We start from the raw sequence: 114,167 nt of genomic DNA, 5'->3' as shown, positions 1-114,167 counted from the left end.
CCTGGATATGATCCTCGTATTGGAAACGGGGAATGGCATCATCCGGCTGCGGCTCGAGGCGAATGGCCGAAACGCGGCCGGAACGCACGGGCTCGAAAAGCGGCAGCCGCCCGCCATTCAGGAGATTATGGACGAGCGACGAGATGAACACGGTCTTGCCGGCGCGGGAAAGGCCGGTCACACCCAGCCGGATCGTCGGATTGACGAGACCGTTCGCCCGGTCGGCAAGATTGTCGAGCGCGATCAGTGCGTCGTCGGTAAAGCTGGTAAGCGAAGGCGGCAAAGCGTCGTTCCGGATCCAGTGTTTCCCATTAGATAGGGAATATAGGGAGCGTCCGCGCCGTCGCAAAGGCGTCGGCCATTTCTCTGCGACGATCAGGCGGTGATGAAATCGGTCAGCACCCAGGCGGCACTGGAGCCGGCGATAAGACCGCGATAATCGAGCACCGCAAGGCCCGCTGCCGGATAACCGCCGGGAATGGCAGCAACCATGGCGTCTGCGCCGATCAAGGCCTCCAGCAATTCTTCCATCGTCGGATTGTGACCGATCAGCATGACGGAACGATTGGCCTTCTGCGCATCGAGCAGCGCCAGATAGATGCCGAGCGAGCCGTTATAAAGTTCGTCGACGAATGTGAGTTCGAGCTCTTCATCCATTGCCCGGCGCACCGCCTCGGCAGTCTGCCGGCAGCGCAGGGCGGTCGAACTGATCACGACGTCCGGGATATAATTGCGATCCGCAGCCTTGTCGGCGACCAGCTCCGCCTCGGCAAACCCCTGGTTATCCAGCTCGCGGTCGAAGTCGTGCTGCCCCGGTTGCGCCCAGCCGGATTTGGCGTGGCGCAGCAGGTAGATGCGGGATGGAGGAGGAGTAATCGTCGTCATGCCCGGCACCGTAATCTTGGAGAACCACAGGATGGGTAGCCTTTGAAGCCGATGCTCGTCAACTGCCTTGGCTGTTTCGAAGTATTCCAACCATGCACAGAAGTTGCGGGCCACCGAAAAGGCTGCAATGAAATAAAAGCTTAAAAAATAGCCGTTTAGCCGATTTTTATGACAGTTTTAAAAATGCCTTAATGCTAGGCCCAGAGACTTGAAGCGGCTTGTCGGAAAGGATATAGAGGCGCCGCATGAGATGTTCTTCAGGAGAATCGCGTTGAGTGAGAAGATCGATCTTGGCAATTATGTGCTCTCGGAAAACGACGAGTTCATGAATGCAAATCAAAAGGCGTATTTCCGGGCCAAACTGATTGCCTGGAAAAATGACATCCTGAGAGAAGCGCGCGAAACGCTGGATCACCTGGCAGAAGAAAGCGCAAACCATCCCGATCTCGCTGACCGGGCCTCCTCCGAAACCGACCGAGCCATCGAACTCCGCGCCCGCGACCGTCAGCGCAAGCTGATCTCCAAGATCGACGCCGCGCTTCAGCGGATAGACGATGGCACCTACGGTTATTGCGAGGAAACCGGCGAGCCGATCGGTCTGAAGCGGCTTGATGCCCGCCCGATTGCAACCCTGTCCATCGAGGCGCAGGAGCGTCACGAGCGTCGGGAAAAGGTCTATCGGGACGAATAATTTCCGGTTTCAACGGAAAAACGAATTCAAGGCACGGTTTCCCGTGCCTTTTTTATTGCCGGCCGCAGGTGGAACAAGGTGCCGGACTGAGATCCGGCGGCGCCTTATTTGTCGCGCGTCACGGACATTTCCCCGAAGATACGTGCAACTTCGTTCTGCAATGTCGGCTCCGTCGTGACGCCGGTGACCTTGGGAGCAGCTGGATCGCGCGCGGGCGCCTGACGGTTCTGTTGTGCGGCGGCGGCTTCCCGCGCAGCGAGATTGCTCGCCATTTCCTGCTCGAGGATACGTTCGAAATCATTGCCGAGCTGTTGCGGGTTTTCAGCGGCGGCCTTTACCGCTGGCGGCATGGGGGCGTTTGCAGGCACGATCAGGCGGGGTTCGGGCGCTGGCTGGAAGACCCGGTCGCGGGCCGCTTCGAACACGGCATCCGCGGCATTGGTTGGCGATTGGGCGGCGTTGGCGGCCGCGAGAGCCGCGATCGGCCTCAGCGGTTCGATACGCACTTCCGGAGCCGGTCGCGGCTGCGGCTCGGCCTTAGGAGCCGCTACGGGCGTTTCGACGGCGGTATTGGCGGCCACAGCGGGTGCGGGAGCCGGTTTCGGCGCTACGGGATTGGTTGCCGGCCGTACAGTCCTGGCCGGCTCGGGAGCAAGCGCGGTCTCGCGAGGCGGTTCCACGCGCGGCTCGACAACCGGAGCAGCCAGCGAGGCACGCTGCGGAGGCGCGGGACGGGTTTCGATCGCCGGCTGCTGACGCGGCTCGATGTCGAACGCGGATACGGCCGGCTGCGGCTCGACCGGTTGGGGACGTGGTGCGAAATTCTGCGGAACGGCTTCCCTTGAGGGAGCCGATGTCGAGATGCCGCTTTCGACGACGATATCCGTCGGGCCGCCGATCATGATCAGATGTTCGACATTGTCGCGGCGGACGAGAACCAGGCGCCGGCGGGTATCGATGGCGGCGGCATCGAGAACCTGCAGGCGAGGCTGACGGTTCTTGCCACCGCGGATGAACGGCGAGGGGCCGGCCCGGCCGCGCATCAGCTTGAAAGCGATGATGAGAAGCACGAACGCAATCCCGACGCCGACGACGGCAATCAGGAGACGGCTGCCATAGGCGTTCATCATTTCTTCCAACATATCTCACCACTCCTTGAGATGAACGCGCCGTAACAGACGATTTTTTGGCCATGGAGGCAAGCGGCGAGCTTGCCTCCATCGTTTAAAGACGGCGGACCATCCTTAAACGATGCTGAAATGTCAAAGATAGGTCAGTCTTTGAAACTGTCCCGGGTTTTGTGGCCTTGCGGAGCTTTTTGCTTCACCAGCAACTTGCTAAGAAAGAATCGCGGGATTCTTGCCGCACATGTCCATGGCCGCGGCATCGGCCGAAATGCGAGGAATTGATGACGAAGTTGCAGCAGAGCGGCAACTACGAGGCGCCCCTGGTGGAGCGCGGCGCGCGCGGCGGCACCATCATCCGGCTCGTCCTTCTGGCGCTCGTGTTGTGCGGCGTGGCCGCGGGTTTCGTATTTTTCCAGCAAGCTCTCGATAATGAAGTCGTGCTCGGCCTGCTGGGCATCCTCGCCATGGTCGGCATCTTTTTCCTGGTGTCGTCGATCATCGGCATTGTCGAGGTAATGCCGCAATCGCGTTCCGACGACCTGGCGCGCGGTTTCCTCGCCAACCATCCGGACGGCATCCTGATCACCGATCCCAAAGGTCGCATTCTTTATGCCAATGCCGCCTATGGCCGCATGACCGGAGCGACCAGCGCCAGCAATGTGCAATCGCTGGAGGCTTTGCTCGCCAAGACGCGCGAATCGACCGAAGCGCTCTATCGCCTGACGACAGCGCTCAGGGAAGGGCGCGAAGGCCACGAGGAATTCCGGCTGATGCAGCCGCTCGGCCGTTCGACCGGCAACGGTTCCGGCGCCCACTGGTACCGACTGAAAGCGCGGCTTCTCGGCGCCGCCGGCCGCAACCAGCTCGATATCTGGCAGATTACCGACATCACCTCCGAGCGCGATGATCAGGAACGCTTCTTCCGCGAACTGCAGAATGCCATCGATTATCTCGACCACGCGCCGGCCGGCTTCTTCTCCGCCGGCCGCAAGGGCGAAATCTTCTATCTGAACGCGACGCTCGCTGAATGGCTCGGCATTGATCTCACCAAATTCCAGCCGCGCTCCATGAACATTTCCGACCTCGTGGCCGGCGAGGGCATGGCGCTGATCCAGTCCGTGCAGGCAGCCCCCGGCCTGAAGCGTACCGAAACGCTCGATCTCGACCTACGCCGCGCCAACGGCCAGAGCTTGCCGGTGCGTCTGGTGCATAATGTCAGCACCGCACGCGACGGCGCGCCGGGGGAAAGCCGCACCATCGTTCTGACGCGGCCGAAGGGCGGCGAGGGCGATCAGTCCGCTTCCGCCATGCGCTTTACCCGGTTCTTCAACAATACGCCGATGGCGATCGCCTCGGTCGATGGCGCCGGCAAGATTCTGCGCATCAACGCGCCATTCCTGAAGCTGTTCGCCGGCGTCGTATCGCGCGACGATGTGGATGCCGGGGTCGAACTCGACCGTATCGTCCATGAAAATACCCGCCAGCAGCTGATCCAGGCGCTCTCCGCCGCCAAGGACCGCCAGGGCGATATCGCGCCGATCGATTCGCGCCATCCGGGCGACGAAAACCGCTATGTGCGTTTCTACGTGAACGCCGTCATCGACGAGAGCGACGAGGCGCCGGAAGAGGCGGCGATCCTTTATGCCGTAGAAACGACCGAGCAGAAGGCGCTCGAAACCCAGATGGCGCAGACCCAGAAGCTGAATGCCGTCGGCACGCTGGCGGGTGGCATCGCGCACGACTTCAACAATGTGCTCACCGCCATTCTGCTTTCCTCCGATCATCTGCTGCTGCAGGCCCGGCCTTCGGATGCAAGCTTCGCGGACCTGATGGAGATCAAGCGAAACGCCAACCGCGCCGCCGTGCTGGTGCGCCAGCTGCTGGCATTCTCGCGCAAGCAGACGATGCGTCCGACGGTGCTGAATCTCACCGACGTGGTGGGCGACCTGCGCATGCTGGTCGACCGGCTGATTTCCGGCAGCAACGTCAAGCTGGAAGTCGATTACGGCCGCGATCTCTGGGCTGTGCGCACCGACCTGTCGCAGTTCGAGCAGGTGCTGATCAATCTCTGCGTCAACGCCCGCGATGCCATGCCCCAGGGCGGCACGATCCTGATCAAGACCCGCAACGTCTCTTCCGAAGAGGCCTCGAGCTTCCATCAGGCCGATCTGCCGGCTGAAGATTTCGTTATGGTCGAAGTGTCCGATACCGGTACGGGCATTCCGCCGGAAATCATGGACAAGATCTTCGAGCCCTTCTTCACCACCAAGGAAGTCGGCAAGGGCACCGGTCTCGGACTGTCGATGGTCTATGGCATCGTCAAGCAGTCAGGCGGTTATATCTATCCCGAATCGGAAGTCGGCCGAGGCACGAGCTTCCGCATGTTCTTGCCGCGTCATGTGCCGGAAGTCCCGGTCGTGACGCAGGAAGCCGCCCAGTCGCCGGAGACAAGCGGTGCGGCACAACAGCCGGCCACGCCCGTTGCCGCACCGGCCCCGGCATCCGAGGATCTCGATCTCACCGGCAAGTCGGCCGTCGTGCTTCTCGTCGAAGACGAGGAAGCCGTGCGGCGCGGCGGCAAGCGCATGCTGGAAACGCGTGGTTATACCGTGCACGAGGCAGGCTCCGGTGCCGAAGCGCTGGACATCCTGGAAGAACTCGAAGGCAAGGTGGATATCGTCGTCTCCGACGTCGTCATGCCCGAAATGGACGGCCCGACACTTCTGACCGAGCTGCGGAAAACCTATCCGGACATGAAGTTCATCTTCGTCTCGGGTTACGCAGAGGATGCGTTTGCCCGCAACCTTCCGGCCGACGCCAAGTTCGGCTTCCTGCCGAAACCCTTCTCGCTGAAACAGCTGGCTGTGGTCGTGCGCGAAACGCTCGATTCGGAGTGAGGATCGCGCATTGGCAGCGATTTTTTCTGCCGCTGCGATTCGGATGAGACGGAATGCTACTGCTTGTTTTTACTCGCGAATTTTCCATATCCTGACATGTGAGAACAGGATGAGAACAGAATCGAAATTCCTATTTTGAATCAATCTGGTGATTGGCTCTGGACAAATGAGAACAAAATAGGTACATCACCTTTATCAGCTGCTTCATTGCTTGCGCGGCGGCAATAACCTAAAGGTGGAAAACATGGCACAGAATAGCTTGCGGCTGGTAGAGGATAAGGGCGTGGATAAGAGCAAGGCGTTGGAAGCGGCACTGTCGCAGATCGAGCGGTCGTTCGGTAAGGGATCGATCATGAAGCTCGGCGCGAACGAAAGCGTCGTCGAGATCGAAACGGTTTCCACGGGCTCGCTGAGCCTCGATATCGCGCTCGGCATTGGCGGCCTGCCGAAGGGCCGCATCATCGAGATCTACGGTCCGGAAAGCTCGGGCAAGACGACGCTGGCGCTGCAGACGATTGCCGAAGCCCAGAAGAAGGGCGGCATCTGCGCCTTCGTCGACGCTGAACACGCGCTTGACCCGGTCTATGCCCGCAAGCTCGGTGTCGATCTCCAGAACCTTTTGATCTCTCAGCCGGACACCGGCGAGCAGGCGCTTGAAATCACCGATACGCTGGTCCGCTCCGGCGCAGTCGACGTTCTCGTCGTCGACTCCGTTGCAGCATTGACCCCGCGCGCCGAAATCGAAGGCGAGATGGGCGACAGCCTGCCGGGTCTTCAGGCACGCCTGATGAGCCAGGCGCTGCGCAAGCTGACAGCTTCGATCTCCAAGTCGAAGACCATGGTCATCTTCATCAACCAGATCCGCATGAAGATCGGCGTCATGTTCGGTTCGCCGGAAACCACGACTGGCGGTAACGCGCTGAAGTTCTACGCCTCCGTCCGCCTCGACATCCGTCGTATCGGCCAGGTCAAGGAGCGCGAAGAGGTCATCGGCAACCAGACCCGCGTCAAGGTGGTCAAGAACAAGATGGCGCCTCCCTTCAAACAGGTCGAATTCGACATCATGTATGGCGAAGGCGTTTCCAAAACCGGCGAACTGGTCGATCTCGGCGTCAAGGCCGGCATCGTCGAGAAGTCCGGCGCATGGTTCTCCTATAACAGCCAACGTCTCGGCCAGGGCCGCGAGAACGCCAAGATCTTCCTGCGCGACAACCCGGAAACTGCCCGCGAGATCGAGACGTCGCTCCGCCAGAATGCCGGCCTCATCGCCGACCGCTTCCTGCAGAATGGCGGTCCGGATGCCAATGACGGCGACGACGCCGATATGTGAATTCAGTATGTAAGCGGTACCGCCGCACTCGGCCGCTTACTTCGAACCGGCCGCGCATGTTTTCCATGCGCGGCCGGTTTCTTTTTGTCTGGGAAGAGCTCTTGCAACTTCTCTCAGGCATTGCGCAAAACCGTCTATGAGGGTGTGGCGTCTGGACAGTTTAGGGTGTGGACGATACAAGCCTTTGGTTTTCGAATAACAGCACCGCATCCGGCGGTAACGGGTCACAAAAGGGCGTAGCATGAGCGGCGTGAATGAAATCCGGTCGACCTTCCTCGACTATTTCCGAAAGAACGGACACGAGGTCATCTCCTCCAGTCCGCTGGTTCCGCGCAACGATCCGACGCTGATGTTCACCAATGCGGGTATGGTGCAGTTCAAGAACGTCTTCACCGGCCTGGAGAAGCGTCCCTATTCGACCGCCACGACGTCGCAGAAATGCGTGCGCGCCGGCGGCAAGCATAACGACCTCGACAATGTCGGTTACACCGCACGCCATCTCACCTTCTTCGAAATGCTCGGCAACTTCTCGTTTGGCGATTATTTCAAGGAGAACGCGATCGAGCTGGCCTGGAAGCTGGTGACGGAAGGTTTCGACCTGCCGAAGAGCCGGCTTCTGGTCACCGTCTATTCCGAAGACGAAGAGGCTGCGACGCTCTGGAAGAAGATCGCCGGTTTCTCCGACGACAAGATCATCCGCATCCCGACCTCCGACAATTTCTGGCAGATGGGCGATACTGGTCCCTGCGGTCCGTGCTCGGAAATCTTTATCGACCAGGGTGAGAATGTCTGGGGCGGTCCTCCGGGTTCGCCGGAAGAGGATGGCGATCGTTTCCTCGAGTTCTGGAACCTCGTTTTCATGCAGTTCGAGCAGACGGCGCCGGGCGAACGTTCGCTGCTGCCGCGCCCGTCGATCGATACCGGCATGGGCCTAGAGCGCATGGCCTGCGTCCTGCAGGGCAAGCAGAGCGTCTTCGACACCGACCTGTTCCAGACCCTGATCGGCGAGATCGAGGACGTCATGAAGGTCAAGTCGGAAGGTAGCGCCAGCCATCGTGTCATCGCCGACCACCTGCGCTCGTCCGCCTTCCTGATTGCTGACGGCGTGTTGCCGTCGAACGAAGGCCGTGGTTACGTGCTTCGCCGCATCATGCGCCGCGCCATGCGCCATGCGCAGCTGCTCGGCGCCAAGGAGCCGTTGATCTACAAGCTGCTGCCGACGCTGGTGCAGGAAATGGGCCGCGCCTATCCGGAACTCGTCCGTGCCGAAGCGCTGACGTCGGAGACGCTGAAGCTTGAGGAAACCCGTTTCCGCAAGACGCTGGAACGCGGCCTTTCGCTTCTCTCGGACGCGACCAATACGCTCGATAAGGGCGACATGCTGGATGGCGAAACTGCTTTCAAGCTTTACGACACCTATGGCTTCCCGCTCGACCTGACGCAGGACGCCTTGCGCGCCCGTGAAATTGGCGTGGATATCGCCGGCTTCACCGACGCCATGCAGCGCCAGAAGGCCGAAGCCCGTTCGCATTGGGCCGGCTCCGGCGACAAGGCGACCGAAACCGTTTGGTTCGAACTCAAGGAAAAGTTTGGCGCGACCGAATTCCTCGGTTACGACACCGAAATCGCCGAGGGCGTCGTCCAGGCGATCGTCCGTGACGGTAAGTCTGTCGATAGCGCGTCGGCCGGCGAGCAGGTCCAGATCGTCGTCAGCCAGACCCCGTTCTACGGCGAGTCCGGCGGCCAGATGGGCGATACCGGCGTCATTTCGACCGACAATGCCAAGCTCGATGTTTCCGATACGCAGAAGAAGGGCGAAGGCTTGTTCGTGCATATCGCCACGGTCGGCGAGGGCATGTTGAAGGTCGGCGATGCGGTTGCCTTGACGGTCGATCACACCCGCCGTTCTCGCCTCCGCTCCAATCACTCGGCAACCCATCTCCTTCATGAAGCGCTGCGCGAGGTGCTCGGCACCCATGTGGCCCAGAAGGGCTCGCTGGTGGCGCCCGAGCGCCTGCGTTTCGACGTTTCGCATCCAAAGCCGATGTCGGCGGAGGAGCTGAGACAAGTCGAGGACATGGCCAATGCCATCATCCTCCAGAACGCCCCGGTCACCACCCGCCTGATGAGCGTCGACGACGCGATTGCCGAGGGCGCCATGGCGCTGTTCGGCGAAAAATACGGCGATGAAGTGCGCGTCGTGGCCATGGGCACCGGCGTCGAAGGCCGAAAGGCCGGCAAGCCTTATTCGATCGAACTCTGCGGCGGCACGCATGTGAATGCGACCGGCGATATCGGCCTGGTGCGCGTACTGGGAGAAAGCGCCGTCGGCGCCGGCGTTCGCCGCGTCGAAGCAGTCACCGGCGAGGCCGCACGTGCCTATCTCGCCGAACAGGACGAGCGCGTGAAGACGCTCGCGGGTGCGTTGAAAGTGCAGCCGGGCGATGTCGTCGCCCGCGTCGAAGCGCTGCTCGACGAACGCCGCAAGCTTGAGAAGGAACTGGCGGATGCCAAGCGCAAGCTCGCCATGGGCGGCGGGCAGGGCGGTTCTGCGGACGATGTCCGCGAGATCGCCGGCATCAAGTTTATGGGCAAGGCACTGGCCGGCATCGACGCCAAGGACCTGAAAGGCCTGGCGGACGAAGCAAAGGTGAGCCTCGGCTCCGGCGTCGTGACGCTGATCGGCGTCTCCGAAGACGGCAAGGCGAGCGCCGTGGTCGCCGTCACGCCGGATCTGGTGGAGCGTTTCAGCGCCGTCGATCTGGTGCGCATCGCCTCGGTCGTTCTCGGCGGCAAGGGCGGCGGCGGCCGGCCGGACATGGCCCAGGCCGGCGGTCCGGATGGTGCCAAGGCCGGTGAGGCGCTCGAAGCGGTCGCGGCCGCACTCGGTGCCTGAGGATTATAAAGGAGCGGGCTTTGGCCCGCTTCTCTGCTTTTGAGACCTGCTACTGCTTGAGGATGAACGAATGGGCGTGAATGCCGTGATCGAGGATGAGCTTGATGAGGCCGTGGAAGGCCTCGTGCCGGCGCTGTTTCGCGATGCGCCGAGTTCGGTCTCGTTCAACAAGCTGCGCAAGCGGCTGCTTAGGCAAGTGCGCCAGGCGTTCGACGATTTCGGCATGCTGAAGGACCAGAAACGCTGGCTGGTCGGCCTGTCCGGCGGCAAGGATTCCTACTCGCTGCTCGCGGTCCTGCTCGACCTGCAGTGGCGCGGGCTGCTGCCGGTCGAGCTCATCGCCTGCAACCTCGACCAGGGCCAGCCGAATTTTCCGAAACACATCCTGCCGGATTATCTCGCTTCGATCGGCGTCAAGCACCGCATCGAGTACCGCGATACCTATTCGATCGTGAAGGAAAAGGTGCCGCAGGGCGCCACCTATTGTTCGCTCTGTTCGCGCCTGCGCCGCGGCAATCTCTACCGGCTTGCCCGCGAGGAAGGCTGTGATGCGCTGGTGCTCGGCCATCACCGCGAAGACATTCTCGAAACCTTTTTCATGAACTTCTTCCATGGTGGCCGGCTGGCCGGCATGCCGGCCAAGTTGTTGAACGACGAGGGCAACATGATGGTGCTGCGTCCGCTCGCCTATTGCGCCGAGGACGATCTGGCGAAATTCGCCTCAGCTATGCAGTTCCCGATCATTCCCTGCGATCTCTGCGGTTCGCAGGACGGCCTGCAGCGCAATGTGATGAAGCAGATGCTGGCCGATATCGAGACGCGCATGCCGGGTCGCAAGGATACGATGCTGCGCGCGCTTGCACATGTGAACCCGTCGCACCTGCTCGATCCGAAGCTCTTCGATTTCGCTGGCCTTTCGGCCGGTCCCGCCGCCGACTGAAACGACACGAGACATAGTCATGACCCTGCCGCTCGATATCACGAAGCTTGCCGATCTTTTGCGCCTTGCGGCGAAACAGGAAATCCTGCCGCGCTTCCGCCGGCTCGGCGGCAATGATGTCCGCTCCAAAAGCGAACCTGCTGATCTTGTGACGGAAGCCGACGAGCAGGCGGAACGGCTGATCCGCCGTGAGATCGAGACACTGGCGCCGAGCGCTCTTTTTATCGGCGAGGAATCCGTCGCCGCAGACCCAGCGCTGCTCGGCAAGCTGGCGGATGCCGATTTTGCGATCATCGTTGATCCTGTTGATGGCACGTTTAATTTCGCGTCCGGCATCCCGGCCTTCGGCGTCATGGCCTCGGTCGTCTGGAAGGGCGAAACGGTGGCCGGCATCATCTACGATCCGATGGGCGACGACTGGGTGATGGCGGAAAAGGGCTCTGGTGCTTTCCTGAAGCGGCCGGATGGCGAAACAGTCCGTCTGAGCGTTGCCGGCCCGCGTCCGATCGAGACGATGATCGGCATGGCGTCACCCGGTTATTTCTTCGGCGAAACCCGCGAACGCATTCTTGCCAATCTCGCCAAGGTGCGGCTTTTTGCGAATTATCGCTGCGCCGCCCACGAATACCGGACGTTTGCGAGCGGCCATGTGCAGTTCATGCTCTACAACAAGCTGATGCCCTGGGATCATCTGGCCGGCGTTCTCGTCGGGACGGAAGCCGGCGGATATGCTGCACGTTTCGACGGTTCGGCCTATCTGCCGCATCACCTCGAAGGTGGCCTTCTGGTCGCGACCGACAAGGACAGCTGGCAGATCCTGCACGACGAAATCATCGCCGCGTAAGTGAACCCAGCAGATGAACCCGATAGCAAAAAGGCCGGAGCGATCCGGCCTTTTTCATGTTTGGGGATGGGCGGATCGTCAGATCCGCGGATTGTGCGGCTGGAACAGTTTTCCCTTTTCACCGATCAGCACGAAGATCAGGCCGATGACCGAAACGGTGAAGAAGCCCGCGACCAACGGCAGGGCCGTACCATTGAAGGCTTGGCCGATCGAGAGGCCGATCAGCGCACCGCCGACCGTGCTCATGAAGCCGAGAACGGCGGATGCCGTACCGGCGACATGACCGAGCGGCTCCATGGCGAGCGAGTTGAAGTTCGCGCCGATCCAGCCGAACTGGAACATGGCGAGCCCGAAGAACGCCAGGAACAGCAGGAACGGCATCGGCTGCGGGCCGAAGATCTGCACCATCATCCAGAGGAAATTGATGGTCAGGAAGCCCAGGAGCGAGCCGTGCGACAGGCGCCGCATGCCGAATCGTCCGACGAACCGAGAGTTCAGGAACGATGCGGTCGACATGAAGACCGCGACGGCCGCGAAGGCCACCGGGAACCAGTAGCCGAGATGGTAGATGCCGACATAGACCTGTTGCGCCGAGTTGATGAAGCCGAACATGGCGCCGAAAATGACGGTGCTGGCCAGCGTATAGCAGAGCGCGATGCGGTTGGTCAGAACGATTCGGAACCCGTCCATGACGACGGAGAGCGTGAACGGCCGCACATCGGCGGGATCGAGCGTCTCCGGCAGGCGCGAATACATCCAGAAGCCGATGCAGGATGCGACGATGGCCATGAACAGGAAGATCAGGTGCCAGTTGCCGACAACCATGATCATCTGACCGGTCCCAGGCGCGATGACCGGCACGACCATGAAGGTCATCATGATCAGCGACATAACTTCCGCCATGGCGCGGCCGCCGAAAACGTCGCGCACGATCGATACGGTAATGACCCGCGTTGCCGCCGCGCCGGCGCCTTGAACGAAGCGAAGCAGCAACATGGCGCCGAATGACGGCACAACAACGATGCCGATGGCGCAGATCACATAGACGATAACGCCGAAGATCATCGGCTTGCGCCGGCCGAAACGATCGGAAAGTGGTCCCCAGAGAAGCTGCATGGAGCCCAGCCCGAACACATAGGCCGAAACCACATATTGGCGGTGGTTCTCTTCCATCACGCCGAGCGAAGCGCCGATTTCCTGAAGGCCGGGAAGCATGATATCGATGGCGAGAGCATTGAGGGCCATCAGCATTGCCATCATGGCGATGAATTCGGCGCGTCCCATGCCGCGCAGGCGGTCCGGGGCCGTTTGTGAAGAATTTGTCACGGGCAGTTTCCTAAACAACGTCAAAGGCGCCGTGGGAGCGGCGCCTTGAAAATATCTTTGATTTCAGCAGGCCCTGGATGAAATTGAGGGCCGCCCGGAAAATGTCAGGCGGCGCCGCGAACGGCGATACCCTGTTCCTGCATGTGAGTCTGCAGTTCACCTGATTGGAACATCTCGCGGATGATATCGCAACCGCCAACGAACTCACCCTTGACGTAAAGCTGCGGGATGGTCGGCCAGTTGGAATAGTCCTTAATGCCCTGGCGGATCTCGGCGTCGGCGAGAACGTTCACGCCCTTGTAGTCGAGGCCGAGGTAGTCGAGAATCTGAACGACCTGACCGGAGAAGCCACACTGCGGAAACTGCGGCGTACCCTTCATGAAGAGAACCACGTCATTGGTCTTCACTTCATTGGCGATAAAATCTTGAACGCTCATATCCTATCCTTTCACATGCGGTTTCAAGGACCGCTGCGGCTGCGTCATTCCGCTTAAATAGCAACGCGGCCAACGGAATTCCAGCGGAATAAGCCGGCTTATGACGCTTATTGTGTCGCGTCGCAACGGTTCTTGCCGAGTTCCTGCACGCTACCGGTCTTGATGTCGAAGGCCTTTTGAACGGAAATCACCGAACCCATGCCGTTCTTCTCGTTTTCCGCAAAGCTCGGGCAGTTCTTTTTGGTCGCCGTTGTGGTGCTGCGCTGCCAGAAAACGAGCTTGCCGGCCTCGACCGCAAAATCGTCCGAAGGCACGTCGAGCACGGATTTGCGGGCCTTGAGATCATAGACGACCAGGTCGCCTTGCGGACCTGTGGAGCGCGAAAGGATCAGCAGGTTGCGCGCCTGGGCGGAGAACCACAAAGGATCGCCCGGCTTGCCGATCACGAAGTCGGCCTTTTTTGCATCGAAAGCGCATTTGCCGGGCTTGGGTTTCCCGTTAAGTGCCGTGATCGCAAATTGGGCACCGGCATCGCCGCTATGGGTTTTGGAAGCGACGAAATATTCGTTGTTGTCGTGGCATTCGACTTCCTGGGTAAATCCCGGGCCGGCGATAACGAACGCGCCCAATGCCACGGCCATAAATTGGACCGCTCTCACCACAGGAGTCATTCGGCGGGTGCGGATGTCTGCAGCGCGAGCGCATGCAGGACGCCGCCCATATTCCCCTTTAGGGCTTCGTACACCATCTGGTGCTGCTGAACGCGGCTTTTGCCGCGGAACTGTTCGGCGACGACCTCTGCGGCGTAATGGTCGCCATCGCCCGCCAGATCCCGGATGGTGACCTTGGCGCCGGGAAGGCCGGCTTTGATCATGTCTTCGATTTCGCCGGGTCGCATGGGCATGATGTCTTCCCTTTATTCCTCTCCGCGGATTCGCGGAATTCTTCTAAAGGGCACAGTGCCTCAAAGCGTGGCCCGGGTCAAAGCTGGATGACAGGCAGTCTTCTCAAGGATGCGACAAAGGATGCATCAGCTTGTGGAAACCGGCGCGCGCCCGCACTTTGAGCGGTTCGACCGGCTGCTTTCGTGAAAACCGGAACAGCCAGACGGCGCTCATCGTGAGGATCATGAAACCATAGGATTCGAGGCTTTCCTCGGCCGTCACGATGTCGAAATGTTCGGAGGCCTGACTGGCCGCCAGCACGAATGCGATCAGTCCGAGCGGCCAGGAAAGGCGTGGATGGATGGCCCGCAGGATGCCGCCGCGATGGCGAAGTTCGAAGAAAATCGTTGCGATCAGCAGGACTAGTACCGCAAGCCCGATAAAAATCGGCAGACCGGTCTTCGACACACAAAAAACTGTCGTAGTTCCCCGGCATATTGGCATCTCGCGCATGAAGAAGACAAACGCGATGCAGGCCGTCGTCACGGCGACGTATCGTGCCAGCACCCGCGTTCTGAAGAACGCCAGGCCGGCAAGCAGGGCGGTGATCGCAAGAGACAGGGACTGAAGGTCTTCGATAGGCCCGTCCTCCTCGAATATTTCGAAGGTGGTGTAACCCATCCTCGAAAAGATCACGTAGGCGATGACGTTGAAGCACAGGGTTGCGATCAGCGCATCCAGCCAGATGCGGTTATATTGCCAGGTCGGGCCCGATGACCGCAACCAGGCCATTATCGGCTTGATCATGTGTGCGCCTAATTTTTCATTTCAGTAAATCCAGATGCATACGCCCGGGGGAAAGCTGCTTCAACCCCTTGGCGCTGAAAGCGTGTGCAAAAGCAAACGGCGGCACTGGGCCGCCGTTCGTCGGATATCGCGCCGTTTGGACGCTATTTTCCGGATCAGTTCATGAAGGCCGGGAACCAGGCCTCGTGGGCCTTGGAAAGATCGGCAACACCGACGTCGATCAACGTATCGACGATGACGCGGTCACCGGAAACCGTGCCGAGCGCGCGGAACGGCACGCCGGCATTTTCGGCATTGGCCTGAACGAAATTGGCGAGATCGGCCGGCACGGCGATGACGTAACGCGCCTGGTCTTCGCCGAAGAGCAGCGCATGTGCCGGGCCGCGCTTGTCCGTCAGAGTGATCTTCATGCCCTTGCCAGACGCCATTGCCATTTCGACCAGTGCCAGCGCGAGGCCGCCCGAGGAAATGTCGTGGCAGGCGGTCACCTGGCCGTTACGGATTGTCGAGCGCACGAAATCGCCGTTGCGGCGTTCGGCCTTCAGGTCGACTTCCGGCGCCGGGCCGTCGATCCGGCCGAGAATGTCGCGCAGGTAGATGGACGAGCCGAGATGGCTGCCATCGGTGCCGATCATGATCAGCTTGTCGCCGTCCTTGGCAGAACCGATCTTCGCCATCTTCTGCCAGTCCGGCAGTAGGCCGACGCCGGCAATGGTCGGGGTCGGCAGGATCGCGACGCCGTTCGTCTCGTTGTAGAGCGAGACGTTGCCGGAAACGATCGGGAAGTCGAGCGCCTTGCACGCCTCGCCGATACCCTTGATGGCGCCGACGAGCTGGCCCATGATTTCCGGCTTTTCCGGATTGCCGAAGTTGAGGTTGTCGGTCGCGGCAAGCGGCTCGGCGCCGGTCGCGACGATATTGCGCCAGCATTCGGCAACGGCCTGCTTGCCGCCTTCGAACGGATCGGCCTCGACATAACGCGGGGTGACGTCGGAGGAGAAGGCGAGCGCCTTGGTCGGATGATGTTCGATGCGCACCACGCCGGCATCGCCACCCGGGCGCTGCAGCGAATTGCCCTGGATCAGCGTATCATACTGTTCCCAGACCCAGCGGCGGCTGGACTGGTTGGCGGAGCCGACGAGCTTCAGGAGAGCGTCGTTGTAGTCGGAAGGTGCTTCGACCTGCGAAGCGGGCAGGGCGGCGCGCGCCGTCGACTGAACCCAGGGGCGGTCGTATTCCGGCGCCTGGTCGCCCAGTTCCTTGATCGGCAGGTTCGCGACTTCTTCACCCTGATGCAGAATGCGGAAGCGCAAGTCGTCGGTCGTCTTGCCGACGATCGCGAAATCGAGACCCCATTTGACGAAGATCGCCTTGGCGACCTCTTCCTTTTCCGGCTGCAGAACCATGAGCATGCGCTCCTGGCTTTCCGACAGCATCATCTCATAGGCCGTCATGCGGTCTTCGCGCACCGGAACCTGATCGAGGTTAAGCTCGATGCCGAGGTCGCCCTTGGCGCCCATTTCGACCGCCGAGCAGGTGAGGCCGGCAGCACCCATGTCCTGGATGGCGATGACTGCGCCGGTCGCCATCAGCTCGAGGCAGGCTTCCAGCAGGCACTTTTCCGTGAAAGGATCGCCGACCTGAACGGTCGGGCGCTTCTCTTCGATCGACTCGTCGAATTCTGCGGATGCCATCGTGGCGCCGCCGACGCCGTCGCGACCGGTCTTGGCACCGAGGTAGACAACCGGAAGTCCGACGCCCTTGGCCTGCGACAGGAAAATGCCGTCAGACTTGGCAAGGCCGGCTGCGAATGCGTTGACGAGGATATTGCCGTTGTAACGCGGATCGAATTCGACTTCGCCGCCGACCGTCGGCACGCCGAAGGAATTGCCGTAACCGCCGACGCCGGCAACGACGCCGGAGACGAGGTGCTTGGTCTTCGGATGATCCGGAGCGCCGAAGCGCAGCGCATTCATCGCAGCGATCGGGCGGGCGCCCATGGTGAAGACGTCGCGCAGGATGCCGCCGACACCGGTCGCCGCACCCTGATAGGGTTCGATATAGGACGGGTGATTGTGGCTCTCCATCTTGAAGACAACAACGTCGCCATCATCGATATCAACGACGCCGGCATTTTCACCCGGTCCCTGCACAACGCGCGGACCCTTGGTCGGTAGCGTGCGCAGCCAGCGCTTGGAGGATTTGTAAGAGCAATGCTCGTTCCACATGGCGGAGAAAATGCCGAGCTCTGTGAAGGTCGGCTCACGGCCGATCAGATCGAGGATCCGCTGATATTCGTCGGGCCTCAGGCCGTGGGAGGCGACGAGTTCAGGGGTAATCGCGATACTGTTCGGAATGGTCATGATCTTCTCTGGATTGAAGGGCCAAGCTTTGGCCGCTCTTTAGCCTATGTCGCCGAAAGGTGCGACAGGAAAATGCTGCCGTGCAACGTTCAGATGACGGAGCCGGCAAAAACAAAAAGCGCCGGAAATCTCCGGCGCTTCCTTTTGGCATTTTTCGTTCGTTCAGAACTTGTAGCCGACCGAGAGGCCCGCGTAGCTCAGTCCATCGTTTTCGTCGCACAGATCCGCATTCGAAGAATGCTCGACGGTCGCAAGCACGCGCCAGTTCTGATTGATGTTGTAACCGAGCCCGGCCGACTCGTGGAAATTGAAACGGCAGCCGACGACCGGGCGCTTGCTCGGGTCGTCCAGGCTTGCATCGGTCACCGACCCGCCGAAGCCGAGATCGATGAAGAACTTTTCGCCAAGCGGAACCGTCCAGGTAAAACCGGCATAGGCCTGGTTTGCGCCGCCGGTCGTGGAGAGGATCGCACCGACATGAACGCGCGGCCGCAGCATATGGTCGAAGAAGCTCTGGGCATGACGCTGGTCGAATGGGTCGAAGAAAACGGTAGCGGACGGAAATACGCCGGGCTCGAACGTCTTGCCCTTCTGGATCGATCCGGAGAGGCCGACGCGCACTTCATCAAGCAGGTGTTCTTGCGCAAAGACAGAAGCAGGCGAAACCAGGCTGGCAAGGGTCGCCCCGGTTGCCAATGCGAATACTGTGCTTTTCATTCACAACGTCCCAATGCGGCCCGCGTTTTGCGGTCGGTGCGAATCACGACAAAGCGACCCGCCCTTCTCCGATGTGACAACTGCTATTCCTATGAAAAGAGTCCGTCCAGCAAAGTTTAAGAAGGACTTAAAGGGGCTCTCCGGAAACAGGAGATTTCGATGACCACGGTGCAGGTTTGCAACAGATTTATGTCAGAAGACGTGGCCGCCGATGCGGGTTTAGCAACCGCTGGCTCCGCCGACCCAACGCAGCACGTCGCGCTTGATTCTCTCGCTGTTTGCACCATCCATGAGGGGCCCGAATGCATCCAGCTTTGCCGGATTGCCCTCGGCCTGGACGACGAGCATCGGGCGCGATTCCGGGCTGTGCCGCGGAACTGCCAGAATGCGCGGGCGGCCGGAGAACGAGTTGAGCTCCGGTGCCAGGCGATAGTCCTTGAAGGCCGGATCCTGCGACTTGAACCAGCAGGCATTGGCAGCCAGCGCCACGCGTTCCATCGTCGGCAATGCCGCCCGATTCGGGGATGACAACGGACGCTCCGACTGGCAGGCGGCAAGCATCATTCCCGCCGCAGAAAGGCAAAGAACGGCGGAAAGGCGATAAGAACGGGACATCAGCGACCTGTATGGTGTTGTCGAGTGGAGGACAGAAATCACTGTCAGGCGGTTGCGGCGATCACATCCAGCGCCGAAGCGAAAATGCCGCGGCCGTCGCTGCCGCCATGGGCCATTTCGATCAGGTTTTCCGGATGCGGCATCATGCCGAGCACGTTGCCGCGGCTGTTCATGACGCCGGCGATATCGTTCATCGAGCCGTTCGGATTGGTGCCGTCGGCATAACGGAACACGACCTCTCCACGGTCTTCCATGCCGGCCAGCGTTTCCGAATCGACGAAATAGTTGCCGTCGTGATGGGCGACCGGGCAACGAATGACCTGGCCCTTTTCATAGGCGCGGGTGAAGTCGGTCTCGGCATTGACCACTTCGAGCTTCACTTCCTTGCACACGAACTTCAGCGAGGAATTGCGCATCAGAGCGCCCGGCAGCATGCCAGCCTCGACGAGGATCTGGAAGCCGTTGCAGACGCCGAGAACCTTGACGCCCTTTTCGGCCTTGTCCTTGATCGCCTGCATGATCGGCATGCGGGCCGCGATCGCGCCGCAGCGCAGATAGTCGCCATAGGAGAAGCCGCCCGGAATGACGATCAGATCGACGTCGTCGGCGATATCCGTTTCGGTCTGCCAGACGGTGATCGGCGCCTTGCCGGAAATCTTCGTGAGTGCGGCGATCATGTCGCGATCGCGATTGAGACCGGGAAGCTGGACGACGGCGGATTTCATGGGGCGGCTTAAACCTCAAAGGCCTCGGATTGCGTCCGAGGCGGTTCCAGAAAGTGCTTCGGAGCCCGAAGGCTCCGTAACGGGCTCTCAATCGAGAGCGATGGAGTAGTTCTCAATGACCGTGTTGGCGAGCAGCTTCTCGCACATCGCCTTCAGGTCGGCTTCGGCCTTCGCCTTGTCGGCGCCGTCGAGTTCGAGGTCGAAGACCTTGCCCTGACGCACCTGGCCGACGCCCGCAAAACCGAGGCTGCCGAGGGCGCCTTCGATGGCCTTGCCCTGCGGATCGAGAACGCCGTTCTTGAGCGTGACCGTCACGCGTGCCTTGATCACTGATATACCCCCAATATTACTTGACGAGAACCGGGCCGGTGCCGCGGACAGGTTCGTTTTCATTGATGATTCCGAGACGACGGGCAACTTCGGAATAAGCTTCCACAAGACCGCCCAGGTCCTGCCGGAAACGATCCTTGTCCATCTTTTCCTTCGTCTCCATGTCCCAAAGGCGGCAGCTGTCGGGAGAGATCTCATCGGCGAGGATGATGCGCATCATGTCGCCTTCGAACAGGCGGCCGCATTCGATCTTGAAATCCACAAGCTGGATTCCGACGCCGAGGAAGAGGCCGGACAGGAAGTCGTTGACGCGGATGGCGAGCGCCATGATGTCATCGAGTTCGGCCGGATTTGCCCAGCCGAAAGCGGTGATGTGCTCTTCCGACACCATCGGATCGGCCAGCTGGTCCGACTTGTAGTAGAATTCGATGATCGAGCGCGGCAGGACCACGCCTTCCTCGATGCCGAGGCGGGTGGAGAGCGAGCCGGCGGCGACATTGCGCACGACGATCTCGAGCGGAATCATCTCCACTTCCTTGATCAGCTGTTCGCGCATGTTCAGCCGGCGGATGAAATGCGTCGGAATGCCGATCTTGTTCAGATGGGTGAAGAGGTATTCGGAAATGCGGTTGTTGAGAACGCCCTTGCCGTCGATGACATCATGCTTCTTTTTGTTGAAGGCGGTGGCGTCGTCCTTGAAGAACTGGATCAGCGTTCCCGGCTCGGGGCCTTCATACAGGATCTTGGCCTTGCCCTCGTAGATACGGCGGCGACGGTTCATGATTTTTATCTCGTTGTTGGCGCCCCTCGCGGGCGCAATGGATGACGATTGAGCGGTCCCTTATCGGAAAAGATCGGATTTCACAATGCGGGCCTCCGAATGGCTTGGGGGCGAGGTGGTTTTGACGAAGCGCAATCAGGAATCATTCAGCCTGAGGCTACACCCATTATGAAAGCTTTTTCTGTATCAATCACGACGTCCCAAATGAAACGGACAGTAATAAACAACAAAAGCAGGGAACAATAATGGTGTACGCTCTTCGTGACCGGGGCAGAGCCCTGGAAGATAAATTCGCCTATGAACAGACCTTTCAGTTCCGTGCGGAATCACGCCGCAACAAGCTTCTGGGCCGCATCCTTGATCGGTGTTGCAGATGCCGGCGCTTACGCGAAGGATCTGGTGTTTTCGACGCTCGATGACAAGGCTGCGCACGACATAGCCAGCAAATTGCGTCACGATTTCGACGTGGCGGGTGTCACGGTTCTCGATGACGAACTGCAGACCAAGATGCACGATCTGCTTCTCGACGTGGTCGGGGAAATGGAGCGCGCCTGATCCTGCGGACCGCCTGACGACTACCTCCGGTAATTGTCATCCAGATTTCATGCCGGCGGCGCGGGTTTTCCGCTGCCGCCGATTGCACTCGGCCCCCATTTTGATTATGGGGTCGAACGAGAGTTTACTTTTGGGAGACCCTATATGGCTGGCATCAGCGATCGCGAAAAAGCCTTCGAAAACAAGTTCGCCCACGATCAGGACCTGAAGTTCAAGGCGGTTGCCCGCCGCAACAAGCTCGTTGGCCTGTGGGCCGCTGGCCTGCTCGGCAAGGCCGACGCCGAAGCCTATGCCAAGGAAGTCGTGGTTGCCGATTTTGAAGAAGCCGGCGACGAGGACGTCTTCCGCAAGCTGCGCGGCGATTTCGATGCCGGCGGCGTATCGGTGTCCGATCAGGACATTCGCACCAAGATGATCGACCTGCTCACCGAGGCGGTCGCCCAGATCGAACAGCAGTAATCGGTCCATTGCCGATCTAAAGAAAGCCGCGTCCGGCCGGGCGCGGCTTTCGTCGTTTTGCGCTTTGGCGGTTTAACAGCTTAGCGCCAGCTTTCGGCGCGAATGAAATCCGCAAGGGCGGAAGGCGGCATCGGGCGGGCCAGGGCATAACCCTGGAGGCGGTCGCAGCCGAGATCGCGCAGGATGCGTACATGGTCGGCCGTTTCGACGCCTTCGGCGACCACCTTGATATTGAGCGACTTGCCGATATCGATGATCGAGCCGATCAGCTTGCGCTGCTTGGACGACTGCACCACATGCCGCACCAACTCGCGGTCGATCTTCAGCGCATCCGGAGTGAGCCGCATCAGGCTGATGATCGACGCATGGCCTGTGCCGAAATCGTCGATCTCGATGCCGATGCCGAGTTTCCGCAGGCGGGCCAGATTTTTAGCTGCATCGTCGCCGCTGTCGTCCAGGAAGATCGACTCCAGCAGCTCGAAGGATACGGTGCCGGGTTCGATATCCAGCTTCTTGAGCTTGCGGGGCAGGGCGGCATCATGAAGTCTCCGGTAGGAGACATTCACGGAAAGCCTGGGAATCTTCAGCCCGCCCTCTCTCCAGCCGCGAAAGTCTTCAAGCGCCTTTTCCAGGATCATCGCATCGATGGCGGAAACGGCATCCAGTTCTTCGGCGGTGTAGAGAAACTTGTCCGGCGTCAGCAGGCCCTGCTCCGGATGCATCCATCTCGCCAGCGTTTCCACGCCGGCAATGTTGAGTGTCTTCGCATCGAACTGAGGCTGGTAGAACGGAATGAACTCGTTGCGCTCCAGCGCAATCAGGATTTCGTCGGAAAGCCGCTTGGTGCTGATGATCTCGTTCTGCGTATCGGCCGAGAAGAATTCATGGCGGTTGCGGCCGCTATGCTTGGCGCGATAGAGCGCGATATCGGCGTTAAGCAGCAATTGCCGCGCGTCGATGTCACGACCGGTTTCGCAGGCGATCCCAATGCTGGCACCGAACCGGCAATCATGCCCTTCGTAGGAAACCGGTTTGCGCAATTCCCGGATGATGCGGTCCGCAAAATGCGACAGCTTGCGCGGTGAGCCCTGGAATTTCGACAGGATGACGAACTCGTCGCCGCCGATGCGGGCAACGAAATCGCCTTCGCGCAGGCTCGTTTTCAGGGTTCTGGCAGCATGTTTCAGCATCATGTCGCCGGCGCTGTGGCCGAGCGTATCGTTGATCTGCTTGAAACGGTCGAGATCGATATGGAGGATGGCGATGCCTTCTCCCGATCGGTTGCACTCCGCCGCCACCCGGTCGAGCATCTCGTCGAGATAACGCCGGTTTGGCAGATCGGTGAGATAGTCGTGCATCGCATTGTGCTCGATGCGGATACGGGCCGTTTCGAGTTCGCGGTTACGGGCTTCGGCAAGCGTCTTGGCGCGCTCGAGCTCACGATGCAGCATGACATCGGCCGTCACATCCCAATTGGCGCCGACCATTTTCTTGTGGCCGTTGCTGTCGATGAAGGACATGGTCCGGGTGCGGACCACCCGTTCGGTGCCGTCCCGCAGGATGACCCGGTATTGGTCTGAAAAGCGTTTACCCGCCTCGATATTGTCGAGAACATTGGCCTGCACGCGTGCGGCATCATCGGGATGGAGAAAGCTTTCCCAGAGGCCGCCAATCACGACCTCCTCGGTCTTTTCCATGCCGTAGATGCGGAACATCCGCTCGTCCCAATCCACCTGACCGGTTTCAAAATCGGATTCGTAGACGCCGATACCGGAAATTTCGAGTGCCATATCGAGGCGGCGAGACATCCTCGCCATGGCTTCTTCAGCAGCCTTGCGACCGCTGATATCCGTGTCTGTGCCGACGACCCGTGTCGCCTTGCCGGTCTCGTCCCATTCCACGCAGGCGCCGCGGCACAAGATCCAGATCCAGTGCCCTTTTTTGTGGCGCTCTCGATATTCGAAAACCGTATAGTCCGGGTCCCCGGCATTCTGGCGCGCCATGGCGTGGATGACGTAGTCCCGGTCATCCGGATGCACGAGTTGCAGCCATTCTTCCGTGCTTGCCGCCAGCGGGTCCTCGGGTGCGAGCCCGCGAATCTTGCGCCAGGTCGGCGAATAATATTTCTGGCCGGTCGCGTAATTGTGGTCCCAGACGCCGGAGACGGAGCTGACCAGCGCGTTGTTCCAGCGGCTCTCGCGATCGGCGAGATCCTCGATCTGCTGTTTCCGCTCGGAAATATCGGAGAGATGCACGGCCGTCAGCAGCCGGCCTCTCAGGCTTCGGCCAAGCGGCGAAAGCGATGCCAGCGCCCAGCGGATCGTGCCGTCGGCCGCTGAAAGCCGCAACTCGACGATTTTGCCCACATTGTCTTCGCCGCAGTCGCGAAGGGCGTTGCGCAGCTGCTCGCAGCCGTCCGTGTCGAAGATCTCTGCGAATGTTTCGGGCTTGCGGTTGCCCTCCAGCCAATCCCGGTCGAAGGTCTCGTTGTGGAAGAGGAATGCACCGTTCTCATCGACCACGGCGACGGGAAAAGGCACTGTTTCGAACAAAGTCTTCACGATGCCGATCTCGCCTCCGGCGGCGGGATCTTGGGGGCGTGGAGCTGCATTCGAGGGCATTGGCACCGGCCTGGCTCACAAAAGTTGAGGCCTCAATTTAGCAATCGCCAATTAAATCCGACTTAAGATTGCCGTTCGAATTAATACACCCGGGCAATTTGGAGGCAAGCGGTCGGAATAGCCTATGCTTTGAGGCGGCTGAGGAATTGGGCAAAGACCATCGTACCCTCCGGCCACGGCCCATGTCCAGATTCTGCATTGATATGACCGGATTCGCCGGCATCGACCAGCAGCGATCCCCACGCGGCAGCGATGTCGTCCGCATGCTCATATGAACCGAAGGGATCGTTGCGGCTTGCAACGGTCAAGGTCGGAAACGGCAGCGGATCGCGCGGGTAGGGGCCGAACGTCGTCAGGTGTCTTGGGCGGATTGCCGGGTTGTCGACCTCCGGCGGGGCAACGAAGAACGCACCGGCCACCGGTTTCTTGAACAGTGGAACGGCATGCACGACGGAAGGAATACCCAGCGAATGGGCAACCAGGACGACCGGACGCTCGCAGGCATTCACCTCTTCGGCGATCTTTGCGACCCAGTCTTCCTTGACGGGCTTCGACCATTCGGCCTGCTCCACGCGTCGCGCGGTCGCGAGCTTCTGTTCCCAGCGGGTCTGCCAGTGGGTCGGTCCGGAATTAGTATAACCGGGAATGATCAGAATATCGGCTTCGGATGCTTTCATGCGGCGCGATGTGAGGGGCGAAGGCTCGGAAGTCAAGGCGGGAGGCGACAGCGGTTATAAAATTTGCTATGGTTTCTCTGCCGATTGCTGAAGCTTCTCGGCTTCTGCCAGCCGAAATGCACCGGCACGCGGCCCTATGATATGTTGCCGATCCCGCCTGTCGGCGGACCGGGTTTTCAACGATTGCCACGTCTATCATGTATCGGGGGGCATGCGCTGGGGAGGCGCTGCCGTGGCAGAAGCGATGAGGAGAAGCTCTATGACCGCATTTCATGTCATGGCCGGCGCCCATGAAGGGTTATTGCGCCCCGCAGTGAGGAAGATCGGCGTCGAGGATGTTCGCGAGGCGCTGAGGCTCGGCTGGAACGACTTCATGGAGAGGCCGTCGCATTACGTCTTTCTGTGTCTGATCTATCCGATTGCCGGCATATTCCTGGCCGTCTGGAGCACCGGCGCCAATCTCATGCCGCTCCTGTTTCCGCTGATGTCCGGTTTCGCGCTGCTCGGCCCGATCGCGGCGATCGGCCTTTACGAGATCAGCCGCCGTCGTGAAATGGGCGAAGACACGTCCTGGCGTCATGCGCTTGACGTCCGTCATTCGCCGGCCATGCCGTCGATATTGGCGGTCGGTTTCTTCCTGGTCGTGCTGTTCGTCGCATGGCTGCTGATCGCGCAGGCGCTCTACACCGCGTATTTCGGCGACACCGCACCGGCCTCGATCGGCGCTTTCGTCTCCGATGTACTGACTACCTCGCAGGGTATATCGATGATAATCTGGGGCAACCTGATCGGCTTCGTCTTCGCGGTCGTGGTGCTGGCAACGACCGTTGTCGCGTTCCCGCTGATGCTGGATCGTGACGTCGGTGCCGGGGTGGCGATAGAAACCAGTGTCCGCGCAGCACTTGCCAATCCGGTGCCGGTCGCGCTCTGGGGCCTGATCGTCGCCGCACTTCTGGTCGTCGGCACGATCCCGATCTTCGCCGGGCTCGCGGTCATCATGCCGATCCTCGGCCATTCGACCTGGCATCTTTATCGCCGGCTGGTGATACCTGCGGCTTGAGAGGGGCGAAGCGTCTCGCCAAACAGGGACGTAGAGTCTGAGAAAAGGTGGTTGGATCCTTGCCACAAGGGCGAGGATGACGTTGAGTTTTTGGCGAGTATAGCCCCAACAAAAATCCCCGGCTGCGCGAGCGGCCGGGGATTCAAAACTTACCTGCAACGAAACCTATCAGGCTTCGCCGAACACCCGGTTGAAGATCGTATCGACATGCTTGGTGTGATAACCTAGGTCGAATTTCTCGCGAATGTCGGCTTCCGAAAGTGCGGCGCGCACTTCCTGGTCGCCCAGCAATTCCTCGAGAAAATCCTTGCCTTCTTCCCACACCTTCATCGCGTTGCGCTGCACGAGACGATAGCTGTCTTCACGCGAAACACCCGCCTGCGTCAGCGCCAGAAGAACGCGCTGGCTCATGACCAGGCCCTTGAACTTGTTCATGTTCTTTAGCATGTTTTCCGGATAGATCACCAGCTTCTCGATGACACCGGCAAGCCGGTTCAGTGCGAAGTCCAGGGTGACGGTCGTGTCCGGGCCGATGGCGCGCTCGACGCTCGAATGGCTGATGTCGCGCTCATGCCAGAGCGCTACGTTTTCCATGGCCGGCACCACCGACATGCGCACGAGGCGGGCGAGGCCGGTCAGGTTTTCCGTCAGGACCGGGTTGCGCTTGTGCGGCATGGCCGACGAACCCTTCTGGCCCGGCGAGAAGAACTCTTCCGCTTCCAGAACCTCGGTACGCTGCATATGGCGAATCTCGATCGCGACGTTTTCGATCGACGAGGCGATGACGCCGAGCGTCGCGAAATACATCGCGTGACGGTCGCGCGGGATGACCTGCGTCGAGACCGGTTCCGGCTTCAGGCCGAGAGCGGCGGCGACATGTTCTTCGACACGCGGATCGATATTGGCGAACGTGCCGACAGCGCCGGAGATCGCGCAGGTCGCGACCTCTTCGCGAGCTTCTAGCAGACGCGTCTTGTTACGGTCCATCTCCGCATAGAAGCGGGCGAAGGTCAGGCCCATTGTCGTCGGCTCGGCATGGATGCCATGGCTGCGGCCAATGCGGACCGTATCCTTGTGCTCGAAAGCTCGGGTCTTGAGCGCCGCAAGCACCCGATCGATGCCGGCGATCAGGATATCGGTGGCGCGGACGAGCTGGACGTTGGATGTCGTGTCGAGCACATCGGAAGAGGTCATGCCCTGGTGGATGAAACGCGAATCCGGGCCGACGAATTCGGCCAGATGCGTCAGGAAGGCGATGACGTCATGCTTGGTGACGGCTTCGATTTCGTCGATGCGGGCGACGTTGAACTCCGCCTTGCCGCCTTTTTCCCAGATGGTCTCGGCAGCCGATTTCGGAATGACGCCGATCGCGGCCAGCGCGTCGCAGGCATGTGCCTCGATCTCGAACCAGATGCGGAACTTGGTTTCGGGCGACCAGATGGCGACCATTTCAGGCCGCGAATAACGGGGGATCATGGGCTTGTCGTATCCTACAGGAAAGTCGGCCAAGGAAGGCGGTATGGAATATCGCCGCCGCTGTAACAGGAACAGGCGGTAAGCTCAAGTTTGCGGACCAAATCCGCAATTTTCAGGGTTAGCTTTTTCAAGCAGGCCTATTGCAGGTCTGGCGAAATGGTCTTGATCGGCACAGCGATCCAACGGCCATCCGGCCCTTCGAAACCGGCGCTCAACACCAGCACCATGGCGACTTCGACTTTCGCGCCGCGCGGCGTCGTGCCGCTCATGATGCCGCCAAGTCTGTAGCTGGTGACACAACGGCGCGAGGCCGGCACGTGCTCGTCGTCATGAACGACCTGACTGACCGGCTTGCCGTCACGCTCGGTAAAACGCAGTCGGAAAGACGCGGTCCGTTCGACGATGCCTTCGCAGGCGGTATCCGGCGGCTCGGGCGATTCCTCCAGGACCAGCGTATTGGGCTCGCCGATGGCCGGCAGGGCCGAGACGCTGCGATAGCGTATGCGGTGCGCGTCGCCATCGACATCGGTGATCGGGTTGTAGGCGAGGATTTCAGCTGGATGATTGACGAATTCGTGCGTCTCGATCATTACATCCGCATCGTTGCGGACCTGCCAGCGCGCCTTGGCGACGCTTGCGCCTTCGTTCTCCAGCCGGACGCGAAACGGCGTGCCGGGCAGGAACGTGTCCTTGGAAAGATCGAGAACGTAGATATTGGCATAGGGAAAGCCGGAGCCGTCTTGAACGCCATATTCCTCATAAGCGAAAGTCTGGCCGTCGGAGGAAAATCCGATCGAGCGCATGCTTGCGATATCGCCCGCCGATGCGGAGCCGGCGAAAAAGATCGCCGCACATGCCGGGATGGAAGATCGCAAGCTCCACTTCATCTGCGCCCGTCCTCTGCTGCGGTCTTGAGCCGCGCGATATTGTCCCGATAGGCAGCGATTCCATCGCCCTTGTAAACCGCAGAACCGGCCACGAACACGTTAGCCCCAGCCTTTGTTGCAGCGCCGATCGTGTCCGCGGTGATGCCGCCATCGACTTCGAGCTCGATCGGGCGGTTGCCGATCATCGCCTTTGCGGCGCGGATCTTGTCGTTCATCGCCGGAATGAATTTCTGGCCGCCGAAGCCCGGATTGACGCTCATGATCAGGATCAGGTCGACGTCGTCGAGTACGTTCTCAATGACCGAAAGCGGCGTCGCCGGGTTCAGCGTCACGCCAACCTTTTTGCCGAGCGCGCGGATGGTCTGCAGCGAGCGGTGCAGATGCGCACCGGCTTCCGCATGCACGGTAATGCCGTCGCAGCCGGCCTTGGCAAAGGCTTCGAGATAGGGGTCGGCCGGCGAGATCATCAGATGGCAATCGAAAAAGGCGGTCGTATAAGGCCGCAGCGACTTGATGACGTCAGGCCCGAAGGAAATGTTCGGCACGAAATGGCCGTCCATGACATCGAGATGCACCCATTCCGCGCCGGCATCCACGACATCCTTCACTTCCTGTCCGAGCTTTGAGAAGTCGGCGGCGAGAATGGATGGGGCAATTCGGATCGGCAGGGTTGTCATGGGGCAAAAGATCTCCTGTTGTCGGCTCTCCCAAGAGCCCGGAAACGCCTCTAGCATCCCGCTTGCCGGGGGACAATTGCCCGCGACGAATCTTACTCCGTGGCGGGATGCGAAAGCACCAGCGTCGAGCCGCGCCATTCCAGCAACCGGAAGGGATTGTTCTTCAGTTCATGGCTCTTGTCGAAGGCGATCGTGCCGATGGCGGTATTGAAACTGCCGCTTGCGATCGCAGCCATTGCAGGCTTTCCCGCCGAGGCGATGATCGCCTGATGCGCCAGTTCCGTCGCCGCATAGGCCGGCAGCATATAGCCGTCCGGGTCGATGTTTTTCGCCCGCAGCGCCGCGACTGCCGCGCCGGCGGAAGGAAGTACGGAATAGTCGGGCAAGGCAACTGCCATCACGCCGTCACGCAGCGTCACCGGACGGTTCGCGGCCCGCATCGTGTCGCCGGCAATGATCGACAAAGGAATGTTCTCCGATGCCGCATCGCGGGCGATGATCGACACGTCGTTGCGATCGCCGCCGACGAAGACATGCGTGGCGCCTGCCTTGGCAAGCCGGCGCACCAGTGCCACCTGCTGTTCCTGTCCGGGACGGAACGTATCGGTAAAGATCGGCTGCATGCCCATCGGTTCGAGGCGCTGGCGGATGGCGCTTGCCAGTTCACGCCCATAGATCGTGCCGTCTTCGACAATGGCTATCGGCTCCGCCTTCCAGATGGCAAGGATCGTTTCGGACAGTTTTGCAGCTTCCATGCCTTCGGCCGGTGCCATGCGGAAGAAAGGCCAGCCGTTACGCAGCGTGTCTTCCATCAGGATCTTGGAGCGTACCGAAAGAGTGATGGCCGGAATCTGGGATGCCTTGAGCTGGGGCAGGGCGGTGGACAATGTCTCGACGCAGAGGAAGCCGATGGCGACGGCGGCCTTCGCCTCCGTAAGTCCCTTTGACACGGCAACGCCGCCTGCCTCGTCGCAGCTTTCATCGATCTCGATAACGGTGTCGCCGGCGGCTTCCGCCGCTGCCCGCGCCCCTTGGAAAACCTGCGCGCCGAGTGGGGCGTAAGGACCGGATTTTGGCGCCACCACGCCGATCACCGCAGCCGATGCCGGCGCATACCCGAGGAATGGGCCGCATCCGAGCAACGAAGCCAGCAATCCGGCGATGAGAAAACGTCGTGCTGTCATGCTTTTCCTGGTATTCCGACCCCGGCATTCAGCCTGGGAATTCTTTGATCCGAAATGACATTTAGCCTTCCCTGCGCATCCGTCAAAGGGAATCGCCCATCGCGTCGAACCGTTTCCGGTAAAAAGCTCCAGCTGGCGTGGACATCAGGCATAATTGCCACCATATCTTGGCGAAGGTTGTGACATGTGAATGAACGGTCGCCATCAAGCGGCATCCGGACATTGCAGTCACCGACAGATATCCAATGCCATTGGGAATGCCCTTGCCGGACAAACCTCTCCTCGATCCAATCCTCTATCGCAACGGAATGGCGCGATATGCGGGCCATGTACAGGTGGTGACGACGGAATTCGAGGGTGTGAGGCGCGGCGTGACCGTGACGGCCGCCTGTTCGGTTTCGGACAATCCGCCGACCGTGCTCGTCTGCCTGAACGGCAGCAATGTGAACAACGCGATCTTCGAGAAAAGCGGCGTCTTTGCGCTGAACTCGCTTGCCGCGCACCATCAGTCGCTGGCAACCGCCTTTGCGGGCCTGAGCGGCGTGCCGGCCGAAGAACGGTTCGGCATTGCGGACTGGAAAGTGCTGGAAACCGGTGCGCCCGTACTCGCCGATGCCGTCGTCAGCTTCGATTGCCGGCTGACCGACATCAAACGCGTCTCGACGCATTTCGTGATGTTCGGTGAGGTGAAGGCAATGTATTTCGGCGAGGCCAATCCCTCGCTCATCTATCTGGACCGCGGCTTTCATACATTATAGAACGCCGTTCGAGAGGAATGAATGATGTCCGAAGGAAAAACGCGCGCCTTGCCCGCTTCCATCGACGAGACTGTCGCCATGCTGGGGGGAGAGGATTACCTTGCCGGCCGGTCGCTCGCGACGGTGATTTTCCTGGCGCTGAAGATGAAGCGACCGCTTTTCCTCGAAGGTGAGGCCGGCGTCGGCAAGACCGAGATCGCCAAGACTTTGGCCAAGGCGCTCGACCGCCCGCTGATCCGCCTGCAATGTTATGAAGGCCTCGATATTTCGTCTGCCGTCTACGAATGGAACTATCCTGCGCAGATGCTCGACATCCGGTTGTCGGAAGCCGCTGGTGTCAAGGACCGTAAGGCGATCGAAACCAACCTGTTTTCCGAACGCCACCTGATCCGCCGCCCCGTCCTGCAGGCGCTTGGCGAAAAGGGCGGTCCGGCTCCGGTTTTCCTCATCGACGAACTTGACCGCACAGACGAGGCCTTCGAAGCCTTCCTTCTGGAAGTGCTCTCCGATTTCCAGGTGACCATTCCGGAACTCGGCACGATCAAGGCCGAGGAGCCGCCGATCGTCATCATCACCACCAACCGCACCCGCGAAATTCATGACGCGCTGAAGCGGCGCTGCCTTTATCACTGGGTCGATTATCCGGATGCGGCTCAGGAACTGGAAATCATCCGCCGCAAGGTGCCGCAATGCGCCGAGACCCTGTCGCGGCAGGTGGTGGCCTATGTGCAGAAACTGCGCCGCCTCGACCTCTTCAAGAACCCCGGCGTCGCCGAAACCATCGATTGGGCAACCGCGCTTACCGAACTCGATCGCATCGCGCTCGATCCGGAAACCATCGCCGATACGCTCGGAACGCTGTTGAAATACCAGGACGATATCGCCCGCGTGAAAGCCGGCGAGGGTGAGCGCGTGCTGTCCGAAGTCAAGGCTGAACTGCACGCAACGGGATAGGGCTATGGCGACTGGTTTGGACAAGGACGGAGTGATTGTTTCGCCGGTCCCGGCCGGCGGCGATGAGCCCGTTGTGTCTTTCACCCCTGAAGGCCGACTTGCGGAAAACATCGTCTATTTCTCCCGCGTCCTGCGTCGCGCCGGACTGAAGACCGGCCCGGCCGCTGCCGCCGATGCGATTGCAGCCGTCGACGCGATCGGCATGGGCTCGCGCGAGGAATTCCATGCGGCGTTGTCTGCCGTCTTCGTGAAGCGCCATGAGGACCAGCCGGTCTTCGACGAAGCGTTCAAACTGTTCTGGCGCTCGCGCGATCTGGTCGGCAAGATGATCGCGATGATGTCGCCGAAGGCGACTGACAATCGCGAGCGGGAAAAGCAGAAGGCCGGCGCCACCCGTGTCAGCGATGCCTTGACCGCCGATCAGCCGGAGCGCCCGAACCGCAAGCCGCCGGAAATCGAAATCGATTCCCGCTTCACCACGTCTGCCAGCGAAATCCTGAAACGGCAGGACTTTGCCCAGATGACGGCCGCCGAACTGGCGCAGGCCCGGCGCGAGCTTCAGAAACTCGCTCTGCCGCTCGACAAGGTCGTGATGCGCCGCTTCCGTGCCTCAAGTCACCCACCGGTGATCGACCCGCGCGCCACCATGCGCCAGGCGATGAAAAGCGGCAGTGACCTCATCCTACCGAAGTTTAGAGAACGAAAACTCGCGCCGCCGCCGCTCGTCGTTCTCGCCGATATTTCCGGCTCGATGAGCCAATACACCCGCATCTTCCTGCATTTCCTGCACGCGCTGACGGAAAAGCGCACCCGCGTCCACACCTTCCTGTTCGGCACGCGGTTGACCAACGTCACCCGCCAGATGCGTCGCCGCGATCCGGACGAAGCGCTGGCCGCCTGCACCGGTGCTGTCCGTGACTGGTCCGGCGGCACCCGGATCGGCGCGACGCTTGCCGAGTTCAACCGGCTCTGGTCGCGCCGTGTTCTGGGGCAAGGCGCTGTCGTGCTTTTGATCACCGATGGACTGGAGCGCGAAGGCGTCGAAGAGCTGGAAAAGGAAATGGACCGGCTGCATCGCTCCTGTCGCCGTCTGATCTGGCTGAACCCGCTTTTGCGCTTCGACGGGTTTGAAGCTCGTGCCCGAGGCGTGCGCGCCATGCTGCCGCATGTGGATGAATTTCGCGCCGTCCACAATCTGCAGTCGCTTGCCGATCTTGCCAAGGCATTGTCGGATGATCATACAAAGAATGCCGATCCACGGCGATATCTCGACATGAGGAGGGTGGCATGACTGTTACCGAAACTCTCGACCCGCTATTGACTGCTGAAAACTGGAAGACCGCGGGCCGCGACGTGGCGATCGCTACTGTCGTCGAGACCTGGGGTTCTGCTCCGCGTCCCGCCGGCAGTCATCTCGTCATCGATGGCGAGGGCAATTTCGAAGGCTCCGTCTCCGGCGGCTGCGTCGAAGGCGCGGTCATCACCGAGGCGCTCGACGTCATCGAAAGCGGCCAATCCAAAATGCTGGAATTCGGCGTCGCCGACGAAACGGCATGGCGCGTCGGCCTTTCCTGCGGTGGTCGTATCCGTGTTTTCGTGGAAAGGCTCGGCTGATGCAGCTCGATACATTGACGAAGCTGAATGCGGCCCGCCAGGACCGCCGCGCCGCCGTCGTCGTCACCGATCTTGCCGGCGGCAAGGTCGAGGTGATCGTCGAGGGTGAGACGGTCGCCGGCCCACTCGGCGAAGAAGTCGGCAAGGCGCTGCGCAGCGGCAAGGCGACGACTGCTGAGGTCGAAGGCAAGGCGCTGTTTCTCAACGCCCATCTGCCGCCGCCGCGCATCGTGGTGATCGGCGCCGTGCATATCAGCCAGGCGATGGCGCAAATGGCGCCGGTGGCGGGCTACGATCTCACCATCATCGATCCGCGTACGGCCTTTGCCACCGAGGAACGTTTCCACGGCGTCGAGCTGATCGCCGACTGGCCGGAGGACGTTCTGAAAGGCAGGCCGCTCGATGCCTATACGGCGCTTGCGGCGGTCACCCATGACCCGAAGATCGACGATTTTCCATTGTCGGAAGCCCTGAAAGCCGGCTGTTTCTACGTCGGTGCGCTCGGCAGCCGCAAGACCCACGCCAAACGTGTCGAGCGGCTGAAGGAAATGGGCCGCACTGATAACGAAATCGGCCGCATCGCCGCCCCGATCGGCCTCGATATCGGTGCCGCCAGCCCGGCCGAGATTGCGCTCGCGACGCTTTCCCAGATCGTCCAGGCCTTCCGCCGCCGCGACCTTGTCGCCACAAGGTGACCTGATGAAATACGGGACATTCGAACTTGCCGAAGCCGAAGGCGTGGTGCTGGCCCATAGCATAAGGCTGCCCGCCGGCCGTCTCTCGAAAGGCGAGATCCTGTCGGCCGACGATATCGCGCGTCTTGCCGGCGAGGGGGTCAATTCCGTCGTTGCGGTGCGGCTCGATGATGGCGACATTCTGGAAGATGAGGCGGCCGCGACCATCGCCGCAGCGATCGCGCCGGATAATTTGCGCTTCTCGGAGGCGACGACTGGCCGGGTGAATATCTATGCGAGAGTCGATGGCCTGTTCGTGGCCGACAAGGCCGTTGTCGATGGGCTGAACCGCATCGACCCGGCGATCACGCTTGCCTGTCTTGCCGACCATGTGGCGGTGCGTGCCGGAGACATGGTCGCCACGGTGAAGATCATTCCGTTGGCGGTCGGCCGCAAAAAGATCGATCAGGCCACAGCGCTTCTGGCAGAATCGACGGCGTTCGAGGTAAAGGCTTTCCATCCCCGCGCGGTGACTTTGGTTGCAACCGAGCTGCCATCGCTGAAGACTTCGGTAATGGATCGTACCGCGCGCCTGCTTGAGCAGCGCCTCGCCATTTCAGGTAGCCGGCTAACAAAAGAGATCCGGATTCCGCACTCGTCCGATCGTTTGAGTGAGGTTTTGCAGGAACTTAAGCCTTATGAAATTAATGAGCCGGCTATGATTATCGTCTTCGGCGCTTCCGCTGTGGCGGATCCGGACGATGTTATTCCCGCCGCGATCCGTCGTGCCGGCGGCGAAGTGGAGCATGTCGGCATGCCGGTCGATCCCGGCAATCTTCTGGTTCTCGGCCGTATCGGCGACGTTCCTGTCCTCGGTGCGCCGGGTTGCGCCCGCTCGCCGAAGGAAAACGGCTTCGACTGGGTTCTGAACCGCTTGATGGCCGGAGAAACCCCGACCTCCTTCGATCTCACCGGCATGGGTGTCGGCGGCCTGTTGATGGAGATTCCCACACGGCCGCTGCCGCGCGATAATCCCAAGGCAAAGGCGACCGAGTTGTCGGTTGGAGGCTTGATGCTCGCCGCCGGCCGCGCCAGCCGCATGGGCAAGGACGGACCGCACAAGCTGCTGGCGGAATTCGATGGCGTTCCGCTCGCCAGACGTTCTGCCCAGATGCTGCTTGCGTCGCAGGCATCACCGGTCGTTGCCATCACCGGCCACCGCCGCGAAGAGATTGAGGCTGCATTGTCCGGCCTTGCCATCGGCAGCTATTTCAATCCGGATTATGCTTCGGGCATGGCAAGCTCACTGGTTCGTGGTTTTTCCGTGCCGGAGCTTTCCTCCAGGGATGGCGTGCTGGTCATGCTCGCCGATATGCCGGGCGTCACGACCGCGCATATCGACCTGTTGGTGAGGGCATTTCGCGAAGCCGGCGGTGGTGTCGTCGTCCGCTCGGTGTCGGATGGCAAACGCGGCAACCCGATCATCCTGCCGAGACTTGCCTATGATGCGGTGCTCCGGCTCGAAGGCGATGTCGGTGCCCGCGCGCTTATTGAAAATTCCGGCCTGTCTGTGATCGATATTGACATCGGACCGGCGGCGCATCTCGATGTCGATACGCCCGAAGCGGTAACGGCCGCAGGCGGCGTATTGAAGGGGTAAGTGATGGACAATGCCGGCATTGAGGAAATGTTCGAAGGGCTCGGCCCGGTCTCGATCCGCCGGATGTTCGGCGGCAAGGGCATCTACCACCAGGGCCTGATCATCGCGGTCGATCTGCGCGACGAGATTATGTTGAAGGCGGACGAAGTCAGCGGCCCGGAATTCGCGGCTGCCGGCGCACGCCAATGGGTTTACGAAAACAAGAAGGGCACGGCGGTGCCCATGCCCTATTGGACTATCCCAGAGGAAGCGTTCGACGATCCAGACGAGATGCGCAAATGGGCGCGACTCGCGTTCGAAGCTGCCGAGCGCGTGAATGCGAAGTCATGACGGCTGTATGACGTAGCGGAAAATCACCACGGGGATGTATTGCAGCCACAGTGCTAGATTTCGGGGGTTGTCCAAAACACTAAGGCAGGCTTATTATCCTCTCGTACTGGGGGATGTAGTTCTTCGAGAGATCGATAGAAATTGCGTCCAGATTTCTGAAAAGCGATTTTCATCAAGATAAGCCGTTCCGGCCCAGCCGGAACGGCTTTCGTGTTTTCAGGCTTGGGAAATCCAGGCCGTGGCCGCGATGCGCGGATCGTCAGGCGAGATGCGCGAATGCCTTGGCGGAAAAGGCCGAGAGCGGTTGCGGCAGGTCCTTGAGATCGAACCAGCCGATGTCGGAAAGCTTGTCTGGTTCGGTGAGTGTGGGTTCGCCCGTAAAGTCGCGGGTCACGTAGATCATCGAGATCCAGTGCTGACGATCCGCCTCGATGATTTCTTCTGCCATACAGAGGAAATCCACCTTGCCGATGGTCAGCCCGGTTTCCTCTTGCGCTTCGCGACGCGCCGCGTCCGAGGAATGCTCCATCACATCCACCTTGCCGCCGACGATATTCCAGAAACCCGCTTCCGGCGCCTTGAGGCGGCGGCAAAGCAGAACTTTGCCGTCCTCGCGTAGGATAACGAGCCCGGCGCCGACGCCAGGGAAATCAATGCCGGGTTTAGCGGACATGGGGCTTAAGATCAGGCCTTAACGGCGTTTGCGACGATCAGCATGAATGCCGGGATATCGTCACCGAAGCCGACCGGGGTCGGGCCGTCGTCATGGTCGCGATAACGGCGACGCTCGCGATTGTCGTCATTTGCAGGGTTCGGCCGTGCGTTGCGGTTGCCACCGTTGTTCTGCGGCTTCCTGTCTGCCTTGCGCTCCGGTCTCACGTTTTCCACCCTAGCTTCCACAATTGCCTCTTCGGCTGCTTCGATCTGATTATCAACGCTCTTCGTGTCAACCTTGTGACTCGAATCGCCGCGTGCCGAATCGTTTCGGCGACCACGGCCGCGGTCCTTATCACGATCGCGACCCTTGCGGCCACCGCGTTCGTTGTCATGGCTTTCCATCGGCGCCGGGAGGGCCGAAAGGTCACCGCTGTGCCATTCGATCTTCTCGTTGATGAGCTTCTCGATGGCGTCGAGATATTTGGTGTCGGACTTGGTGACGATCGTGAACGCAGCGCCAGAGCGACCGGCACGGCCGGTGCGGCCGATACGGTGGACATAGTCTTCCGCGTGGATTGGTACGTCGAAATTGAAGACGTGGCTGACGTCGGGGATATCGAGGCCACGCGCGGCGACATCGGATGCCACCAGCAACGTGATCTTGTTATCCTTGAAGTTCGCCAGCATCGTGGTGCGCGAACGCTGGTCCATGTCGCCATGCAGGGCGCCGACCGAGAAGCCGTGCCGTTCCAGCGAGCGGAAAAGATCGGCGACGTCCTTCTTGCGGTTGCAGAAGATGATGCCGTTCTTGAGATCGTCCTGCGACTTGATGAGATCGCGCAACACGGCGCGCTTCTCGTAATCCTTGTTGTGCGAGGCGATGAGGCGCTGTGTCACGGTCTTGGCGGTCGAGGAGGGCTTTGCCACTTCGATGCGTTCCGGGTTCTGCAGGAACCGGTCGGCGAGCTTCTGGATTTCCGGCGGCATGGTGGCCGAGAAGAACAGCGTCTGGCGGGTGAACGGGATCATCTTGGCGATCCGTTCGATATCCGGAATGAAGCCCATGTCGAGCATGCGGTCTGCTTCGTCGATGACGAGGATTTCAACACCGGTCATCAACAGCTTGCCGCGCTCGCAATGGTCGAGCAGGCGGCCGGGCGTGCAGATCAGCACGTCGGCACCGCGTTCAAGCTTGCGGTCCTGGTCTTCGAAGGAGACGCCGCCGATCAGAAGTGCGACGTTGAGCTTATGGTTCTTGCCGTATTTGTCGAAGTTCTCCGCCACCTGGGCGGCCAGTTCGCGGGTTGGCTCAAGAATGAGCGTGCGCGGCATGCGAGCGCGGGCGCGGCCCTTTTCCAGAAGCGTCAGCATCGGCAGAACGAAGGATGCCGTCTTACCCGTTCCCGTCTGCGCGATGCCGCAGATATCGCGGCGCTGCAGAGCGTGCGGAATTGCCCCGGCCTGGATCGGAGTAGGGATTGTGTAACCCGCGTCAGTAACCGCGGAAAGGACTTTCTGGCTCAGGCCAAGATCAGCAAATGTGGTCAAAGGAAATTCTGTTTCCGTTCCGGTTCTAAGCGAACACTGTGGGGTCGAAGCGAGACTTGTCGACAACTGGCCCGCGACATAGGACCAAAAAGCCTGAAAGTCAAGAAAAGCAGGGAGATTGCCGGGCGCATTGGTGAACGAAGATGCTAAACCGGCAAGCCGGCTACCGTTCATCCTGAAAGAACTGCCCGATAGGAAGACAACCTTCGGAAGAGAGCTCAGTTGAGATAGGTGGTGAGCTTCATGCCTGCATTGAGGAAATGGATCGGATCGATCGGGTCGCCGTTGCGGCGAACCTCGTAGTGCACGTGCGGGCCGGTGGAGCGGCCGGTGGAACCGGCACGGCCGATAATGTCGCCGGCCTCGATCGCATCGCCTTCCTTGACGAGGATTTTGGACATGTGGCCGTAACGGGTGGTGATGCCCTGGCCGTGATCGATCTCGACCATGTTGCCGTAGCCAGCAGCGACGCCGGCGGAAATCACTTTGCCAGCACCGGTTGCCTTGACGTCCTGGCCGGTTTCAGCCTGGAAGTCGATGCCGGCATGCAGGGCGAGGCGGCCGAGGAAAGGGTCGATGCGGTTGCCGTAGCGGCTGGTGATTTCATGCCCGGGGGCGGGGTTGCCGAAGGGCAGCTCGCGGGCTGTCTCGCGCACCTTTTCAAGACGGCTCAGCTGCGAGTCGAGCTCGTCCAGCGATGCGTCGAAGGCAGTGATATTGGTAATCGGCGCCACATAGGGGCCGCCGACGCCGGTTGGCTCGACCTGCGGCTTGATGGCCGCGGATGCGACATCGACGCCGGTGCGTCGCAGGATGGCGGTGATCGCGTCCGCCGTATCAGCGGCGCCACTGGTCAGATTGGTAATCTTGGCGAGCTGTTCTTTCTCGATATTCTTCAAGGAGAGCGTTACCTTGGAAAACACCCTGTCCGCCCGGTCGGCGACGTTTTCGCGCAGTGGAGTATAGCCAAGCGCAGTGGTCGCCTGCAGCGGCGTTGCCGAGTTCTCACCCGAAAGCAGCTTGTCGATCGCGTTCAGCCCGCCGCTGCCGCCTGAAAGGGAGGCCTGGCGCTCGCTGGTCGGCGCCTGAAGGGTCGGGGAAGCCGGTGTTTCGGGAGACGTAAGGCCGGATTCTTCGGCGCGATTGAGGAGCGAGCCGAGCTTGCCGTGGCGTGAGAACAACGCATCCTGCTGCTCCAGCAATTTCTCGACCTTCTGCTCGACCACCTGCTGGTCGAGAAGCTGGCGCGAGGTGATGCGGTCGAGCTGGGCGCGCAAGGCCGAGATGCGGTCCTCGTAATCGTGCTGCATGCGCGCCTGCCGCGCCATGGTCGCGCCGATAAGATCGTCGCGGATGACAAGGTATGAGGTGGCGGCAAGGTAACCGATCGCGAACACGGCAACGAAGCAGAAGGTTAGCGCCGCCATCCAGGGCCGGATGGTCATGTGGCGGATTTTTTCGCCGCTCGCCAGAATGAGGACGTGCTGGGGCGCGCGCTTTCCAAACACCCTGTTGTCTGCACCTTTCGCCACGCGCGTCTCCCCGAGATGCGACTCGTCGGCCGCTATTCCCTTTGTGGGGATTACACATGGTTATGGTTAACGAATGCTTTATTGCCGGGTGTTTCAGGCGTAGCTGGTCGATGTCAGCGAACGGTAGAATGACGGGGTCAGGCCGGCCTCGGCACGCGCTATATCGTTGAAGGGCGCTTTTAGCGAGCCGCGGAAATTAGCGCGCACCAGTTCCTTGAATGTCGCGGCCGGATCCTTCTTCTCGCGGGCACAGAGAAAGCGAAACCATTTGGCGCCGACCGCAACGTGACCCTTCTCGTCATTGTAGATGACGTCGAGAATGGCGGCAGTTTCCATATCGCCCGTCTCGCGCATCTTCGCCTGCAGCGAGGGCGTGACGTCGAGGCCGCGGGCTTCGAGGATAAGTGGCACGACGGCAAGCCGCGCCGTCAGATCGTTGCGAGTGGAATGAGCCGCCTGCCAAAGCCCGTCATGGGCCGGCATATCGCCGTAATCGGCACCGAGTTCGTTGAGACGGGTCCGTACCATACGGAAGTGCTTGGCTTCCTCGAATGCCACCTGCATCCAGCCGTCGAAGAAGGAATTCGGCACTGGCTCCGTCGCAAATCGGGCGACGATGTCGAGCGCCAGATCGACGGCGTTGAGTTCGATATGGGCGATCGCATGCAGTGTTGCGATCCGGCCGTTCACCGTATGAAGGGATCGTTTCCCGACGGCCTTCGGCGGCACCAGTTCGGGCTTTGCCGGACGGCCTGGGCGTTCGGGAAGCGGCGGGTCGAGCGGCGAGCGCAGAGACAGCCGCCGTTCGAACCAGCGGGTGGCGGCCTCCTGCGCAAGCCGTGTCTTGATGTCGAGATCGGCAGAGAGGATCGCCGTCGTGGCGCCGCCCCGCAGCGAAGTGATCGCAAACTCTCCCGACATTCTGTCCCTTTCACACAAGCAGCTCAGAGCGCCTTGACGCTTTCCAGCACCTCTTCGGCATGGCCCGCGACCTTCACCTTCGGCCAGATCTTTGCGATCTTGCCATCGGCGCCGATCAGGAAGGTCGTGCGTTCCACACCCATATAGGTGCGGCCATACATGCTCTTTTCCTTCCAGACACCGTAAAGATTGGCAAGGGCAGTGTCTTCATCCGAGCCAAGGACGACGGCGAGATTGTGCTTGGCCGCGAACTTGTCGTGTTTCTTGACACTGTCGGGCGAGACGCCGATCACGGTTGCACCGGCCTTCTCGAATTCGGGCAGCAGACCCGTGAAAGCGATCGCCTCCTTGGTGCAGGCGTCGGTGTCGTCCTTGGGGTAAAAATAGAGAATCACCGGCTTGCCAGCCAGGGATTTGAGCGAAACGGTGCCGCCCCCGTCGCGCGGAATCTCGAAATCGGGAGCCTTCTTGCCAATTGCCAATTCGGACATGGATTTCCTTTCTTTTGCCGGCATCCTGAGTCAATGTCGCCGCAATCGGTATATACTGGCGCCGCTGGCGTCCAGATCACTCGCCCGGATCATGAGGTTCCGGTTGAAACGCTCGCGAAGACAGAAAGATAAGATCGCACCGGATGGCGGAAATTCGCGGAGAAAGGGTCAATTTCAGCCGGAAGGACATCGTTCCCCTGCATGAAATGCCCTCGGCCCAGGTCGAGGATCCGATCATCGTCCATTGCCCGAGGCCGCCGGTTCGTTATGTGCGATTCGGCAAAATCGCGATGCTGTTCGTCATGCTGGTCATCGCGGCTATCGGCAGCATATTCGTGGCGATCGAAACCGGCGCGGTGGACGGGACCCTGTCTGCCCGCGCCCAGAGCGCTCTCAACGATGCGATCGGCCCCCGCTATGTCGCGACTGTCGGCTCGACGGCGATCCGCTTCGATTCAGGCATGCGGCTGGCGCTCGAAGCACGCGATGTCGATATCGTCGAAAAGGCGACCGGCGAGCATTTGAGCCGAGCCGGTGCTATGCGGCTTGCCGTTGATCCTTTCGCTCTCGTGACCGGTCGCATCTCCATCCAGTATCTGGCAGCCGAACGTATCCGGCTCGATACCGCGCAACTGCCGTCGGGCGATCCGCTGCCGATGTCGGACGTGCGGATCGACGCCACGCCGGAGTTGCTGGAACAGGCGTTCCAGCGCTTTGATGAGGCCCGAGGTCTGATCGAAAGAACCGGCACCGGCTCGGTGCGGATTTCCGGCATCGAGATCCTGCTTCCGGCACCGCCGGGGCGCACGCCGATCACCCTTGCCGTCAACGAACTGCAACTGGCCCGCGGCGATGACGGCGACGTCCATGTCAACGGTACGATCAGCCTCAATGGCCGCAAGGCCATGCTGAAGGCCGCGTCCAAAGCCGTCGACGGGGTAACGACGTCGCTTTCCGCCAAGCTGTCAGGCCTCGAAGTCACGCCTTTCCTGCTGCAGCGCGCCGATGACGGCACACCGCGCGAGGGCATAGAGGGCTCGCTCGACCTCGACCTCTCGGCGGTGAGGGCGCGCGAAAACACCAACCCCGCCATGACCGCGACCCTGCGACAGTCGCCGGGGCATTTCTATTTCGACGGGCTGGAGCAGACTTTTTCGGGCGCCAATATCAATGTCGCCTACGACTTTTCCAAAAACTCGATCGAACTGCGAAAGTCCGAAGCCCGTTTTGGTCCAACGATCCTGCCGTTCACCGGCGCGGTCGTCGATCTGAACCACATCAACCCGTCGGATCAGCGGCTCGGTTTTGGGCTGGACCTTCTGGTGAGCGGCGGCACCGCGACAGGCGCCACCGAAGGCGAGCAACCGGCCCATTTCGATCTGAAGGCCAATGGCCGCTATCTGACCGTCGACCGCGAATTGCAGTTCGACCAGATGGGCGTGTCCAGCCCGATGGGCCGCATGGTGGGCTCGCTGAAGGTCCGCTTCGGCAACAACCAGTCGCCGGAGATCAGTTTCGGCGCGCAGTTGCCGAACATGCAGGTGACCGGCGTCAAGCAGCTGTGGCCCTTCTGGATGGCCCGCAAGCCGCGCGAATGGGTGATGGACAACATGTTCGGCGGCGACATCACCAACGGGTCGATCGCCGTGTTCATTCCGGCCGGGCGGATGAAGGGACCGGGAATACCGATGGAACTCAACGGGAATGAGCTGCAGATCAGCTTCGATCTCGCTGACACCCGCCTCAACCTGCCGGGTGACGTGCCGCCGCTCCGCGATATCGACGGGCGTTTTGAACTCAGGGGCGAGCATTTGCAGGTGGATATCGCGCGCGCCGCCTCCTTCTTTCCGTCGGGACGTTTCGTGGCGGTCGAAAACGGGCGTTTCACCATTCCGTCCACCTACACGAAGCCTTTGATGGCCGATCTGGCGCTCAAGCTCAACGGGCCGGCCGATGCCGTCACCGAGCTTTCGAATTTCCGGCCGATCAACGCACTGAAGGGGACGGGCTTCAAGCCGGATGACTTTACCGGGAATGCCAAGGTGGACCTTCAGGCGCACATGGGCCTCATCCAGGCTCACAACCCTCCGAAGCCGACCTGGAATGCCCACGTCGAATTGGACGATGTCGGACTGAAGCAGCAATTGTCCGGTCGGCGGATCGGCATGATGGACGGTACGCTGGATGTCGATACCCAGGCGGCGCGGTTGGCGGCGAAGGGGACGATCGATGACGTTCCGGCCGACATCGCGCTTGTCGAACCGATCGACAGCAATTCGCCGGTCAAGCGCGAACGGGTCATCAAGGCTACGCTCAGCAATGACCAGCGCGAAAAGCTGGCGCCGGGCCTGTCTGACCTGATAGACGGGACCGTCACCGCCCAGCTGACGCGCATCGATGAAAACCGCCAGGCCGTGGCACTCGATCTTGGCCGCGCGACGCTTTCCGTGCCGTGGCTCGGATGGACGAAGGGCGGTGGCATCCCAGCCAAGGCGCAGTTCGAGCTGGCAGGCGATTCCGACCACACCGATATCCGCAATTTCGAGCTGACTGGCGATGGCTTCGGCGCCAGGGGCAATATCGCGCTCGCCGGCAACAGCCTGTCGTCGGCGGATTTTTCCCGCATGCAGCTTTCTCCGAGCGACAATTATGCCGTTTCGATCAAGCGATCCAAGGGCAATTTTGACGTTTCGGTCAACGGCTCGGCCGTGGATCTGCGTCCGATCATCGGCAGGCTGAAAGGCGGCGACAAGGGTGGCAAGAGCGGCGGCAGTCGTGACGGTGACAGCAGCAACACCACCGTGCGCGCCAAGCTCGACCGATTGATCGGATTTAATGATCAGGCCATCTCGAATGTGTCGCTACTGGTTTCCAGCCGCGGCGGAACGATCTCGACCGCGGATTTTTCGGGAGCGACGCCGAGCGGCCAGGCGGTCGTCAGTGAAATGGCCGCCGGCGACACGATTTCCATTACCAGTGGCGATGCCGGTGCCGTCATACGCTTCCTGAACCTCTACGAAAACATGCGCGGCGGGCTGATGAACCTGCGGCTGAAGTCGGAAGGTAAAGACAGCTGGAGCGGCTCGGTCGATCTGCGGAATTTCTCACTCGTCAACGAACAGAAGCTTCAATCGCTGGTCTCCACCGCCGACCAGGAGGGGCGGAGCCTCGATACTACCACCAAGCGCAATATCGATGTGACCAGCGCCAAATTCCAGCGTGGCTTTGCGAGCCTGCTTTATCGCAACGGCGCTATTGCCGTCGATAACGGTGTGGTGCGCGGCGAGCAGATCGGCGCGACCTTCCAGGGGCTCGTGCGCGACGGCAAGGGCAATATGGACATGACGGGAACGTTCATGCCGGCTTATGGACTGAACCGGCTGTTTGGCGAATTGCCACTGATCGGCGCCATTCTCGGCAACGGCCGCGACCGCGGCCTGCTCGGCATCACCTTTAAGCTCGAGGGCCAGTTCGACAAGCCGAAGCTGACGGTCAATCCGCTGTCACTCATCGCCCCCGGCATCTTCCGGCAGATCTTCGAGTTCCAATAATATTGCCGTCCATTCTGTGAGCGCTATCTCGCCCGGGTTGTCGAGGAGAGCGCATAATGAAATCAATATTATTCGGGCTATCATTGTTGATTGTTTCCGCTGGCGTCGCGAGAGCGGAAAATCTCGACGTTCTTGACGTCAAGGTGAAGGGCGATCCCAGCGATGGCTCCTACAGCGTGGTCGTGCGTTTGTCGGAAGCGTCCAGCCAAGCCCTGCAGCGCCTGACTGCCGACAATGTCGGTCAAACAGTTGCCATAGAAGTCAACGGCAAAGCCGTCTGGCTGCCGACGATTAAAAATCCGACTACCAATCAGTATTTCTTGATTTCCAATCTCAGCCAGGAATTCGCCGAGCGCCTCGCATCGACCATCCGCGAAGCGGGGACGATCGGTGCCGAAGTGCAGAAGCCGTCCGGCGGTTGATGCGCCATCCATCAATGCGAAAGGGCCGCATCGCGGCCCTTTTTTCTGGAGAGACAACCGGCTGGATCAGGCCGGGCGCACGAGAATGTGCTTCTTCTTGCCGAGCGACAGCTTGATCACGCCATCACCGGTGATCTCGCCGCTGCCGATCATCCGGCGCTCGTCGCTGACCGGCTGGTCGTTGATGCGCACCGCACCGCCCTGGACATGCCGGCGGGCTTCGCCGTTCGAGGTCGCAAGACCGGCGCGGACGATCAAGGTGAGAACGCCAAGTCCAGCTTCAAGTTCTGCAGCCGGAATTTCGATCGAAGGCAGGTTGTCGGAAAGCGCGCCTTCTTCGAATGTCTTGCGTGCGGTTTCGGCAGCTTCTTCGGCGGCGGCACGGCCGTGCAGGATCGCGGTGACCTCCGTCGCCAGGATCTTCTTGACCTCGTTGATCTCCGAGCCGCCGAGCGCTGAAAGACGGGCGATCTCATCCATCGGCAGCGTGCTGTAGAGCTTCAGGAAGCGCGAAACGTCCGCGTCTTCCGTGTTGCGCCAATACTGCCAGAAATCGTAGGCGGACAGCATGTCTGGGTTCAGCCACACCGCCCCGGTTGCCGACTTGCCCATCTTGGCGCCGGACGACGTGGTCAGTAGCGGCGAGGTGAGGGCGAAGAGCTGTTGCGTCCCCATGCGGTGACCGAGGTCGATGCCGTTGATGATATTGCCCCACTGGTCGGAGCCGCCCATCTGCAGCCGGCAGCCGGTGCGCTTGGCAAGCTCGACGAAGTCGTAGGCCTGCAGGATCATGTAGTTGAATTCGAGGAAGGACAGCGACTGCTCGCGGTCGAGGCGCGTCTTGACGCTCTCGAAGGACAGCATCCGGTTGACCGAGAAATGCCGGCCGACGTCGCGCAGGAATTCGAGGTAGTTGAGTTCGCGCAGCCAGTCGCCGTTATTGATCATCAGCGCGTCCTTGGGACCGTCGCCGTAGTTCAGGTAGTTGGAGAACACCCGCTTGATCGAGGCGATATTGCCTTCGATCGTGTCGAGCGTCATCAACTGGCGTGCTTCGTCCTTGAAGGACGGGTCGCCGACCATGCCGGTGCCGCCACCCATCAGCGAGATCGGACGGTGGCCTGTCTGCTGCATCCAATGCAGCATCATGATCTGGATCAGGCTGCCGGCATGCAGGCTCGGCGCCGTCGGGTCGAAGCCGATATAGGCGGTGACGATTTCCTTCGAAAACAGTTCGTCGAGACCAGCCTCGTCGGAGATCTGGTGGATGAAACCGCGCTCGTCGAGCGTGCGGAGGAAATCGGACTTGAACCTGGACATGATCTATCTCTGGCAGGATGTGTTTTTAATGGACGCCGCGCCTCTACCACTGTTTCAGCCGGTAATCACTTTAAAAAGTCCCGCAATCACTTCAAAAGTGATGCTGCGCGCCATCAACGTTATGAATGCCTGCCGTTAGGGGAGCTTCTGCAGCAATGATGCACCAATATTTTGGACATTAACGATTTCTTGTTTTATGCAATCCTAACATCCGCCCGGGACACGGTAACCGGGTGTTGCGGCTTTGCTGCATTGATGGGTTGATGAACGGGGCAGCTTTTTTCCTGGCGGTAAATTTCATCATCGCGGCATCTTTTGCAGCGGTGTTCGCGGTCGTTTCGACCCGAAGCCGATCGAGAACCGCGGCGCTTTGGTTCGCGGCCGGTTTTGGCGTTGCGTCGCTGTCGGCCATCTGCGAACTGCTTGTCGCCTACACGGATTTCACAAAATTTTGGGCGATCGGCGCCTTCGCTTCCGTGCTCGGCGGCATGATTCTCCTTCGCGTCGGCGTCGGTGATCTCTATGGTTCGAAAGTGAGCCCGGTCTGGGCGTTGTGCTTTCTCGTCGCTTCGATCCTGCTTGACGTGGTCATCTACGAATTGCCGCGCAGCACGGCCATCCATGCGTTTTCCTACCAGACACCATTTGCCCTGGTGATCCTGACAAGTGCCGCGGTGGTCTTCCGCTCCAGCCGTCGGCTGCCGATCGATCGCGCGCTGGGCGGCCTGTTGGCGGCAACCGGGCTGCATTTTTTCGCAAAGGCCGCCTTTGCGGTCATCGCGGGATCGGGTGCGACGGCAAGAGACTATATCAACACCAATTACGCGCTGATCTCGCAAAGTTCGACCGCCGTCCTGGTCGTTGCCGTCGGATTGACGATGCTGTCCGTCCTGGTTCTTGAAATCATGGCGGATGAGCGGAGCAAGTCGGAAAAGGATGCTTTGTCGGGGCTCGCAAATCGGCGCGGTTTCGAGAACGGCGTGAACGTGGCGATCTCGGCTGCTTCGGGACGACCGCATACCGTCGTCATCTGCGATCTCGATCACTTCAAACGCGTCAACGATACCTATGGCCACCATGCCGGCGATCTCGTCATCCAGGCCTTCGCAGACCTGCTTCAGGCGAGCGCTGCGAGAAATGCGGTGATCGGCCGTATCGGTGGCGAGGAATTCGCGCTTTTCCTGCCGAACACGACGGTCGACATGGCCGTACTGCTTGCCCAGGCGCTGAGAAGCGGAACGCTGGGGATTTCGATCGCCGCCTTGCCCGAGTCTCTCACCGTGACCGCAAGCTTCGGGGTCGCGGAACTTGCCGAAGGCGGCACATTGGCGGATGCCATGCGCGATGCGGACATGGCGCTTTACGAGGCCAAACGCTCAGGACGAAATCGCGTCCGGCAGTCCCGGCCTTCAGGTTTTGCCGGCCCGACGCCGATCCGGTCCGTCAAATAAAAACGGCCGCAGAAGCGGCCGTTTCGAGTTCAATCCGATTTCCGCTCAGCGGATGCGCTTGGCAGCCGGTTCCGGCACCAGCTCGCCATTCAGGCGGCGGTCGAGATAATCCTCGCATTCGCCCATCAACGTCTCCACCTGGCCGTTGAAGAAGTGGTTGGCGCCTTCGACCGTGCGGTGGGTGATGAGGATGCCCTTCTGGGTCTTCAGCTTCTCGACCAGGCCGTTGACGTCCTTCTCCGGCGCGACCTTGTCCGTGTCGCCGTTGATGATCAGGCCGGACGACGGGCAGGGGGCGAGGAACGAGAAGTCGTATGTGTTCGGCTGCGGCGCAATCGACATGAAGCCTTCGATTTCCGGCCGGCGCATCAGAAGCTGCATGCCGATCCAGGAGCCGAAGGAATAACCGGCAACCCAGCAGCTCTTCGAATCGGGATGCAGGCTCTGCACCCAGTCGAGCGCAGAGGCCGCATCGGAAAGCTCGCCCGCACCATGGTCGAACTCACCCTGGCTGCGCCCGATACCGCGGAAATTGAACCGGAGCGTCGTGAAACCGCGCTTCTGGAACATGTAGAAGAGCTGGTAGACGATCTGGTTGTTCATCGTGCCGCCGAACTGCGGGTGCGGATGCAGGATGATCGCGATCGGGGCGCTCTTTTCCTTGGAGGGCTGGTAACGGCCTTCCAGGCGGCCTGCGGGGCCGTTGAAAATGACTTCGGGCATCGGTACTCCGGTCAGCGTGCGTGCTCTGGTTCCAAACCGGCTGCCATATCGGCTCTGACGACGTCGAGTTTGACTTGACGAAGCCGCTCAGCTTTTCTAAAACACAGTTTAGAACCATTCGAAACTTTGGGCATCCGTCCTGCGGTGCCCGATGTGACGTCTCTTAAGGCATGGCTGGCCGAAATTTCAAGGAAAATGCGGTCCAGCCCTCCTATATGTCGTTAGACAGCTATCTAGACACGGAACCCGATCAGGCAATGGCTCTGAACCGCATATATCTGGACTGGAACGCGACGGCGCCTTTGAGCGTGCCGGCCCGCGCCGCCATGATCGATGCGCTGCAGCTGCCGGGCAATGCGTCTTCGGTGCATGGCGAGGGCCGTTCGGCCCGTGCCGCCGTCGACAAGGCGCGCCGCCACGTCGCGGCACTGGTTGGCGCCGAACCGGCGAATGTCACCTTCACCAGCGGTGCGACCGAGGCTTCCAACCACATCCTGACACCGGACTTCCGGATGGGCCGTGCGCCCCTTCATGTGAGCCGGCTTTACGTTTCGGCGATCGAACATCTGGCTATCCGCGAGGGCGGCCGGTTCGACCCGGCTGACGTTACGGAAGTCGTAGTCACGCCTGAGGGCATCATCGATCTCGAAGCCCTTGAAAACGCTTTGACTGCTCACGATCGCAGCACTGGCATGCCGATGGTCGCCGTCATGCTGGTCAATAACGAAACCGGCATCATCCAGCCGGTTGCCAAGGCTGCGGCGCTGGCTCACGCCCATGGCGGGTTGATGGTCGTCGATGCGGTCCAGGCGGTCGGCCGCATTCCTGTTGACATCAATGCACTGGATGCCGATTTCCTAATCCTGTCTTCTCACAAGATCGGTGGCCCCAAGGGTGTCGGCGCGCTCATCTCGCGCGGCGAAATACTGATGCCGAAGCCGCTGATCCGCGGCGGCGGACAGGAAAAGGGCCATCGCTCCGGCACCGAGAATTTTCACGCGATCGTCGGTTTTGGCGCAGCCGCGGAGGCTGTCCATGAAAACCTGGATCACCGTAATGCCGCGATCGCCATCCTCCGCGATCGTCTCGAAGGCAGCATGGTGCGGGCGGCGCCCGATGCGCTCATCCATGGCGCTTCCGTTCTGCGCGTGGCGAATACCTGCTTCTTCACATTGCCGGGTCTGAAGTCGGAGACCGGCCAGATTGCTTTCGATCTGGAAGGTATCGCGCTGTCCGCCGGTTCGGCCTGCTCTTCGGGAAAAGTCGGCGAAAGCCATGTTCTGACGGCCATGGGCCATGATCCGAAGCTCGGTGCGCTGAGAATTTCGCTCGGGCCGGAAACGACGGAGGCGGATATCGATCGCGCGATCGCCGCCTTCACGAAAATTGCCGCCCGCCGCAAGCCGGCAGGGGCTGCCGCCTAGGCGGTTTCGAAAATGGCGGAAATACAAATTTCCGCTTGCCAAAAGGTGTGAAAACGGCCTTCTGGCGCCTACATAAGGGAGGCACTGTCCCCCCGAGAAGATGACGAAATTGCCGGAATTTGAACCGGCAAGATTTGGAGAATGACATGCCTGCTGTCCAGGAAACGATCGATCAGGTCCGTGGGATCGATATCGACCAGTACAAATACGGTTTCGAAACCGTTATCGAAGTGGACAAGGCGCCCAAAGGTCTTTCGGAAGACATCGTTCGCTTCATTTCGGCCAAGAAGAACGAGCCGGAATGGATGCTGGAATGGCGTCTCGATGCCTATAAGCGTTGGCTGACCATGGAAGAGCCGACCTGGGCGCGTGTCGAATATCCCAAGATCGATTTCAACGACATCTACTACTACGCGGCCCCTAAGAACGTGACCGGCCCGTCCTCGCTTGAGGAAGTCGATCCGGAGCTGCTGAAAGTCTATGAGAAGCTCGGTATTCCGCTGAAGGAACAGGAAATCCTGGCCGGCGTCGAAAAGCCGAGGGTCGCTGTCGACGCGGTCTTCGACTCGGTTTCCGTCGTCACGACCTTCAAGAAGGAGCTTCAGAAGGCCGGCGTGATTTTCATGTCGATCTCGGAAGCCATCCGAGAGCATCCCGAACTGATCAAGCAGTATCTCGGTTCGGTCGTGCCGACGACCGACAACTATTACGCAACGCTGAACGCCGCCGTCTTTACCGATGGCTCCTTCGTGTTCGTGCCGAAGGGCGTTCGTTGCCCGATGGAACTGTCCACCTACTTCCGTATCAACGAGAAGAATACCGGCCAGTTCGAACGCACACTGATCATTGCAGAGGAAGGCGCTTACGTGTCCTACCTCGAAGGCTGCACGGCGCCGCAGCGCGATGAAAACCAGCTGCATGCCGCTGTCGTCGAACTGGTTGCGTTGGATGACGCCGAGATCAAGTATTCGACCGTCCAGAACTGGTATCCGGGCGACGCCCAGGGCAAGGGCGGCATCTACAATTTCGTCACCAAGCGTGGCGATTGCCGTGGTGCCCGTTCCAAGATTTCCTGGACGCAGGTCGAGACCGGTTCGGCGATCACCTGGAAATACCCGTCCTGCATCCTGCGTGGCGATGACAGCCGTGGCGAGTTCTATTCGATCGCCGTGTCCAACGGTCACCAGCAGATCGATAGCGGCACCAAGATGATCCATCTCGGCAAGAACACGTCGAGCCGCATCATCTCCAAGGGCATCTCCGCCGGCGTGTCGCAGAACACCTATCGCGGCCAGGTCTCGGTCAATCGCCGTGCTGACAACGCCCGCAACTTTACCAATTGCGACAGCCTGCTGATCGGCGACAAGTGCGGTGCGCATACCGTGCCTTACATCGATGTGAAGAACGCATCGGCGCAGATCGAACACGAGGCGACGACGTCCAAGGTTTCCGACGACCAGAAGTTCTACGCCATGCAGCGCGGCATTCCGGAAGAGGAAGCCGTGGCCCTGATCGTCAACGGCTTCGTCAAGGACGTCATCCAGCAGCTGCCGATGGAGTTTGCGGTGGAAGCCCAGAAGTTGATCAGCATCTCGCTGGAAGGATCTGTGGGCTAACTCGCAACCTCCGTCATCCTCGGGCTTGTCCCGAGGATCTAACCACGTGAGAGGATTGAGCGTAGACGTTTTCGCTTGTGTTTTAGGGCTTAGATCCTCGGGACAAGCCCGAGGATGACGGAGGTTGTATGAGTGGCTTCGTCTACATGATGTCCGATAAACCACGAGGCGTGATTTACACTGGTGTGACCAGCGATCTACGCGATCGCACTTGGGAGCATAGAAACAAAATTCAGAAGGGTTTCACCGAGAAATACAGAGCGAAAAATCTGGTCTGGTTTGAAAGCCATCCGAATATCGTTCTAGCGATACGACGCGAGAAATCTCTGAAACGCTATCTGCGGGAATGGAAGGTTAGGCTCATAGAGGCGCTCAATCCAACTTGGATCGACCTTTATGAGCGGATCGACGAAATTGAGAATGTCTATCGGCCGCATCCGAATACCATTCAGGTAGACGATTACGGCTGACGGCTTAGATCCTCGGGACAAGCCCGAGGATGACGACAAACAACGGATGACATACGTCCCGAACTATCAGGCGGCCCTTGAACCCGCTGTACGAACAGGAAAACGAAATGCTTGAGATCAAGAACCTGCACGCCCGCATCGCCGAAGACGGCACCGAGATCATCCGCGGTCTGAACCTCACCGTGAAGCCGGGCGAAATTACCGCCATCATGGGCCCGAACGGTTCGGGTAAGTCGACGCTTTCCTATATCCTTTCGGGCCGCGAAGACTATGAAGTCACCGAGGGTGACATCCTTTATAACGGCGAGAGCATTCTTGAACTCGATCCGGCAGAGCGCGCGTCGAAGGGCATTTTCCTGGCCTTCCAGTATCCGGTCGAAATTCCGGGCGTCGCCACCATGCAGTTCCTCAAGGTCGCCATGAACGAGCAGCGCAAGGCGCGCGGCGAAGCAGAGCTGACGACGCCGGACTTCATTCGCCGCGTTAAGGAAGCTGCCGAAAAGCTGAAGATCGACCAGGCCATGCTGCGTCGTCCGCTCAATGTCGGTTTCTCCGGTGGTGAAAAGAAGCGCGCCGAAATCCTGCAGATGGCGCTGCTCGAGCCGAACCTTTGCATCCTCGACGAAACCGATTCCGGCCTCGATATCGATGCGCTGAAGATCGTTGCCGATGGCGTCAACGCGCTGAAGTCGCCGGATCGCGCCACGATCGTCATCACCCACTACCAGCGCCTGCTCGACTACATCGTGCCGGACACGGTCCACGTCCTCTACAAGGGCCAGATCATCCGTTCCGGCGACAAGTCGCTGGCACTGCAGCTCGAAGAAAACGGTTATGCCGACATCATCGGGGAAGCCGCTTAAAGGCTGAGGGAAGGGACGTTCTCATGAACATGCAGACGACACCTCGTCTCACCGCCGCCGAAACGGCGCTGGTCGAAGCTTTTGGCGCGCAGATCGGCGAACTGCCGGGCAATGGCGCCGTGATCGGCACCCGCGACCGGCTGCTGGACGACCTGAAAAAGGCCGGCCTGCCGACCCGCCGCATCGAATCCTGGCATTATACCGACCTGAAGACGCTGCTACGCGCCATTCCGGACGCCGTACCGTCTGCCGTCATCGACCCGCTTTCGCCGATCGTCGAAGGCTCGGCCGTGCTTTCGGTCCTGGACGGCATTGCCGATATCAAGGCCACGGCCGACGGTATCGAGCTCTCGCTTTTCAAGGAAAAGCTTGCCGATGGTTCGGCACTTGCCGGCCTGACGGCACTCGACAAGGACGACGCGATCGGCCGCATCAACGGCAGCTTCGTGCGCGACGGTTTTGCGCTGGTCGTGCCGGCTGGCGCCGAGATCGCCGAGCCGGTCGAGCTGCAGGCGCTGCATGGCGCCGGCCAGATCCATACGCGCTTCCCGGCATCCTTTGGCGCCAGATCCAAGGCGACGATCATCGAGCGTCACCGGGCGGTGATGGAAGGTGCCGCCTTCGTATCCTCGATCAGTGACATCGCACTGGAAGACGGTGCGGAAATCACCTGGATCATCCTGCAGCAGCAGGGCGCCGCCGATACGCATCTCGGCCAGATCCGTGCCAAGCTTGGCACCAACGCCAAGCTGCGCCTGTTCGTGGTCAATGCTGGCGGAAAGCTGGTGCGCCAGGAACTGCGCATCGATGTCCAGGGCGAGGGCGCCGAACTGACGCTGCGCGGCGTCAATCTGCTCGGCGGCGACACGCATACGGATGTCACGCTGGTGCTCGGTCATAACGTGCCGCACACCAACTCGACGGAAATCATCCGCAACGTCGTGTTCGACAAGGCAAACGGCGTCTTCCAGGGCATGATCCGGGTCGCTCCGGACGCCCAGAAGACCGATGCCAAGATGGCCTGCAACACGTTGCTTCTGTCCGACGACGGCGGATTCTCGGTCAAGCCGGAGCTGGAAATCTTCGCCGATGACGTGATCTGCGGCCACGGCGCCACGGTTTCCGATATCGACCGCAACCATCTCTTCTACCTGATGGCCCGCGGCGTTCCGGAAAACAAGGCGCGAGCCATGCTGGTCAACGCCTTCGTGGCCGAGATCGTCGAAGAGCTGGAAGACGAAAAGCTGGTCGAGGCGCTGGAGGGCGTCATCTCGGCCTGGCTGGAAAAGCATGCCTGAGGGCGATGACGGAGGGCAACGTTTCCTCCGTCATGCTCGGGCTTGTCCCGAGCATCCAAGCCGGTCCAGCAAGCGTAAATGTGGATAGATCCTCGGGACAAGCCCGAGGATGACGTAGAGCAAGCGTCAACGGCTGCGAAACTAAACCTTCTGCGGTAGCTCCTTTGAGGAGCGACATGAAAGGGTCTGACAATGGACCAGACAACACCGGTAACCGCATACGACGTCGAAGCCATCCGCAAGGATTTCCCGATCTTGTCGACCATGGTGCATGGCAAACCGCTCGTGTACCTGGACAATGGCGCCTCGGCGCAGAAGCCGCAGATGGTGATCGACGCGATCAGCCACGCCTATTCGAGCGAATACGCGAATGTCCATCGCGGCCTGCATTACCTTTCGAACGCCGCGACCGACGCCTATGAAGCCTCGCGCGAAAAGGTGCGCCGTTTCCTGAATGCCGGTTCGGTCGATGAGATCGTCTTCACCAAGAACTCCACCGAGGCGATCAATACGGTCGCCTACGGCTGGGGCATGCCGAATATCGGCGCAGATGACGAGATCGTCGTGACGATCATGGAGCACCACTCCAATATCGTGCCGTGGCATTTCATCCGCGAACGGCAGGGCGCCAAGCTTGTCTGGGTACCGGTCGATGACGAGGGCGCCTTCCACATCGAGGACTTCGAGAAGTCGCTGACGGAAAAGACCAAGCTCGTCGCCATCACCCATATGTCGAATGCGCTCGGCACGGTCGTCCCGGTCAAGGAAGTCTGCCGCATCGCCCATGAGCGCGGCATTCCGGTGCTGATCGACGGCAGCCAGGGCGCGGTCCACATGCCGGTCGATGTTCGCGACATCGATTGCGACTGGTACGTGATGACCGGCCACAAGCTTTACGGTCCGTCGGGCATCGGCGTGCTCTACGGCAAGTCGGATCGCCTGAAGCAGATGCGGCCGTTCCAGGGCGGCGGCGAGATGATCATCGACGTGACCGAGGATATGGTCACCTATAACGACCCGCCGCACCGGTTCGAAGCCGGCACGCCGCCGATCGTCCAGGCGATCGGTCTCGGTTACGCGCTTGATTACATGGAAAAGGTCGGCCGTGCGGCGATCGCCCGCCACGAGGCGGATCTGGCTGCCTATGCTGCCGAGCGGCTGCGGTCCATCAACTCGCTCAGGATCATCGGCAATGCGCCGGGCAAGGGTGGCATCTTCTCCTTCGAGCTTGCCGGCATCCATGCCCATGACGTATCGATGGTCATCGACCGCAAGGGTGTCGCGGTTCGCGCCGGTACCCATTGCGCCATGCCGCTCTTGAAACGCTTCGGCGTCACCTCCACATGCCGCGCATCGTTCGGCATGTATAATACTCGCGCCGAAGTCGACGCACTTGCCGATGCGCTTGAATATGCGCGTAATTTCTTTGCCTGAGGATTTTTGCCATGGCTATCGATGAAACGGTTCCGAAGTGGGATGCCCGCGAGGGGATCATCAAGTCCAGCATTCCGGACGAAGAGATTGCCCGGCTTTCCGATGACATTATCGCGGCGCTGAAGACCGTCTACGACCCGGAAATCCCGGCCGACATCTTCGAACTCGGTCTGGTCTACAAGATCGATATCGAAGACGATCGCATGGTGAAGATCGTCATGACCCTGACCGCCCCGGGCTGCCCGGTGGCCGGCGAAATGCCGGGCTGGGTCGAGAATGCAGTCAGCGCCGTGGAAGGCGTCTCGGGCGTGGAAGTCGAAATGACTTTCGATCCGCCGTGGACACCGGAGCGCATGTCGGAAGAGGCGCAGGTCGCCGTCGGTTGGTATTGATCCGTTTACGACCGGACATTACATTTGAATCGGAAACGTCGGACCTTGAATCCGGTTGTTGAAGGAGAATGAGCCCATGGGCTTTGCAGTGATGACGATGACCGATGCCGCCGCGACCCGCGTCAAGCAGATCGTCGGCAATTCCGGTGCGGACGCCAAGGGCATCCGTGTCGGGATCAAGAAGGGCGGTTGCGCCGGCATGGAATACACGATCGATCTCGTCTCCGAGCCGAATGCCAAGGACGACCTGATCGAGCTTTCCGGCGCCAAGGTCTGGATCGAGCCGTCCGCGGTTCTCTATCTCCTCGGCACCCAGATGGATTTCGAAGTCACCCAGATGCGCTCGGGCTTCATTTTCGTGAACCCGAACCAGACATCCGCCTGCGGTTGCGGTGAGTCTGTTGAATTGAAGCCAGCCGATCTGGCGGCGCTTGCCAAGCAGCGTGAAGCGGAAGCGCGCGTTTAAGCGCCACTGCTGTCGTCATCCTCGGGCTTGCCCCGAGGATCCAAGCCTTCTCAACATATTCGACGTGGATAGATGCTCGGGACAAGCCCGAGCATGACAGCTTGCGCCTTGTCCACGCTACTCGTGCCGCAGCGCTTCGATCGGGTTGAGCTGTGCCGCCCGCCTTGCTGGGAAATACCCGAACACCATGCCGATCGCCGCCGAGAAGGCGAAGGCCAGCAGGATGATCGTCGGGCTTGCCACGAATGGCACGTCGAGCAGGCTGACAACCCCGAAGGCCAGCGCCAGTCCCGTGACGATGCCGGTCACGCCGCCGAAGATCGACAGCATCACCGCCTCGACGAGGAACTGCGTCAGCACCTGCCGCTCCAGCGCGCCGATGGCAAGCCGTATGCCGATCTCCCGGGTGCGCTCCGTCACCGAGACCAGCATGATATTCATGATGCCGATGCCACCGACGAGCAGGCTGACCGCGGCGACCGCGCCGAGCAGGCCGGTCAGAAGCACCGTTGTGCCGGTCATCGCCGCGGCGATCTGCGACATGTCGTTGACCGAGAAATCGTCCGGCCGGCCGATGGCTATGCGACGCCGCTCGCGCAGCAGGCTTTCCACATCCGACTGAACCTTGGAGGTCGCGACGCCGTCCTGAGCTGACAGGATGATGCTGCCGATCGTTGTCGTGCCACCGATCCGCCGCTGGTGCAGCTTAAGCGGCATGATCACCGTATCGTCCTGGTCGTCGCCGAGGCCCGACTGCCCCTTGACAGCCAAGACGCCAATGACGGGGCAGGAGACGTTGCTGACGCGGATATTCTGCCCGACCGGATTGGCCGAACCGAACAGCTCCTTGCGCACTGTCTCGCCGATGATGCACGCCGCCTGGCTGCCGCGATCTTCGTTCGACAGGAATTTGCGGCCGAGCGCTAGGTCCCAGTCCTGCGCGATTAGATAATCGTTGGTGGTGCCGATCACCGAGGACGAATGGTTGGCGCCGCCGGCGATCACCGTCGCCGTGCCGCGGTTCAGCGGCGCCACGGCGCGCAGGCCGGTCACCTGATCCTGGATTGCCAGAACATCCTTGTCGTTAAAGCGTTTCGCTTCCGTGCTGGCGCGGCCCGGACCCCATTGGCCAGGGCGGAGGAACAGCGTGTTGGTGCCGAGCCGCGAAAGCTCCGCCTGCACCTTGGCCGTCGTGCCGTTGCCGACCGTCACCATGGCGATGACGGCGGCGACGCCGATCACCACGCCGAGCACGGTCAGAAAGGAGCGCAGCAGATTGCGGCTGATCGCCCGCCAGGCAAGCTTGGCCGTTTCAAAGAACATGGTCCGGCTCCTTTGCCTGGGTCTGGTCGGAAGCGAGATGCCCGTCGACGAAGCGCAGCAGCCGCTTGCCGTAAGCCGCGATGTCTTCCTCGTGGGTCACCATGATGACGGTTATGCCGTTCTCGCGATTGAGCCGGGTAATCAGGTCCATGATCTCGACGCTGGTGCGGGTGTCGAGGTTACCAGTCGGCTCGTCCGCCAGAAGCACGGCCGGATCGGTCACGATCGCGCGGGCGATCGCCACACGTTGCTGCTGGCCGCCGGAAAGCTCCTGCGTTGTATGTCCCTCGCGGCCTTTCAAGCCAACCTGTTCCAGCGCGATCAGCGCGCGCCGTCGCCGCTCCTTGTGGTCCATGCCGCGATAGACGAGCGGCAGCTCGACATTCTCGACCGCCGAAGTGCGGGCGAGCAGGTTGAACCCCTGAAAAACGAAACCGAGCATATGGCGCCGCAAAAGCGTCAGCTGCGCACGGTCGAAGACGCTGGTCGGGATGCCCTGAAAGACATATTCGCCAGACGAGGGCAGATCGAGGCCGCCGATAATGTTCATCGCGGTCGACTTGCCGGAGCCGGACGGTCCCATGATCGAGACGAATTCGCCCGAGTGGATCGTCAGATCGATGCGGTCGAGAGCCCGGATGGTCGCCTCGCCATGGCCGTAGAATTTCGAGACCTGCTGGAATTCGATGAGCGGTGAGGTCATGCCGGCCTCCTCAGTTCGCCCGTGCCGCAGCATCGGTAACCAGTCGATCGCCTTCCTTGATCTCGCCGGATTTGACGACCGTGAACTGGCCGTCGGTCGCGCCCGTTTCGACCCGTACCCGCTGGGGAGTTTCGCCGCGTAGGACGTAGACGGCCCGGCCGGTGGTGGCCGCATCGCCGCCGCGATTGCCGCGCGGGCGAGGCGGCGAAAAAAGCCGGGTCAGGAAGCTGCCGCGTGCTCGAGCGGTCTCCGGCGGCGAATAGCGCAGCGCGGCATTTGGCACGAGCAGCGTTCCGGCAACCGACTGTACCGTAATATCGGCTGTCGCGGTCATGCCGGGGCGGAGCAACAGGTCGGCATTGTCCACCGTCAGGATCGCCTTGTAGGTCACGACATTGGAGACGGTCTCCGATGCGAAGCGCACATCCTGGATCTTTGCCGGAAAATGCCTCTCCGGATAGGCGTCGACGGAAAATTTGGCGGTCTGGCCCTTTTCCACCTGGCCGACATCGGCTTCATCGACTGCAACCTGCAGCTCCATGCGCCGAAGGTCGCCGGCAATGGTGAACAGGACGGGTGCGTTAAGCGAGGAGGCAACCGTTGCGCCCGGATCGACGTCGCGTGTCAGCACGACACCGTCGATCGGCGAGACGATCTTCAGCTTGGAGAGATTGACTTCTGCAAGCCGGAGGTTGGCTTCGGCCGAAAGCACGGTCGCTTCATTGACTGATTTGCTGGCGAGCGCGGAATCGTAAGCGAATTTCGCCGCATCCAGTTCCTGCTGGGTGGAAATACGGTTGCTGACGAGGCCGGTCAGGCGATCGAGCGTATTCTTGGCGGATCCCGCTTCCGCCTCCGCCTTCAGAACATTGGCTCTTGCGGAGGCAAGCTGGGCGCGCGCGCTCTGCACATCGGCTTCCTGCTTGTTGGTATCCAGTTCGGCCAGCACGTCGCCTTGCTTGACCGTGCTGTTATAGGTGACGTTCACCTTGCGCACGGTGCCGGAAAGCTCGCTTGAAATATCGACCTGGTCCGTAGGCTGAACCGATCCGGTTGCCGTCACGATAACCGCCAAATCGCCTGTCTTTGCCGGCTGAGTGGTATAATCGAAACGCGGCCCGCCGCTTCCAGCGTAAAAATAGGCAGCGGCAGCGCCCGCACCGACGATCATGAGAAGCAACGGCCAGAAGATCCGCCGGCCCTTTTTGCGCCGGGTACCGGAGGCGGCCAGGATCGCGGCGAGATCGGGCGCTGGGCTCGTCTTTTCGGCCGGGTCTGGGGTCTTCTGGATATTCAACGTCGCATCCTCTGTTCGGGAAAAGTTCAGGCGGTTTTCCGCCTTCATGCCGTCATGCGGCGCAAATCCGCCGGAAGCATGTCCATGGCGAGATTTCTCTATCCTTTCAATGGCATGAAATGGGTGTGGAGGAAACTTAAATATCGGTAAGGTAGTGTTGCGGGGATGCTTAGAACTTCATGCAGTTTTAAACAGGATATGCTACAGGAGGGTACCCGATTACGGGGGTAAAGGGGATATATCCATGACCAGGAAAATTTCGGTTCTTGCCGGAGCGATTGCTGCTGCTCTCGTTTCTTCGGCCGCCGCACGTGCCGCAGACGACGTCGTCTTCACGATCATCAACAAGACCAACGGAACGCTCGAGCGTTTCTTCACGTCGCCGGTCGGTGTGAAGAGCTGGGAAGAAGATGTCTTCGGCGACGACGTTCTGGAGCCGGGCGAAAGCATCAAGATCACCATCGGCGATGGTCGCCGCACCTGCAAATACGACCTGCGTTTCGAGTTCACCGCCGAATCGAATCTCAACCCGCTCGAAGACAGCCAGGACATCTGCCAGATGTCGACTTACACTCTGCATCAGTAAGTTCGGCGTTAAATTTCGATTTCGGCAAATTTCGATTTCGGCATGCATCGATCTCCTTGTTGAAGCGTTGAATGAACGCTCTAACCAAGGAGATTTCCCATGATCGATGCAGCACGTATCAAGGAACATGCCGAAGTCATCGGCGCGGACGGTGTCCATGTCGGCACCGTCGACCGCGTCGAAGGCGGCCGTATCAAGCTGACCAAGAAGGATAGCGGTGAGGGCAGTCATAAGGGCCATCACCACTTCGTTTCGCTCGAACTGGTCGCCGATATCGAAGGCAACCGGGTGCGCCTTTCTGCAGATGGCGATGTCGCCGTTTCCTTCGAAGAGGAAGAAGGCGGCAAGCCCGTTCACTGACAACTGCGACGAATGAAAAAGCCGGCGTCTCTCGCGAGCCGCCGGCTTTTCGTTTTGGAGTTTTGCGAGGGCTTACTGCGTCGAGCTTGGAACGCCGAAGCGTTCCGGCAGGAATGCGGTTTCAGCCGGCGGTCCGCTCAGGCGATCGGTTTTGGAAGCCGTCGTCGTCGGTCCGGCCGGATGCATCAGCAATGCGACGATCAGGCCACCCGCAATGGCCGATCCAAAGGCAATCAAAGCATTTCGGGCGTTCATGGCATATCCTCCTGGATTGCCGGACAATACGCCGAAACGAAAAAGGTTCCGGCAGACGCCGGAACCCTTGTCATTGTCTGTCGTGATAGGCCGATCAGGCCTGCCGTGCGGCCTTGAGTGCGTTTGCCCACCAGGAGAGGTCGTCCAGCATGGCTGCGACCGGACCGTCGAGATGGGTAAGTTCGGTCAGCGGCTTGCCGTCGCGCCAGACGGCGAAGAAGTCGGAGCCGCCGATATGAACGCCGAACCGGGTCGGCGCCATCTGGAGCTCGACGGCGATGTTACGCAGATGCTCGATGGCGCGGGCACCGCCGACACTGCCGTAACCTACGGCGGCCGCCGGCTTGCGGTTCCATTCCGGATAGGCAAAGTCGAGCGCGTTCTTCAATACGGCCGTGATCGTACGGTTATATTCAGCCGTGATGAAGATATAGCCGTCGAACTCGGCGACCTTTTTCTGCCAGCGCTGGCCGACTTCGTTTTCCGTCGGAACCCAGGCGTTGGAGGCTTTTTCGTTGAAGAACGGCAGCGGAAAATCGCGCAGGTCGACAATTTCGAAATCCATGTCGTCACGCTTCGAAGCGGTGTCATAAATCCACTGTGCCGGCTTTTCGCCGAAACGGACGTCGCGCGTGCTGGTGATGATGATGGCAATCTTGGGCTTGGCCATGGAATCCTCTCGGGGTCCGGAAAATCAATTGAAGTAGGGCGCCGAGAAACTAGGGCTGTGATGGCTCGCCGGTCAAGCGGACATGATCCTAGTTTTGGGTGGACAGGAAATATCACGTTCGGCGAGGATGGAAGCGCATCAGTTTTGCGCCGACAGCTCCATCGGGCTTGCCATGATCTGGCCGCCGCCAAGCGAGGAATCCGCATATTTGAACGCCAGAATGCTGAGTACCGAGGCGACGAGAACTACGAAAATAATTCGCATGATAAGCTCCTTTGCGCCGACAACGGCCCGCACCGGGCAAGGTTCCGTTAACCGATTTCATCAGCAACCGGTAATTCACGCTTAAGTTTTGGTTAAAATGAGATTGACTCCACGAATAGGTCGAGCCTGACTTTTTGCCCGCCAAACGCATTTAAGCGGTCATGACTGAGCTCCATATGACATGGATAAAAGCAGCCGCAGAGGCGGCAAGCTATCGGCGGATGTACAAGCTGGCGGCGGAGATCGTCGGCAGCGACATGGCGCGGCGCGACATGCGCAAGGCGGCAAAGCGGGTAATGCGTGTGCTGGAAGAAGTGATCGACCTGCCGATTGCCGATGCGCTGCTGCTTGCGCGGGCAAGACGGCGGTTCTCCGAATTGTCCGCCATTCTTTCGCGGCCGCTGGACCGGCGCGAGCTGACCGAAACGGCATCGCCCGGCCAGAATGACCGGGCGATGGAACTTCATTGATCCGATGGCGGTCAGCCAATCGCGAAGGGAACCGCCACGAAGGTCTGGTTCTCGCCGCGCTGGATGAGCAGCAATACCGACTTTCGACCGGCCTTGCCGGCATCCGCAACGGCGCTCTTGGCTTCCTTGGCCGATTTGACCGGCAGCTGGTTGACCGAGACGATGACATCGCCCGGCTGCAGGCCGGCATCGGCGGCCGGCTTGTCGGGAGCGACGCTTTCGATCAAGGCGCCCGCTTCACGCCGGGACAGGTTCAGCGCCTGACGAACATCCGGAGTGATATCCGCAAGGCCGATGCCGATTGTCGGGACGCGCTGCGCTTCCGAGCCCGACTTCTTGCCGTCATCGGCGGAAGCCTGCTGTTCGTCCCTGTCATTGCCGCCGATCGTGATGCTGAGATCCTTCGGTGCGCCCTGACGCCAGACGGTAAGGCTCTGCTTGGCGCCCGGAGCCAGATCGGCCACCATGCGCGACAGATCGCGCGGCGACTTCACGGGCTGGCCGCCGAGCCCGGTGATGACGTCGCCGGTCTCGATGCCCGCCTTGGAGGCCGGCGTGCTGCCGCTGACATTGGCGACCAGAGCACCTTCCGCCTTGTCGAGCCCGATCGCATTGGCAACGTCGGACGTCACCGGCTGGATCTGCACGCCGATAAAGCCGTGTTCGATCGAGCCGTCCTTCATCAGCTTGGCGACGACCTTCTGGGCCTGATCGGACGGGATGGCAAACCCGACGCCGACGCTGCCGCCGTTCGGCGAATAGATCGCCGTATTGATGCCGACGACCTTGCCTTCGAGATCGACCAGCGGACCGCCGGAATTGCCATGGTTGATCGGCGCATCGATCTGAATGAAGTCGTCATAAGGACCGCTGTGCAGATCGCGGCCGCGGGCCGAAACGATGCCGGCGGTGACCGTCGTGCCGATACCGAAAGGATTGCCGATCGCAAGAATCTGATCGCCGGCATTCAGCCTGTCGGAATCACCCCAGGTGACGGTGGCGAGTGGCTTCTTCGATTCGATCTTGATGACGGCGAGGTCGGATTTCGGATCGGCTCCGATCAGCTTCGCGGGCACTTCGCTACCGTCGTCGAGCGTGACCTTGATGCTCATCGCCTTGTCGATGACATGGTTGTTGGTGACGATATAGCCATCGGACGAGATGACGAAGCCCGAGCCGAGCGCTTCGGCCCGCTGAGCCTGCTGGCGCTGCTGCGGCGCCTGGCGAGGCATCGGGACACCCTGCTGGCCGAAGAACTGCCGGAACTGCTCGTCGAAAGGCGAATTGCCGCCAAGCGGAGAATCACTGTCGTCGTCGGAACTGACGTTTTCGGCCTTCATCGTGGTGGTGATGGTGACGACGGCCGGCTTGTCTGCCGCGACGACGGGAGCGAATGAACCGCCCGGCGCGACAATGCCGGGCACGGCCGTGGACGTGCCGGCGGCCGCGTAGGCGGCATTGTTGCCGATGACCATCGGCAGCGCGAGCGGTGCTGCGATGATGGCTGCGCCGAGAAGCGCTGCGAACCGGTGTTTGCGGAGAATGTCGGACATGGTCTTTTCCTTTCTTTGGTGCCGCGCAAACGAGAGGGCGGTCTGCGGGCATAGGTGGTCGTGCGACGGCGTAGGCCGTTGCCGGTCAGGATGTGTTTTCGGATATGGAGGATTGCGGACAGCTATCGGCTGCGGGATATCACGGTCGCAATCGGTCGGTAGGCGTGCCAGTCCGATGCGCGGCGCTGCAGGACGTGTGACAGGCCGGCAAATGCTGGAGTTTGGAGGTGGACGGACGCATGACGAGCTCCGCGGTCTTCAGATAGTCCCGACTGTCTCATACTGTCGCGTCACGACCTCCTTGTGGTCGCCGGCAGTATTCAGCCTTGAGAAAGGCTTACGCCTCGGCCGTTGAAACGTCAGCTTAATTATAGATAAGGTTGGCTGGCCTTCAGGCGCCGCATTTTCGACGGAATTACAGCCTCTGAGAGATTCAGGACTTCGAGAATGTTTTTAATTTCAATGGCTTGGATGAGCCAGCATTGCAGACAGTTGGTCCTCGGCCGTCAAATGAAACCTGAAGTTTTTGTAATGCAGGGTTTTGCTGGGGAAGATGAGCAATTTTTAATGTCCACCGGCTGAGGAAAGAGCCTTTTCCGAAAGCGGATAAACAGGGCTATTCTCTTGCGGCTGCCGTGTCTTCGGTTATGGACTACGCCTCGTAGCGGCCGGTGGCGTAATTGCAATGACTGGATGCTGGATCTGATTTCGCATCCAGTCACTTGCCTATCTGCACTCACAATATCCGTTCGCATCGCACATTGAGCAGGAGTATCCTTTGCAACATGGGTTTTGACTATCGCATCGACTATACAAACCGCTGCATGCAATTTCCGTGTCACTATTTCTGGGGGAAAGTCTGGGACTCTCAGTGCGGCCTAAGATGTTGATCGACGGTGGATATTTCGCCTGCATTACAAATCCTAGATCAGAGCCACTAGACACGTTCGGCATGAATAGTCCGGCTAGAGTTAGAATTGCAAATGCTCTCCTCATCTTATTCGCCTCCCTATATTTGACGGGAATTATATTGCTGAGCAACCTTTCCGTGTCAAGCGGAATAAATGATGACAACTCGCGCCCAACGTTTTATGTCCCCGCGGTTTCGCTGAACCGAACGGCACTAAATACGACTGCCGTCTAAAGGCGGCAGTTGCTAACCAAAAGCGGAATGATGATGCGTGGGCACCGCCGCCAGCCGTGGTTACACAGCCCAATGGTCACGCGAGAGCAAGGCTTGGCTGGCGGATCTCGGCAACCCGCTATGTGCATACGGCTGCGGCCGCAAGGCTAATATGATGGACCACATCATCGCAGCAAAAGGTGACATGCGCCTATTCTGGTCGCGGTCCAACTGGCAGCCATTCCACGACACATGCAACCGACGGAAGGCTATCCGCGAAGAAGGCGGATTTGGTCTTCCTGCGAATCTATGAAGTCAACCGTTTCACTTTGGAGCTCTCTAAGCTCGTCAGTCAGCCGAATAATGTCATCTTTTTGTGTGCGAGAGCACTTGGAGTTGTGCGCCCACATGCTCTGTCTGAGAATCATCAACTCACCATAGATGCCCGAGAACTTGTTCTGGATGGTGTCACGCATACCTGCCTCCTGTTGCTCCACAACACGCATAGGGGGCGGTCGTCAATTTTTGACTAACGCCCCTGAACCAGCGGCGTAGTCATCTTCGCAATTCTCTCCAGGAACTTCAGCGATGGCAATCGTCGACTTGGACGATGCGAAGGAGAATCTGCGTCTGCTCCATGACGATAACGACGCACTCATTAGGCTAAGATCGACGCCTCGCAGGCTCATCTCGAGTCCCTTCTCGGCTACCAGATCGAGGAATAATTCGAAATTATACCAGCCGACCTCGTCGAGGCCATGATGCAGCTTGTCGGCCATTGGTACGAAAACCGTGAGGCGTCCGTCGTCGCCGCCACGATCGTCGAGACGCCGCTGTCGGTCTGGGATTGTAGTGCGCGAGCGCCGCAGTTATGCGTTCGAATGACCGAGGTTACCTTTCAGATCTGCAATATGAGACCGGCATCGTGCATTCCGGCGAGTGGCTCCGAATTAGTTGCGGCCTTTGAGGTTGACGTTTTCCCCTTCAGGCTCCGCAACTGCAATATTCGATCACAGCCGTCTGGCCAGTTGTGGGTGAAGTTACCCGGGCGGAGGGAAGGAGGCATCTCTATTTTATCCCCAGAACTCATAGAGGCCATCCGCGAGAAAGCCTTGGCCAACTATCTGGAGAAATTCGATGGCTCGCGGTCGTAAAGCAGCAGTCACAGCACCGGACGACGCCGCATCTTGCCGCAACTCGTCGCCGATAGCAAGATCGCCGCGCACGAGCTAGGCACGGTCGAGGGCCTACTGCCTGGCGGTCGCCAACATGCGATAGGCGGAAAGCATCGTGGCAAGGACGGCCCAACGTATGTGTCATCAACCGGTGAAATAAAGCGACACCCAGCAACAACCCTCGTCAAGGAAGCCGTGGAATCCTCTCGCAGGCTGGCCACAAAGCTCGGCTTGACGCCTGCCCGCCACACGAAGAATAAAGGAGGCGCCGTTGGATCAGACGAAGACGACGCCCTCGGCGACACGTAGCCACCCGGCTTGGGTGTTCGATGATAGCCCTATTCCAGATCCACACGGCAAGGGAGAAGCTGCAGTTCGCTTTCTGAAAGCGCTGCGGCATCCAAAATCCAAGGCTCTTGGCCGCGCTTTTCAGTTAGATCGCTCGTCTCTAATACCGCGGCGAAGGCCGAAGAACTTCCGTATAGATTCGTCGTCGGGCAGACCGTCACCTTTCACGGACTACACGGGTTAATCCGACCGTTCTCGCACATCCCCAGGCAGCCCGCTGCATGCCTTATCGATCATCGGAGAATCGTATGGTCGCCCGCATCGGCTTGTTCGTGCGGAGTATTTGATTGCCGCCTAGAACCAAAAGCGCGCCAGACCACCGCCCGCGATGTAACCAGCGGTCGGCAGCCGCCACTCTGCCCGACAGGGCAGGGCGGTTTCCGTGTGCCGAGTGCCATCTATGTGACTTAAACCGGCACCATATGCGGTAAACGGCGGTATTCTGAGGTAATGATTTCCACCAATTGCATTGCTTAGGTGATTGAGATCATTGGATGTTTTTGGTGAGAGCGCAGGGATTCGAACCCTGGACCTACTGATTAAAAGTCAGTTGCTCTACCGACTGAGCTACGCTCTCCCGTGGCCGCGACGAAGCGCGTCCCTGAAAGTGCGCGGAACATAGGCAGGTGCCCCCCTGCGGTCAACCCGCAAAAGAAGCAAAATTGCGGCTTCTTGCCGCTTTTCCCAAGCGAAGCGAAAAGGTGATTGGCATTCAGGGCTTCGAGACATTAATTCGGGGGCGAACGGGGCTCCTTGAAAGCCCGCCTGTCGGAGCTTTTAAGTGTCGATTGCCGAAATATCCCTTCTGAGCGCTCTTCTCGCCGGCGCTCTGTCGTTTCTGTCGCCCTGCGTTCTGCCGCTAGTCCCGCCTTATCTCTGTTATATGGCCGGCATTTCCGTCGATCAGTTCCGCGGAGGAAACGCCGCCGTCGTCGAATCAGCGAGGGATACGCGCCGGGCGGTGATGATAGCTGCGCTGTTCTTCACGCTCGGCTTCGCAACCGTTTTCGTGGCGCTCGGCGCCGGCGCCTCGACGATCGGCGTGCTGCTTCGCCAGCATCTCGATCTTCTCTCGAAGATCGGCGGCGTCATCATCATCATCATGGGTCTGAATTTTCTCGGTGTCTTCCGCATCGGCGTGCTGGCGCGCGAGGCGCGGTTCCAGGGCGGCGGCGAGCCGGCGACGCTGTCCGGCGCCTATGTCATGGGACTTGCCTTCGCCTTTGGCTGGACGCCCTGTATCGGACCGGTACTCGGTGCAATCCTCGGTGTTGCGGCCTCGCGTGATACGGTCGGCGAGGGGGCGATGCTGCTGGCGATCTATTCGCTCGGATTGGCCATTCCGTTCTGGATCGCCGCCGGATTTTCCGGCGCGTTCATGCGCTTCCTGACCCGATTCCGCCGTCATCTCGGCATGGTCGAAAAGGTCATGGGCGTGTTCCTTATCCTGACCGGCCTTGCTTTTATCTTCGGATTCGTCAGTTCGGTCGCAATCTGGTTCCAGCAGACCTTTCCAATCCTGATGCAAATCGGCTAACGGGGAAAGCATCTGCTAATAAGCCCGATCGCCGCGGGCATCAGGATACCATGGCCGATATCATTGCATTGCTGCTGCCGTTTTTCGGGCTGATTCTGATCGGGTATATTGCCGCCAAATGGTTTAAGCAGCCCGCCGAAGCGCTCGGCTGGATGAATATCTTCATCATCTATGCGGCACTGCCGGCGCTGTTCTTCAAGCTGGTTTCGCGCACGCCGGTCGAGCAACTGACGCGCATCGATTTCATCCTCGGCGAGATCGGCGCGACCTATCTGGTGTTTTTCCTGCTGTTTGCCATCGGATATTTCATCCGCCGCAACTCTTTCGCCGATTGCACCATCCAGTCCTTTGCCGGCGCCTATGGCAATATCGGCTATATGGGGCCGGGTCTGGCGCTACTGGCCTTCGGTGAGGCGGCGGCCGTGCCGGTGGCGTTGATTGTCTGCTTCGAGAACGCCTTCCACTTCATCATGGCGCCGACGATGATGGCGCTGGCCGGCGGCGACAAGCGGCCGGCGGGCGAGGTCGCTGCAGATATCGCCAAGAAGGTTGTCCTGCATCCGTTCATCATCTCGACAGCACTGGGTTTTGCATTTGCCGCCTTCGCGGTAAAGCCTCCGGAAGCATTCCTGCGGCTGGTCGATTATCTGGCGCAAGCTGCAGCACCGTGTGCTCTGTTTGCCATGGGCGTAACGTTGGCGCTGCGGCCAATCAAGCGCGTCCCGGTGGAGATCGGCTATATCTCGGTTTTCAAGCTGATCCTGCTACCGGCAACGACCTATACGGTTCTATCGATTATCGGCAATTTCGATCCGGTCTGGGTCTATTCGGCGGTGTTGCTGTCGGCCTTGCCGACCGCCACCAATGTCTTCGTCATCGGCCAGCAATATGGCGTCTGGCAGGAGAGGGCATCAGCCAGCATCCTGATTACCACGGCATTGTCCGTGGCGACCCTGCCGCTCGTGCTTTACCTCATCCATTCCGGCCTGTTACCGCCGGATCTCGTGCCTTAGCGTCTCAACGATCGAGCGGAAACCGCGGCCCGGCTCAACACCCTCCTGCATCAGGAGGTTTCTCAGCGGCGGTGCCTTGGTCAGGATATGCAGCCCGGCGGCCCGCAACATCTGCACCGGCAGAAAATCCGACAGCAGAGAGCGGTTAAGAAGATCGACGCCGAACGTACGGCTCATTACATCCGGCCGACGGTGGCGATTGAAGCGTTCGCCGGCATCAGCCGGGATCGGCCGTTCCGTCCCGGTGGCCGCGAGCTGTTCCTGCAGGGAAATGATGTCACGAAGCGAGAGATTGAGGCCTTGCGCGCCGATCGGCGGGAAGGCGTGCGCAGCTTCGCCGATCAGGGCGAGGCGCCCCTTGCCGAAACGGTCGGCCATCAGGCTCGACAGCGGCCATGCCTGCGGCTGGCCTTCCACGCTCACCTTGCCGAGCATCGATTGCATCCGGTCTTCGACCTGGCGGGAAAGCTCGGGCGTCGGCAACGCCAGCAGACGCTGCGCTTCGTCTGGCTTCACCACCCAGACGAGGCTGGAGCGGTTGCCGGGCAGGGGAACCTGCGTGAACGGCCCGTTCTCCGTATGAAACTCGGTCGAGATATTGCCGTGCGGCAACGTGTGGACGAAATTCAGAACCACAGCCGATTGCGGATAGGACCAGGTGCGAACGCCGATGCCGGCGGTCTCGCGCGCCTTCGATTTACGGCCATCCGAGCCGATGACGAAATCGGCGGTGACGATCGCGCCGTCGGAAAGCGTCAGGGCCGCCCTTTCATCCGTATAGTCGAGCGTTTCGACACTCGCGTCGATCTTCGAGATATTGGCTTCTGCATCGACGGCCGCGCTCAATACTCCGGACAAGGCGGGGTTGGGGATGTTGTAGCCAAAGGCGTAAAGCTCGACATCCTGAGCGCGGAATTGCGCGGTCGGCGCCCGCAGCAGCCGCTTGGTACCGTCGATGATCTGCATGACGCAGAGCGGCGCGGCAGACGGTGCAATGTCATCCCATATGCCGAGACGCTCCAGAAAACGGATGGACTGGTCCATCAGCGCCGTCGTCCGCTCGTCGGCTTTTTCAGATCCGGGCGCGATCAGCGCGACCTTGCGGCCAACACGCGCCAGCGCCAGGGCGGCAATCGATCCGGCAAGCCCTCCGCCCACCACGGCGATCTCGAAATGCTGCATGTCCATCGTCCTGCGTTCGTCGATATTCATGTTGTTTTATCTAGAACGCCCGTCGCGGCATATCCATGGGGCATCGCGGCGCAGCATGGAAAAACCCGGCTTTATCCTGAGGGCGAGGGCTTCTCCGGTTGCAATGCATGTTGATTGGCCGCATATCTGCCCGACAAAAAGAGAGGCGGACAGACGGCGTGATCAGACGAATCTTCAACTATCGGAAAGTGCCCTATGCGGAAATCCGCGCCTTTTCGGTCCATCTTCTGACCGCTTCCGGTTCCTTCCTTGCCTTCCTCGGTGTCGTCGCGGCCTCCGAAGAACGGTTCGTCCACATGTTCTGGTGGCTGGGCCTTGCTCTCCTCGTCGATGGCATCGACGGGCCGATCGCCCGCAAGGTGCGCGTCAAGGAAGTGCTGCCCAACTGGTCGGGCGACACGCTCGACAACATCATCGATTACGTCACCTACGTGCTCCTGCCGGCCTTTGCGCTGTACAAGAGCGGCATGATCGGCGAGCCCTGGTCCTTCGTCGCTGCCGGCGCGATCGTCGTTTCGAGCGCCATCTATTATGCCGACATGGGCATGAAGACGGATGAATATTTCTTCTCCGGTTTCCCGGTCGTCTGGAACATGGTGGTCTTCACGCTTTTCGTGACGCATGCCAATGCGACCGCGGCGCTGATCCTCGTGTCCGTTTCCGTCATCCTCACCTTCCTGCCGATCAACTTCCTGCATCCGGTGCGGGTCAAACGGCTGAGGCCTCTCAATCTCGGGATCTGCCTCATCTGGTGCGCGCTTGGCGGTTATTCGCTGCTGAACGATTTCAACAGCCCCTCCTGGGTGGTGTGGGGCGTCGTGATCAGCGGCCTTTATCTCTATTGCATCGGCGGCGTGCTGCAGCTTTTCCCCAACCTTGGAAAATAGTCTGAGCTTGACCTCAAGCTCGTCTTTCATGTTGTGCGCAGCAACAAAAACGGTATCAATATGACAGTCGCACACTTCGGCGCTCCGTCCGGAGAAGCGTTCGTAAAATCAATGCGCTGACGCACGATAAAAGCCTCATCAGAAGGCCGGTGCGGATGGTGAACAGGGGGTTCAGTGACGTTATCCGAAGGTCCGGTGGCCGCTCCGCTTCTGTCGGTTCGAGGTTTGACCAAGCTTTTCGGCAGTTTCGCAGCCTGCAATGCGATCGACCTGGATATTGCACCGGGCGAAATTCACGCACTCCTGGGCGAAAACGGCGCCGGCAAATCGACGCTGGTGAAGATGCTCTTCGGTGTGTTGCAGCCAAGTGCCGGGCAGATTGTCTGGCAGGGCCAGCCGGTGACGATCGGTTCGCCCGGTGAGGCGCGTAACCTCGGCGTCGGCATGGTCTTCCAGCATTTCTCGCTGTTCGAAGCGCTGACGGTTGCGGAAAACATCGCGCTGTCGCTCGACCCCAGGATTTCGCTCTCAAAGATTTCCGACGAGGCGGCAACGCTTTCCAAGGCCTACGGTCTGCCGCTCGATCCGAAGGCGCATGTGGCGGATCTGTCCGTCGGCGAGCGCCAGCGCATCGAGATTGTCCGCGCGCTGTTGCAGAACCCCAAGCTGATCATTCTCGACGAGCCCACTTCGGTGCTGACGCCGCAGGAGGCCGACCGGCTGTTCGAGACCCTGTTCAAGCTGAAGGCGGAGGGCCGTTCGGTTCTCTATATCAGCCATCGTCTGGAAGAGGTCCGCCGCATCTGCGACCGCGCCACGGTTCTGCGCCACGGCAAGGTCACCGGCGCCTGCGATCCGAAACAGGAAACGCCTGCCTCGCTTGCCCGCATGATGGTCGGTTCCGACGTCGCGGAAGTGCTTCGCGATGGCGGTGCTGCACTCGGCGATATCCGCATCGAGGTGAACAACCTTTCCGTTACGGCACGCACGCCGTTTGCCGTCGCGCTCAAGAACGTTTCGATGAAAGTGCGCGCCGGCGAAGTGCTGGCGATCGCCGGCGTGGCCGGCAACGGCCAAGGCGAACTTTTCGATGCGCTGTCCGGCGAATATCCCGTCGCCGAGGACGAGGCGATCCGGATTCGCGGCAAGGCGGTCGGCCGCACCGGCATCAACGGTCGTCGGCTGCTCGGCGCCGGTTTCGTGCCGGAAGAGCGTCACGGTCACGCAGCGGTCTCTGCCATGGCGCTATCGGACAATCTTCTGCTCGCCCGCAGCCAGTCGGATAAAAAGGCTTTTCTCGCCGGTGGCGCCTTCTCCGTGATCCGCTTCGATGCGATCCGCTCGGCCACCAAGCGCATCTGCGAGGCCATGGATGTCCGCAAGAGCGGCGAAGACCCGCAAGCCGGTTCGCTCTCGGGCGGCAACCTGCAGAAATTCATCGTCGGCCGCGAGCTTGACCGCCAGCCATCCGTGCTGATCGTCAACCAGCCGACCTGGGGTGTCGATGCTGGTGCTGCAAGCCGCATCCGCCAGGCGCTGATCGACCTTGCCAGGTCCGGCTCCGCTGTCGTGGTGATCAGCCAGGATCTCGACGAGATTTTTGAAGTGGCGACGAATATCGCCGTCATCTCCGAGGGCCGGCTTTCCGAGCCGCATCCGGCAGAAACATTGACGCTGGAACGGATCGGCCTGTTGATGGGCGGCATTCACGAAAGCCAGTCGATCGCGGAAAATGCTTCTGGCGCGGAGGCCGCGCATGCGCATTGAGCTTGAAAAACGCGCCCGCGTCTCGACCCTGTTCTCGATCATCTCGCCGCTGCTCGCGCTGTTGCTGACGCTGGTCTTCGGCGCGGTGATGTTCTGGTTCCTCGGCAAGCCGCCGCTCGGCTCGCTTTATGTCTATTTCATCGAGCCGCTGTTGGAAGTCTGGTCGCTGCACGAACTGGCGGTCAAGGCCGCGCCGCTGATCCTCATCGCGGTCGGGCTGTCGATCTGTTATCGGTCGAACAACTGGAATATCGGCGCCGAAGGTCAGTTCACCATCGGTGCGATCACCGGTTCGATCTTGCCGGTTCTGTATCCGGAATGGCATTCCTGGGCGATCCTGCCGCTTATGATGATCATGGGCATGATCGGCGGCGCGGCTTACGCCGCGATCCCGGCGCTTTTGAAAACCCGTTTCAACACCAATGAAATCCTGACCAGCCTGATGCTCGTCTATATCGCCGGTCTGTTCCTCGACTGGCTGGTGCGCGGTCCTTGGCGCGATCCGAAGGGCTACAATTTCCCGGTCACCAAGAGTTTTCAGGTCGAGGCAGTCCTGCCGGAAATTCTCGATTCCGGCCGCGCCCACTGGGCTTTCATCTTCGCGCTCGTCGCGGCCGTGGCCCTGTGGTTCATGATGCGCTTTATGCTGAAGGGGTTCCAGGTCTCGGTGCTTGGCCAGTCGGAACGGGCAGGGCGGTTTGCCGGCTTCTCCGCCCGCCGCATGGTCTGGTTCTCGATGCTGCTCTCCGGCGCGCTGGCTGGCCTTGCCGGCATTTCGGAAGTCTCCGGCTCGATCGGTCACCTTCAGCCGGCCATCTCGCCGGGTTATGGTTTCACGGCGATCATTGTCGCTTTCCTCGGCCGTCTCAATCCGCTCGGCATCATCGCGTCCGGTCTGGTTCTGGCGCTGACCTATCTCGGCGGCGAGGCGGCGCAGGTGGCGCTTGAGATTTCCGACAAGGCGGCGCGCGTCTTCCAAGGCATGCTGCTGTTCTTCGTGCTCTCCTGCGACACGCTGATCCACTACCGGATCAGGCTGGTCCTTGCCGGCAACCAGACGAAGGAGGTGAAAGCCTGATGTTCGAGGCGATCCTTCTTACCGTCATCACCGCATCGACGCCGCTGGTCATTGCCGCACTCGGCGAACTCGTCACCGAACGTTCCGGCGTGCTGAACCTCGGCGTCGAAGGCATGATGATCATGGGCGCCGTCTGCGCGTTTGCGACCACGCAGATGACCGGTTCGCCCTATATCGGCCTTTTGGCGGGCATTGCCGGCGGAGCGGCCTTTTCGCTGCTCTTCGGTTTCCTGACCCTGACGCTCGTGGCAAACCAGGTCGCGACCGGTCTTGCGCTGACAATCCTCGGTCTCGGCCTTTCCGGTCAGCTTGGCGAGATGTTCGTCGGCAAGCCGGGCATCAAGCTGCAGCCGATCGTCATTCCGCTCCTGTCCGATATCCCGTTCTTCGGCCGCGTCCTGTTTGCGCAGGACCTGACCTTCTATCTTTCGGTCGCGCTCGTCATCGGCATCAATTGGTTCCTGTTCAAGAGCCGGACGGGCCTGAAGATGCGCGCTATCGGCGACAATCACGGCTCGGCTCACGCGCTGGGCATCAACGTCATCCGCACCCGTTATCTGGCGGTGATGTTCGGCGGCGCCTGCGCCGGTCTCGCGGGCGCGCAGTTGTCGCTGGTCTACACGCCGCAATGGGTGGAGAACATGTCGGCCGGTCGGGGCTGGATCGCACTCGCACTGGTGGTGTTCGCTTCGTGGCGACCCTGGCGCGTGCTGGCCGGCGGTTATCTCTTCGGCGCCGTCACCATCGGCCAGCTGCATGCCCAGGCTTTCGGTATCGGTGTGCCGTCTCAGCTTCTCTCCGCACTTCCTTATGCGGCTACTATTGTCGTGCTGATCATCATCTCGCATAATCGCCGCACGACGCTCATCAACACGCCGGCTTCGCTCGGGAAACCTTTTGTCCCCGATCGGTGATCGCGTTCACCCAAAACAAAATGTCTTCAAGCCAATAGAGGTTCGCACATGAAGAAACTGATTATCGCACTTGCCGCATCGGCGGCCCTTCTCGGGGGCTTCTCCAGCGGCGCACAGGCCCAGGAAAAGAAGAAGGTCTGTTTCATTTACGTCGGTTCGAAGACGGATGGCGGCTGGACCCAGGCACATGAACTCGGCCGCCAGCAGCTCGACAAGGCGCTCGGCGACAAGGTCGAGACCAAGTTCCTCGAAAACGTTCCGGAAGGCCCGGATGCCGAGCGCGCTATCGAGCGTTTCGCCCGCGAGAAGTGCAACCTGATCTTCACCACCTCGTTCGGCTTCATGGACGCCACCGTCAAGGTTGCCGCCAAATTCCCGGACGTGAAATTCGAACACGCGACCGGCTTCAAGGCCGCTCCGAATCTCGCGACCTATAATTCGCGCTTCTATGAAGGCCGCTATATCCAGGGCCAGATCGCCGCGAAGATGTCGAAGAAGGGCGTCGCCGGCTACATCGCCTCCTTCCCGATCCCGGAAGTGGTCATGGGCATCAACGCCTTCGAACTCGGCGCGAAGTCGGTCAACCCGAATTTCAAGCTGAAGGTCGTCTGGGCCAACACCTGGTTCGACCCGGGCAAGGAAGCCGACGCCGCCAAGGCGCTGATCGACCAGGGCGTCGATATCCTGACCCAGCACACCGACACGACCGCGCCCATGCAGGTCGCTTCCGAGCGCGGCATTCTCGCTTTCGGCCAGGCTTCCGACATGATCGCCGCCGGCCCGAAGACGCAGCTCACCGCGATCGTCGATACCTGGGGCAATTATTACGTCAAGCGTACCAAGGCTCTTCTCGATGGTTCCTGGAAGTCCGAGCAGATCTGGGACGGCCTGAAGGACGGAATCCTGACCATGGCGCCCTACACCAACATGCCGGACGACGTGAAGGCGATGGCGGAAGAGACCGAAGCCAAGATCAAGTCGGGCGAACTGCATCCGTTCACCGGCCCGATCAACAAGCAGGACGGTTCGGCCTGGCTGAAGGCAGGCGAAAAGCCGCAGGACGGCGTGCTGCTCGGCATGAACTTCTACATCGAAGGTGTGGACGACAAGCTGCCTCAGTAAAGTCAAGCGGGCGATTGGCGTGCAAGCGCTGCCCGACCTTGGCGTCATCCTCGGGCTTGTCCCGAGGATCTGACCACGCCCAACTCAGGTAGCATGTGCGCTGACCGGCTTAGATGCTTGGGACAAGCCCGAGCATGACGGCTATGCGAGAGCAAATCATCAAAGGGCGCCGTCACGGCGCCCTTTTTGTTTCCCGCACAAACAAGGCGTTTATCGCAAGTCAAGAAACTTGCTGTTAAAACGCAGGCAACTTGCCCGAGATGGAGATTCTTCATGGACCGTTCCTGCCTTGCCGTCATCCTCGCCGCCGGCGACAGCACGCGGATGAAGTCGTCGATGTCGAAGGTCCTGCATCCGATCGCCGGCCGGCCGATGATCGCGCATGTCATGGCGGCGGTCGCATCGACCGGGGTCAGGAATGCCGCACTCGTGGTCGGGCGTGATGCCGACGCCGTGGCCAAGGCCGGAAGCGTCGAGGGCGTTTCGGTCGAGACTGTCCTGCAGACCGAACGCCGCGGCACCGGCCATGCGGTGCTGATGGCGAAGGATGCGATCGCGCGCGGTTACGACGACGTCATCGTTACCTATGGCGACGTGCCACTGGTGCAGTCCGCCTCCTTTGCGGCAGCACGTCGGAAGCTGGCGGAAGGCGCCGACGTCGTCGTCATCGGTTTCCATACGGACAAGCCGACCGGCTACGGCCGTCTTCTCGTCAAGGATGGCGAACTCACTGCAATCCGCGAAGAACGCGATGCGACCGACGAGGAGCGCAAGGTCATCTGGTCCAATAGCGGCCTGATGGCGATCAACGGCCGCAAGGCGGTCTCGCTTCTCGAAAAGATCAGCAACAACAATGCCAAGGGTGAGTATTATCTTACCGATCTGGTCGAGATAGCTCGAGCCGAAGGTGGCAAGGTAGTCGCCGTCGATGCGCCGGAAAACGAAGTCGCCGGATGCAACAATCGAGCCGAACTGGCATTTCTCGAAAAGCTCTGGCAGGAGCGCCGCCGTCATGAATTGATGGTCTCCGGCGTGACGATGATTGCTCCGGAGACGGTTTTCCTCTCCTACGACACCGAGATCGGCCAGGATGCCCTGATCGAGCCCAATGTCGTTTTCGGCCCGGGCGTCAAGGTAGAGGGTGGTGTCGTCATTCACTCGTTTTCGCATCTGGAAGGCGCGCGCGTTGCCAGCGGCGCGACGGTTGGCCCCTATGCGCGGCTGCGGCCGGGTGCCGATCTCGCCGCCAGTTCCAAGGTCGGCAATTTCTGCGAGGTCAAGAACGCCAAGATCGGCGAGGGCGCCAAGGTCAATCACCTGACCTATATCGGCGACGCCTCGGTTGGCTCCGAGACCAATATCGGCGCCGGCACGATCACCTGTAATTATGATGGCGTGAACAAGCACCATACCGAGATCGGCGCCAGTGCCTTCATTGGCTCCAATTCGTCGCTGGTCGCACCCGTCTCGATCGGCGACGGCGCCTATGTCGCGTCCGGCAGCGTCATCACCGAAAACGTGCCCGCCAATGCGCTCGCCCTCGGCCGCGCGCGGCAGGAAGTGAAGCCCGAACGTGCCAAAGTGATCCGCGAACGGGCACTTGCTTTGAAGGCCGCTAAAAAGGCAGCGAAATAAACAACCCGGCTTTAACTGCGGGACGTTACCGTCGGATATCGAAAGTGACCGGCGGTGCCGTTGCGCACGCCGTTCTATCGGCTAGGAATTCGCGCGGGTTCACAAAACGAAAGAGGTCTTCATGTGCGGCATTGTCGGGATCGTCGGCAAGGAACCGGTGGCATTGCGTCTCGTCGATGCGCTTCGGCGGCTCGAATACCGGGGATATGATTCCGCCGGCGTCGCCACCATCCACGAAGGCCGGATGGACCGTCGCCGCGCCGAGGGAAAGCTTTTCAACCTCGAAAAGCGCCTCGATTCGGAACCGCTTCCCGGTACGATCGGCATTGCCCACACCCGTTGGGCGACCCACGGTGTTCCGAACGAAACCAATGCCCATCCGCATTTCGTCGAGGGCGTCGCCGTCGTCCATAACGGCATCATTGAGAACTTTTCGGAGCTGAAGGACGAGCTGATCGCCGAAGGCGCCGTTTTTGAAAGCCAGACGGATACCGAAGTCGTTGCCCATCTTCTGGCGAAATACACCCGCCAAGGCCTCGATCACCGCGCCGCCATGCTCGCCATGCTGAACCGCGTTTCCGGCGCCTATGCGCTGGTGGTGATGTTCAAGGACGATCCCGGCTCGATCATGGCCGCCCGTTCCGGTCCGCCGCTGGCGATCGGCCACGGAAACGGTGAGATGTTCTTAGGGTCAGACGCCATCGCGCTTTCGCCGTTCACCAACGAAATCACTTATCTCGTCGATGGCGACTGCGCTATCATCACCCACAAGGGTGCCGAGATTATCGACTACGACGGCAAGCCGCTGAAGCGCCGCAGCCAGATTTCCCAGGCTGCCGCCTTTATGGTCGACAAGGGCAATCACCGCCATTTCATGGAAAAGGAAATTTACGAGCAGCCGGAGATCATCTCTCATGCGCTCAGCCACTATATCGATTTCGCCGCCCACACGGTGAAGGCCAATACGACAGCGATCGATTTCGGCAAGATTTCCGGCCTCGCTATCGCCGCCTGCGGCACCGCCTACCTTTCCGGCCTGATCGGCAAATACTGGTTCGAGCGTTACGCGCGCTTGCCGGTCGAGATCGATGTGGCTTCGGAATTCCGCTATCGCGAACTGCCGCTGTCGCCGACGCAAGCCGCGCTGTTCATCTCGCAGTCCGGCGAGACTGCCGACACGTTGGCCTCGCTGCGTTATTGCAAGGATAATGGCCTGAAGATCGGCGCCGTGGTCAATGTCAAGGAATCGACGATCGCCCGCGAATCGGATGCCATCTTCCCAATCCTCGCCGGCCCGGAAATCGGTGTCGCTTCCACCAAGGCTTTTACCTGTCAGCTAGCGGTTCTCGCCGCTCTTTCGATCGGCGCCGGCCGCGCCCGCGGCACGGTGACGGCGGGCGATGAGAAGATGATGGTCAAGCATCTCGCCGAAATGCCGCGCATCATGAGCAAGGTGCTGAACGACATCCAGCCGCAGATCGAGACGCTGTCGCGCGACCTGTCGCGCTTCAAGGACGTGCTTTACCTTGGCCGCGGCACCAGCTTCCCGCTCGCCATGGAAGGCGCGCTGAAACTCAAGGAAATCTCCTATATCCATGCGGAAGGTTATGCCGCCGGCGAATTGAAACACGGTCCGATCGCACTGATCGATGAGCATATGCCGGTCATCGTCATCGCACCGCATGACCGCTTCTTCGAAAAGACCGTCTCCAACATGCAGGAAGTCGCGGCGCGCGGCGGCAAGATCATCTTCATCACCGATGAAAAGGGTGCTGCCGCCTCGAAACTGCCGACCATGGCGACGATCGTCCTGCCTACGGTGGACGAGATCATCGCACCGATGATCTTCTCGCTGCCGATCCAGCTGCTCGCCTATCACACGGCCGTCTTCATGGGCACCGATGTCGACCAGCCACGCAATCTGGCGAAATCCGTCACTGTGGAGTGATATCCGGCTGTTTTCCTTGCATCGCAGCATGCCATCCTGCATTGTCGCATCGAATGAATGCGATGATGCTTGGATGGATGCGGAATGAGCGATACTACAGAGCGGTTATCGCTAGCCGGCCGTCTTAGGAACAATTTCCTTACCGGGCTGATCATCTGCGCCCCGGTCGCCATCACCATCTGGCTGACCTTCACATTCATCGACTGGGCCGATAGCTGGGTCACGCCCTATATTCCGCAGCGCTACGACCCGCAATATTATTTCAACATCACCATTCCCGGCACCGGCCTGCTGATCGCCGTGGTGCTGATCACCATTATCGGTTTTCTCGGCAAGAACCTGATCGGCCGGACGATCGTCAATTTCGGCGAGTCGATCCTGCATCGCATGCCGCTGGTCAGGACCATCTACCGCAGCGTCAAACAGATCCTCGAGACCGTGCTGAAGGAGAAGTCGACCTCCTTCAAAAAATGCGGACTGGTGGAGTTCCCAAGCCCCGGAACCTGGGCGCTGGTCTTCATCGCCGGCGATGCGCAAGGCGAGATTGCCGCAAAGCTGAATGCCGATGGCGAGGAAATGGTCGCCGTTTTCCTGCCGCCGACGCCGGTGCCAACTGCCGGTTTCCTGATGTTCGTACAGAAGAGCAAGCTGATCCCGCTCGACATGACGCCGGAAGAGGGTGCTCGCCTGCTGATTTCCGGCGGTCTGATCGCCCCGGAATACAAGCCGAAAATTCAGGAAATCCCGGTGCTTGCGGCACCTATCCCGCCCGCAGGAACCTGATCGCCTCGTCGCGGCGATGCAGATAGAGCAGGGTGCGCATGGCCTCGCCCCGCTCGCTCGTCAGGTCGGGATCGCGCTCCAGCAGATTGGCCGCGTCCTTGCGGGCGATTTCCAGAAGATCGGCATGGGCTTCGAGGCTCGCGATGCGGAAGCCCGGGGTGCCGGACTGACGAGTACCGAGCAATTCGCCTTCACCGCGCAGTTTCAGGTCCTCCTCGGCAATCAAAAATCCGTCCTCGCTGTCGCGCAGGATGGAGAGCCGGGCATGGCCGGTCTCGCTCAATGGCCCCTTGTAGAGCAGGATACAGGTGGAAGCCTCGCTGCCGCGCCCGACACGGCCGCGCAGCTGATGAAGCTGGGCCAGTCCGAACCGCTCGGCATGTTCGATCACCATGATCGTCGCATCCGGCACGTCGACGCCGACTTCCACAACGGTTGTCGCGACCAGCAACCGGATTTCGCCATTCTTGAACGCGGCCATGACCGCGTCCTTTTCAGGCCCACTCATCCGCCCGTGGATCAGGCCGACATTTGCCGCACCCAGCTCGCCGGCCAGCACGGAATGGCGTTCCTCCGCCGACATCAGCTCGGAGACATCCGATTCCTCGACCAGCGGGCAGATCCAGTAGGCTTTTTTTCCTTCCGCAATCGCGCTTCGTAGCCGGCCAACGATGTCGCCAATCCGCTCGGTCGGGATCGTCACCGTCTGGATCGGCTTGCGGCCGGCTGGCTTTTCGGTGAGCTTGGAGACATCCATGTCGCCGAACGCGGCGAGAACCAGCGTGCGCGGGATAGGCGTTGCCGTCATCACCAACATATGCGGCGAAATGCCCTTGGCGGTGAGGCGCAGGCGCTGGTGGACACCGAACCGGTGCTGCTCGTCAACGACCGCCAGCATCAAATTGTGATAGTTGATCGCATCTTGAAAAAGCGCATGCGTGCCGATGATGATCTGCGCTTCGCCGGTAGCGATCCGCTCGATGATCTGGTCGCGCTCGCGGCCTTTGGTGCGGCCGGTCAGCACCTCGACGGTGACGCCAATGGCGTTTGCAAGCTTCGAGATCGTCGCGAAATGCTGTCGCGACAGGATTTCCGTCGGCGCCATCAGCACCGCCTGGCCGCCGGCCTCGACGGCGGCCGCCATTGAAAGCAGCGCGACCATCGTCTTGCCCGCGCCGACATCCCCCTGCAGCAGCCGCAACATGCGTTCTTCGCCGGCCATGTCCTTGGTGATGTCCGCCACAGCTGCCTGCTGGCTTGGCGTCAGCGAAAAGGGCAGGGCGGCAACGATCTTATCCGCCAGTTCGCCCTTCACCCGGATCGGCTGGCCCGGCACTTTGCGCACCTTCTGGCGCACCAGCGAGAGAGACACCTGTCCGGCTAGGAATTCGTCATAGGCAAGCCGCCGCCGCGCCGGTGCCTGCGGATCGATATCCGCCGCATCGCGTGGATCATGCAATTGCCGAAAGGCTTCCGTAACGGAAGGAAAGCTCTGACGTGACGTCAGATGCGGATCAGCCCATTCCGGCATTTCAGGCAGGCGTGTCACAGCCCCTTCTACCGCCTTGCGCAAGGTCTTCGGCGAGAGGCCCGCCGTCAGCGGGTAGACCGGCTCCACGAGCGGCATGTTCTCCGCTTCGGATGCCTTCACCATGAAATCCGGGTGGATCATCGAAGCACGACCGTTAAACCAGTCGACCTTGCCGCTGACCATCACCTGTTCGTCGATCGGCAATGACTTCATCAGCCAGTCGCCTTTGGCGTGGAAAAAGGTCAGCGCCAGTTCGCCGGTGTCGTCATGCAGGAAGACCCGGTAGGGCTGGTTGGTGCCGCGCGGTGGTGGTTGGTGCCGGTCTACACGGCCTTCGATCGTCACGATTGTGCCTTGCGGCGCAAGTGCAATGCCCGGCCGGTTGCGGCGGTCGACCAGCGAATAGGGCGCGTGGAAGACGAGGTCGATGACGCGACAATCCTCCGGATCCTCGCGGCTGGTCACCCGCGCGATCATTTCGGCAACCTTCGGCCCGACGCCGGGCAGCGAGGAAACGGAGGCAAAAAGCGGATCGAGTATGGCGGGACGCATGGCCGGGAAAATGCGATGGATTTTGCCCATTTGGCAAGGTGACGCGGGACGAAAAGAATCCTATATGAACGACAAAACAGGAACATGCTTATGACAGGAACATGCTCATGACAGGGTTGGCCCGCACCAGCGCCGATCTCGACCCGCGTCGGCGCCGTATCCTTTATCGCTGCTGGCATCGCGGCATCCGCGAGATGGACCTCGTGTTTGGCAGTTTCGCCGAAGCGGAAATCGCCGACCTTGCCGATGCGGAGCTCGACGAGTTCGAAGCGATCATGGCGAAGGACGATCACGATCTGCATGCCTGGATAACCGGCGCGCAGCCCCTGCCGGATGAACTGAACACGCCGCTCTTTGCGCGCGTTGCCGCCTACAAGCCGGATTTTTCGCCGGTGACTAAAGCCTCCTTGGAAGAGAAGCTCGGAAAGACCCTATGACTGCCGGTTTTGATGCGAAACGGATTGCGGCAGCCTCCGCTCCGCTGACGATCGGCAATGTGCCGCCCGGCATGGAGCCGCTGATCCTCGCCGAGCTGGCGCGCGCCGGCCAGTCGGTCGCCTATGTCATGTCCGACGGACACCGCATGCTCGATCTCGAGCAGATGCTCTCCTTCGTCGCGCCGGAAATCCCGGTTCTGACGCTGCCTGCCTGGGACTGTCTGCCCTATGACCGTGTTTCGCCGAGCGCAGATGTCTCCGCTCGCAGGCTGGCCGCACTGTCAGGCCTGATCTCGCACGCCAAGAAGCCGCATGCGGCGATCGTGCTCGTGACGGTCAATGCCATGTTGCAGAAGATCGCGCCGGCCGAGATCATCGAAAGCCTCGCGTTCTCGGCAAAACCTGGCAGCCAGATCCGCATGGACGACATCGCCGCGCGGTTGGAGCGCAACGGTTTCGAGCGGGTCGCGACGGTGCGCGAGGTCGGCGAATTCGCCGTGCGCGGTGGTATTCTCGACGTCTTTGTACCGGGCACGGAAGAACCGGTTCGGCTCGACTTCTTCGGCGATACGCTGGAGACCATCCGCAGCTTTGACCCGGCCAGCCAGCGCACGACGGGGCAGGCGCGTTCTCTCGATCTCAATCCTATGAGCGAAGTAACGCTGACGCCCGATACGATCAGCCTTTTCCGCAAGAATTACCTGTCGCTGTTCGGCGCGGCCACCCGCGACGATGCGCTGTATCAGGCCGTTTCGGAAGGCCGCCGCTACGCCGGCATGGAACATTGGCTGCCGCTCTTCTACGACGAACTCGAAACCGCTTTCGATTATCTGAGCGGCTTTCGCATCGTCACCGATCATACCGCTCGCGAAGCCGCTGCCGAACGGTCGAAACTGGTGCTCGATTACTTCGAAGCCCGCCGCGACCAGGGCACGCAAGGCAAAGGTGCCGCCGCGCAGGCAGCCCCCTACAAGCCGATCTCGCCGGGCCAGCTTTACCTCGACGGTAAGGCCTTCGCTTCTGCACTGGATGCCGTCAGTGCCTTGCGCCTGACGCCGTTCAACGAAATGGATACCGACAGTCGCCGGGTGGTGACTGTCGACGCCCATACCGGTCCGCGCTGGGCAAAAAGTCAGGCGGAAGAAAATTCCGGCGAGCGCGATACAAGCGAGCGCGTCAACGTCTTCGATCTGGTCGTCAAGCATATCGCCGACAAGCGGGCCGAAGGAACCAAGGTTCTGGTGACCGGCTGGTCGGCCGGCTCGCTCGACCGTCTGCTGCAGGTGCTCGACGAGCGAGGCCTGAAGCGCATCAAACAGATCGACAAGCTGTCCGATCTCGACAAGCTGGAAAAAGGCGAGGCGGCTTCGGCGGTGCTGAGCCTTGAGGCGGGCTTCGAGACAGGCAATATCGTCGTCATCGGCGAACAGGATATTCTCGGCGACCGCATGGTTCGCCGCGGCAAGCGGCGCAAACGCGGCGCGGACTTCCTCACCGAAGTCGCAGGCCTCGACGAAGGCTCGCTGGTTGTCCACGCCGAACACGGCATCGGCAAGTTCGTCGGTCTGGTGACGATCGAGGCCGCCGGCGCACCGCGCGCCTGCCTCGAACTGCATTATGCCGATCAGGCGAAACTCTTCCTGCCGGTCGAAAACATCGACCTCCTGTCGCGTTACGGTTCGGATGCAGCCGAAGCCAATCTCGACAGGCTCGGCGGTGGCGCATGGCAGGCACGCAAGGCCAAGCTCAAGAAGCGCCTGCTGGATATGGCCGGTGACCTGATCCGCATTGCCGCCACCCGCATGGTCCGCCGCGCGCCGGTGCTGACGACGCCGGAAGGATTGTACGACGAGTTTGCCGCCCGTTTCCCCTATGACGAGACGGACGACCAGGAAAGCGCCATCGAAGCCGTGCGCGACGATCTCGCCGCTGGCCGGCCGATGGATCGCCTTGTCTGCGGCGACGTCGGTTTCGGCAAGACGGAAGTGGCTCTGCGCGCCGCCTTCTTTGCCGCGATGAACGGCGCCCAGGTGGCTGTCGTCGTGCCGACCACGCTTCTGTCCCGCCAGCATTTCAAGACCTTCAGCGAGCGCTTCCGCGGACTGCCGATCAAGATTGCCCAGGCCTCGCGATTGGTCACCACCAAAGAGCTGAACCAGACGAAAAAGGACATTGCCGACGGCAAGGTCGATATCGTCGTCGGCACCCATGCGCTGCTCGGCGCCGGCATCCAGTTCGCCAATCTCAGCCTGCTGATCATCGACGAGGAGCAGCATTTCGGCGTCAAGCACAAGGAACGTCTGAAGGACCTCAAGACCGACGTTCACGTCCTGACGCTGTCGGCCACGCCGATCCCGCGCACGCTGCAGCTTGCCATGACAGGTGTGCGCGAACTCTCCCTGATCACCACGCCGCCGGTCGACCGCATGGCGGTACGCACCTTCATCTCACCCTTCGATCCGCTGGTGATCCGCGAAACGCTGATGCGCGAGCACTATCGCGGCGGCCAGAGCTTTTACGTCTGCCCGCGCCTTGCCGATCTGCCGGAAATCCAGGCTTTCCTGCAATCCGACGTGCCGGAGCTGAAGGTCGCGGTGGCACATGGTCAGATGGCCGCCGGTGAACTCGAAGACATCATGAATGCCTTCTACGACGGCAAATACGATGTGCTTCTCTCGACGACCATCGTCGAATCCGGCCTCGACGTGCCGACAGCCAATACGCTGATCGTACATCGCGCCGATATGTTCGGCCTGGCGCAGCTCTACCAGCTTCGCGGTCGCGTCGGTCGGTCGAAGGTACGCGCCTTCGCGCTGTTCACTCTGCCGGTCAACAAGACGCTGACCCAGATGGCGGATCGTCGCCTCAAGGTACTGCAATCTCTCGATACGCTCGGCGCCGGCTTCCAGCTTGCCAGCCACGACCTCGATATCCGCGGCGCCGGCAACCTACTGGGCGAGGAACAGTCCGGCCATATCAAGGAAGTCGGTTTCGAGCTGTACCAACAGATGCTGGAAGAAGCGGTCGCCGAGGTGAAGGGCGACGACGAGATCACCGATACGGGCTGGTCGCCGCAGATTTCGGTGGGCATCACCGTGATGATCCCGGAAAACTATGTGCCGGACCTGCATCTGCGCATGGGCCTCTATCGCCGCCTTGGTGAGGTCTCCGAGCTTTCGGAGATCGACGGCTTTGGCGCGGAAATGGTGGACCGATTTGGCCCGATGCCGACGGAGGTTCAGAACCTCCTCAAGGTCGTCTACATCAAGTCGCTCTGCCGCAAGGCGAATGTCGAGAAGCTCGACGCCGGCCCGAAGGGTATCGTCGTCACCTTCCGCGACAAGCAGTTCCCGAACCCGGCCAATCTCGTCGGTTATATCGCCAAGCAGGGTACGATGGCGAAGATCCGCCCGGATCACAGTGTGTTCCTGACCCGCGACCTGCCGAGCCCGGAAAAGCGGTTGACGGCCGCCGCCCGGGTGATGACGGAATTTGCGGAACTGGCGAAGGTCTGATTAAGGACCGGATTTTTCCGGAATGGTCACGGCAGCCGCCTGCGGATCGGGCGCGACGGAATGCGGCAGCGGCACGTCGCGAGCCCGCTCGCGCGCCAGGGTCAGCAGGCCGGAACCAATGATCAGCAGGATGCCGATCAGCATCGGCAGATCGACCGTATCGCCGAAGATCAGGTAACCGAAAAGGATCGCCCATAGCATCTGGCTATATTGCGGTGGGCCGATCATGGCGGCCGGAGCGTAGTTGGCGGCATACATCAGCATGATCGTCGCGAAGGCTCCCAGCAGGCCGTAACCTGCCAGCATCACCCATTCGATCATGGTCGGCCAGCGGAAGTCCGGGATCATCATGAAGCCGAGAACCACCAGCACGCCGGCAATACCGGCGCCGTAGAGCGAAATGGTCTTTTCGGTCGGTCCCATTGCCCGGTAGATAACGATCGAGATGGCACCCGAGAGCCCGGCAAAGACCGCGCCGAGATGACCGATCGACAGCTCGCGGAAACCGGGACGAAGCACGACGAGCACGCCGATAAAGCCGATCACCACGGCACTCCAGCGCCGGATGCCGACGGTTTCCTTCAGGAAAATCACCGACATGATCGTCACGAACGAGGGCAGCAGGAATATCAGTGCGAAAGCTTCCGCCATCGAAAGATAGGTGAAGGCGGCAACGCTGCCGATCGTGCCGATCGCCGCGGAGAAGAACCGCAGGATCCACAATGGCCGGTTTGTGCTGCGGAAGGCATCATGCCAGCGGTCATCCTTCTTCAAAAGAAACGGAAAGCCGGCCAGCATGAAGACGGCGCCCCAGAAGCCCATCTCATAGGGCGTCAGCGCGCCCTCGATCATCTTGACGCTGGCATCGCTCCACGAATAGGCGGCAAACGAAAGGAAGGCGAGAAGAACGCCCTTCAGGCTCTGGTCGCTACGCACGTCATTGGTTCCGTGTTCAGATCATACCCTTGCGGGCTTCGCTCTTCAGCTGGGCGATTTCGCGCAGCGCATTGGCAAGCACATCCGGGGTCTGCGCGCCGCTGACCGCATATTGACCATCGATGATGAAGAACGGCACACCGGTGACGCCCATCTTCTGCGCTGCCTCGATTTCGGAAACGACTGTGTCCTTGTCCGCATCGGTGGAAAGCAGGTTCTCGATGACCTTGCGGTCGAGCCCGGATTTCTCGGCAATGTCCGCCAGCACGGCATGATCGCCGACATTGCGGCCTTCCTCGAAATTCGCCTTGAAGAGCGCGGTCGCAACCTTGTCCTGGATCTCGCGGCCTTCCATCATCGCCCAATGCAGCAGACGGTGTGCATCGAGCGTGTTCGGACCGATCTTGATCGCCTCGAAATCGTATTTGATCCCGACTTCCTCGCCGAGTTTCCTCAGCATGTCATGGGCGCGCTCGACGGAATCCTTGCCGCCCAGCTTCTCGATCAGATGCGCCTGATGATCGACGCCTTCCGGCGGGTGTTCCGGGTTCAGCCGGTAGGGGCGCCAGTTCACATCGACGCCGATCTCGTCCTGCACTTCCGCAACCGCAAGCTCCAGCCGCGCCTTGCCGAGATAGCACCATGGGCAAACGATGTCCGAGACGATGTCGATGGTCACGCGCTCCATGGCGGCGTCCTTTCCTATGGGCAATTTCCGAGGCGACTTGAGAGCCGGGGAGGGATTATTGCGCGCGCTTGTCCCACCAGGTGTTGAGCTGGTAGCCATAGAGCGGCAGCTTTTCGGGATAACCGATATAGCTGCGCCGCGCCACCCGTTGTTCCGGAATATGATAGAGCGGCACCATATAGTGACCGGAAATCAGCAGGCGGTCGTAAGCACGGACAGTCGCCTCGAAATCCTCCAGACTGCGCACGGTCGTCATCGTCTCGATCAGTTTGTCGATGCCGGGATCGGCCGTGCCGGCGAAATTGAAACTGCCTTCCGCTTTACGCGATGACGAGCCCCATCGGTTGACCTGCTCGATGCCGGGTGACAGCGATGCGGGGTAGGCCTTGATGATCATGTCGTAGTCGAAATTGCCCGAACGCGCCTGATATTGGGCGTCATCCACTGTGCGGATCGACATGTCGACGCCTATCAGCTTGAGTGTCCGCTGATAGGCGATCGCAAGCTTTTCCTGGTCGGGCGTCTGGCTCATCAATTCAAACGCGAGCGGCCGGCCTGATGCATTCGACATCTTGCCGCTCTTGATCGTGTAGCCCGCCTTCTTCAGCAGATCGACCGCTTCGCGCAATACCTTGCGGTCGGCGCCGGAGCCGTCAGTCTTGGGAAGGCTATAGCTACCGTCCAGCACCGCAGGCTCGATCTTGTCCTTGATCGGTCCGAGAATCCTGAGTTCGCGTTCGTCGGCCGGCTTGCCGAGCGACGTCAGCGGGGAATTCTGCCACAGGCTCTCGGTGCGGGTGTAGGCGCCTTCGAAAAGGTTCTTGTTCGCCCATTCGAAATCGAATGCCAGCGACAGGCCGGCACGGACATTCACATCGGAAAAGATCGGGCGACGCAGGTTGAATACGAAGCCCAGCATGCCGGTCGGCAATTGCGCCTTGAAGGCATCCTTGGTTATCTGCCCGTTCTGAACGGCCGGGAAGTCGTAAGCGCGGTCCCAGTGCGTCGGACTGCCATCCGGATAGATATCGACCACACCCTTCTTGAAAGCCTCGAACAGGGTATTGTCCTCGAGGAAATACTCGACCGCGATCTGGTCGTAATTATCGAAGCCGATCTTCGAAGGCAGGTTCTGCCCCCAATAATCCGACCGGCGCTCATAGATGATCCGCTCGCCGGGCGAAATCGATTTGACCTTGTATGGGCCGGAACCGACCGGCGGCTTCAAGGTCGTCCTGTCAAATGTATCCGGATTGATGTCGTGTTTCGGCAGGATCGGGGCCGCCGTCGCGAGGATCAAGGGAAATTCGCGGTCGGCGATCTTGTTCAGCGTAAACCGGACACCGCGCTCGCCGACTTTTTCCATCTTCTCGACGGGCTTGAGACGGGTCGAAAACGGAATACGGCCCTTGTCGCGCATCAGCTCGAAGCTGAAGATGACGTCTTCCGGTGTCACCGGCTTGCCGTCCGACCACATAGCCTTCGGGTTGAGATTGAACTGGACGAAGCTTCGGTTGTCGTCCCATTCGACGCTTTCGGCGAGCAAACCGTAAAGCGTGAACGGCTCGTCGCTCGAACGCGTCATCAGCGTCTCGTACATCATGTTTCCGAAGACCGGATCCCACATGCCGCGCGCCGTGGTGCGCATGCTTTTGAGGATGAACGGGTTGAGATTATCGAACGTGCCGACGACGCCATAGACGATCTTGCCGCCCTTTTTGACGTTGGGATTCACATAGGGAAAATTCTTGTAATCCGGCGGCAGCGCCGGCATTCCATGCATGGAAATACCGTGCACCGGCTCGGCCGAAACGGGCTCCGCCAGGAGGGCCGGGGCGGCGAAAAGGACGGCTATCACCGCAACGAAGCGTCGCATGGGACCCATGATGTTGAATTCCTCGCTGATTCGAAATCAAAATAGCGCATGGCTCTGATGGCACCAACGGCACTTCGCGCGCAAAAGAGTGATCGCCCGCGTTAACGTCCTGTCAAAAAAAGCAAAAGAAGGGCTGGATATCGAAGCCGCCCCGATGTAACAGGTTTGCCGCACGGGCGGGTCATTCAATTGCCTCATTTGACCGACAGGTGACAGGGCAGTAGGACACCCCAAGGGTTTGAGCGGCGTGAGCCGTACCCCAACGGATTTCAGGAGACGGATCTCGTTATGATGCTTAAGGCAACCCAAGTTCTGCGGACCGCATTGTCCGCTCTTGCTCTTTCGGCTGCAGCGACTGCAATGCCGGTTGCAGCTATGGCGCAGGACGCAGCACCGGGTGCCGGTGCAGCTCCGGGTGCGCCGCCGATGGGCTGGTTCAAGACCTGCACCAAGCAGGAAGATGCAGACCTCTGCGTTGTTCAGAATATCATTGCCGCCCAGAACGGCCAGCTGATCACTGCCGTTGGCCTCATCTCGGTCGAAGGCAAGGTCAACCGCAAGATCCTGCAGGTTTCGGTTCCGACCGCACGTCTCGTGCCCCCGGGCATCGTCATGCAGATTGACGGCGGCAAGGGTCAGAAGCTCGACTACATCGTTTGCCTTCCGGACAAGTGCACCGCCGAAGTTCCGCTGACCGATGCCATGATCGCCAGCCTGAAGAAGGGCACTGAAGTGGTCTTCACCTCGGTGAACTTCCGTCGTGCCCCGAACCCGATCAAGATGGCGCTCTCCGGCTTTACCGGCGTGTATGATGGCCCGGCCATGCCGCAGGAAAAGATCGCCCAGAGCCAGCGCAGCCTGGAAGAAGGGCTGCAGAAGAAGGCGGAAGAAACCCGCAAGAAGCTGGAAGACGCCCAGAACGCTGCAAAGCAGGGCCAGTAAGCCAGTTTTCAGAGACTTCGAAGCCCGGCCATGAGCCGGGCTTTTTGATTCCGGCTGATGCAACGTCAGAACGTCGCCTACGCTGCGCTTTGAACAACAAAAAAGCGCCGGCAAGTTACCGGCGCGCTGATGTTTACGGCAGTGATTGAGATCAGTGAGCCAGGATAACCTTCGGCTTCAAATGGCCCGTCTGGTCGCGATCGAAAATCTGATAGACCTGTGGATTGCGAAGCGGCGTCTCGCTTTCGTCATGAATCAGGTTCTGTTCCGAAACATAGGCGACATATTCGGTATCATCATTCTCTGCGAGAAGGTGATAGTATGGCTGATCCTTGCTCGGTCGGATTTCCGCTGGAATGGCATTCCACCATTCCTCCGTATTGGCATATTCCGGATCTACATCGAACACGACGCCGCGAAACGGAAAAACCTTGTGGCGAACCACTTCTCCGATAGTGAATTTGGCGTTCCGTTGTTTCATGGTGCGATGTCCTTTCCGCATCTTAATGTGGGAATAAATTTCTCCGACATCAAGAGAATAATGCAGCTGCACACACAACGTTCCAGCCTTTAGACTTAAGCATTTCTAACCGCCCGCTTCTTCATCGTGGCCAGAATCACGCCGCCGAGCACCAATACGATGCCGAGTGCATGATAATATTCGAACGTCTCTCCGAGGAAGACGACCGCCATGACGATGGAAACCGGCGGCATCATGTAAAGCGTAACACCTGCCGTCGCCGGGCCGAATATCCGGACCGTATGCTGAAAGCAGAAGAAGGCCGCAAGCGAGGCAAACAGGATGATTCCCGAGATCTTCGACCAGGCGGACAACGTTTTCGGCAGCAAACCGCCGTGGAAAAGCTCCCAGGCTGCAGGCGGCAGAAGCAGAAGCGAACCTGAGAATGCGATAAGCCCGAAGAGCGACATCGGCCTGATCGCTTGTGAAGCCGGGCGGCGCAGCAGGATCGAATAGACCGCAAAAGCGATCGCCGCGACCAGCATTCCGAGATCGCCGAGATTGAAGCTCATATGCGTCAGCGCCGAAAAGTCTCCGCGAAGAACGATCGCCGCAACGCCTGCAAACGCGACCACCATGCCCAGCAGCTCGCGTCCGCCGACCCGGCGCCCCGCGAACCACCATTCCAGCAGAATGATGAACAGCGACGACGTCGTATAGATCAGCGTGGCATTCGAAGCTGTGGTGAGCGTCAATGCCCAATACACAAAGCCGCCGCAGATGCCGATACTGAGAAAACCCAGCCAGAGCCACAGCCAGGTCTGGGTCCTCACGAAAGCCCAGGCTGCCGGCCAGTCCCGATAGAGCACCGGCACCATGATCAGCGTCGAGCCTGCCCAGCGAATGAAGGCGGTAATGAAAGGCCCGACTTCGCCGATGACGCCGCGGCCGAAGATCAGATTGCTTGAAAAGAAGACCGGCACCAACAGGAAGATCAGCCAGTCGGAGGAGCGCGGCTGCAAATGGTTCGGGGAGGGCATCGGATACCGGGGGGATGAAAAGTCTGAAAAGGAAAACGGCGGGCTTTCGGCCCGCCGTCCGGAAAATGCTGGGCGCAGACCAGCTGCGCCCGCCCAGTCTTAGGCCGAATAATACATGTCGAACTCGACCGGATGCGGCGTCATTTCGAAGCGCATGACTTCCGTCATCTTCAGCTCGATATAAGCGTCGATCTGATCGTCGTCGAAGACGCCGCCGGCGGTCAGGAACTTGCGGTCGCGGTCAAGGTTTTCGAGCGCTTCGCGCAGCGAGCCGCAGACGGTCGGGATCTTCTTCAGTTCCTTCGGCGGCAGGTCGTACAGGTCCTTGTCCATGGCCTTGCCGGGATGGATCTTGTTCTTGATGCCGTCGAGGCCGGCCATCAGCATGGCGGCGAATGCAAGGTAGGGGTTAGCCAACGGGTCGGGGAAACGAACTTCGACGCGCTTGGACTTCGGACCCGTGCCGAACGGGATACGGCACGAAGCCGAGCGGTTACGAGCCGAATAGGCAAGCAGAACCGGCGCTTCGTAACCCGGGACCAGACGCTTGTAGGAGTTGGTCGTCGGGTTGGAGAAGGCGTTGATCGCCTTGGCATGCTTGATGATGCCGCCGATATAGAACAGGCAGCTTTCCGACAGGCCGGCATATTCGTCGCCGGCGAAGGTCGGCTTGCCGTCCTTCCAGATCGACTGGTGAACATGCATGCCGGAGCCGTTATCGCCGAAGATCGGCTTCGGCATGAAGGTCGCGGTCTTGCCATAGGCATTGGCGACCTGATGCACGACGTATTTGTAGATCTGGATCTTGTCGGCGTTGCGCACCAGCGTGTCGAACTTGACGCCGAGCTCGTGCTGGGCGGAAGCCACTTCGTGGTGATGCTTTTCGACGACAACGCCCATTTCGGACAGGACTGTCAGCATTTCGGAACGCATGTCCTGCAGGCTGTCGATCGGCGGAACCGGGAAATAGCCGCCCTTGACGCGCGGACGATGGCCGAGGTTACCTGTCTCGTAGTCGGTGTCGTCGTTGGACGGCAGTTCCGACGAGTCGAGCTTGAAACCGGTATTATACGGATCGGCCTTGTACTTCACGTCGTCGAACACGAAGAATTCCGGCTCGGGGCCAACGAAAACAGTATCGCCGATACCCGAGGCCTTGAGATAGGCTTCGGCCTTCTTCGCAGTGCCGCGCGGATCGCGGTTATACGGTTCGCCCGAGACTGGATCGAGAATATCGCAGACGATCACCATGGTCGACTGGGCGAAGAACGGGTCCATATGGACGGTTGCCGGATCGGGCATCAGCACCATGTCGGACTCGTTGATGGCCTTCCAGCCACCGATCGAGGAGCCGTCGAACATGACGCCATCGGCAAACATGTCTTCGTCGACACAAACAACGTCCATTGTGACGTGGTGCAGCTTACCGCGCGGGTCGGTAAAGCGCAGGTCCACGAACTTGACGTCGTTTTCCTTGATCTGTTTCATGATTTCGCTTGCGCTCGTCATATGACCTTCCTCGATGTTAAATGACGATTGAAACCCGGACCTGATTGGCCTGCGGGCGGATTAGATCGCGTCTACGCCGGTCTCGCCGGTGCGGATGCGGATGACTTCCTCCACGTTGGAGACGAATATCTTGCCGTCTCCGATCCGTCCAGTCTGAGCCGCATTGCGGATGGCCTCGATAACGGCATCCGCGTTCTCGTCCGCCAGGACGACCTCGACCTTTACCTTGGGCAGAAAGTCGACGACGTATTCGGCACCGCGATAGAGCTCGGTATGGCCCTTCTGGCGGCCGAAACCTTTGGCCTCGGTGACGGTGATCCCCTGCAGGCCGACTTCCTGAAGGGCTTCCTTCACTTCGTCGAGCTTGAAAGGCTTGATGATCGCTTCGATCTTTTTCATGAGAAACTTTCTCTCCGCTTCTCCCTTGAAGCAGGCCTTTACCCGCTCGGCCATGCCAATGCAGATATCGTGCCAAACTCGAAGGCGACTTTCAAAAAAATAATACGGTTTTGCACCTAATCCCTACGAAACGGCGCGCTTCCTGACAAGATCGCAGGCGATTTTCTTTATTTTTGTGCAATGCGGAAAGAAAAATCGGGATTTTTGACAATTTTTTGAAGTTTCAGTGGATTTGCACATATGAAACCGGAAGATTAATAATTAGCCAAATGCGTAATAAATGATCAAAATCACCGAGCTGAAAGCGCTTGTTTTCTGACCACCTTTCCATTCAATACGGGGAATGGAAATTTCTCTCGACCTCATTCTTCTGACTCCCGACGAAATGGCAACAGCCGATGCGCAGGCCGCGCATTCAGGCCTGTCGTCTTTCGGGCTGATGGACCGGGCAGGGCAGGCCGTTGCGGCCGCCGCTTTGCGATGTTTTCCAGGCGCATTGCGCTTCGTGGTTCTTTGCGGCCCCGGAAACAATGGTGGTGACGGTTATATCGCCGCGCAGGCGCTGGCGGAATCAGGTGCGTCGGTCGCGGTTTTTCACCTGGGTGATCCGGATAGATTGCAGGGCGACGCGCGTCAGGCGCGGATTGCCTGTTCTGCCGTCTCCCGTTCTCTCGAACTCTATCTCCCGGAATCAGGCGACGTCGTGATCGATGCGTTGTTCGGCGCTGGCCTGTCGCGCGAGGTACCGCAAATCGTTTCCGACGTCATTGGCAAGGTGACGGACGATAACGTGCCGGTTCTGGCAGTCGATCTGCCAAGCGGCGTCTGTGGTAGGCGAGGCGTGCCGCTCGGCGCGGCTTTTCGGGCCCAACACACAATCACCTTCATGGCACTGAAATCGGGGCACCTTCTGCTTCCGGGACGGTCACTCTGTGGAGACACGGAAGTCTTCGATATCGGCATCCCGCGCAGAATCATTCGCTTGGTCGCCGGAAAGACAAGGCGGAACGACCCGCTCCTATGGCGCGACCTGTTGCCCGAACCGGGCAGTGACACGCATAAATACCGACGTGGCCATCTGGCCGTATTTTCGGGCAGCGGTTCGAAAACGGGAGCAGCCCGCCTATCCGCCACGGCCGGCCTTAAAGCCGGGGCAGGGCTGGTGACCGTGGCTTCCCCTGGCGATGCAATTCAGGTGAACGCGTCTTCGCTGACGGCGATCATGCTGCATAGGGTCGACAGACTGGAAGATTTGCAATCCTGGCTTCAGGCGGCCAAACTTTCGGCTTTCGTGCTCGGGCCGGGTTTCGGCGTCGGGGAAAAGGCAAGGGATTTTGCACTGGCACTTCAGGATCGCCCGCTGGTGCTCGATGCGGACGGCATTACATCTTTCATGGAAAAGCCGGTCGAGCTTTTCGATGCTTTCGCCGGCAACGAGCCGCATCTCGTGCTTACGCCGCATGAGGGCGAATTCGCCCGGCTGTTTCCCGATATCGCGGCAGACAAACAACTGAGCAAGGTCGAAAAGGCTGTAAAGGCAGCGGAACGTGCGCATGCGGCCATCGTCTACAAGGGAGCCGACACGGTAATCGCGTCGCCGGATGGCCGCGCCTATATCAATACGAATGGCTCGCCCTGGCTTGCGACCGCCGGCTCGGGCGACGTGTTGGCCGGCATGGTCGGCGCGCTTTTGGCGCAAGGCGTGCCAGCATTCGAGGCCGCCGCCGCCGGCGTCTATCTGCATGGAGAGGCCGGGCATCGCGCCGGGCGCGGCATGACGGCGGAAGATCTCGCCGCGCATGCCGGCACGGGTCTTGGCGGCAGTCAGCCTTAGAGCTGTTCGCTTTCCTGAAAATCGCGAAACAGCCTTAGGTCTTTGTCTTTATGCAATTCCGGAAGCAAAGCCGCTTCGCTGGCTTTGCTCTAGGATTCAAGCAATTCCCGCATCGCCATGGCGCCATAAGGCGCATTGACCTTGCCCTCGTGGATGAAGAAGGCAAAGACGTCGCGTGGCTGCTTCCCGGGCTTGTGCTTTTCATCGACCAGCGGCAGATCGTCGGGAACGTTCCCCTCTGCCCAGGTCTGAAGCCGCTTGCTCCAGGCCTTCATATCCGGCTCGGCATAACAGGTCTTGATATCGTCCGAACCCTTTTGCAGGCGCGCATAAACGAAATCGGCCGTCACATCCGCAATCATCGGATAGTCGAAATGATCCGCACAGACCGGCGCGATATTGTATTTCGCCAAAAGCGCGATGAATTCCGGCACCTTGAAACTGTCGTGACGGACTTCCACCACGTGCGTCAGCTTCAGGCCGTCCAGTTTGTTGGGGAGAAGCTTGAGGAAAGCTTCGAAATCGTCCGCTTCGAACTTCTTGGTCGGCGCGAATTGCCAGAGGAGGGGTCCGAGATGATCCCCGAGTTCCGTCAGTCCCTGGGTGAGAAACTTCTCGATCGATTCGCCTGCTTCCGCCAGAACCTTGCGATTGGTGGTGAAGCGGCTGGCCTTCAGCGAAAAGATGAATCCATCCGGCACTTCGGACGCCCATTTCGCGAATGTCTCAGGCTTCTGCGAGCCGTAATAGGTGCCGTTGACCTCGATCACCGAAAGCTTGCTTGCCGCATACTCGAGCTGCCTCTTCTTTGTGAGCTTTTCCGGGTAAAACGTGCCTTCCCATGGTTCGAAGGTCCAGCCGCCGATGCCAGTCCGGATTATGCCGGCTTTCGTCATGATCGTCTCCTTGGGTGTCCGAACTCAAGCCGGCGCGATAAAAGGTTGTGAAATCTGCTGGAAGACCGGCAGCGCTTCCATCGACGCGCAATGGGCGGCAAGGGCCGGATAGCTTTCAAGGTGGATAAGCCCGGGATGAGCTTCCGAGATATGCCGGATGGCGCAGGCGACTGCGATATCCGCATGGCCGAACTGCTCGCCGAACCAGTATATGCTGGCAATGCTGCTACGCTTCATCTCGAGCGAGTCGAGCACGCCCAGCATCTGCCGCCTGCAACGATCCATCCAGAATTCGGACGGATGGTCGTGAAGCTGCTTTTCGTAAAACAGCGCGGCGCCCTTGTCGGCGAACCCCGTGGCAAGCGCCATGATGGCGATCGCGCGATGACGTTCTGGCTCCGCTTGCGGCAGGAGCCGGAGATCGGGCGGGACTAGGCTGTCGATGTGATCGATCATCGACGGGCTATCGACAATCACATCACCATCGTCGAGCACCATGGTCGGCACCCGGATCAGCGGATTGATGGGCTGTATCTTGTCGACATCGCCGAAGATTGACCACGGACGATGCTCGAACGGCAGCCCGTAAAGCGTGAGCGCGATCCCGATGCGGCGAACGAACGATGAGTCATATTGGCCGATCAGGATCATTGCTTACTCCGCCGCTTCCACCTTTTTCGCGTCTATTATCTTGGCGGGCCGCCGCTCCAGCAGTTCCTTAAGGAACTGGCCGGTATAGGACCGCTTTTCTTTGACGATCTGTTCCGGCGTGCCGGCCGCAACAATTTCCCCACCGCCCGTGCCGCCTTCAGGACCGATGTCGATGATCCAGTCGGCCGTCTTGATGACTTCGAGATTGTGCTCGATCACCACGACGGAATTCCCCTGATTCACCAGTTCGTGCAGCATTTCCAAGAGTTTTGCGACGTCATGGAAATGCAGACCGGTCGTCGGCTCGTCGAGGATGTAGAGCGTACGTCCCGTAGAGCGTTTCGACAGTTCCTTGGCTAGCTTGACGCGCTGTGCCTCGCCACCCGAAAGCGTATTGGCCTGCTGGCCGACCTTGATATAGCCAAGGCCGACATCGAACAGCGATTGCAGCTTGTCGCGCACCGCGGGAACCGCCGAGAAGAACTCGACGCCTTCCTCGACCGTCATATCGAGCACGTCGGCGATCGACTTGCCCTTGAAATGCACGTCGAGCGTTTCGCGATTGTAGCGCTTGCCGTGGCAGACGTCGCAGGTGACATAGACATCCGGCAGGAAGTGCATCTCGATCTTGATAACGCCGTCGCCCTGACAGGCCTCGCAACGGCCGCCCTTGACGTTGAACGAGAAGCGGCCCGGCGCATAACCGCGCGCCTTGGCTTCCGGCAGACCGGCAAACCAGTCGCGGATCGGCGTAAATGCGCCGGTATAGGTCGCAGGGTTGGAGCGCGGCGTGCGGCCGATTGGCGACTGGTCGATATCGATCACCTTGTCGATGAACTCAAAACCGTCGATCTTGTCGTGTTCGGCCGGAATTTCACGCGCACCCATGACGCGGCGTGCCGCCGCCTTGTAAAGCGTCTCGATCAGGAAGGTGGATTTGCCACCACCTGATACGCCGGTCACCGCCGTGAAGACGCCGAGCGGCACCGCCGCCGTGACATTCTTGAGATTATTGCCGCGTGCGCCAAAAACCTTGATTTCCTTGCCCTTCTTGGGCTTGCGACGCTCGGCCGGAACGGCAACGCCCAATTCACCGGAAAGGTATTTACCGGTCAGTGACTTCGGGTTGGCCATGACCTGTTGCGGCGTACCTTCGGCGACAACCGTACCACCATGGATACCGGCGGCCGGACCGATGTCGACGACATAGTCGGCCGTCAGGATCGCATCCTCGTCATGCTCGACGACGATGACAGTGTTGCCGATGTCGCGCAGGTGTTTCAGCGTTTCGAGCAGGCGAGCGTTGTCGCGCTGGTGCAAGCCGATCGACGGTTCGTCCAGCACATAAAGCACGCCCGTCAGGCCTGAGCCGATCTGCGAGGCAAGCCGGATACGCTGGCTTTCGCCGCCCGACAGCGTGCCGGAATTGCGCGACAGGCTGAGATAATCGAGACCGACATCGTTCAGGAAGCGCAGGCGTTCGCGGATTTCCTTGAGGATGCGAACGGCAATCTCATTCTGCTTGGCGTTCAGGCTTTCCGGCAGCACTTCGAACCAGTCGCGCGCCGTGCGGATCGACATCTGCGTCACTTCGCCGATATGCAGCTTGTGGATCTTGACCGCCAGTGCTTCCGGCTTCAGGCGAAAACCGTTGCAGGCCGGGCAGGGGGCTGCCGACATGTAGCGCTCGATATCCTCGCGCGCCCAGGCACTGTCGGTTTCCTTCCAGCGACGCTCCAGGTTCGGCACGATGCCTTCGAAATTCTTGACCGTCTTGTAGGAGCGGGCGCCGTCCGCGTAGTTGAACTCGATCTTCTCTTCGGTTCCCTGCAGGATCGCCTTCTGCGCATCGCTGGACAGCTCGTTCCAACGGCTCGATAGCTTGAAACCGAAGACTTTGCCCAGCGCTTCGAGCGTCTGGTTGTAATAGGGAGAGGTCGATTTCGCCCACGGGGAAATGGCGCCGTCACGCAGGGTGCGGGCCGGTTCAGGAACGATCAGGTTCTCGTCCACCTTCTGCTGCGAGCCGAGACCGTCGCAGGTCGGGCAGGCGCCGAAGGGATTGTTGAAGGAGAACAGCCGCGGCTCGATTTCCGGAATGGTGAAGCCGGAGACCGGGCAGGCGAACTTTTCCGAAAACAGCACACGTTCATGCGTTTCGTTGAGCGACTTGTTGGCCGAACCACCCGCTGACGTTTCTTCCGCCGGCAGCGGCTTGTCGGCAAATTCCGCCACGGCCAAGCCGTCCGCAAGCTTCAGCGACGTTTCAAGGCTGTCCGCCAGACGCGCGGAAATATCCGAGCGCACGACGAGCCGGTCCACGACCACATCGATGTCGTGCTTGTATTTCTTGTCGAGCGCCGGCACATCGGCGATCTCGTAGAACTGCCCATCAACCTTGACGCGCTGAAAGCCCTTTTTCATCAGGTCGGCGAGTTCCTTTTTGTACTCGCCTTTGCGGCCACGAATCATCGGCGCCAGAATATAAAGACGGGTGCCTTCCTCGAAGGCGAGGACACGGTCGACCATCTGGCTGACGGTCTGGCTTTCGATCGGCAAACCTGTGGCCGGCGAATAGGGGACACCGACGCGCGCGAAAAGCAGGCGCATATAGTCGTAGATTTCGGTAACCGTGCCAACGGTCGAGCGCGGGTTGCGCGACGTCGTCTTCTGTTCGATCGAGATTGCCGGCGAAAGGCCGTCGATCTGGTCGACATCCGGCTTCTGCATCATTTCCAGGAACTGGCGTGCATAGGCAGAGAGGCTTTCGACATACCGCCGCTGGCCTTCCGCATAAATCGTGTCGAAAGCGAGCGAAGACTTGCCGGAGCCGGAAAGGCCGGTCATCACGATCAAAGAATTGCGCGGCAGATCGAGGTCGATGCCCTTCAAATTGTGCTCGCGCGCACCACGTATTGAAATGCTCTTCAGTTCACTCATCGTCATGCCTTCGGGGGAGGATTGAAGGTCCTTATGTAGTGATTGATCCGCGCCTGTCGAGACGAAACTGTCGCGACGCCGCAGCGTTCCGAGTCGGTTGAAAGCACTATAGGAATTAAATAGAACAAATAAAGAACAAATTCGTTGTGGATTAAAAAACACGAATGCCCAACGGCTATGCTCGATGGGTTAAAGTACAGCGATTGAATTCAAGGCCCGCGATGGAAGCGGCGGACGAGGTGAGAATATGGCTGGTAGCGTCAACAAGGTCATCCTGATCGGCAATGTCGGAGCAGATCCGGAAATCCGCCGCACCCAGGACGGCAAGGCGATTGCCAACCTCCGCATCGCCACGTCGGAACAGTGGCGCGACCGCAATTCCGGCGAGCGCCGCGAAAAGACCGAATGGCATAGCGTCGTCGTGTTCAACGAAGGCCTCACCAAGGTCGTCGAACAGTATGTGAAGAAGGGCGCCAAGCTTTATATCGAAGGCGCGCTGCAGACCCGCAAGTGGCAGGACCAGAACGGTAACGATCGTTATTCGACGGAAATCGTGCTGCAGGGCTTCAATTCGACGCTGACCATGCTGGACGGCCGTGGTGAAGGCGGCGGTGATCGTGGAAGCTATGGCGGCGGCGGTGCCGGCCGGGGCAATGATTTCGGCGGCGGTGGCGACGATTTCGGCGGCGATTACGGTGGTGGCAGCAATTACGACCGTCGTCCTTCGGGCTCGGCTTCCGGCAATGCCAATCGGGGCGGTGGCAGCAGCAACCCGTCATCCGGCGGCAACTTTTCGCGCGATCTCGATGACGATATCCCGTTCTGAGCGCCTATTCTGACCAACGGAATTGTCTTTCACGGACCAACGGGGAAAACGCATGCGTTTTCCCCGTTTCTCGTTCAGGCAGCAGCCTTGTTCGCGACCATGACGTCGGATTGGGACAGGATGCCGACAAGCTTGCTGTTTTCCTGGATCTTTAAAGATTGAATGCCGACCGCACGCCGTCCACGACGAACTGTACGGAAAGTGCCGCAAGGATGACCCCGAGCAGTCGGGTGAGGATCGCCCGTCCGGTAACGCCGAGAAAGCGGTCGAGCCGTTCGGCGACGAGCAGGGTCAGATAGACCAGTGCCATGATCAGCGCGATGATGCCGATCAGCAAAGCACGATCCAATGGGCCTGGAAAGGTGCCGGACAGCAGCACGGTCGCCGAGATGGCGCCCGGCCCGGCAATCAATGGCAGGGCAAGCGGGAAGACGGCGATATTCTGGATATGGTCGATGGTGATTGCGGCTTGAGAGGTCTTCTCCTTGCGCTCCTGGCGTCGCTCGAACACCATTTCGAACGAGATCCAGAACAGCAGCAGGCCACCGGCGATGCGGAAGGCGCCGATCGAAATGCCGAGTAGGCCGAGCACGCCGGAGCCGAACAGCGCGAAAGTGGCCAGAATGCCGAAGGCGATGATCGAGCCGCGCAAGGCGACCTGCTTGCGCTGTATCGCCGTCATGCCGACGGTCAGACCCAGGAAAACCGGCGCCAGCCCCGGCGGGTCGAGTGTCACGAGCATCGTGGTCAAGGCATTGACCAGCATATCCGGGGTTGCCATATCGTCTCCCTGTCAGGCTGCAATCCTTGCAGTAACCTGCCAAGATTGTTAGGACAGGCGCGCGGAGAAAGAAAGCCCGCATCCGCTCTGCGCAGCGGTCTGTTCCAAACACCTCGGAACGGCCATTTCCAAGCCGCAAAAGCTGTTCAAAACCCAAGGGGAAATCCCTGTGGAAATTGGCGTTTCACGCCGCTTTCCGATATAAAAACGAAACTGATTCCGAACAGAGATCGTGATCCGATTTGACTGAGCAAAGCACACCCGGCGGCGGAAAGCTGCCTCCAGGCATCGAACCCATTTCCATCATGGAAGAGATGCAGCGGTCCTATCTCGATTACGCCATGAGCGTCATCGTCAGCCGCGCGCTTCCTGATGTTCGAGATGGGATGAAACCCGTTCATCGGCGCATCCTCTATGCCAGCCATGAGAGCGGCTATCACTGGAACCGCAAATACGTGAAGTCCGCACGCCCCGTGTCGGACGTCATGGGTAAATACCATCCGCATGGCGACGCCTCGATCTATGACGCCCTGGTGCGCATGGCGCAGAACTGGTCGATGCGCGTACCGCTGATCGACGGGCAGGGCAATTTCGGCTCGATCGACGGCGATCCGCCGGCTGCAATGCGTTATACCGAAGCACGCCTGACCAAGGTCGCCCACGAGATTCTTGAGGATATCGACAAGGAAACCGTCGATTTCCAGGAAAACTATGACGGCTCCGACAGCGAACCCAAGGTTCTGCCGGCGAAGTTTCCGAACCTTCTGGTCAATGGCGGTGGCGGTATCGCCGTCGGCATGGCGACCAATATTCCGCCGCACAATCTCATCGAGGTCGTCAATGCGTGTATCGCACTGATCGACAATCCGGCGATCGAACTGCCGGAACTGATGCAGATCATTCCCGGTCCGGATTTTCCGACCGCCGCATTGATCCTCGGCCGCGCCGGCATCAAGTCGGCTTACGAAACCGGCCGCGGCTCCGTCATCATGCGTGGTCGCGCCACGATCGAGCCGATGCGCGGCGATCGCGAGCAGATCATCATCACCGAAGTTCCCTTCCAGGTGAACAAGGCATCGATGGTCGAAAAGATCGGCGAACTCGTGCGCGAAAAGCGTATCGAGGGCATTTCCGACCTGCGCGACGAATCCGACCGTCAGGGCTACCGCGTCGTCGTCGAGCTGAAGCGCGACGCCAATGCGGATGTGATCCTCAATCAGCTTTATCGCTACACACCGCTGCAGACCTCGTTCGGCTGCAATATGGTGGCGCTGAATGGCGGCAAGCCGGAGCTGATGAATCTTCCGGACATGCTGAAGGCCTTCGTGACTTTCCGCGAGGAGGTCGTGAGCCGGCGTACAAAGTATCTGCTGCGCAAGGCGCGTGAGCGCGCCCACGTCTTGGTGGGTCTGGCGATCGCTGTCGCAAACATCGACGAGATCATCCTCGTCATCCGCCGTGCGCCCGATCCGGCCTCGGCACGTGAAGAGCTGATGACCCGCCGTTGGCCGGCTCAGGATGTCGAGGCGCTGATCCGCCTGATCGACGACCCGCGCCACAAGCTGAACGACGACGGCACCTATAACCTCTCGGAAGAGCAGGCGCGTGCCATTCTCGAACTGCGTCTCGCTCGCTTGACCGCACTCGGCCGTGATGAAATCGCCGACGAGTTGAACAAGATCGGCGCCGAGATCAGCGATTATCTCGACATCCTGTCGTCGCGCGTCCGTATCATGACCATCGTCAAGGACGAGCTTGCAGCCGTCCGCGACGAGTTCGGCACGCCGCGCCGCACTGAGATCATGGAGGGCGGCCCCGACATGGACGATGAGGATCTCATCGCCCGTGAAGACATGGTCGTCACCGTTTCGCATCTAGGCTATATCAAGCGCGTACCGCTGGTCACCTATCGCGCCCAGCGCCGCGGCGGCAAGGGTCGTTCCGGCATGGCGACGCGCGACGCGGATTTCGTCACGCGCCTGTTCGTGGCGAATACCCATACGCCGGTGCTGTTCTTCTCCTCGCGCGGCATCGTCTACAAGGAGAAGGTCTGGCGCCTGCCGATCGGCACGCCGCAGTCACGCGGCAAGGCTCTGATCAACATGCTGCCGCTGGAAGCCGGCGAGCGCATCACCACGATCATGCCGTTGCCCGAGGACGAATCGACCTGGGATAACCTCGACGTGATGTTCTCGACGACGCGCGGCACCGTCCGTCGCAACAAGCTGTCGGATTTCGTGCAGGTCAACCGCAACGGCAAGATCGCCATGAAACTCGAAGAGGAGGGCGACGAAATCCTCTCCGTCGAGACCTGTCAGCCGCCGAACCTCGATTTGGACGAACCGGGCGACGACGTTCTGCTGACGACTGCGCTCGGTCAGGCGATCCGCTTCCCGGTCGATGAAGTCCGCGTCTTCGCGGGTCGCAATTCGATCGGCGTGCGCGGCATTACGCTCGGCGACGGCGACCGCATTATTTCCATGACCATTGTCGGTCATGTGAATGCGGAACCCTGGGAGCGTGCGGCCTATCTGAAGCGCTCGGCCGCCGAACGTCGGGCAGCGGGCGTCGACGAAGAGGACATCGCGCTGGTCGGCGAAGAAGTCACCGAAGAGGGACAGCTTTCCGACGAGCGCTACGAATACCTCAAGAGCCGCGAGCAGTTCGTGTTGACGGTCTCGGAAAAAGGCTTCGGCAAGCGTTCATCGTCCTACGATTTCCGCACTTCGGGTCGCGGCGGCAAGGGTATCCGCGCTACCGACACCTCGAAGACGACCGAAATCGGCCAGCTCGTCGCTGCCTTCCCGATCGAGGACAAAGACCAGATCATGCTCGTTACCGATGGCGGCGTGCTGATCCGCGTTCCGGTCGACGGTATCCGCATCGCCAGCCGCGCGACGAAGGGTGTCACGATCTTCTCGACCGCCAAGGATGAAAAGGTCGTCTCCGTCGAGCGCATCAACGAGCCGGAAGGCGAGGATGAAAACAGCGTCGAAGAGATCACGGCAGAGACCGGCGATCTCGGTGCGGCCCCAGACGAGGGCGCAAATGATGAGGGTGCGGCTGAATAAGCCGCATCACTCCTAAACGACAGACAAATTAAAAGCCGGAGGATGAAAATCCTCCGGCTTTCGTTTGATTGGCTGCAGCGGGAATTCTGTGTTTGCCCGGCTCACGACCACGAAAATCGTACAGACCGCACTTTGCCGGGAAAGGAAGTCACAAATACCCTCGATCTCTGCCTGCTAAAGGCGGAGCTCGGACATTGTGGACTTTCCGGATGACATGAACATCGTCATCCTTTCCGGCTGTCGACGCGTCTCAATAAAAGGAGAGATCGGCGTAGTGACCGGTAACCTGCGGATACTTGAGATCCGCAAAATCGGACCTGCCCTGATAAAGGGTCACGGTTGCCGTCAGCATGACGGCGATCATGGCGGTCCAGACCAGGTTGATCATGGTAATCTTGTCCGGCATTGCCATCTTCCGCTTCGCGATCATCATCTCGGTATTCCTTTTTTTGTTTGCCCGAATGCGAACGTCGCACCCAGGTTCCACCGCATTTTGAGAGCTTCTTAACCCTGTCCCTCTGAAGCGACCTTGAATGGCTCGTTCATCTGGCGTTCAGAATTCGAGCCTTTTTTCAAAATTCCTCGGGGCCGAAGGCAACCACGAATGCCTCCAAGATGAACGCGAGAACAACGGCTCCCAACACCATCAAGGCCAGCATTTGCAGTCTTTCTCCCATCTTACGGGCGGGTACTTCCCGCCGCCACGATGCCTATAAGACCATGGTGCCGCTGAAACGCTCTTGAACGGCGCATTCATCTTTCGTTCAGATTTTTCGAGATGCTTGCGGCGGCGACACTTCCGTGACAAAAGGCGCTGGAAACGCCTGTATTGCCAGTCGCAATACCAGGTTTGAGATCTCGGCCAGGACCTCGAATGACGACAGCTTTTTATCCCGGCTCCTTCGACCCGATGACCAACGGCCATCTGGACGTGCTCGTGCAGGCGCTGAACGTCGCTGAAAAGCTGATCGTCGCGATCGGCATTCATCCGGGCAAGGCCCCGATGTTTTCCTTCGAGGAGAGAGCGGAGCTGATCAGGTCGTCTCTGACGGAAGTCCTGCCCGCCAAGGCCGCCAATCTCTCGGTCGTTTCCTTCGATCGGCTGGTGGTCGACGCGGCCCGCGCCAATGGCGCGTCGTTGCTGATCCGCGGCCTGCGGGACGGTACCGATCTCGATTACGAAATGCAGATGGCCGGTATGAACCGCCAGATGGCGCCGGATATTCAGACCGTGTTTCTGCCGGCAGGGGTTGCGACCCGCCCCATTACCGGCACATTGGTCCGGCAGATCGCGGCGATGGGCGGCGATGTCAGCGCTTTCGTGCCGGCAACCGTCCTCAAGGCTCTCAATGCCAAGCTGAAACGCTGAACGTTTTCGAAACCGGAGTTTTCCGAATGAAACTGCTTCGTCTTGCCCTCATGGGTGCTTTTGCCGGCGCAATGGCGCTCGCTTCCATGGTCCTGCCGGCTCAGGCCGCCGGTCCCGACGATTTCCTGACCATCCAGCTGAAGGATGGCCCGGTCGTGATCCAGCTGATGCCGGAAGTCGCGCCGAAGCACGTGGCGCAGATCAAGGCGCTGGCCGCCAAGGGCGCCTATGACAACGTCGTTTTCCACCGCGTCATCAACAATTTCATGGCGCAGACCGGCGACGTGAAATTCGGCAAGGAAGGCGCGCCGGGCTTCAATCCGGCCCGTGCCGGCACCGGTGGCTCGGATATGCCGAACCTGCCGGCCGAGTTTTCCAAGGTACCGTTCGAACGCGGCATCATCGGCATGGCCCGTTCCCAGGACCCGAACTCCGCCAATTCGCAATTCTTCATCATGTTCACCAAATATCCGAGCCTGGACAACCAGTACACCGTTGTCGGCAAGGTCGTGTCGGGCATGGAATTCGTCGACAAGATCAAGCGCGGCCAGGGCGGCAATGGCGAAGTCAGCAGCCCCGACAAGATGATCAAGGTCACGGTCGGCAAGAAGTAATCGGAATAAACCAAGGCCGCCCGTCCCGCGGACAAATGGGACCGGGCGGCTCTACATAAGGAGAAGAAAGATGGCCGAGATCAAGGATCCGGAAAACACCCTCATCATGGAAACCACCAAGGGCAAGGTCGTGATCTCGCTCCTGCCGGACCTCGCTCCGGGCCATGTCGCACGTATCAAGGAACTCGCTCGCGAGAAGGCCTATGATGGCGTCGTTTTCCACCGCGTCATTCCTGACTTCATGGCGCAGACCGGCGACGTGAAGTTCGGCAAGCAGGGCGGTGCGGACTTCAACCCGGCCCGTGCCGGCATGGGCGGCTCTGAAAAGCCGGACCTGCAGGCCGAATTTTCGGCTGTTCCGCACGTCCGCGGCACCTGCTCCATGGCCCGCTCGCAGAGCCCGAACTCGGCCAACTCGCAGTTCTTCATCTGCTTCACCGACGCTCCGTGGCTGAACAAGCAATACACGGTCTGGGGTCAGGTCACTGAAGGCATGGAAATCATCGACCAGATCAAGAAGGGCGAGCCGGTCAAAGATCCGGACTCGATCACTTCCGTTCGCGTCGCCGCGGACGTCTGATCCGCTCTCGAATGAATGGCCCGCTCCGCCTCCAAGGCGGGGCGGGTTTCGCTTTTCTGGAATTTTCTATGCGCGTCGATCTATTCGATTTCGATCTGCCGGACGAAAACATTGCGCTGCGGCCCGCAAACCCGCGTGACAGCGCCCGGCTACTCGTCGTCCAGCCCAATGGCGAATCCGTCCTTTCGGATCACCGCGTCTTCGAGCTATCGGATTTCCTCAAGCCCGGCGACGCACTGGTATTCAACGACACCAAGGTCATTCCCGCGCAGCTCGAAGGCATCCGCCATCGGGAAGGAGCGGGCGGCCAGCAAGTTTCCGCGACGCTCCACATGCGCATGGCGCCCGATATCTGGAAGGCGTTCGCCAAACCCGGCAAGCGTATCAAGATCGGCGACCGCATCGAGTTCGGTCACGGCGGTAACGCCTGCCTGCTCGGCTCGCTGATGGCGAGGGTCGAGGAGAAGGGCGAGGGCGGCGAGGTGACGCTGCGCTTCGATCTGTCCGGCCCGGCGCTGGACGAGGCGATCATGGCTGTCGGCCATATCCCTTTGCCGCCCTACATCGCCGCCAAGCGGCCGGAAGACGCGCAGGACCAGAAGGACTACCAGACCATCTATGCCCGCGAGGAGGGCGCCGTCGCAGCCCCCACCGCCGGCCTGCATTTCACGCCCGAGCTTTTCGCCAAACTCGATGCTGCCGGTGTCGAGCGCCATTTCGTGACCCTGCATGTCGGAGCAGGGACGTTTCTGCCGGTCAAGGCGGATGACACGACGGAGCACAAGATGCACCAGGAGATCGGCCACGTCAGCGCCGAGACCGCAGCCCGGTTGAATGCCGTCAGGCGCGCCGGCGGCCGCATCGTCTGTGTGGGCACCACATCGCTCCGGCTGATCGAAAGCGCTGCGAAAGACGACGGCACGATCGCGCCCTGGAGCGGCGCCACCGGCATATTCATCACGCCGGGCTACCGCTTCAAGGCGGTCGACATGCTGATGACCAATTTCCACCTGCCGAAATCGACGCTGTTCATGCTCGTCTCGGCTTTCTCTGGGCTTGAGACGATGCGCTCGGCCTATACCCACGCCATATCGACAGGCTATCGCTTTTATTCCTACGGCGACTCCAGCCTGCTTTTCCGGAACGACAGATGACCGAGACCTTCCAGTTCAATCTCAAGGCCACCGATGGCGGCGCCCGCCTTGGCGAAATCACCATGCCGCGCGGCACGATCCGCACACCGGCCTTCATGCCGGTCGGCACGGTCGGCACCGTCAAGGCTATGTATCTCGACCAGGTGCGCGATACCGGCGCCGACATCATCCTCGGCAATACCTATCACCTGATGCTACGCCCGGGTGCCGAGCGCGTCGCAAGGCTTGGCGGCCTGCATGAGCTGATCCGCTGGAAACACCCGATCCTCACCGATAGCGGCGGTTTCCAGGTCATGTCGCTCTCCGGCCTGCGCAAGCTCGACGAAAAGGGCGTGACCTTCAAGAGTCATGTGGACGGCTCTCTGCACCACATGTCGCCGGAACGCTCGATCGAAATCCAGGGTCTGCTCGGCTCGGACATCCAGATGCAGCTCGACGAATGTGTGGCGCTGCCGGCCGAACCGAAGGAAATCGAGCGCGCCATGGAACTGTCGCTCCGCTGGGCCGAACGCTGCCGCGTCGCTTTCGGCGATCAGCCGGGCAAGGCGATGTTCGGCATCGTCCAGGGCGGCGACCAGCCGGACCTGCGCATCCGCTCGGCAGAAGGTTTGAAGCAGCTCGATCTGAAGGGCTATGCCGTTGGCGGCCTTGCCGTCGGCGAGCCGCAGGATGTCATGCTGAAAATGCTGGAAACGACGCTGCCGGTCCTGCCGACCGAAAAGCCGCGTTACCTGATGGGCGTCGGCACGCCGGATGACATGCTGAAATCGGTCGCCCGCGGCATCGACATGTTCGACTGCGTCATGCCGACCCGCTCAGGACGTCACGGCCTCGCGTTCACGCGTCGCGGCAAGGTCAACATTCGCAATGCCCGCCACGCGGAAGATACACGGCCGCTGGATGAGGAATCGAATTGCCCGGCAACACGCGATTATTCGCGCGCCTATCTGCACCATCTCTTACGCGCCGACGAGGCGCTCGGAGGCATGCTGCTTTCCTGGAATAACCTGAATTACTATCAGGATTTGATGAAGGGTATCCGCCAGTCTATCGCCGAAGGCCGGTTCGCGGATTTTTACGCCAAGACGCAGGAAGAATGGGCGAAGGGCGACATCGAACCGGTTTGATGGGGGGATAAGGGCAGGGCGGTATCGCCCGCCCGTCAGATGCCTTGGCTCGCGGTGTTGCGGATCATCCGCACGCCGTTCACCTTGTAGCTGCCGTCGTCCATCAGCCGCATTTCGTAGATGGCGGTCCAGTCCTTGCCTTCCTTGGCACTGATCATCACCTCCTGCAGCACCACTTCGCCGCCGCCGATCAGTTTCGAGCGGCCGAACGCATAGTTGCCGGCGTGATAGACAGCCTCGTAATTGCTGCGCACCATTGCAAGGAATTGATCCTTGTTGGGATAAAGGCTGCGAATGCCGGGAGACGCGAAGGAATAGGCCTTTTCCGCATCGTTGTGGATAAGAGCGGTGATCTGGCCTGAGATCACCGACTGGGCCTCGACCACCGGATCTTCGGCTCGCGCTGCGGTGAAGGACAGAAGAACGAAACTCAGAACGACATAAAGAAATCGAACGGGCATCGGTGGTTCTCCGGGAGGGACAGAAGGAAGGCTAGCGCCTTTCCGTCAAAGGAGAAGATATCCGCTGCAAATATTTTCGGCACTGCCCGTCGCGGCGGCAAACGAATCTGAATGATTACAGCAAGATGACGGAAGATACGGGATAGGGGATGTTTTGCACATTTCCGTGAATCTCTTGGCTTTTGTCATGCAGGGCAGGGTCCCGCTATCCCCGCTTGTCGGAAGGGCCGGGCACTGGCAGGAATGCGGCGGGAGCTTTGATTCGCCCGGAATGATCCTATGAAAAGCCTTTTGCCACCCGCCTTGCTCTATTTCAGCAATGCCATCCTGTTCATTTCGCTGTTCACGCGACTTCCTGCAATCCAGGCGTCGATGGGCATCGACAAGGCGATGCTCGGTCTTGCGATCCTGAGCGCACCGGTCGGCACTTTCCTGGCGCTGCCGCTGGCGGGGCGTATCAACGATCGTCTGACGCCACGGCTGACGGCTTTGCTGATGCTGCCGGTCTGCGCCGCGCTGACGCCGGCTTTGACGATCCTGCCGGTCTGGGGTTTTGCGATCTGTTTCTTCCTGTTCGGCTTTTTCCGGACGATCTTCGACGTCGCTGCCAACATGATCTCCGCCAATATCGAGCGCCGCACCGGTACCAAGGTGATCGCCCGCAGCCACGGTTTCTGGTCGATCGGCCTGCTCGTCGGCTCGCTCTGCTCGGGTTTTCTGGCGGAGAAGGGGTTCACGCCCTTTTCCCAGCAGGTCATGGCGGCCTGTTTTGCCATTGCGGCTTGCGCGTTCGTCTTCTGGGTCACCCCGCAGGATCCGCCGGCCGATGTGCAGCCGGATCGCAAACGCTCGGCCTATGTCCTGCCGGACCGGACGATCATCCTGATCTGCGTCATGGTCTTCGGCCTCTGCATCGTCGAAGGCGCGATCTATGATTGGGGCACGTTCTTCCTGCGCGAGCACCTAAAGGCGGATCCGGCGATTGCCGGCATACTCTACGCAACCTTCACCATCGGAATGGGGCTGACGCGCCTTTCCGGCGACATGTTGCGCGAACATTTCGGCCCGATTGCGCTGGTGCGCGCCTCGGCGATCTCAGTCGCTGCGGGGATCACACTGATGGTAGCAACTCCATGCCTGACATTGGCAGGTGTTGCGCTTTTCTTGATAGGCTGCGGCGTGGCGTTAGCCTTTCCGCTCGCGGTTTCCACCACGATCACGCTCGGCCGGGGCCAGCCGTCCGAAAACCTCGCGGCTCTGGGGTTGACGCTGATGCTGTCCACCATCGGCGTGCCGCCGCTGCTTGGCTTAATTGCCGAGCATGTGAGCCTTGTTGCCACCTTTGTCGTGCTTCTGCCTTTCGTAGTGATGAGTTTTCTGATGGCGCCGGTCGCGGATGGCCGGAAGATAAGGCTTTTTCGCCGCCGCGGCTAAGCTGTGGGCAAAGCGGGCAGGGAGGTCGCCTGCCCCGAATTGGCCACAACAGTGGATAATGGATTGAGCCTGCGGGACTTAGCCGTTACCAGAATGAGATGATTTGCCGAAAACAGGTGACACTGTGATCGACCCTTATGAGATGCTTGGTGTTGCCCGCGAGGCAGATGGTACGGCTATCAAGTCGGCCTATCGCAAACGTGCGAAAACGGCCCATCCGGATGCCGGCGGGGACGTGGACGCGTTTGCCAAGCTGACGACATCCTATGAACTGCTCTGCGACCCGCTGCGTCGCAAGGTGTATGACGATACCGGCTACGATCCGGAACTCGCAGACACCAAGGACCTTCAGGGACTGGTGATCCTCGAGACGCTGGTCAACGAGATCATTCTCGACGAGCGAGAGCCGGGAAGTTTTGATCCGGTCTCGGCCATGCGCCGCAAGCTCACCGACAAGATCGTCAACGCCCGCTTCCATATCCTCGAAATGGAACGGCATCGCGCTCGCATCCGCAACCATATCGACCGGATCGGTAAGAAGCCGGGCGCCGACGTGCTTGGCCGCATGCTGCGTTCCCGCTGCGAGACGATCAACGACGCCATTACCAAGGCCGAGGTCGAGATCGGCAATATCGAGCAGGCCTATGGCATGCTGGATGGCTATTCCTACGAGGTCGACGTCCTGGAGATCAAGTCGGCCGCGGAATAGCGCCATCTGGCTTTTGGTACTTCAAGACAAGTCTTCATCCAATTCATTCAAAAGGGTTTTCCATGGCGCTGACCATACGTGAGGCCGTCCGTTCGGACGCCGCGACATTGCTGGGTTTCATCCGCGAACTGGCAATCTACGAGAGGGCCGAACACGAGGTCGCGGCGACGGTCGAAACAATCGAGGAATCGATCTTCGGCGATAAATCCGTGACCCGTGCGCTAGTCTGTGAACAGGACGGAAAGCCGATCGGCATGGCAATTTGGTTCTTCAGCTATTCGACCTGGCAGGCGCGTAACGGACTTTACCTTGAAGACCTCTATGTGACCCCGACGGCCCGCGGCGTAGGCGCCGGCAAAGCCTTGCTGAAGCGACTCGCGGCCATCGCTGTCGAAAACGGCTGCGGCCGTTTCGAATGGAGCGTACTGGACTGGAACGAACCGGCCATTCGCGTCTACGAGGCGATCAGCGCCGAGCCGATGACGGAATGGATCCGCTACCGGCTGAGCGGCGACAAGCTGAAGGCTTTTGCCGAGGGCTGAGCCAACACGATCGGGAGGACGAGTTCGTGGCAGAGAGCGAAACGGTTTCGATGCCCGAATTCGAACGGGCGCTGTCCGCCATTCCGACCGGCTACACCGAAGGCGAATATGCCGGACGCCGATGGGGCACGACGGTGAAGCGCTCGGCCGATCTGAAACGCATCAGCCTGTTTGCCGAAGACCTGTCCGGCACGGACATCGTCAGCTTCAACTTCTACCGGCTCTCAGAAGGCGATTCACTGAAGCCGTGCGAGATGTCGAGCGAGAAGGTGATGGCGTTCGTCACTGGATATCGGCTCGAACATCCGAATGGTATAAGCTCCGGAACTGCTGTCGAAAGCAAATAGGCGAGACTGTATCTCGGTCTGGAGATACCCATATCATGTGGCGGCAAGGTTGAAATGTCCGCCGGTTTGCAAAGTAGAAATGTCCGACGGGTCGTCACAATGCCCATCGACGAGCCCCGATCTGACCGGCTGATACCGGTTGCAAGATCAGATCGGGGCGTGT

The 114,167-nt window shown here is 60.2% G+C and carries 107 protein-coding genes, 1 tRNA gene and 1 pseudogene (1 of these 109 running past the window's edge); 57 read left to right on the top strand and 52 right to left on the bottom strand.

Annotated features, from left to right (window positions below; genetic code table 11):
* Together KX729_RS00540 and KX729_RS00535 are read right to left on the bottom strand one after the other, a co-directional pair.
* A protein-coding gene (locus tag KX729_RS00540; RefSeq protein ID WP_219740515.1) for a YcjX family GTP-binding protein crosses the window boundary here: on the bottom strand, positions 1-283 show its start. It extends 1,187 nt beyond the left edge of the window; only the first 283 of its 1,470 coding nucleotides appear in the window; it begins with the start codon at positions 281-283; its stop codon lies off the left edge, out of view.
* Between the two features lie 92 nt (positions 284-375).
* Positions 376-885 carry a SixA phosphatase family protein gene (locus KX729_RS00535; protein WP_219740514.1) on the bottom strand — a complete coding sequence of 170 codons (510 nt, stop codon included), beginning with the start codon at positions 883-885 and terminating at the stop codon, positions 376-378.
* 271 nt (positions 886-1,156) lie between these two features.
* Between KX729_RS00535 and dksA the strand changes: the two genes are divergently transcribed.
* Entirely contained in the window at positions 1,157-1,576 is a 420-nt protein-coding gene (gene dksA / locus KX729_RS00530) for an RNA polymerase-binding protein DksA (protein ID WP_219740513.1), read from the top strand.
* Between the two features lie 104 nt (positions 1,577-1,680).
* Here dksA and KX729_RS00525 read toward each other — a convergent pair whose 3' ends face one another.
* Positions 1,681-2,718: a flagellar biosynthetic protein FliO gene (locus tag KX729_RS00525; protein ID WP_219740512.1), complete on the bottom strand. Its 1,038-nt coding sequence runs from the start codon at positions 2,716-2,718 to the stop codon at positions 1,681-1,683.
* 266 nt (positions 2,719-2,984) lie between these two features.
* Between KX729_RS00525 and cckA the strand changes: the two genes are divergently transcribed.
* The 5 genes from cckA (at position 2,985) to KX729_RS00500 (ending at position 11,610) form a co-directional block, all read left to right on the top strand.
* On the top strand, positions 2,985-5,600 hold the full coding sequence (cckA, locus tag KX729_RS00520; protein WP_219740511.1) for a cell cycle histidine kinase CckA: 2,616 nt from the start codon (positions 2,985-2,987) through the stop codon (positions 5,598-5,600).
* 244 nt (positions 5,601-5,844) lie between these two features.
* Complete coding sequence (recA, locus tag KX729_RS00515) at positions 5,845-6,930, top strand: recombinase RecA (RefSeq protein WP_219740510.1); 1,086 nt, start codon at positions 5,845-5,847, stop codon at positions 6,928-6,930.
* A gap of 241 nt (positions 6,931-7,171) precedes the next feature.
* Complete coding sequence (gene alaS / locus KX729_RS00510) at positions 7,172-9,826, top strand: alanine--tRNA ligase (protein ID WP_219740509.1); 2,655 nt, start codon at positions 7,172-7,174, stop codon at positions 9,824-9,826.
* Between the two features lie 70 nt (positions 9,827-9,896).
* Complete coding sequence (gene ttcA, locus KX729_RS00505; protein ID WP_219740508.1) at positions 9,897-10,766, top strand: tRNA 2-thiocytidine(32) synthetase TtcA; 870 nt, start codon at positions 9,897-9,899, stop codon at positions 10,764-10,766.
* Between the two features lie 19 nt (positions 10,767-10,785).
* Positions 10,786-11,610 carry an inositol monophosphatase family protein gene (locus KX729_RS00500; protein WP_219740507.1) on the top strand — a complete coding sequence of 275 codons (825 nt, stop codon included), beginning with the start codon at positions 10,786-10,788 and terminating at the stop codon, positions 11,608-11,610.
* Positions 11,611-11,688: 78 nt separating this feature from the next.
* On the opposite strand, the gene KX729_RS00495 is transcribed toward KX729_RS00500, so the two are convergent.
* From KX729_RS00495 to purC, 11 genes are all read right to left on the bottom strand, one after another.
* Complete coding sequence (locus KX729_RS00495) at positions 11,689-12,894, bottom strand: multidrug effflux MFS transporter (protein ID WP_219741173.1); 1,206 nt, start codon at positions 12,892-12,894, stop codon at positions 11,689-11,691.
* A gap of 146 nt (positions 12,895-13,040) precedes the next feature.
* On the bottom strand, positions 13,041-13,373 hold the full coding sequence (gene grxD, locus KX729_RS00490; RefSeq protein WP_219740506.1) for a Grx4 family monothiol glutaredoxin: 333 nt from the start codon (positions 13,371-13,373) through the stop codon (positions 13,041-13,043).
* Positions 13,374-13,480: 107 nt separating this feature from the next.
* On the bottom strand, positions 13,481-14,014 hold the full coding sequence (locus KX729_RS00485; protein ID WP_219740505.1) for a hypothetical protein: 534 nt from the start codon (positions 14,012-14,014) through the stop codon (positions 13,481-13,483).
* A gap of 26 nt (positions 14,015-14,040) precedes the next feature.
* Positions 14,041-14,277, bottom strand: coding sequence for a BolA family protein (locus tag KX729_RS00480; protein ID WP_219740504.1), 237 nt, complete (start codon positions 14,275-14,277; stop codon positions 14,041-14,043).
* 103 nt (positions 14,278-14,380) lie between these two features.
* Positions 14,381-15,064: a hypothetical protein gene (locus KX729_RS00475; RefSeq protein WP_219740503.1), complete on the bottom strand. Its 684-nt coding sequence runs from the start codon at positions 15,062-15,064 to the stop codon at positions 14,381-14,383.
* Between the two features lie 155 nt (positions 15,065-15,219).
* Entirely contained in the window at positions 15,220-17,427 is a 2,208-nt protein-coding gene (purL, locus tag KX729_RS00470; protein WP_219740502.1) for a phosphoribosylformylglycinamidine synthase subunit PurL, read from the bottom strand.
* Positions 17,428-17,589: 162 nt separating this feature from the next.
* Positions 17,590-18,144 carry an acyloxyacyl hydrolase gene (locus KX729_RS00465; protein WP_219740501.1) on the bottom strand — a complete coding sequence of 185 codons (555 nt, stop codon included), beginning with the start codon at positions 18,142-18,144 and terminating at the stop codon, positions 17,590-17,592.
* A gap of 219 nt (positions 18,145-18,363) precedes the next feature.
* Entirely contained in the window at positions 18,364-18,759 is a 396-nt protein-coding gene (locus KX729_RS00460) for a hypothetical protein (protein WP_219740500.1), read from the bottom strand.
* Positions 18,760-18,803: 44 nt separating this feature from the next.
* Positions 18,804-19,484, bottom strand: coding sequence for a phosphoribosylformylglycinamidine synthase subunit PurQ (purQ, locus tag KX729_RS00455; RefSeq protein ID WP_219740499.1), 681 nt, complete (start codon positions 19,482-19,484; stop codon positions 18,804-18,806).
* Positions 19,485-19,571: 87 nt separating this feature from the next.
* Complete coding sequence (purS, locus tag KX729_RS00450) at positions 19,572-19,814, bottom strand: phosphoribosylformylglycinamidine synthase subunit PurS (RefSeq protein WP_219740498.1); 243 nt, start codon at positions 19,812-19,814, stop codon at positions 19,572-19,574.
* A 16-nt stretch (positions 19,815-19,830) separates the two neighbouring features.
* Positions 19,831-20,595 carry a phosphoribosylaminoimidazolesuccinocarboxamide synthase gene (gene purC, locus KX729_RS00445; protein ID WP_219740497.1) on the bottom strand — a complete coding sequence of 255 codons (765 nt, stop codon included), beginning with the start codon at positions 20,593-20,595 and terminating at the stop codon, positions 19,831-19,833.
* 245 nt (positions 20,596-20,840) lie between these two features.
* On the opposite strand from purC, the pseudogene KX729_RS00440 reads away from it, so the two are divergent.
* Together KX729_RS00440 and KX729_RS00435 are read left to right on the top strand one after the other, a co-directional pair.
* Positions 20,841-21,150: pseudogene (locus tag KX729_RS00440) on the top strand (ATPase inhibitor subunit zeta).
* 144 nt (positions 21,151-21,294) lie between these two features.
* Positions 21,295-21,609 carry a DUF1476 domain-containing protein gene (locus tag KX729_RS00435; RefSeq protein ID WP_219740495.1) on the top strand — a complete coding sequence of 105 codons (315 nt, stop codon included), beginning with the start codon at positions 21,295-21,297 and terminating at the stop codon, positions 21,607-21,609.
* Positions 21,610-21,689: 80 nt separating this feature from the next.
* Here KX729_RS00435 and KX729_RS00430 read toward each other — a convergent pair whose 3' ends face one another.
* Positions 21,690-24,170 carry a sensor domain-containing protein gene (locus tag KX729_RS00430; RefSeq protein ID WP_376775890.1) on the bottom strand — a complete coding sequence of 827 codons (2,481 nt, stop codon included), beginning with the start codon at positions 24,168-24,170 and terminating at the stop codon, positions 21,690-21,692.
* 182 nt (positions 24,171-24,352) lie between these two features.
* On the bottom strand, positions 24,353-24,907 hold the full coding sequence (locus KX729_RS00425; RefSeq protein ID WP_219740493.1) for an RBBP9/YdeN family alpha/beta hydrolase: 555 nt from the start codon (positions 24,905-24,907) through the stop codon (positions 24,353-24,355).
* A gap of 259 nt (positions 24,908-25,166) precedes the next feature.
* On the opposite strand from KX729_RS00425, the gene KX729_RS00420 reads away from it, so the two are divergent.
* Positions 25,167-25,967, top strand: coding sequence for a DUF2189 domain-containing protein (locus KX729_RS00420; RefSeq protein ID WP_219740492.1), 801 nt, complete (start codon positions 25,167-25,169; stop codon positions 25,965-25,967).
* Between the two features lie 168 nt (positions 25,968-26,135).
* Here the strand turns inward: KX729_RS00420 and purB are convergent, their stop codons facing one another.
* From purB to KX729_RS00400, 4 genes are all read right to left on the bottom strand, one after another.
* Positions 26,136-27,443 carry an adenylosuccinate lyase gene (purB, locus tag KX729_RS00415; protein WP_219740491.1) on the bottom strand — a complete coding sequence of 436 codons (1,308 nt, stop codon included), beginning with the start codon at positions 27,441-27,443 and terminating at the stop codon, positions 26,136-26,138.
* Positions 27,444-27,580: 137 nt separating this feature from the next.
* The gene (locus KX729_RS00410) at positions 27,581-28,330 is read right to left on the bottom strand and encodes a DUF2259 domain-containing protein (RefSeq protein ID WP_219740490.1); all 750 of its coding nucleotides are present in this window, start codon (positions 28,328-28,330) and stop codon (positions 27,581-27,583) included.
* Positions 28,327-29,007, bottom strand: coding sequence for a ribulose-phosphate 3-epimerase (rpe, locus tag KX729_RS00405; protein WP_219740489.1), 681 nt, complete (start codon positions 29,005-29,007; stop codon positions 28,327-28,329). Before rpe ends, KX729_RS00410 begins: the two co-directional genes overlap by 4 nt.
* A gap of 92 nt (positions 29,008-29,099) precedes the next feature.
* Positions 29,100-30,158, bottom strand: coding sequence for a branched-chain amino acid ABC transporter substrate-binding protein (locus KX729_RS00400; protein WP_376775907.1), 1,059 nt, complete (start codon positions 30,156-30,158; stop codon positions 29,100-29,102).
* A gap of 290 nt (positions 30,159-30,448) precedes the next feature.
* Here KX729_RS00400 and KX729_RS00395 point away from each other — a divergent pair, with 290 nt between their 5' ends.
* The 7 genes from KX729_RS00395 to KX729_RS00365 are packed head-to-tail and all read left to right on the top strand — an operon-like array spanning position 30,449 to position 36,181.
* Positions 30,449-30,949 (top strand): flavin reductase, encoded by a 501-nt coding sequence (locus tag KX729_RS00395; protein ID WP_219741172.1) that lies wholly within the window; start codon positions 30,449-30,451, stop codon positions 30,947-30,949.
* A gap of 24 nt (positions 30,950-30,973) precedes the next feature.
* Positions 30,974-31,903, top strand: a complete 930-nt coding sequence (locus tag KX729_RS00390; RefSeq protein WP_219740487.1) for an AAA family ATPase — start codon at positions 30,974-30,976, stop codon at positions 31,901-31,903.
* A gap of 4 nt (positions 31,904-31,907) precedes the next feature.
* Positions 31,908-33,194, top strand: a complete 1,287-nt coding sequence (locus tag KX729_RS00385) for a vWA domain-containing protein (protein ID WP_219740486.1) — start codon at positions 31,908-31,910, stop codon at positions 33,192-33,194.
* A complete protein-coding gene (locus KX729_RS00380; protein WP_219740485.1) occupies positions 33,191-33,517 on the top strand; it encodes an XdhC family protein in 327 nt (108 codons plus the stop codon). Before KX729_RS00385 ends, KX729_RS00380 begins: the two co-directional genes overlap by 4 nt.
* Positions 33,517-34,212, top strand: coding sequence for an XdhC family protein (locus KX729_RS00375; protein WP_219740484.1), 696 nt, complete (start codon positions 33,517-33,519; stop codon positions 34,210-34,212). Before KX729_RS00380 ends, KX729_RS00375 begins: the two co-directional genes overlap by 1 nt.
* Before the next feature lie 4 nt (positions 34,213-34,216).
* A complete protein-coding gene (locus KX729_RS00370; RefSeq protein WP_219740483.1) occupies positions 34,217-35,851 on the top strand; it encodes an NTP transferase domain-containing protein in 1,635 nt (544 codons plus the stop codon).
* A 3-nt stretch (positions 35,852-35,854) separates the two neighbouring features.
* Positions 35,855-36,181 (top strand): TfoX/Sxy family protein, encoded by a 327-nt coding sequence (locus KX729_RS00365; protein WP_219740482.1) that lies wholly within the window; start codon positions 35,855-35,857, stop codon positions 36,179-36,181.
* Between the two features lie 259 nt (positions 36,182-36,440).
* On the opposite strand, the gene KX729_RS00360 is transcribed toward KX729_RS00365, so the two are convergent.
* The 5 genes from KX729_RS00360 to KX729_RS00340 all read right to left on the bottom strand — a co-directional run bounded on the left by KX729_RS00360 (position 36,441) and on the right by KX729_RS00340 (position 41,330).
* Positions 36,441-36,854 carry an NUDIX domain-containing protein gene (locus tag KX729_RS00360; RefSeq protein ID WP_219740481.1) on the bottom strand — a complete coding sequence of 138 codons (414 nt, stop codon included), beginning with the start codon at positions 36,852-36,854 and terminating at the stop codon, positions 36,441-36,443.
* An 11-nt stretch (positions 36,855-36,865) separates the two neighbouring features.
* Positions 36,866-38,386: a DEAD/DEAH box helicase gene (locus tag KX729_RS00355; protein WP_219740480.1), complete on the bottom strand. Its 1,521-nt coding sequence runs from the start codon at positions 38,384-38,386 to the stop codon at positions 36,866-36,868.
* A gap of 218 nt (positions 38,387-38,604) precedes the next feature.
* Positions 38,605-39,918, bottom strand: coding sequence for a M23 family metallopeptidase (locus KX729_RS00350; protein ID WP_219740479.1), 1,314 nt, complete (start codon positions 39,916-39,918; stop codon positions 38,605-38,607).
* A gap of 93 nt (positions 39,919-40,011) precedes the next feature.
* Entirely contained in the window at positions 40,012-40,839 is an 828-nt protein-coding gene (locus KX729_RS00345) for a ferritin-like domain-containing protein (RefSeq protein ID WP_219740478.1), read from the bottom strand.
* A gap of 23 nt (positions 40,840-40,862) precedes the next feature.
* Positions 40,863-41,330, bottom strand: coding sequence for a peroxiredoxin (locus KX729_RS00340; protein ID WP_219740477.1), 468 nt, complete (start codon positions 41,328-41,330; stop codon positions 40,863-40,865).
* A 143-nt stretch (positions 41,331-41,473) separates the two neighbouring features.
* Here KX729_RS00340 and KX729_RS00335 point away from each other — a divergent pair, with 143 nt between their 5' ends.
* The gene (locus KX729_RS00335) at positions 41,474-44,881 is read left to right on the top strand and encodes a YhdP family protein (RefSeq protein WP_219740476.1); all 3,408 of its coding nucleotides are present in this window, start codon (positions 41,474-41,476) and stop codon (positions 44,879-44,881) included.
* A 56-nt stretch (positions 44,882-44,937) separates the two neighbouring features.
* Positions 44,938-45,303, top strand: coding sequence for a SecDF P1 head subdomain-containing protein (locus KX729_RS00330; RefSeq protein ID WP_219740475.1), 366 nt, complete (start codon positions 44,938-44,940; stop codon positions 45,301-45,303).
* A gap of 66 nt (positions 45,304-45,369) precedes the next feature.
* Here the strand turns inward: KX729_RS00330 and tyrS are convergent, their stop codons facing one another.
* A complete protein-coding gene (tyrS, locus tag KX729_RS00325; protein WP_219740474.1) occupies positions 45,370-46,623 on the bottom strand; it encodes a tyrosine--tRNA ligase in 1,254 nt (417 codons plus the stop codon).
* Between tyrS and KX729_RS00320 the strand changes: the two genes are divergently transcribed.
* Both KX729_RS00320 and KX729_RS00315 read left to right on the top strand, forming a co-directional pair.
* Positions 46,610-46,762, top strand: coding sequence for a hypothetical protein (locus KX729_RS00320; protein WP_219740473.1), 153 nt, complete (start codon positions 46,610-46,612; stop codon positions 46,760-46,762). The genes tyrS and KX729_RS00320 overlap by 14 nt on opposite strands.
* Positions 46,763-46,886: 124 nt before the next feature.
* Complete coding sequence (locus tag KX729_RS00315) at positions 46,887-48,074, top strand: GGDEF domain-containing protein (RefSeq protein WP_219740472.1); 1,188 nt, start codon at positions 46,887-46,889, stop codon at positions 48,072-48,074.
* A 45-nt stretch (positions 48,075-48,119) separates the two neighbouring features.
* Here the strand turns inward: KX729_RS00315 and KX729_RS00310 are convergent, their stop codons facing one another.
* Positions 48,120-48,797: an alpha/beta hydrolase gene (locus KX729_RS00310; RefSeq protein WP_219740471.1), complete on the bottom strand. Its 678-nt coding sequence runs from the start codon at positions 48,795-48,797 to the stop codon at positions 48,120-48,122.
* A 257-nt stretch (positions 48,798-49,054) separates the two neighbouring features.
* Here KX729_RS00310 and KX729_RS00305 point away from each other — a divergent pair, with 257 nt between their 5' ends.
* The 8 genes from KX729_RS00305 (at position 49,055) to sufA (ending at position 56,760) form a co-directional block, all read left to right on the top strand.
* On the top strand, positions 49,055-50,221 hold the full coding sequence (locus KX729_RS00305) for a cysteine desulfurase family protein (protein WP_219740470.1): 1,167 nt from the start codon (positions 49,055-49,057) through the stop codon (positions 50,219-50,221).
* Between the two features lie 146 nt (positions 50,222-50,367).
* A complete protein-coding gene (sufB, locus tag KX729_RS00300) occupies positions 50,368-51,837 on the top strand; it encodes a Fe-S cluster assembly protein SufB (RefSeq protein WP_219740469.1) in 1,470 nt (489 codons plus the stop codon).
* A 128-nt stretch (positions 51,838-51,965) separates the two neighbouring features.
* The gene (locus KX729_RS00295; protein WP_219740468.1) at positions 51,966-52,307 is read left to right on the top strand and encodes a GIY-YIG nuclease family protein; all 342 of its coding nucleotides are present in this window, start codon (positions 51,966-51,968) and stop codon (positions 52,305-52,307) included.
* A 107-nt stretch (positions 52,308-52,414) separates the two neighbouring features.
* Entirely contained in the window at positions 52,415-53,170 is a 756-nt protein-coding gene (gene sufC / locus KX729_RS00290) for a Fe-S cluster assembly ATPase SufC (RefSeq protein WP_219740467.1), read from the top strand.
* A gap of 23 nt (positions 53,171-53,193) precedes the next feature.
* Positions 53,194-54,468 carry a Fe-S cluster assembly protein SufD gene (gene sufD, locus KX729_RS00285; RefSeq protein WP_219740466.1) on the top strand — a complete coding sequence of 425 codons (1,275 nt, stop codon included), beginning with the start codon at positions 53,194-53,196 and terminating at the stop codon, positions 54,466-54,468.
* 192 nt (positions 54,469-54,660) lie between these two features.
* Complete coding sequence (locus tag KX729_RS00280) at positions 54,661-55,902, top strand: cysteine desulfurase (RefSeq protein ID WP_219740465.1); 1,242 nt, start codon at positions 54,661-54,663, stop codon at positions 55,900-55,902.
* An 11-nt stretch (positions 55,903-55,913) separates the two neighbouring features.
* Positions 55,914-56,294, top strand: coding sequence for an SUF system Fe-S cluster assembly protein (locus KX729_RS00275; RefSeq protein ID WP_219740464.1), 381 nt, complete (start codon positions 55,914-55,916; stop codon positions 56,292-56,294).
* A 76-nt stretch (positions 56,295-56,370) separates the two neighbouring features.
* A complete protein-coding gene (gene sufA / locus KX729_RS00270; RefSeq protein ID WP_219740463.1) occupies positions 56,371-56,760 on the top strand; it encodes a Fe-S cluster assembly scaffold SufA in 390 nt (129 codons plus the stop codon).
* Between the two features lie 117 nt (positions 56,761-56,877).
* Here the strand turns inward: sufA and KX729_RS00265 are convergent, their stop codons facing one another.
* Genes KX729_RS00265 through KX729_RS00255 form a run of 3 tightly spaced genes read right to left on the bottom strand, consistent with a single transcriptional unit; the run spans position 56,878 to position 60,131 of the window.
* Positions 56,878-58,083 (bottom strand): ABC transporter permease, encoded by a 1,206-nt coding sequence (locus tag KX729_RS00265; RefSeq protein ID WP_219740462.1) that lies wholly within the window; start codon positions 58,081-58,083, stop codon positions 56,878-56,880.
* Positions 58,073-58,786 (bottom strand): ABC transporter ATP-binding protein, encoded by a 714-nt coding sequence (locus KX729_RS00260; RefSeq protein WP_219740461.1) that lies wholly within the window; start codon positions 58,784-58,786, stop codon positions 58,073-58,075. The genes KX729_RS00265 and KX729_RS00260 overlap by 11 nt, the downstream gene beginning before the upstream one ends.
* A gap of 10 nt (positions 58,787-58,796) precedes the next feature.
* A complete protein-coding gene (locus KX729_RS00255; RefSeq protein WP_219740460.1) occupies positions 58,797-60,131 on the bottom strand; it encodes an efflux RND transporter periplasmic adaptor subunit in 1,335 nt (444 codons plus the stop codon).
* Between the two features lie 196 nt (positions 60,132-60,327).
* Between KX729_RS00255 and KX729_RS00250 the strand changes: the two genes are divergently transcribed.
* Together KX729_RS00250 and KX729_RS00245 are read left to right on the top strand one after the other, a co-directional pair.
* Positions 60,328-60,669, top strand: a complete 342-nt coding sequence (locus KX729_RS00250; RefSeq protein ID WP_219740459.1) for a hypothetical protein — start codon at positions 60,328-60,330, stop codon at positions 60,667-60,669.
* Between the two features lie 99 nt (positions 60,670-60,768).
* Positions 60,769-61,029, top strand: coding sequence for a DUF2171 domain-containing protein (locus KX729_RS00245; RefSeq protein ID WP_219740458.1), 261 nt, complete (start codon positions 60,769-60,771; stop codon positions 61,027-61,029).
* Between the two features lie 72 nt (positions 61,030-61,101).
* Here KX729_RS00245 and KX729_RS00240 read toward each other — a convergent pair whose 3' ends face one another.
* The 3 genes from KX729_RS00240 to KX729_RS34210 all read right to left on the bottom strand — a co-directional run bounded on the left by KX729_RS00240 (position 61,102) and on the right by KX729_RS34210 (position 62,218).
* Complete coding sequence (locus KX729_RS00240; protein WP_219740457.1) at positions 61,102-61,284, bottom strand: hypothetical protein; 183 nt, start codon at positions 61,282-61,284, stop codon at positions 61,102-61,104.
* Positions 61,285-61,378: 94 nt separating this feature from the next.
* Positions 61,379-61,954, bottom strand: a complete 576-nt coding sequence (locus KX729_RS00235) for an NADPH-dependent FMN reductase (protein ID WP_219740456.1) — start codon at positions 61,952-61,954, stop codon at positions 61,379-61,381.
* 138 nt (positions 61,955-62,092) lie between these two features.
* Positions 62,093-62,218 carry a hypothetical protein gene (locus tag KX729_RS34210; protein WP_281423202.1) on the bottom strand — a complete coding sequence of 42 codons (126 nt, stop codon included), beginning with the start codon at positions 62,216-62,218 and terminating at the stop codon, positions 62,093-62,095.
* Between the two features lie 176 nt (positions 62,219-62,394).
* Between KX729_RS34210 and KX729_RS00230 the strand changes: the two genes are divergently transcribed.
* Positions 62,395-62,688: a hypothetical protein gene (locus tag KX729_RS00230; protein WP_219740455.1), complete on the top strand. Its 294-nt coding sequence runs from the start codon at positions 62,395-62,397 to the stop codon at positions 62,686-62,688.
* An 11-nt stretch (positions 62,689-62,699) separates the two neighbouring features.
* On the opposite strand, the gene KX729_RS00225 is transcribed toward KX729_RS00230, so the two are convergent.
* From KX729_RS00225 to KX729_RS00215, 3 genes are all read right to left on the bottom strand, one after another.
* Positions 62,700-64,241 carry a DegQ family serine endoprotease gene (locus KX729_RS00225; protein WP_219740454.1) on the bottom strand — a complete coding sequence of 514 codons (1,542 nt, stop codon included), beginning with the start codon at positions 64,239-64,241 and terminating at the stop codon, positions 62,700-62,702.
* A gap of 1,392 nt (positions 64,242-65,633) precedes the next feature.
* Complete coding sequence (locus tag KX729_RS00220) at positions 65,634-65,840, bottom strand: hypothetical protein (protein ID WP_219740453.1); 207 nt, start codon at positions 65,838-65,840, stop codon at positions 65,634-65,636.
* A gap of 42 nt (positions 65,841-65,882) precedes the next feature.
* Complete coding sequence (locus tag KX729_RS00215; RefSeq protein WP_219740452.1) at positions 65,883-66,143, bottom strand: hypothetical protein; 261 nt, start codon at positions 66,141-66,143, stop codon at positions 65,883-65,885.
* Between the two features lie 408 nt (positions 66,144-66,551).
* On the opposite strand from KX729_RS00215, the gene KX729_RS34510 reads away from it, so the two are divergent.
* Positions 66,552-66,848: a P27 family phage terminase small subunit gene (locus KX729_RS34510; protein ID WP_219740451.1), complete on the top strand. Its 297-nt coding sequence runs from the start codon at positions 66,552-66,554 to the stop codon at positions 66,846-66,848.
* Positions 66,849-67,388: 540 nt separating this feature from the next.
* On the opposite strand, the gene KX729_RS00205 is transcribed toward KX729_RS34510, so the two are convergent.
* Positions 67,389-67,464: transfer RNA gene (locus KX729_RS00205), tRNA-Lys, on the bottom strand.
* 204 nt (positions 67,465-67,668) lie between these two features.
* Between KX729_RS00205 and KX729_RS00200 the strand changes: the two genes are divergently transcribed.
* Positions 67,669-68,424 (top strand): cytochrome c biogenesis CcdA family protein, encoded by a 756-nt coding sequence (locus KX729_RS00200; protein ID WP_219740450.1) that lies wholly within the window; start codon positions 67,669-67,671, stop codon positions 68,422-68,424.
* Between the two features lie 50 nt (positions 68,425-68,474).
* Positions 68,475-69,437: an AEC family transporter gene (locus KX729_RS00195; RefSeq protein ID WP_219740449.1), complete on the top strand. Its 963-nt coding sequence runs from the start codon at positions 68,475-68,477 to the stop codon at positions 69,435-69,437.
* Here KX729_RS00195 and KX729_RS00190 read toward each other — a convergent pair.
* Entirely contained in the window at positions 69,414-70,619 is a 1,206-nt protein-coding gene (locus tag KX729_RS00190) for a UbiH/UbiF family hydroxylase (protein ID WP_219741171.1), read from the bottom strand. The genes KX729_RS00195 and KX729_RS00190 overlap by 24 nt on opposite strands.
* A 137-nt stretch (positions 70,620-70,756) precedes the next feature.
* On the opposite strand from KX729_RS00190, the gene pcsA reads away from it, so the two are divergent.
* The 8 genes from pcsA (at position 70,757) to KX729_RS00150 (ending at position 80,783) form a co-directional block, all read left to right on the top strand.
* A complete protein-coding gene (gene pcsA / locus KX729_RS00185) occupies positions 70,757-71,536 on the top strand; it encodes a phosphatidylcholine synthase (protein ID WP_219740448.1) in 780 nt (259 codons plus the stop codon).
* Between the two features lie 174 nt (positions 71,537-71,710).
* On the top strand, positions 71,711-73,303 hold the full coding sequence (locus tag KX729_RS00180; RefSeq protein ID WP_219740447.1) for an ABC transporter ATP-binding protein: 1,593 nt from the start codon (positions 71,711-71,713) through the stop codon (positions 73,301-73,303).
* Positions 73,293-74,381 carry an ABC transporter permease gene (locus KX729_RS00175; protein WP_219740446.1) on the top strand — a complete coding sequence of 363 codons (1,089 nt, stop codon included), beginning with the start codon at positions 73,293-73,295 and terminating at the stop codon, positions 74,379-74,381. Before KX729_RS00180 ends, KX729_RS00175 begins: the two co-directional genes overlap by 11 nt.
* The gene (locus tag KX729_RS00170) at positions 74,381-75,295 is read left to right on the top strand and encodes an ABC transporter permease (protein ID WP_219740445.1); all 915 of its coding nucleotides are present in this window, start codon (positions 74,381-74,383) and stop codon (positions 75,293-75,295) included. The genes KX729_RS00175 and KX729_RS00170 overlap by 1 nt, the downstream gene beginning before the upstream one ends.
* Before the next feature lie 48 nt (positions 75,296-75,343).
* Positions 75,344-76,417, top strand: coding sequence for a BMP family ABC transporter substrate-binding protein (locus KX729_RS00165; protein ID WP_219740444.1), 1,074 nt, complete (start codon positions 75,344-75,346; stop codon positions 76,415-76,417).
* 273 nt (positions 76,418-76,690) lie between these two features.
* On the top strand, positions 76,691-78,052 hold the full coding sequence (gene glmU, locus KX729_RS00160) for a bifunctional UDP-N-acetylglucosamine diphosphorylase/glucosamine-1-phosphate N-acetyltransferase GlmU (RefSeq protein ID WP_219740443.1): 1,362 nt from the start codon (positions 76,691-76,693) through the stop codon (positions 78,050-78,052).
* A gap of 121 nt (positions 78,053-78,173) precedes the next feature.
* The gene (gene glmS, locus KX729_RS00155; RefSeq protein ID WP_219740442.1) at positions 78,174-80,000 is read left to right on the top strand and encodes a glutamine--fructose-6-phosphate transaminase (isomerizing); all 1,827 of its coding nucleotides are present in this window, start codon (positions 78,174-78,176) and stop codon (positions 79,998-80,000) included.
* Positions 80,001-80,084: 84 nt separating this feature from the next.
* The gene (locus KX729_RS00150) at positions 80,085-80,783 is read left to right on the top strand and encodes a DUF502 domain-containing protein (protein ID WP_219740441.1); all 699 of its coding nucleotides are present in this window, start codon (positions 80,085-80,087) and stop codon (positions 80,781-80,783) included.
* Here the strand turns inward: KX729_RS00150 and recG are convergent.
* Positions 80,761-82,866: an ATP-dependent DNA helicase RecG gene (gene recG, locus KX729_RS00145; RefSeq protein WP_219741170.1), complete on the bottom strand. Its 2,106-nt coding sequence runs from the start codon at positions 82,864-82,866 to the stop codon at positions 80,761-80,763. The genes KX729_RS00150 and recG overlap by 23 nt on opposite strands.
* Before the next feature lie 107 nt (positions 82,867-82,973).
* Between recG and KX729_RS00140 the strand changes: the two genes are divergently transcribed.
* Positions 82,974-83,303 (top strand): FAD assembly factor SdhE, encoded by a 330-nt coding sequence (locus tag KX729_RS00140; protein ID WP_219740440.1) that lies wholly within the window; start codon positions 82,974-82,976, stop codon positions 83,301-83,303.
* Positions 83,300-86,818 carry a transcription-repair coupling factor gene (gene mfd / locus KX729_RS00135; RefSeq protein WP_219740439.1) on the top strand — a complete coding sequence of 1,173 codons (3,519 nt, stop codon included), beginning with the start codon at positions 83,300-83,302 and terminating at the stop codon, positions 86,816-86,818. The genes KX729_RS00140 and mfd overlap by 4 nt, the downstream gene beginning before the upstream one ends.
* Here the strand turns inward: mfd and KX729_RS00130 are convergent, their stop codons facing one another.
* From KX729_RS00130 to KX729_RS00120, 3 genes are read right to left on the bottom strand one after another with little or no spacing between them, the layout of a single operon-like run.
* The gene (locus tag KX729_RS00130; RefSeq protein WP_219740438.1) at positions 86,819-87,754 is read right to left on the bottom strand and encodes a DMT family transporter; all 936 of its coding nucleotides are present in this window, start codon (positions 87,752-87,754) and stop codon (positions 86,819-86,821) included.
* 16 nt (positions 87,755-87,770) lie between these two features.
* The gene (locus KX729_RS00125) at positions 87,771-88,442 is read right to left on the bottom strand and encodes a DsbA family oxidoreductase (RefSeq protein ID WP_219740437.1); all 672 of its coding nucleotides are present in this window, start codon (positions 88,440-88,442) and stop codon (positions 87,771-87,773) included.
* A gap of 55 nt (positions 88,443-88,497) precedes the next feature.
* A complete protein-coding gene (locus KX729_RS00120) occupies positions 88,498-90,318 on the bottom strand; it encodes an extracellular solute-binding protein (RefSeq protein WP_219741169.1) in 1,821 nt (606 codons plus the stop codon).
* Positions 90,319-90,606: 288 nt separating this feature from the next.
* On the opposite strand from KX729_RS00120, the gene KX729_RS00115 reads away from it, so the two are divergent.
* Positions 90,607-91,260, top strand: coding sequence for an invasion associated locus B family protein (locus KX729_RS00115; RefSeq protein ID WP_025603427.1), 654 nt, complete (start codon positions 90,607-90,609; stop codon positions 91,258-91,260).
* 151 nt (positions 91,261-91,411) lie between these two features.
* Here the strand turns inward: KX729_RS00115 and hspQ are convergent, their stop codons facing one another.
* From hspQ to KX729_RS00095, 4 genes are all read right to left on the bottom strand, one after another.
* Positions 91,412-91,741, bottom strand: a complete 330-nt coding sequence (gene hspQ, locus KX729_RS00110; RefSeq protein WP_219740436.1) for a heat shock protein HspQ — start codon at positions 91,739-91,741, stop codon at positions 91,412-91,414.
* A 95-nt stretch (positions 91,742-91,836) separates the two neighbouring features.
* The gene (locus KX729_RS00105) at positions 91,837-92,760 is read right to left on the bottom strand and encodes a DMT family transporter (RefSeq protein WP_219740435.1); all 924 of its coding nucleotides are present in this window, start codon (positions 92,758-92,760) and stop codon (positions 91,837-91,839) included.
* Between the two features lie 99 nt (positions 92,761-92,859).
* On the bottom strand, positions 92,860-94,269 hold the full coding sequence (gene glnA, locus KX729_RS00100; protein ID WP_025603110.1) for a type I glutamate--ammonia ligase: 1,410 nt from the start codon (positions 94,267-94,269) through the stop codon (positions 92,860-92,862).
* Between the two features lie 60 nt (positions 94,270-94,329).
* Positions 94,330-94,668, bottom strand: coding sequence for a P-II family nitrogen regulator (locus tag KX729_RS00095; protein WP_007753933.1), 339 nt, complete (start codon positions 94,666-94,668; stop codon positions 94,330-94,332).
* 343 nt (positions 94,669-95,011) lie between these two features.
* Between KX729_RS00095 and KX729_RS00090 the strand changes: the two genes are divergently transcribed.
* A complete protein-coding gene (locus KX729_RS00090) occupies positions 95,012-96,502 on the top strand; it encodes an NAD(P)H-hydrate dehydratase (protein ID WP_219740434.1) in 1,491 nt (496 codons plus the stop codon).
* Positions 96,503-96,591: 89 nt separating this feature from the next.
* Here KX729_RS00090 and KX729_RS00085 read toward each other — a convergent pair whose 3' ends face one another.
* From KX729_RS00085 to uvrA, 3 genes are read right to left on the bottom strand one after another with little or no spacing between them, the layout of a single operon-like run.
* Positions 96,592-97,398 (bottom strand): DUF72 domain-containing protein, encoded by an 807-nt coding sequence (locus KX729_RS00085; RefSeq protein WP_219740433.1) that lies wholly within the window; start codon positions 97,396-97,398, stop codon positions 96,592-96,594.
* Between the two features lie 24 nt (positions 97,399-97,422).
* Positions 97,423-98,049: a glutathione S-transferase family protein gene (locus KX729_RS00080; RefSeq protein WP_219740432.1), complete on the bottom strand. Its 627-nt coding sequence runs from the start codon at positions 98,047-98,049 to the stop codon at positions 97,423-97,425.
* Positions 98,050-98,052: 3 nt separating this feature from the next.
* Entirely contained in the window at positions 98,053-100,989 is a 2,937-nt protein-coding gene (gene uvrA, locus KX729_RS00075) for an excinuclease ABC subunit UvrA (protein ID WP_219740431.1), read from the bottom strand.
* A gap of 247 nt (positions 100,990-101,236) precedes the next feature.
* On the opposite strand from uvrA, the gene KX729_RS00070 reads away from it, so the two are divergent.
* Positions 101,237-101,815, top strand: a complete 579-nt coding sequence (locus KX729_RS00070) for a single-stranded DNA-binding protein (RefSeq protein ID WP_219740430.1) — start codon at positions 101,237-101,239, stop codon at positions 101,813-101,815.
* A gap of 151 nt (positions 101,816-101,966) precedes the next feature.
* Here KX729_RS00070 and KX729_RS00065 read toward each other — a convergent pair whose 3' ends face one another.
* A complete protein-coding gene (locus KX729_RS00065; protein WP_219740429.1) occupies positions 101,967-102,596 on the bottom strand; it encodes a MarC family protein in 630 nt (209 codons plus the stop codon).
* Between the two features lie 242 nt (positions 102,597-102,838).
* Here KX729_RS00065 and gyrA point away from each other — a divergent pair, with 242 nt between their 5' ends.
* Complete coding sequence (gene gyrA, locus KX729_RS00060) at positions 102,839-105,667, top strand: DNA gyrase subunit A (RefSeq protein WP_219740428.1); 2,829 nt, start codon at positions 102,839-102,841, stop codon at positions 105,665-105,667.
* A 250-nt stretch (positions 105,668-105,917) separates the two neighbouring features.
* Here the strand turns inward: gyrA and KX729_RS00055 are convergent, their stop codons facing one another.
* On the bottom strand, positions 105,918-106,100 hold the full coding sequence (locus KX729_RS00055) for a hypothetical protein (protein WP_219741221.1): 183 nt from the start codon (positions 106,098-106,100) through the stop codon (positions 105,918-105,920).
* Positions 106,101-106,541: 441 nt separating this feature from the next.
* Here KX729_RS00055 and coaD point away from each other — a divergent pair, with 441 nt between their 5' ends.
* The 5 genes from coaD (at position 106,542) to tgt (ending at position 110,511) form a co-directional block, all read left to right on the top strand.
* Positions 106,542-107,036 (top strand): pantetheine-phosphate adenylyltransferase, encoded by a 495-nt coding sequence (gene coaD / locus KX729_RS00050; RefSeq protein WP_219740427.1) that lies wholly within the window; start codon positions 106,542-106,544, stop codon positions 107,034-107,036.
* A gap of 26 nt (positions 107,037-107,062) precedes the next feature.
* Positions 107,063-107,650: a peptidylprolyl isomerase gene (locus KX729_RS00045; protein ID WP_219740426.1), complete on the top strand. Its 588-nt coding sequence runs from the start codon at positions 107,063-107,065 to the stop codon at positions 107,648-107,650.
* Positions 107,651-107,720: 70 nt separating this feature from the next.
* Positions 107,721-108,230 carry a peptidylprolyl isomerase gene (locus tag KX729_RS00040; protein WP_219740425.1) on the top strand — a complete coding sequence of 170 codons (510 nt, stop codon included), beginning with the start codon at positions 107,721-107,723 and terminating at the stop codon, positions 108,228-108,230.
* Positions 108,231-108,298: 68 nt separating this feature from the next.
* A complete protein-coding gene (queA, locus tag KX729_RS00035; RefSeq protein WP_219740424.1) occupies positions 108,299-109,384 on the top strand; it encodes a tRNA preQ1(34) S-adenosylmethionine ribosyltransferase-isomerase QueA in 1,086 nt (361 codons plus the stop codon).
* Positions 109,381-110,511 (top strand): tRNA guanosine(34) transglycosylase Tgt, encoded by a 1,131-nt coding sequence (gene tgt, locus KX729_RS00030; RefSeq protein WP_219740423.1) that lies wholly within the window; start codon positions 109,381-109,383, stop codon positions 110,509-110,511. Before queA ends, tgt begins: the two co-directional genes overlap by 4 nt.
* A 35-nt stretch (positions 110,512-110,546) precedes the next feature.
* On the opposite strand, the gene KX729_RS00025 is transcribed toward tgt, so the two are convergent.
* Positions 110,547-110,972, bottom strand: a complete 426-nt coding sequence (locus tag KX729_RS00025) for a DUF4864 domain-containing protein (protein ID WP_219740422.1) — start codon at positions 110,970-110,972, stop codon at positions 110,547-110,549.
* Between the two features lie 279 nt (positions 110,973-111,251).
* On the opposite strand from KX729_RS00025, the gene KX729_RS00020 reads away from it, so the two are divergent.
* From KX729_RS00020 to KX729_RS00005, 4 genes are all read left to right on the top strand, one after another.
* On the top strand, positions 111,252-112,406 hold the full coding sequence (locus KX729_RS00020; protein WP_219740421.1) for an MFS transporter: 1,155 nt from the start codon (positions 111,252-111,254) through the stop codon (positions 112,404-112,406).
* 124 nt (positions 112,407-112,530) lie between these two features.
* Positions 112,531-113,115, top strand: coding sequence for a J domain-containing protein (locus KX729_RS00015; protein ID WP_219741168.1), 585 nt, complete (start codon positions 112,531-112,533; stop codon positions 113,113-113,115).
* A gap of 62 nt (positions 113,116-113,177) precedes the next feature.
* Positions 113,178-113,657: a GNAT family N-acetyltransferase gene (locus tag KX729_RS00010; protein ID WP_219740420.1), complete on the top strand. Its 480-nt coding sequence runs from the start codon at positions 113,178-113,180 to the stop codon at positions 113,655-113,657.
* Positions 113,658-113,683: 26 nt separating this feature from the next.
* Positions 113,684-114,004 (top strand): hypothetical protein, encoded by a 321-nt coding sequence (locus tag KX729_RS00005; protein ID WP_376775889.1) that lies wholly within the window; start codon positions 113,684-113,686, stop codon positions 114,002-114,004.
* Positions 114,005-114,167: the final 163 nt, after the last annotated feature.

It is taken from the genome of Neorhizobium populisoli, assembly GCF_019430945.1.
Lineage (GTDB): Bacteria > Pseudomonadota > Alphaproteobacteria > Rhizobiales > Rhizobiaceae > Neorhizobium > Neorhizobium populisoli.
Note: the sequence above shows the minus strand (reverse complement) of the source record. Positions and strands in the feature narration are given on the sequence as shown.

Bases quoted from the DNA above. Each gene is read 5' to 3' on its own strand.
- KX729_RS00535 (WP_219740514.1), bottom strand. From the start codon at position 885: ATGACGACGATTACTCCTCCTCCATCCCGCATCTACCTGCTGCGCCAC.
- KX729_RS00525 (WP_219740512.1), bottom strand. From the start codon at position 2,718: ATGTTGGAAGAAATGATGAACGCCTATGGCAGCCGTCTCCTGATTGCC.
- cckA (WP_219740511.1), top strand. From the start codon at position 2,985: ATGACGAAGTTGCAGCAGAGCGGCAACTACGAGGCGCCCCTGGTGGAG.
- recA (WP_219740510.1), top strand. From the start codon at position 5,845: ATGGCACAGAATAGCTTGCGGCTGGTAGAGGATAAGGGCGTGGATAAG.
- alaS (WP_219740509.1), top strand. From the start codon at position 7,172: ATGAGCGGCGTGAATGAAATCCGGTCGACCTTCCTCGACTATTTCCGA.
- ttcA (WP_219740508.1), top strand. From the start codon at position 9,897: ATGGGCGTGAATGCCGTGATCGAGGATGAGCTTGATGAGGCCGTGGAA.
- KX729_RS00500 (WP_219740507.1), top strand. From the start codon at position 10,786: ATGACCCTGCCGCTCGATATCACGAAGCTTGCCGATCTTTTGCGCCTT.
- KX729_RS00495 (WP_219741173.1), bottom strand. From the start codon at position 12,894: ATGGGACGCGCCGAATTCATCGCCATGATGGCAATGCTGATGGCCCTC.
- grxD (WP_219740506.1), bottom strand. From the start codon at position 13,373: ATGAGCGTTCAAGATTTTATCGCCAATGAAGTGAAGACCAATGACGTG.
- KX729_RS00485 (WP_219740505.1), bottom strand. From the start codon at position 14,014: ATGGCCGTGGCATTGGGCGCGTTCGTTATCGCCGGCCCGGGATTTACC.
- KX729_RS00480 (WP_219740504.1), bottom strand. From the start codon at position 14,277: ATGCCCATGCGACCCGGCGAAATCGAAGACATGATCAAAGCCGGCCTT.
- KX729_RS00475 (WP_219740503.1), bottom strand. From the start codon at position 15,064: ATGATCAAGCCGATAATGGCCTGGTTGCGGTCATCGGGCCCGACCTGG.
- purL (WP_219740502.1), bottom strand. From the start codon at position 17,427: ATGACCATTCCGAACAGTATCGCGATTACCCCTGAACTCGTCGCCTCC.
- KX729_RS00465 (WP_219740501.1), bottom strand. From the start codon at position 18,144: ATGAAAAGCACAGTATTCGCATTGGCAACCGGGGCGACCCTTGCCAGC.
- KX729_RS00460 (WP_219740500.1), bottom strand. From the start codon at position 18,759: ATGTCCCGTTCTTATCGCCTTTCCGCCGTTCTTTGCCTTTCTGCGGCG.
- purQ (WP_219740499.1), bottom strand. From the start codon at position 19,484: ATGAAATCCGCCGTCGTCCAGCTTCCCGGTCTCAATCGCGATCGCGAC.
- purC (WP_219740497.1), bottom strand. From the start codon at position 20,595: ATGAACCGTCGCCGCCGTATCTACGAGGGCAAGGCCAAGATCCTGTAT.
- KX729_RS00435 (WP_219740495.1), top strand. From the start codon at position 21,295: ATGGCTGGCATCAGCGATCGCGAAAAAGCCTTCGAAAACAAGTTCGCC.
- KX729_RS00425 (WP_219740493.1), bottom strand. From the start codon at position 24,907: ATGAAAGCATCCGAAGCCGATATTCTGATCATTCCCGGTTATACTAAT.
- KX729_RS00420 (WP_219740492.1), top strand. From the start codon at position 25,167: ATGACCGCATTTCATGTCATGGCCGGCGCCCATGAAGGGTTATTGCGC.
- purB (WP_219740491.1), bottom strand. From the start codon at position 27,443: ATGATCCCCCGTTATTCGCGGCCTGAAATGGTCGCCATCTGGTCGCCC.
- KX729_RS00410 (WP_219740490.1), bottom strand. From the start codon at position 28,330: ATGAAGTGGAGCTTGCGATCTTCCATCCCGGCATGTGCGGCGATCTTT.
- rpe (WP_219740489.1), bottom strand. From the start codon at position 29,007: ATGACAACCCTGCCGATCCGAATTGCCCCATCCATTCTCGCCGCCGAC.
- KX729_RS00395 (WP_219741172.1), top strand. From the start codon at position 30,449: ATGCCCTTGCCGGACAAACCTCTCCTCGATCCAATCCTCTATCGCAAC.
- KX729_RS00390 (WP_219740487.1), top strand. From the start codon at position 30,974: ATGTCCGAAGGAAAAACGCGCGCCTTGCCCGCTTCCATCGACGAGACT.
- KX729_RS00385 (WP_219740486.1), top strand. From the start codon at position 31,908: ATGGCGACTGGTTTGGACAAGGACGGAGTGATTGTTTCGCCGGTCCCG.
- KX729_RS00380 (WP_219740485.1), top strand. From the start codon at position 33,191: ATGACTGTTACCGAAACTCTCGACCCGCTATTGACTGCTGAAAACTGG.
- KX729_RS00375 (WP_219740484.1), top strand. From the start codon at position 33,517: ATGCAGCTCGATACATTGACGAAGCTGAATGCGGCCCGCCAGGACCGC.
- KX729_RS00370 (WP_219740483.1), top strand. From the start codon at position 34,217: ATGAAATACGGGACATTCGAACTTGCCGAAGCCGAAGGCGTGGTGCTG.
- KX729_RS00365 (WP_219740482.1), top strand. From the start codon at position 35,855: ATGGACAATGCCGGCATTGAGGAAATGTTCGAAGGGCTCGGCCCGGTC.
- KX729_RS00360 (WP_219740481.1), bottom strand. From the start codon at position 36,854: ATGTCCGCTAAACCCGGCATTGATTTCCCTGGCGTCGGCGCCGGGCTC.
- KX729_RS00345 (WP_219740478.1), bottom strand. From the start codon at position 40,839: ATGTCGGGAGAGTTTGCGATCACTTCGCTGCGGGGCGGCGCCACGACG.
- KX729_RS00340 (WP_219740477.1), bottom strand. From the start codon at position 41,330: ATGTCCGAATTGGCAATTGGCAAGAAGGCTCCCGATTTCGAGATTCCG.
- KX729_RS00335 (WP_219740476.1), top strand. From the start codon at position 41,474: ATGGCGGAAATTCGCGGAGAAAGGGTCAATTTCAGCCGGAAGGACATC.
- KX729_RS00330 (WP_219740475.1), top strand. From the start codon at position 44,938: ATGAAATCAATATTATTCGGGCTATCATTGTTGATTGTTTCCGCTGGC.
- tyrS (WP_219740474.1), bottom strand. From the start codon at position 46,623: ATGTCCAGGTTCAAGTCCGATTTCCTCCGCACGCTCGACGAGCGCGGT.
- KX729_RS00315 (WP_219740472.1), top strand. From the start codon at position 46,887: ATGAACGGGGCAGCTTTTTTCCTGGCGGTAAATTTCATCATCGCGGCA.
- KX729_RS00310 (WP_219740471.1), bottom strand. From the start codon at position 48,797: ATGCCCGAAGTCATTTTCAACGGCCCCGCAGGCCGCCTGGAAGGCCGT.
- KX729_RS00305 (WP_219740470.1), top strand. From the start codon at position 49,055: ATGGCTCTGAACCGCATATATCTGGACTGGAACGCGACGGCGCCTTTG.
- sufB (WP_219740469.1), top strand. From the start codon at position 50,368: ATGCCTGCTGTCCAGGAAACGATCGATCAGGTCCGTGGGATCGATATC.
- KX729_RS00295 (WP_219740468.1), top strand. From the start codon at position 51,966: ATGAGTGGCTTCGTCTACATGATGTCCGATAAACCACGAGGCGTGATT.
- sufC (WP_219740467.1), top strand. From the start codon at position 52,415: ATGCTTGAGATCAAGAACCTGCACGCCCGCATCGCCGAAGACGGCACC.
- sufD (WP_219740466.1), top strand. From the start codon at position 53,194: ATGAACATGCAGACGACACCTCGTCTCACCGCCGCCGAAACGGCGCTG.
- KX729_RS00280 (WP_219740465.1), top strand. From the start codon at position 54,661: ATGGACCAGACAACACCGGTAACCGCATACGACGTCGAAGCCATCCGC.
- KX729_RS00275 (WP_219740464.1), top strand. From the start codon at position 55,914: ATGGCTATCGATGAAACGGTTCCGAAGTGGGATGCCCGCGAGGGGATC.
- sufA (WP_219740463.1), top strand. From the start codon at position 56,371: ATGGGCTTTGCAGTGATGACGATGACCGATGCCGCCGCGACCCGCGTC.
- KX729_RS00265 (WP_219740462.1), bottom strand. From the start codon at position 58,083: ATGTTCTTTGAAACGGCCAAGCTTGCCTGGCGGGCGATCAGCCGCAAT.
- KX729_RS00260 (WP_219740461.1), bottom strand. From the start codon at position 58,786: ATGACCTCACCGCTCATCGAATTCCAGCAGGTCTCGAAATTCTACGGC.
- KX729_RS00255 (WP_219740460.1), bottom strand. From the start codon at position 60,131: ATGAAGGCGGAAAACCGCCTGAACTTTTCCCGAACAGAGGATGCGACG.
- KX729_RS00250 (WP_219740459.1), top strand. From the start codon at position 60,328: ATGACCAGGAAAATTTCGGTTCTTGCCGGAGCGATTGCTGCTGCTCTC.
- KX729_RS00245 (WP_219740458.1), top strand. From the start codon at position 60,769: ATGATCGATGCAGCACGTATCAAGGAACATGCCGAAGTCATCGGCGCG.
- KX729_RS00240 (WP_219740457.1), bottom strand. From the start codon at position 61,284: ATGAACGCCCGAAATGCTTTGATTGCCTTTGGATCGGCCATTGCGGGT.
- KX729_RS00235 (WP_219740456.1), bottom strand. From the start codon at position 61,954: ATGGCCAAGCCCAAGATTGCCATCATCATCACCAGCACGCGCGACGTC.
- KX729_RS34210 (WP_281423202.1), bottom strand. From the start codon at position 62,218: ATGCGAATTATTTTCGTAGTTCTCGTCGCCTCGGTACTCAGCATTCTG.
- KX729_RS00230 (WP_219740455.1), top strand. From the start codon at position 62,395: ATGACATGGATAAAAGCAGCCGCAGAGGCGGCAAGCTATCGGCGGATG.
- KX729_RS00225 (WP_219740454.1), bottom strand. From the start codon at position 64,241: ATGTCCGACATTCTCCGCAAACACCGGTTCGCAGCGCTTCTCGGCGCA.
- KX729_RS00220 (WP_219740453.1), bottom strand. From the start codon at position 65,840: ATGCGTGACACCATCCAGAACAAGTTCTCGGGCATCTATGGTGAGTTG.
- KX729_RS00215 (WP_219740452.1), bottom strand. From the start codon at position 66,143: ATGGCCGACAAGCTGCATCATGGCCTCGACGAGGTCGGCTGGTATAAT.
- KX729_RS00195 (WP_219740449.1), top strand. From the start codon at position 68,475: ATGGCCGATATCATTGCATTGCTGCTGCCGTTTTTCGGGCTGATTCTG.
- KX729_RS00190 (WP_219741171.1), bottom strand. From the start codon at position 70,619: ATGCAGCATTTCGAGATCGCCGTGGTGGGCGGAGGGCTTGCCGGATCG.
- pcsA (WP_219740448.1), top strand. From the start codon at position 70,757: ATGTTGATTGGCCGCATATCTGCCCGACAAAAAGAGAGGCGGACAGAC.
- KX729_RS00175 (WP_219740446.1), top strand. From the start codon at position 73,293: ATGCGCATTGAGCTTGAAAAACGCGCCCGCGTCTCGACCCTGTTCTCG.
- KX729_RS00170 (WP_219740445.1), top strand. From the start codon at position 74,381: ATGTTCGAGGCGATCCTTCTTACCGTCATCACCGCATCGACGCCGCTG.
- KX729_RS00165 (WP_219740444.1), top strand. From the start codon at position 75,344: ATGAAGAAACTGATTATCGCACTTGCCGCATCGGCGGCCCTTCTCGGG.
- glmU (WP_219740443.1), top strand. From the start codon at position 76,691: ATGGACCGTTCCTGCCTTGCCGTCATCCTCGCCGCCGGCGACAGCACG.
- glmS (WP_219740442.1), top strand. From the start codon at position 78,174: ATGTGCGGCATTGTCGGGATCGTCGGCAAGGAACCGGTGGCATTGCGT.
- KX729_RS00150 (WP_219740441.1), top strand. From the start codon at position 80,085: ATGAGCGATACTACAGAGCGGTTATCGCTAGCCGGCCGTCTTAGGAAC.
- recG (WP_219741170.1), bottom strand. From the start codon at position 82,866: ATGCGTCCCGCCATACTCGATCCGCTTTTTGCCTCCGTTTCCTCGCTG.
- KX729_RS00140 (WP_219740440.1), top strand. From the start codon at position 82,974: ATGACAGGGTTGGCCCGCACCAGCGCCGATCTCGACCCGCGTCGGCGC.
- mfd (WP_219740439.1), top strand. From the start codon at position 83,300: ATGACTGCCGGTTTTGATGCGAAACGGATTGCGGCAGCCTCCGCTCCG.
- KX729_RS00125 (WP_219740437.1), bottom strand. From the start codon at position 88,442: ATGGAGCGCGTGACCATCGACATCGTCTCGGACATCGTTTGCCCATGG.
- KX729_RS00120 (WP_219741169.1), bottom strand. From the start codon at position 90,318: ATGCGACGCTTCGTTGCGGTGATAGCCGTCCTTTTCGCCGCCCCGGCC.
- KX729_RS00115 (WP_025603427.1), top strand. From the start codon at position 90,607: ATGATGCTTAAGGCAACCCAAGTTCTGCGGACCGCATTGTCCGCTCTT.
- hspQ (WP_219740436.1), bottom strand. From the start codon at position 91,741: ATGAAACAACGGAACGCCAAATTCACTATCGGAGAAGTGGTTCGCCAC.
- KX729_RS00105 (WP_219740435.1), bottom strand. From the start codon at position 92,760: ATGCCCTCCCCGAACCATTTGCAGCCGCGCTCCTCCGACTGGCTGATC.
- glnA (WP_025603110.1), bottom strand. From the start codon at position 94,269: ATGACGAGCGCAAGCGAAATCATGAAACAGATCAAGGAAAACGACGTC.
- KX729_RS00095 (WP_007753933.1), bottom strand. From the start codon at position 94,668: ATGAAAAAGATCGAAGCGATCATCAAGCCTTTCAAGCTCGACGAAGTG.
- KX729_RS00090 (WP_219740434.1), top strand. From the start codon at position 95,012: ATGGAAATTTCTCTCGACCTCATTCTTCTGACTCCCGACGAAATGGCA.
- KX729_RS00085 (WP_219740433.1), bottom strand. From the start codon at position 97,398: ATGACGAAAGCCGGCATAATCCGGACTGGCATCGGCGGCTGGACCTTC.
- KX729_RS00080 (WP_219740432.1), bottom strand. From the start codon at position 98,049: ATGATCCTGATCGGCCAATATGACTCATCGTTCGTTCGCCGCATCGGG.
- uvrA (WP_219740431.1), bottom strand. From the start codon at position 100,989: ATGAGTGAACTGAAGAGCATTTCAATACGTGGTGCGCGCGAGCACAAT.
- KX729_RS00070 (WP_219740430.1), top strand. From the start codon at position 101,237: ATGGCTGGTAGCGTCAACAAGGTCATCCTGATCGGCAATGTCGGAGCA.
- KX729_RS00065 (WP_219740429.1), bottom strand. From the start codon at position 102,596: ATGGCAACCCCGGATATGCTGGTCAATGCCTTGACCACGATGCTCGTG.
- KX729_RS00055 (WP_219741221.1), bottom strand. From the start codon at position 106,100: ATGATGATCGCGAAGCGGAAGATGGCAATGCCGGACAAGATTACCATG.
- coaD (WP_219740427.1), top strand. From the start codon at position 106,542: ATGACGACAGCTTTTTATCCCGGCTCCTTCGACCCGATGACCAACGGC.
- KX729_RS00045 (WP_219740426.1), top strand. From the start codon at position 107,063: ATGAAACTGCTTCGTCTTGCCCTCATGGGTGCTTTTGCCGGCGCAATG.
- KX729_RS00040 (WP_219740425.1), top strand. From the start codon at position 107,721: ATGGCCGAGATCAAGGATCCGGAAAACACCCTCATCATGGAAACCACC.
- queA (WP_219740424.1), top strand. From the start codon at position 108,299: ATGCGCGTCGATCTATTCGATTTCGATCTGCCGGACGAAAACATTGCG.
- tgt (WP_219740423.1), top strand. From the start codon at position 109,381: ATGACCGAGACCTTCCAGTTCAATCTCAAGGCCACCGATGGCGGCGCC.
- KX729_RS00025 (WP_219740422.1), bottom strand. From the start codon at position 110,972: ATGCCCGTTCGATTTCTTTATGTCGTTCTGAGTTTCGTTCTTCTGTCC.
- KX729_RS00020 (WP_219740421.1), top strand. From the start codon at position 111,252: ATGAAAAGCCTTTTGCCACCCGCCTTGCTCTATTTCAGCAATGCCATC.
- KX729_RS00010 (WP_219740420.1), top strand. From the start codon at position 113,178: ATGGCGCTGACCATACGTGAGGCCGTCCGTTCGGACGCCGCGACATTG.